Origin of the sequence: Burkholderia gladioli (assembly GCF_000959725.1) — a bacterium.
Classification (GTDB): Bacteria; Pseudomonadota; Gammaproteobacteria; order Burkholderiales; family Burkholderiaceae; genus Burkholderia; species Burkholderia gladioli.
Genome location: NZ_CP009322.1, coordinates 1,091,083 through 1,206,425 on the forward strand (window position 1 = coordinate 1,091,083; position 115,343 = coordinate 1,206,425).

A 115,343-nucleotide genomic window follows, 5' to 3' on the forward strand; every position below is an offset into this window, starting at 1 on the left:
GGGATGTCGGCAACGGGCAGGCAAGGCTGAAGGGGGCGCCACGCGCTCGATCCTGACCATATCCTGCGTCGGTCAAAAAAGCGTGGCGCGTCGTGATGCGCGAAAGCCACGGCGCGGACAAAAACCCTGCGATTTTACGCGAGCCGAGGCGCCGGGGGCGGTTCGGCCGCTGCGTCAGCTTCGCGCGAAGCGGTCGGTGGCGGCCAGCAGGGCGCGCAGGATGCCCGGTTCGTCGTAGGCGTGGCCCGCATCTGGCACGATTTCCAGGCTCGCTTCCGGCCAGGCGCGCGACAGGTCCCAGGCGGTGCGGGCCGGGGTCGCGACGTCGTAGCGGCCCTGCACGATCACGCCGGGAATCCCCGCCAGCCGGTGCGCGTCGCGCAGCAACTGGCCTTCCTCGACGAAGCCGCGATTGACGAAGTAATGGTTCTCGATCCGCGCGAAGGCCAGCGCGTAGTGCGGATCGTCGAAGTGGGCGGCCAGGGCGGGGTTCGGCAGCAGGGTGATGGTGCGGCCCTCCCAGACGCTCCAGGCGCGCGCGGCCGCGAGCTTGGCGGCTTCGTCGTCGCCGGTCAGGCGGCGATGGTAGGCGGCCATCAGGTCGCCGCGCTCGGCTTCGGGGATCGGCGCGAGGAAAGCTTCCCACAGATCGGGGAACAGCCAGGAGGCGCCTTCCTGGTAGTACCAGAGCAGTTCCGCGCGCCGCATCGTGAAGATGCCGCGCACCACCAGCTCGCTGACGCGCTCGGGATGGGTTTCGGCATAGGCGAGCGACAGCGCGCTGCCCCAGGAGCCGCCGAACACCAGCCAGCGCTCGACGCCGACCATCTCGCGCAGCCGCTCGATATCGGCCACCAGGTGCTGCGTGGTGTTGTTCTCCAGGCTCGCGTGCGGCGTGGAGCGGCCGCAGCCGCGCTGGTCGAACAGCAGCACGTCGTAGCGCGCCGGGTCGAACAGGCGGCGATGATTCTCGCCGCAGCCGGCGCCGGGACCGCCGTGCAGGAACACGGCCGGCTTCGCTCCCGGCGTGCCGCAGCGCTCCCAGTACAGACGATGGCCGTCGCCGGTGTCGAGGATGCCGTGCGCGTAGGGTTCGATCGGTGGGTACATGCGGCGTGCTCCGAGGCAGGGAGGTAGGGCGATCGCGCACGCAAGCGGCCGCGCGACCGATGTGGCGCCATTATGCCGAAGCCCCGCGCGCGTCGCGTTCGCGGCCGCAACAGACTTTACAGATGCTTACCCGAATCCATGCCGATCCGGGCGCGCGGGTTCCCTATACTCATGCCGTTTTCCCGATCGCGGGCCGTCGAGGCCCGTTACGACGATGTCCTCGCGTGTCTCCCGTTTCCCCGGTCTTTCCCGCGCCTCGCGTGTGTTCGCGTTGCATCCCGCTCCAGCGCTGATCCGTGCCGCCTGCTGCGTGCCGCTCGCGGCGGCCGCCTTGCTGCCGATGCAATCGGCCTTGGCGGCCGGGCTCGACGGCGGCACGAACGGGTCGTGGCTGCTGGCGCAATCGGCCTATGGGCAGCCTGGTTACGGCAGCGATCCGTCGGCCTATCCGCCGCCGGCTTATCGCCAGGACGATGACAATGAGCCGCCCGTCTATGGCCAGCCGGTGAATCCTGCGCAGCCTGCCTATCCGCAGCGCGGCGCCGACGCGCCGGGTTATCCGCAACCGCCTGACGGCGGCCAGGCGAATCCGTTGTACGCGCAACCGAATGGACAAAACGGCGGGCAGGCCTATCCGCCGGCCACGCGGCAATCCGATGGCGGCCAGGCTTATGGCGGCGCGCAGCAGGCGCCTTATGGGCAGCCGACCGGCTATCCTCCGCCCGATGCCGCGCCGCCGCCCGATGACGGCGCCTATGACCAGGGGCAGCAAGATGGCCAGCCCGGTTATGGCGGGCAGCCCGCGTATCCGTCGCGGCAACCCGGTTACGGCGGGCAGCAGTCGGGCTATGGTGCCCAGCCTCCCGGTTATGGCGCGCAGTCGCCGGGCGCGGATGGGCAGAGGCAGGCCTATCCGCCGCCGAGCCCGCCGCCCGGTTATGCGCAGCCGCCTTATGGCGCACCTTCGGCACCGGCGTCGGGCGCCCAGCCCGGCTATGGTCAACCCGGTTATGGCCAGCCCGCCTATCCACAAGCCGCCTACGGCACCCAATACGGCACCGTGGCCGCGATCCGGCCGATCGGCGGCTCGACCAGCCCTTCGGGTGTGGCGGGAACCGTGGTCGGCGCGCTGGTGGGAGGCGTGCTCGGCAACCAGATCGGCCATGGCCGCGGCCGCGGCGCGGCGACCGTGATCGGCGCGCTGGGCGGCGCGGCGCTCGGCAACCAGGTCGGCCAGCAGATGAATGCGCCGGGCGGCTACCGGATCGACGTGCGGCTTTCCGACGGCTCGATGCGCGGCTTCGACGTGCCCGGTGCCGGCGACTGGCAGCCCGGCGATCGCGTGCGGATCGACGGCGGGAATCGCTTGTCGCGGTATTGATATCGAGCGGGACGGGGCGCCGCCGCGGCGCTTATGGTTGGCGCTTAACGCGGGCGCTTCGGCCGGGTTTTCCTCGCCTCGGCGGCCGCGGCGTTGAGCGCGGCCGCTTCGCGTAGCAGGGCGATGAAGGCAGCTTCGTCGATGCCGGCGCCTTCATGCAGGTCGATCGCGCGCCGCACCTTGCCGTCCAGGCTGGCGTTGAACAGCTCGGCCGGATCCGGCAGCGAGGCGCCTTTCGCGAAGGTCAGCTTGACCACGGCCCGGTAGGATTCGCCGGTGCAGACGATGCCGTCGCTGGACCAGACCGGCGTGCCCATCCACTTCCATTCCTCGACCACCTCGGGCAGCGCCTGCCGGATCAGCTCGCGCATACGCGCCAGGGTTCGGCCGCGCCAGTCGCCGAGTTCGGCGATGCGCGCGTCGATCAGGTCGGAGGCGCGGGCCGGGGCCGCCTCGGCTGGTTTCGCTGCTCGATTCATGGCGTTCCTCCAGGTAGCCGGCGCGCCCGCTGGTGGCGTCGACCGTCTCAGATATTCCACTGCATCGACACGTCCTGCAGCCGCTGGCGCATCAGGTCGCACTCGCGCGCGATCTTGTCGTCGATCGAGACGAAGCCCGAAAGTTGGGCCGGCACCTCGGCGCCTTGCGGCACGCTGATCGCCGGCAGCGGATGCAGGCGCGCCAGCGTGCCGAACTTCAGCGCGCGGCTGGGCCCGATCAGCAGCCCGTGGATGCGGCGGTTCAGGCCGCGCAGCGTGGTCTGCACGTAGCGGCGGCCATCCACGTCGCCGTCGGCCGGCTTCACGCTGGCCAGCATCTCGAGCGAGCTGATCACCAGCCGCAGCGAACGCTGGATCGCGTCGAGCTGGGCCATGGTGATGTCGGTCTCCTTCGACACCCAGGGCATCAGCGAGCGCATCTGCACCAGCAAGGCGTTCAACGCGGCCATCTCCTTCAGGTGGGCGGTATCGCTGACGGTCTTGTCGGCGACGATCCGCGCATGCACCACGGCGCAGGCGCGCAGGGCGTCGGCGAGCTTGTAGCGCCACGAATAGGTGGCATAGAGCGGCAGCGCGAACGAGAAGGCCAGCGCGATGCCGATCCCGACGATCACGTTCACAGCGCGCCAGAGGCCGTCGACGATCTCGTTGTCGCCGTGGCCAGCCACGATCAGGATCGTGATCGCCGACAGCAGGGCGATATAGCCGGCCTTGCCGATCGCGTAGTAGGCGCAGATCCCGCACAGCACGCTGATCACCAGGTAGGTGAGCAGGGGCCACTGCAGGGTGGATTGCAGGACGATCAGCGCGAGCCCGGCCACCGCGCCGATGGTGGTGCCGAGCGCGCGCTCGGCGGCTTTCTTGCGGATATTGCCGTGATGCTGGAGGCCGCCGATCACGATCAGCACGGTGATCGAGGACCACTCGCCATGTGGGATGTCGAGGCCAGTGGACAATGCGATCGACACCAGCACGCTGAGGGCCACGCGCGCAGCATGGATCAGCTTGGCGTGGCGGTAGCGGCGATAGGGATCGAGCAGCGGGCGGAACAGCGTGCGCAGCGCGGCGGGCAGACGGAGCGTCGGGGAAGCGGTCATGGGATGCGGCAGGGATACGACTGGGATGCGGGCGCTCGCGCGGATGGCCGTGGCGCCGGCCGCGGCCGGTACCACACGTTTCGTGATTCTAAAGGATGGTGTCGGGGGCGCACCCCCGTGAAAACGCGACGGGGGCGTCGATGCGAACCGATGATGCGTGTAGTGACCGGCGTGCCGCAAAACAAAACGGGTGCCGTTCGGCACCCGTTTTATCGCGACTTGCGCCCGGCGTCGCGCGCCGCTCGGACCTCAGCGCGTGAGCGCGCCGAATCCGTCGAGCAGCCGGTCGACATCGGCCGGCGAGATCGCGCCCATGGTCGAGACGCGGAACAGCGAGGCCGACAGGCCGCCCTGGCCGGCGTAGATCACGAAGCCGCGTTCCTTGAGGCCGTCGTGCAGCGCCTCGTAAGCCACGCCCGCCGGCAGCTTGTAGGCGCGCAGCACCACCGAGGATTCGCCGTCCGGCAGCACCAGCGGCATGCCGCGCGCGGCCAGGCCGTCGCGGACCTGGTCGGCCAGCGCCTGGTAGCGCGCGTGGCGCGCCTGCCAGCCGCCTTCGTCCTCGAACTCGCGCAGCGCCTCGACCAGCGCGTAATAGGCATGCACCGAAGGCGTGAACGGCGTGTTGCGCTGCGCCTGCAGCTTGGCCAGCCGGCCCAGGTCGAGGTAGTAGGTGCGCGAGGCGGCCCGCGCCAGCGCCGCGCCGCGCACGATCACGAAGGCCGCGCCGGGCACGCCGTGCAGGCACTTGTTGGCGGTGGCGGCCACCGCGTCGGTCACGCCGTCGGCGAAGTCGATCGCCTCGGCGCCGAAGCTGCTGACGCCATCCACCAGCAGTCGCGCGCCATGCCGGCGGCACAGCTCGGCGATCGGGCCCAGCGCGTTGAGGCGCCCGGTGGTGGTTTCGTGATGGATCACCGCGACGTGCGTGATGGCGCGATCGGCGGCCAGCGCGGCCTCGACGCGGCCGAGGTCGGGCGCTTCCATCCACTCGTGCTTCAGCACCTCGTGGGCGATCCGGTATTGCCTGGCGATCTGCGCGATGCGGTCGCCATACACGCCGTTCTCGATCACCAGCAGCTTGCCGTCCTCGGGTACCAGGGCCGCGATCATGCTTTCGACGGCGGCGGTGCCCGAACCCGTCATCAGCACCGCCTGCCATTCGGCGGGATCGAGATCGTAGGCGGCCACCAGGCGGCGGCGCGCCTCGTCCTGCAGGTCGAAGAATTCGCTTTCGCGGTGACAGAGATCGGTCTGCAGCAGGCTTTGGCGCACGCGCTCGGTCAGCGTGACCGGGCCGGGGTTGAGCAGCAGCATCATTGGGCTCCCGCGCCGATGTGGCGCATCAGACGTTCCTTCACTTCGACCGGCGTCACGGTCGGGCGCGGCAGGCCATCGGGCACGCCGGCGCGGATCGACAGGCTGGCGAAGCGCGCGCCGTCGGCCGGCTCGGCGAACAGCGCGTCGATCACGCCCAGGTCGCCGCCTTCGCGCGCCGAAGCGTAGCCGCAGGCCGCCGCCACGCCCGCGAACGAGACGCAGGGCGAAACCGTCGACTGGCCGCCGGTCGATTCGTGCGCGCCGTTGTCGAGCAGCAGGTGGACCAGGTTGCCCGGGCCATAGGCGCCGAGCGTGGCGAACGCACCCATGCGCATCAGCGCGGCGCCGTCGCCGTCCACCGCCACCACGGTCAGGTCCGGGCGCGCCAGCGCCAGGCCCAGCGCGAGCGGCGTCACGCAGCCCATCGAGCCGACCATGTAGAGCTGGTTGGCGCGATCGTCGAGCGCGTAGAGCTCGCGGCCGCAGAAACCGGTCGAGGCCAGCACCACGGTGGAGTCGAGCGGCGTGCGCTCGATCACGGCGGCCAGCGCCTGCTGGCGCGTCGGCTGCTCGGCGGCCGCGGCGCGGGCCGAGACGGGCGTCGCCGCCTGCGCGCGCGGCGCCGGCATCGGCGCATCCTTGAGCGGATACGAGGCCACGCTGCCTTTTTGCATCACCAGTGCGTAGGGCCGGCCGGTCTCGTCCATGTGGCGGATCGCGCGCTCCAGCGCCGGGGCGATCTGGTCGGCCTCGGTCGGGAACAGCTCCCACGGGATCTCCATGGTGTCGAGCATCTGCGGCGTGATCGGCCCCATCAGCGCGTGCTGCGGCTCGTCGTGCTCGCCCGGCTTGCCGCGCCAGGTGACGATCAGCAACTGCGGCAGCTTGAAGGTCCAGGTCAGCGAGGTCAGCGGGCTGACCGCGTTGCCCAGGCCCGAGTTCTGCATCATCGCGATGCCGCGCCGCCCGCCCAGCGTGGCGCCCGCCACCAGGGCGACCGCGTCGCCCTCGTTGGCGGCCGACACGTAGTGCAGCGTCGGGTCCTGCAGCACGTAGTTGATGAACGGCGTCAGGTACGAGCAGGGCACGCCCGCGTACCAGTCGAAACCGCGCTCGCGCGCGGCCTCGACGAACTGCGCTGCCTCGATCATTGCGCGTCCCCGGCGGCGGCGCCGTTGGCCAGCGGCGTCTGGCCGTGGGCGAAGTCGCCGGCGCGACGGAATTCGTCGAGGTCGTTCACGCCGCGCCAGTGGCCGTGCACGTATTGCACCGAGATCTGCTCGCCGGCTTCCACCAGCGCGTTGAGCAGGGCCGGGATGTCGAGCTGGTCGAAGTCCGGGCGTGCCTGCAGCTTCGCGATGGTCGCCTTGAGGCGCTCCACGCCGGCGCCGCGCACGTTCAGCAGGCCGACCCAGCGGCCGTGCGGCGCGCCGTTGCCGGCGTCGCCCGCCACGCGCTGCAGCGTGATCTTCTGGCCGAACAGGCCACGGTCGTCGGGCGCCGAGCACAGGGCGAAGTCGCGCACGCTCTGGTTCGGCGAATCGGTCAGCGATGAATCGACCACCACCGTGAATTCGGCATCGCTCTCGGCCAGGTCGCGCACGATGTAGCTGCGGAACAGCAGGTCGCCGTAGGAGACGATGGTGTCGCCCTTGATGCGCTCGAGCGCGCAGGCCAGCGAGCTCAGTTCGCCGGTTTCGGCGTGGCGCTCGTTGACCACCAGCTTGATGCCGGCGGTGTCGATCGCGTCGGCGCGATAGCCGCCCACCACCGTGATGTCGTTGACGCCTTCCTTCTTGAAGCCGTCCACCAGCCAGCGCAGCAGCGGCTTGCCGGCGATCGGCAGCATCACCTTCGGCTTGTCCTCGGTGACGGCCTCCAGGCCCTTGCCGCGGCTGGCGGCCAGCACGATCGCCGAGTTCGACGAACGCGAGGAGGAGGACAGGTAGATGCGCTCGGCCGCCGAGTACTCGTCGGCGTCCTGCAGGCGGAAGATCTCGTTGACGGTGGCGACGCGGTCCTCGACGTTGACCAGGGTCTGGTTCTCGAAGATGTCGCGCGCGGTGGCCTGCATCGAGGCCGCCGCCGAGCGGACCAGGTGGTTCGCCCAGATCACGGTGCTGATGCCGGCCTGGCGGAACACGTCGGTCGGCGTGCTGTAGTACTTGGTCGGCACGATCACGATCGGCGCGCGGTTGTTCCACTGGCGCGCGAATTCGAGGATCTCGTCCGGACGCGACAGCTTGCTGTGCATCAGGATCGCGTCGGCGCCGGCATCGGCGTAGGCATGCGCGCGGCGCAGCGCCTCGTCCATGCCCCAGCCGGCGATCAGCGCCTCGACGCGCGCCACGATCGAGAAGTCCGGATCGGTCTGCGAATCCTTGCCGGCCTTGATCTTGCCCGCGAACTCGTCGATCTCGGCCAGCGGCTGGCGCTCGCCGTCGATGAAGCTGTTGGTCTTGGGGAATTGCTTGTCCTCGATGCACACGCCGGCGATGCCGCGCTGCTCGAGCTTGCGCACCAGGCGGCGCATGTTGTTGAAGTTGCCGTAGCCGGTGTCGCCGTCGAGCAGGATCGGCAGGTCGCTGGCATCGGCCATGAACTCGAGCACGTCGACCACCTGGGTCCAGCTCGCCTCGTTGTTGTCGCGCACGCCGAGCGCGGCCGAGATCGACAGGCCCGAGCCCCAGATGCCCTTGAAGCCGGCCTCGCGCACGATGCGCGCCGACAGGCCGTTGTGCGCTTCCATCAGGAATTCGAGGTCGCTGCTGGTCAGCATGCGGCGCAGCCGCGCCGCGCGGGATTCGGTGAAATTGGGTTCGCGTGCGTTCATCGTGCGGCTCCTACGGTATTACGCTGAATCAGCGGCAGAACTTCGTCGCGGGCACGCGCGACGTCGTTGGGGAAGTCGATTTCGATCCACGGGGCGCCGGTCACGTCGGCGACGTCGAAGTCGCGGCCGCCTTCGAGCAGCAGGTCGCGCACGGCTTCCTCGTGGGGCAGGTTGGCGCGGCCGGAATCGACATAGCCGGCCACGATCTCGGCGAGACGGCGGGCGGTGCCTTCGCTGAAGCGGAAGAAACCGACCGATTCGCCGATGGTGTCGTATTGGAGGTCGACGGCCAGTTGCTTGCGCAGCTCGACCGGCACGCCGTCCTTCACGCAGAGCTTGACCGGCTCGTCGCCGGCCTCGAAGTCGCGGTCGATCAGCAGGCGGTCGACGGCCTGCTCCGGGTTCGCGACCAGCGCCTGCATGATGCTGTCGTCATAGAGCACGTCGGCGTCCATCAGCAGCACGTCGCCGCCGCGCGTGAGCGCCTCGGCCGCGGTATGCACCGTCAGCACGCTGCCGAGGTCGAAACGCGGGTTCAGGACGATCTCGGCCTGGCGGCCGAGGCGGGCCAGCTCGGCCTCGACCTTCTCGTGCTGGAAGCCCAGCGCGAGCACGATCTCGGTCACGCCGAGCGTCTCGAGCAGGCGCAGGTGGCGCTCGAGCAGGCTCACCTCGTCGAAGCGCAGCAGGCACTTCGGATATTGCGCCTCGGGGGGCAGTTGCAGACGCAGGCCGAGGCCCGCGGCGAGAATGATGGCTCGCATTGATTACTCCACGCAATGATTGTCACATGGCCGGAAGCGGGTCCGGCCGAGGGGCCGCCTGACGTCGATATCGGGTCGAACGGCTCCTAATCCGCGAGCTGCGGCGAACGGCGCCGCTGCCAGTTTCTTTCGCTGAAATGCAGGTACAGGATGCCGGGCAGGCCGAACGCGAGCTCGCGCGCGCGCTTGGCGAGCGAGAGCGCGAGCGCGGCATCCGGCGGCAGCCCGACGAGCGGGGCGAGCAGCAGGTAGCCGCCCTCCTGCGCGCCGAGCGAACCGGGAATCATGAAGGCGGCGCCGCGGATCGCCTGGCCGACGCTTTCCAGCAGCAGCGCGTCGACCCAGCTGACCGGGTGGCCCAGGAAATGCAGCGCGAGCCACACCTCGCCGGTGCCGAGCACCCAGCCGGCGAAGCTCAGCCAGAAGGTCGAGATCACGCGATCGCGCTTGCCGTACAACTCGCCGACCGCCGCGTCGATCGCGTCGGCGCGGGTGGCCAGCGAGGGCCAGTCGCGCGGGCCGAGCGCCTTCGAGACGATGCGCAGGCCCCGGCCGAACAGGCCGCGGCGCTGGGCGAGGTAGAAGCCGAACGCGCAGGCCGCCAGCAGGGCGGTGGCGATCAGGGCCGGGGTGCGCAGGTGCGTGGCGGCCGCGCTCTGGGCGCCGAAGCTGAAGATCGCGATGCCGGCCAGCGCGAACACGATCTGTGCGAGCGCCTGCATGGTGGTGCTGACGGTGACGGCCGCCGCCGCGCGCGGCATCGGCACGCCCTTTTGCGACAGGTAGCGGGCCATCAGCACCGGGCCGCCGATCTGGCCGGCCGGCAGCAGGCTGTTGACCGATTCCAGCACCCAGCGCGCGAACAGCGTGTCGCGCAGCGAGACGCCGGGCGTGCCGCGCGGGAACATCACGGCGATCGCGCGCGCGTCCACCACCAGCGGGATCAGGTGAAAGGCGGCCACCAGCAGCAGGCCCCAGCCGGCCGTGGCGAGCGTCGACACGACCGCGCCGAAACCCTGCCAGGACAGCAGGGCAATGAACAAAGCCGTCCCGATGGACAGCAGGATAAGGCCGGCGCGAGTCATTTCTGCTGGGGCGGACGGCGCGTGGCGAGTTGCTTGAACACCTGGCGGAAGCCGAAATACGCGATCGCGTCCTTCATGTTCGAGATGAAACGCTTCCAGGGCCGCATGCCGGGGTCGGTCACGTATTCGAAGGTCAGCGACACGCGGAGCTCGTTTTCCAGCATAGGCGTGATGCGGTGGCGCAGCTTGTCGCCGTCGAACAGCACGATGCCGCCGTCGGCGATCTGCACCGAACCCGGTTCGTCCTTCACCGCCGGGTTGCGCGTGTGCAGCTCGTAGTCGAGCCGGCACGAGGACTGGTCGATCACGCCGATCAGCAGCGTGTAGCGGCGGCCGTCGTAGTAGGAGGTGTCGTAGTGCCAGCCGATATGGTCGCCCGGCTTGGTGTAGTAGTAGAGCGCGTAGGCGTGCGGGTCGTCGGCCGGCGAGACCTGCAGCGTGTCGCCGGTGAGCTTCTCGAGGAACGAGATCAGCGCCTTCGAGCGGTACAGCTCGGCGATGAAGGGCGCCTTCTCGTCGATCTTGTGACGGCTCACGCTGCCGCCCTGCTTGTGGCCGGGCAGGTAGTTACGGTTCAGCTCGGGCAGCAGTTCGCGCGCCAGCTCGGCCAGGCGCGCGTGGGCGTCCTTCGGCAGGAACTGGTCGAGGTAGATGAAGGCGCCCTGGCGGTCGAATTCGCCGCGCAGGCGGGCGGTGTCGAGTTGGGCGACCACCGAGGCGACGGCGCGCTCGGCGTCGGGCGCGGGAGTCGTGGCCGGGGCCGCCGCCGGGGCGCGCGGCGCGAGGCCGGCATCGATCTGGGTACTCATGGCTGGGGCTGGGTGGGGTTGGCGGCCGGCGCGCTGCCGCGGCGCACGATGCGCCAGTAGTCGATCACGACCCAGGCGGCGAACAGCGGCGCGCCGATCGCGGCGGCCAGCACGAAGCGCTCGACGCCGTCGAGCAGGGTCACGATCGGCAGCAGGTAGAGCACGTCCTCGGTCTCGAAGCCGCCCACCGATGCCTGCTTGGTGCCGGCCTTGCCGGCGAAGGATTCGATCCGCATGCGCAGGAAGAAGATCAGCGCGACGGCCGCGCCCGCCACGGTGCCGAGCAGCACCGGCGAGGCGAACATGTGGCCGCCCTGGGCGACGATGCCCGCGCCCATGCAGACGAACAGCGCCACGGTGATCACCGCGTCGCTGGCCAGGTCGTAGAAATGGCCGATCTTGCTGGTCTTGCCGCTGATGCGTGCCAGTTCGCCGTCGGTGTGGTCGACGAAGTTCGACAGCACGATCAGCAAGGCCCCGGCGTTGATCCAGCCGAAACCGCCCTGCGCGAGGCACACGGCGCCCGCCAGGCCGATCAGCAGGCGCAGCGTGGTCAGGTGGTTCGGGGTGACGGGGGTATCGACGAGCGGCGTGACGAGCCGGCGCGCGAGCCGCGCATCCCAGGTGCGGGGCGGCGGCGGCGCGATGAGTTTTCTTTGGTCCATCGGCGGATGTTATACGGATTTGTAACGATTTGCTTTTTCCAAGGCTCAATTTTGACACGGGGATGTCGAAACCGGGTTCGACCAAAATGCCCGGCGCGCCTGGGTGACCGGAAGCGCACGATGGATTTTGAGGCGTTTAGTCGCGTTTCTTGGCGTCGAGTCCGTGTCGAGCGCGTCCGCGGATGCCGTTGGCGCCTTGTCAGGATTGGCCCGAGGCGCAATTCTACAGGCTCGTGGCGGGAGCTGAATCGGCTGTATTCATCTGGATACGACCGATTTGTGGGCGCCTCGGAAATGTTGCGCGGATGCCGGCCCAGGATGCCCGGTGGAACGCCTGGTTCGCATACCAATCGATTCGGTTCGCCTGGCGGTGCAGGGCGTCGGGCCGCCGGCCCATCCGTCCCGGAATAATCGACGGCCGCCGCCTGTTCTTTGCTGGCGGAGCGGACGCGCCGATGGCGCCGTCCAGACGATTCCGATCTCAATCCATTTCAATTCAATTCCCGGGTAGATCATGAACATCCTGAAAACGAGCGCATGCGCGCTGCTGCTGGCCAGCTCGTCGGTTTTCGCCGCCCAGCCCGGCTGCATGGACAAGGCCACCACGCAAGCGGCGATGAACGCCTGCGCGGCCGGCGCCTACAAGCAATCGGACGCGGCGCTGAACAGCACCTACCGCGCCCTGGTCGCCAAGCTCGGCGAACCGGGCAAGACCCGGCTGAAGGAGGCGCAGCGCCGCTGGCTGGCCTGGCGCGACGCCCAATGCGCCTTCGAGGCGAGTAGCGTGGACGGCGGCAGCGCCGCGCCGATGGTCACGAGCCAGTGCCTGGACCAGCTCACCCAGGCCCAGACCAAGCTGCTCGACAGCCATCTCCATTGCCAGGAAGGCGATATTTCCTGCTCCAACTGAGGCCGATCCGGCGCGCCTGCCCGGGCGAATCCGCGTCGCCCGCCGCGCAGAAAGCTGCAGATACAGCGCCGCTTTTCGTCTGATCAAAGTAGACTGTCGAACCCCGTGGATCCGTCCCCGATGGTCTCGCCCATCGGCCGGATTCGCGGGTGCCGTCGCGCGCTCCGGCAGCGGCTGGCCGATCGGCTCTGGCCGAGCCCGGCGCCGCCGCCGGAGCGCGCGACACCGCGTTTCATTCCTATTCCACCGGAGGAGCAAATCCATGAAGCAGAACCACACGATCGACACGCGCAAGAAAATCGTGATCGGCGCCGCCGCGCTGTTTGCCCTGGCGGCCGCCGGCAACGCGATGGCGGACCAGATCGTGAAGATCGGCAGCGTCGAGCCGCTGACGGGCGGCATCTCGCACCTCGGCAAGGACAACGAGAACGGTGCCCGCCTGGCGATCGAGGAGATCAACACGAAGGGCCTGACCATCGGCGGCCAGAAGATCACGCTGCAACTGGATGGCCAGGACGACGCGGCCGACCCGCGCACCGCCACCCAGGTCGCGCAGAAGCTGGTCGACGACAAGGTGGTCGCCGTGGTCGGCCACCTGAATTCGGGCACCTCGATCCCGGCCTCGAAGATCTACAGCGACGCCGGCATCCTGCAGATCTCGCCCTCGGCCACCAATCCGGCCTACACGCAACAGGGCTTCAAGACCACCTACCGGGTGGTCGCGACCGACGCGCAGCAGGGCCCGGCGCTGGCCGCCTACGCGCAGAAGGCCGGCGTCAAGACGGTGGCCGTGATCGACGATTCGACTGCCTACGGCCAGGGCCTGGCCAACGAGTTCGAGAAGAAGGCGAAGGCGCTGGGCCTGAAGGTGGTCTCGCATGACGCGACCAACGACAAGGCCGTCGACTTCCGCGCGATCCTGACCAAGATCAAGGGCGAAAACCCGGACGCGATCATGTACGGCGGCATGGATGCCACCGGCGGCCCGCTGGCCAAGCAGGCCAAGCAGCTCGGCCTGCGTGCCAAGCTGTTCGCGGGCGACGGCGTGTGCACCGAGCAGCTTTCCGACCTGGCCGGCGCCGCCGCCGACAACGTGGTCTGCTCGCAGCCGGGCGCGGCGCTCGAGAAGATGCCGGGCGGCGCCGAATTCCAGGCCAAGTACCAGAAGCGTTTCGGCCAGATCATCAAGTTCGACGCGCCGTTCGCCTATGACTCGGTGTACATCATCGTCGACGCGATGAAGCGCGCCAACTCGGTCGATCCGGCCAAGATCCTGGCGCAGATGCCCACCACCGACTACAAGGGCGTGATCGGCGAGACCGTGTTCGATGCCAAGGGCGACCTGAAGCACGGCGTGATCTCGCTGTATGGCTACAAGTCGGGCAAGAAGTCCTTCGTGGATGAAGTGAAGATGTAAGGACGATGCCCGCCCCGGCTTTGACGCCGGGGCGGGCATTGTTCACTCCCGGTACGCGTTGCGCTGCCCGGATTCCGATGTTTCGAGGACGAACGGGCCGACGCCGCCGCTTCCGTCCCGGTTGCCGTGCAGGGCCCGCTGACCACGATCGCCATCGAGGCACGCCGCGCGCTTGCCGATACGCATGCCGGTCGAAACCGACGGCGATTGCATGGCGGCGCCTGGCGCGGCAGCTTCCCATCCAGATGCGCGCGCGAGGGCGGCCCCCGCCCCGACAATGCCGAGGAACTGCTGGCGGCGATCGGCCGAACGCGCCTCAGCGTGCCCCGCGCCGCGCCGACACCAGCATCATCATCGGTCGCTCGCGTTCCTCGGCCAGCGCCGGCTGCGCCTCGACCTGGGCCGGCGACGGCCCCCATTCGTCCAGGTGCGCGAGCGCGAAGCCCGATTCGATCAGCAGGTTGAGCAGGGTGCCGATGGTGCGATGCTGCTTGATCACGCCCTTGGCGAGCCAGTCGGTCACGCGCGGGCCTTCGTTCTGGTAACCGTCCAGCGGCCAATGGCGCCAGCCCTCGGCATCGGTGCGAAAGCCCTGCCGGCTCGGCGCGGTCAGGATCGGGTGCTCGATCGAGAACACCAGCCGCCCATCCGGCACCAGCGCGCGATGGATCGCCGCGAACAGCCCCGGCAGGTTCTCGATGTAGTGGAAGGCCAGCGAGCTGTAGACCAGGTCGAAGGCGGCGGCCGGCAGGTCGAGCCGTTCGAGGTCGGCGCGCCGGTAGGCGATGCGCGGGTTGGTGGTGTCGACCCGGGCGCGCTCGAGCATCCGCTCCGAAACGTCGAGCCCGAGCACGCTGGCCGCCTCGTGCTCGGCGGCCCAGCGGCAGAACCAGCCATAGCCGCAGCCGAGATCGGCGATGCGCAAGCCGCGCGGTTCGGGCAGCAGCGCGCGCAGGGCCGGCCATTCCGGCGCGCCGTCGAGGCCCTCCACCGAGCGCCTGAGCTTCGCGTAGTTGTCGAAGAAAGTCGGATCGTCGTAGATGTTCTGGGTCATCGATGCGCTCTCTCAGTGCCGTGGTCGACGGCCTGCGGCGCGAGGCCCGGGCACGCCGCGCCCTCGCGCCGCGAGGCGGCAGGCCGGCGTCATGCGGGGCCCGGCGCGCGCGGCATGCGCGACGGCGGTTGTCATGAACGAATTCGACGATCCTAGCGCGTAACGGGCGTGCCGCGCGAGCCCCCGATGCGTCGAAGCGGCCGCTTGGCGCCGCCCCTTGCGCGCCTGTCCCTCAATTCCCGGACAACAGGCCGCCCGCGGCGCGCAAGGCATCGGTGACGATCGCGGCGGCCGGCGTGGGCAGCCGATCCGAGCGCGTGATGAGCCCGTAGTCGTCCATCTGGCATTGCATCGCCAGCGGCAGGATCTCGACCACGCGATGCGCCGCGTAATACTGCGCGACGTCGGCGGCCAGCACCGCGATCATGTCGCTCTCTTCCAGCAGCCGCGTGATGAACAGCAGGGCGGCGGTCTCCACGATGCGCGCCGGCGGCGCCAGGCTGGCGCGCTGGAACATGCGCTCGAAGCGATGGCGCAGCACGCTGCCGGCGGGCGGCACCACCCAGTTGGCCTCGCGCACCTCGGCCAGCGTCAGCGCGGAGCCGCCCAGCAGCGGATGGCCCTGGCGCACCACCGCGTGGACGAATTCGTCGGCCAGCGTCTCGTAGCGCAGCGGCAGCTTGTCGTGCTCGGCGGACAGCCGCCCGACCACGATGTCGAGCTTGTCTTGCGCGAGCCGTTCCAGCAGCACGTTGCTGGTCTCGATCTCGACCGAGATCCGCATCGCCGGATGTTGCTTCTTGACCGCGGCGATCGCGGCCGGCAACAGGCGCACGCCGGGCGAGGTGATGGTGCCGATCGCGACATGGCCGAGATGGCCGGCCTTGAGCGCATCGAGCTCCTCCTGCGCCTGCTCGAGGCTGCCGAGCACGGCGCGCGCATGGCGGATCAGCGCGTCGCCGTAGAGCGTGGGTTTCACGCCGCGCGGCATGCGCTCGAACAGCACCGTGCCGAGCATGTCCTCGAGCTCGCGCAGCAGCTTGGAGGCCGCCGGCTGGGTCATGTTCAGCACCGCCGCGGCGCGATGGATATTGCCCTCCTCCGCGAGCGCGACGACCAGCAGCAACTGCCTGGTTTTCAGTCGCGTGCGCACGTACCAGGGGTTCGCGTCGAGCATCGATTCAGTGTTTACGAGGATATGGAAACGTGTATCGGAGACGTCCGATTTTTCATTAGTAGGTTATCAACGATCTGACTAGACTGCTCGCAAATCCTGCTACCTATAAACGAGCATGTCGGACTCCAAACCCAAGCTGCGCTCCCAACACTGGTTCGGTCCCGCGGACAAGAACGGCTTCATGTACCGAAGCTGGATGAAGAACCAGGGTATTCCCGATCACGAGTTCGACGGCCGGCCGATCATCGGCATCTGCAATACCTGGTCCGAGCTGACGCCCTGCAACGCGCACTTCCGCAAGCTCGCCGAGCACGTCAAGCGCGGCATCTACGAGGCGGGCGGCTTCCCGGTGGAATTCCCGGTGTTCTCCAACGGCGAATCGAACCTGCGGCCCACCGCGATGCTCACGCGCAACCTCGCCAGCATGGACGTGGAGGAGGCGATCCGCGGCAACCCGATCGACGCGGTGGTGCTGCTTGCCGGTTGCGACAAGACCACGCCGGCGTTGCTGATGGGCGCGGCCAGCTGCGACGTGCCGGCCATCGTGGTGAGCGGCGGGCCGATGCTCAACGGCAAGCTGGAGGGCAAGGACATCGGCTCGGGCACGGCGGTCTGGCGGCTGCACGAGGCGCTCAAGGCCGGCGAGATCGACCTGCACCATTTCCTCTCGGCCGAGGCCGGCATGTCGCGCTCGGCCGGCACCTGCAACACCATGGGCACCGCCTCGACGATGGCCTGCATGGCCGAGGCGCTCGGCGTGGCGCTGCCGCACAACGCGGCGATTCCCGCGGTCGACGCGCGTCGTTACGTGCTGGCCCACATGTCGGGCATCCGCATCGTGCAGATGGCGCTGGAGGACCTGAAACTGTCGAAGGTCCTCACGCGCGCGGCCTTCGAGAACGCGATCCGCACCAATGCCGCGATCGGCGGCTCGACCAATGCGGTGATCCACCTGAAGGCGATCGCCGGCCGCATCGGCGTGCCGCTCGAGCTCGAGGACTGGATGCGGATCGGCCGCGATACGCCGACCCTGGTCGACCTGCAGCCCTCGGGGCGCTTCCTGATGGAGGAGTTCTATTACGCGGGCGGGTTGCCGGCGGTGCTGCGCCGGCTCGGCGAGGCCGGGCTGCTGCCGCATCCGGATGCGCTGACCGTCAACGGCCGTTCGCTGTGGGACAACGTGCGCGAGGCGCCGAACCACGACGAGGAAGTGATCCGCCCGCTCGACAGGCCGCTGATCGCCGACGGCGGGATCTGCATCCTGCGCGGCAATCTCGCGCCGCGCGGCGCGGTACTGAAGCCCTCGGCGGCCACCCCCGAGCTGCTGCGCCATCGCGGCCGCGCGGTGGTGTTCGAGAACTTCGACCACTACAAGGCGGCGATCAACGACGAGGCGCTGGAGGTCGACAAGGACTCGGTGTTGGTGATGAAGAACTGCGGGCCGCGCGGTTACCCGGGCATGGCCGAGGTCGGCAACATGGGCCTGCCGCCCAAGCTGCTGCGCCAGGGCGTGAAGGACATGGTCCGGATCTCCGATGCGCGCATGAGCGGCACCGCCTACGGCACGGTGGTGCTGCACGTGGCGCCCGAGGCCGCCGCGGGCGGGCCGCTGGCGGCCGTGCGCAACGGCGACTGGATCGAGCTCGATTGCGAGGCCGGCCGCCTGCATCTCGACATCAGCGACGAGGAACTGCAGCGGCGCCTGTCCGACGTCGATCCGACCGCCGCGCCGGGCGTGGCCGAGCAGCAGGGGCGCGGCGGGTATGCGCGGCTCTATGTCGACCACGTGCTGCAGGCCGACGAGGGGTGCGACCTGGACTTCCTGGTCGGCATGCGAGGCGCCGAGGTGCCGCGCCATTCGCACTGAAGTCGCGAGGCCGGCCCCCGGGCCGGCACGTCGCATGACCGGGCCGCGCCCACGAGGCAGCCCGGCGGCCGACAGGGATGAGGGGGCCGTGAGGGCGCGAGGCGATCGGCAGGCCGGCCAGGGCCACCGGGCTCGCTTCGCGAATACGTTCGGCGGCAGCGGGCGGGGCGCCGTCGAGCGGCGCCCGACGAGATCCGCGCGAGCGCGAGCGCCGGGCGCCGCTGCACGACGCGGGCAGACGACATGGTGGAAGGAGACGCAATGACGAAATCGCAGGCAGCGCGTTCCGGCGAGACCGGTGCACGCGCAACCGATCCGGCGGCCGACGGCGAGGAGAAACGCGTGGTCGGCCTGGTCGCGCGCCGGCTCCTGCCGTTCCTCGCGCTGATCTACGTGGTGGCCTATATCGATCGCACCGTGGTCGGCTTCGCGAAGCTGCACATGAACGCCGCGATCGGCCTGAGCGACGCCGCCTACGGCCTGGGCGCGGGCCTGTTCTTCATCGGCTACTTCCTCTGCGAGGTGCCGAGCAACCTGGCGCTGTCGCGCTTCGGCGCGCGCGTCTGGTTCGCGCGGATCCTGTTCACCTGGGGTGCCATCACCATGGCGACCGCCTTCGTCACGGGGCCGAACGGTTTCTACACGCTGCGCTTCCTGCTCGGCGCGGCCGAGGCCGGGCTCTATCCCGGCATCCTGTACTTCCTCACCCACTGGTTCCCGATGCGCCACCGCGCGCGCGTGATCGGCCTGCTCGTGCTGGCCCAGCCGATCGCCGGCATCATCACCGGGCCGATCTCGGGCCTGGTGCTGGAGATGCACGGCGTGGCCGGGCTCGCGAACTGGCAGATGCTGTTCATCCTGAGCGGGCTGCCGGCCGTGCTGCTGTGCTGGCCGACGCTGCGCGTGCTGCCCGACACGCCTGCCCAGGCCCGCTGGCTGGCCGAACCCGACCGGCGCTGGATCGAGCAGGCGCTGGCCGCCGATCGCGGTCGCTACGCGCTCGACCCGCACCTGAGCCCGTTCGCGGCGCTCAAGGATCGGCGCGTGCTGCTGATGGCGCTGCTCTACCTGCCGTTCCCGATCAGCATCTACGGCTTGTCGCTGTGGCTGCCCACCATCATCAAGGCCTTCGGCGTGAGCGATTCGACGGCGGGCCTGATCTCGGCCGTGCCCTACATCTGCGCCGTGATCGGGCTGCTGATCGTGCCGCGTCATTCCGACCGGCATCGCGAGCGCCACTGGCACATCGTGGCGGTCACCGCCTTCGGCGCGCTGGCGATGGCGGCCAGCGCCTGGTTCCGCGCCCCCGCGCTGCAATTGCTGTTCATCAGCCTGACGGCCTTCGCGGTCTATTCGATCCAGGCCGTGGTCTGGGCGCTGCCGGGGCAGTTCCTGAGCGGGCCCAGCGCGGCGGTGGGGATCGCGACCATCAACTCGATCGCGAACCTCGGCGGCTACTTCGGCCCCTACAGCGTCGGCCTGATCAAGGACGCCACCGGCAGCCTGGCCGCCGGCCTGTACTTCCTCGCGGCCACCCTGCTGGTGGCCGTGCTGATGGCCTTCGCGGTGCGTGCCGCCTTGCGCGCGAGCACACCGGCCGGGGCGCTGGCGGCAGACGCGCTCGCTCATCAAGAATCCTGATGTGCCCGCGCGGCGCGTGCCGCGCGACTCAACCGACAACCGAAGCAGGACCGATGCCATGACTTCAAGCCGTCCCCCTCGCTACCGCGGTGTGTTCCCCGTGGTGCCGACCACCTTCAGCGATACCGGCGAACTCGACCTGGCCAGCCAGAAGCGCGCCGTCGACTTCATGATCGACGCGGGCTCGGACGGCCTGTGCATCCTCGCCAACTTCTCGGAGCAGTTCTCGCTGTCCGACGAGGAGCGCGAGATCCTCACGCGCACCGTGCTCGAGCACGTGGCCGGCCGCGTGCCGGTGATCGTCACCACCACGCATTACGGCACGCGGCTGTGCGCGGCGCGCAGCCGGCGCGCGCAGGAGTTGGGCGCGGCGATGGTGATGATCATGCCGCCGTATCACGGCGCCACCTTCCGCGTGCCCGAGACGCAGATCCACGAGTTCTACGCGCGCGTGTCCGACGCGATCGACATTCCCATCATGATCCAGGACGCGCCGGCCAGCGGCACCGTGCTGTCGGCACCGTTCCTGGCGCGCATGGCGCGCGAGATCGAGCAGGTGTCCTACTTCAAGATCGAGACGCCGGGTGCCGCCAACAAGCTGCGCGAGCTGATCCGCCTGGCCGGCGACGCGGCCGAGGGCCCCTGGGACGGCGAGGAGGGCATCACCCTGCTGGCCGACCTGAACGCCGGCGCGACCGGCTCGATGACGGGCGGTGGTTTCCCCGACGGGATCCGCACCATCGTCGACGCGCATCGCGAGGGGCGCCTCGACGAGGCCTTCGCCGCCTACCAGCGCTGGCTGCCGCTGATCAACCACGAGAACCGCCAGGCGGGCCTGCTGGCCTGCAAGGCGCTGATGAAGGAGGGCGGCGTGATCGACTGCGAGCTGCCGCGCCATCCGCTGCCCGCCATGCATCCCGAGACCCGCGCCGAACTGGTCGCGATCGCGCGCCGGCTCGATCCGCTGGTGCTGCGCTGGGGCCATTGAGCCGCGAGGAGATCGAGCAAGCATGAACGCTACCTATACCCTCGGCATCGTCGGCGTCGGCAAGATCGCGCGCGACCAGCACCTGCCCGCCATCGCCGGCAACGACGGTTTCGCGCTGGTTGCCAGCGCCAGCCGCAACGCCCGGGTCGAGCAGGTCCGCAACTACCCCGATATCGACGCGCTGCTGGCCGCCGAGCCCGAGCTCGACGCCGTCTCGCTCTGCGCGCCGCCGCAGGTACGCTACGCGCAGGCGCGCGCGGCGCTCCTGGCCGGCAAGCACGTGATGCTGGAAAAGCCGCCCGGCGCGAGCATCAGCGAGGTGGAGGCGCTGCACGCGCTGGCGAAGCGCCAGGGCCGCACGCTGTTCGCCACCTGGCATTCGCGCTGCGCCAGCGCCGTGGAGCCGGCGCGCGACTGGCTCGCCACGCGCGTGGTGCGCGCCGTGCAGGTGCGCTGGAAGGAAGACGTGCGGCACTGGCATCCGGGGCAGCAATGGATCTGGGAGCCGGGCGGGCTCGGCGTGTTCGATCCCGGCATCAATGCGCTGTCGATCGTCACGCGGATCCTGCCGCACGAGCTGCTGCTGCGCGCGGCAACGCTGCACGTGCCGGCCGATTGCGCCACCCCGATCGCGGCCGAGCTCGACTGCATCGACGCGGCCGGCGCCCCGGTGCGCGCCGAGTTCGACTGGCGGCACGGCCCGGTCGAGCAATGGGAGATCGCGGTCGAGACCGACGACGGCCTGCTGCAGATCGCCGAGGGCGGCAAGCGCCTGACCATCGCCGGCCGGCCCGTGACGCTCGCGCCCGAGCGCGAATACGCGACGCTCTACGAGCGCTTCCACTGGCTGATCGCGCACGGCACCGACGAGGTCGACCTGAGCCCGCTGCGGCTGGTCGCCGACGCCTTCCTGCTCGGCCGCCACGTCGAGGTCGAGCCCTTCGGCCACTGAGATGAACGAGATCCATACCGGCAAGCGCCATCAAGAGGCCATCGCCAATATCAGAGGAGACAGCAAGATGACCGGATTCACCCGACGTACCACCCTGCGCGCCGTCCTGGCCGGCCTGTGCCTGGCCTCGTTCGGCGCCGCGCTGCCTGCCGGCGCCGACACGCCCGTCAAGATCGGCTTCCTGGTGAAGATGCCCGAGCAGGCCTGGTTCATCAACGAGCAGAAGGCCGCCACGGCGCTGGGCCAGAAGGAGAACTTCTCGGTGGTCAACATCGGCACGCCCGACGGCGAGAAGGTGCTGGCCGCGATCGACAACCTCGGCGCGCAGGGCGCGCAGGGTTTCGTGATCTGCGCGCCCGACGTGCGCCTGGGGCCGGCGATCCAGCAACGCGCCAAGCACTACAACATGAAGTTCGTGACCGTCGACGACCAGTTGGTGGATTCCTCCGGCAAGCCGCTGGCGGGTGTGCCGCACCTGGGCATGTCGGCCTTCAAGATCGGCAACCAGGTCGGCCAGGCGATCAGCGACGAGATGAAGAAGCGCGGCTGGAAGCCCGAGGAAGTCGGCGCGCTGCGCATCACCGACTACGAACTGCCCACCGCCAAGCTGCGCACCGACGGCGCCACGCAGTCGCTGCTGGCCGGCGGCTTCAAGAAGGAGAACATCTTCGACGCGCCGCAGAAGACCACCGACGACGAAGGCGGCTTCAACGCGGCCTCGCCGGTGCTGGCCCAGCATCCCAACATCAAGAAGTGGGTGATATTCGCGCTCAACGAGGAGAGCGTGCTGGGCGCGGTGCGTGCCACCGAGCAGTTGCACCTGCCGTCGGCGGACGTGATCGGGGTGGGCATCAACGGCGCCGGCGAGGCCTTCGCCGAGTTCCAGAAGAAGCAGCCGACCGGCTTCTACGGCACCATCGCGGTCAGCTCGACCAACCACGGCAAGGACAGCGCGCAGAACCTGGTCGACTGGATTCGCTCGGGCAAGCAGCCGCCCGCCGACACGCAGACCACCGGCAAGCTGATGACGCGCGAGAACTGGCAGGCCGTGCGTGCCGAGCTGGGCATCTGAGGCGGGCATGAGCGAGCGGAAGACGGAACCGATGAGCGATACCCTGGACACCCTCGAGCGCTCGCCCGAACCGGGCGGCGCGCCTGCCGCCTGGCTCGAGCTGGACGGCATCGGCATGAGCTTTCCTGGCGTGCGCGCGCTCGACGGCGTGTCGCTGTCGGTGCGCGCCGGCGAGGTGCACGGCCTGATGGGCGAGAACGGCGCGGGCAAGTCGACCCTGCTGAAAGTGCTCTCGGGCGTGAACCAGCCGCAGCAGGGCCGGCTGCGGCTGGGCGGCGTCGAGCAGCGCTTCGCCGGCACGCGCGCGGCGATCGACGCCGGCGTGGCGATCATCTACCAGGAGCTGCACCTGGTGCCCGAGCTGACGGTGGCCGACAACCTGATGCTCGGCCAGTTGCCGAACCGCTTCGGCGTGCTCGACGAACGCGGCCTGGTGCGGCGCGCCACCGAGGCGCTGCAGCGCCTGGGCGAGCGCATCGACCCGCGCACGCCGGTCAAGGAGCTGTCGATCGGCCAGCGCCAGATGATCGAGATCGGCAAGGCGCTGATGCGCGACGCGCGCGTGATCGCCTTCGACGAACCGACCAGCTCGCTGTCCGCGCGCGAGACCGAGAACCTGTTCCGCATCATCGACGCGCTGCGCGCCGACAGCCGCGCGATCATCTACGTCACGCACCGGATGGACGAGGTCTACACGCTGTGCGATCGCGTCACCGTGTTTCGCGACGGCCGGCATATCGAGACCTTCGAGTCGGTGGCCGAGCTCGACCGCAACCGCCTGATCGCGGCGATGGTCGGCCGCTCGATCGCCGACGTCTACGGCTACCGGCCGCGCGAGGCCGGCGAGGTGCTGCTCGAGGCCAAGCAACTGCTGGGGCCGGGGCTGGCCGAGCCGATCTCGTTCGCCGCGCGGCGTGGCGAGATCCTGGGCTTCTTCGGCCTGGTGGGCGCGGGCCGCTCCGAGCTGATGAAGCTGATCTACGGCGCCACCCGCGCCAGCGCCGGCCACGTCGAGCTGGCCGGCCGGCGCGTGGCCTTCGCCAGCCCGCGCGACGCGGTGCGGGCCGGCGTCGCGCTGTGCCCCGAGGACCGCAAGCAGGAAGGCATCGTGGCGATCGCCTCGGTGGCCGACAACCTCAACATCAGCGCGCGTCGCCACTTCAGCCCGGCGCGCTTCCTGCTCGACGAGAAGCGCGAGCGCACGCTGGCGCGCGACTACATCGAGAAGCTGGCGATCAAGACGCGCGACGGCGATACCGCGATCGGCACGCTGTCGGGCGGCAACCAGCAGAAGGTGATCCTGTCGCGCTGGCTGGCCGAGCGCATCGAGGTATTCCTGATGGACGAGCCCACCCGCGGCATCGACGTGGGCGCGCGCGCCGAGATCTACGCGCTGCTGTACGGCCTGGCCGAGGCGGGGCGCACCGTGCTGATGGTGTCGAGCGACCTGGCCGAGGTGATCGGCGTGGCCGACCGCATCGTGGTGATGCGCGAGGGGCGCATCGCCGGCATCGTGCCCAAGGCCGAGGCCACCCCCGACCAACTGATCAAGCTGGCGCTGCCGCGCTGAACCGACTCACCGCGGCCGGCGAGCGCCGACGCGCCCGCCGCCGCACCGAACCGATGGACCCGAGATGAACCAAGCCATGCCGAAGGGAACGCCCGCCAGCAACGACACCGCGCCGATCACGCCGTCGCGCGCGCGGATGTGGGACATGATCAACAAGTCGGGCATCGTGGTGGTGTTCGTGGTGCTGTTCGCGGTGTTGTCCGCGACGGTGCCGGACTTCCTCACGGTCCGCAATATCCAGGGCCTGCTGTTGTCGGTCACGCTGATCGGCTCGATCGCGGTGACCATGATGTTCGTGCTCGCGCTCGGCGAGGTCGACCTGTCGGTGGCCTCGATCGTCGCCTTCTCGGGCGTGGTGGCCTCCACCGTGATCACCGCCTCGCACAGCGTGCTGCTCGGCGTGGCGGCCGGCATCCTGGCCGGCGGCGCGGTGGGCCTGGTCAACGGCGTGCTGATCGCGCGCTTCCGGATCAATTCGCTGATCGCCACGCTGGCCATGATGGAGGCGGTGCGGGGCCTGGCCTTCCTGACCTCCAACGGCGATGCCGTGATGATCTCCGAGGAGCGTTTCTTCGAGCTCGGCAGCGGCGCCTTCCTCGGCATCTCGTTCCCGATCTGGAGCAACATCGTCGGCTTCGTGGTGTTCGGCTTCCTGCTCAAGAAGACCGTGTTCGGCAAGAACGTGCTGGCGGTCGGCGGCAACAGCGAGGCCGCGCTGCTGGCCGGCCTGCCGGTCACCCGCATCAAGGTCGCGGTGTTCGTGCTGCAGGGCCTGGTGACCGGCTTCGCCGGCGTGATGCTGGCCTCGCGCATGAGCCTGGGCGACCCCAAGACCTCGGTCGGGCTCGAACTCGGCGTGATCTCGGCCTGCGTGCTCGGCGGCGTGTCGCTGACGGGCGGCGTGGCCACCATCGCCGGCGTGCTGGTGGGCGTGCTGATCATGGGCGCGGTGCAGGACGCGATGAGCCTGATGAACGTGCCGACCTTCTACCAGTACCTGATCCGCGGCGGCATCCTGCTGCTGGCGGTGCTGTTCGACCAGTTCCGCCGCAGCAAGCGGGCGGTCTGAGCCGCGCGTGCCTAGCGCGCGTCGCGGATCAGTTGCACGAGGCGCCGGCAATCCTTGGCCAGCCGCGCCTCGTCGAGGTTGGTCACGCTCAGCAGCAGGCCCTGCGGTCGCGGCGCCCGGCTGTACCAGGGCGACAGCGGCGTGGGCGCGATGCCGAAGGGCAGCGCCTGCAGCGCCAGCTCGGTATCGACCACGGAATCGGGCAGGCGCGTGACCACCGCCGTGCCGGCCACCGCCAGCACCGACATCACGTCCGCCGGCACCGCCCGCAACTGGCGCAGCAAGGCCTCCCGCTGCGCGGCGTAGAGGCGCTTCATGCGGCGCAGATGGCGCAGATAGTGGCCATCACGGAGGAATTCGGCCACCGCGTGCTGGATCGAGGCCGCCGGGGCCGGCGCCAGGCAGGCCGCGATCTCGCCGAAACGGGCCGCCAGCTCGAGCGGCACCACCAGGAAGCCCAGGCGCAAGGCCGGGCTGATGGTCTTGCTGAAGCTGCCGATATGCAGCACGCGGCCGTGCTCGTCGAGCGAGGCCAGGGCGGGGGCGGCGCGCCCTTTCAGTTGCAGCTCGCTCAGGTAGTCGTCCTCGACGATCCAGCCGCCGCTGCGCCGTGCCCAGGCGAGCAGGGCCAGCCGCCGCGGCAGCGAGAGCGTCATGCCGAGCGGCGCCTGCTGGCCCGGCGTGACCACCGCCAGGGCGGCGCGCGGCGCGAGCGCGATGCCGGCTTCCACGTCGATTCCCTCGGCATCCACCGGCACCGGCTGCGTCTGCATCCCCGCCAGGTCCAGCGCGATGTGCGTGAGCGAAAAGCCGGGATCCTCGATCCAGGCCGGCCGGCCCTCGATGCCGAGCCCGCGGATCGCCAGCCCGAGCGCGCCGGAAAAGCCGGTGGTGACCAGCACCTGGGAGGGCTGGCAGCGCAGCCCGCGCGCAACGCCCAGGTAGGCCGCGATCTCCTTGCGCAGTGCCGGGTCGCCGCGCGGATCCGGGTAGCTGACGGGCGCCGCCGCGGCCTGGCGCGCACCGCGCGTCAGCACGCGCGACCACAGCTTGAAGGGGAACTCGGCCTGCGAGGGCACGCCCATCTGGAACGCCAGCGGCGCCGCGCCGAAGTCGCGGAACAGGCCCGCCAGCGGCAGCGCATCGGGCGAGCGCGCCGGCGCCTGGGCCAGCGGCGGGCGTTCGGCCACGCGCGTGCCGGCCGGGCCGAGCACCACCGCGAACTGCTCGTCGACCAGCCGCTCGTAGGCCACCCGCACCGTGCCGCGCGCCACGCCGAGCTGGGCCGCCAGGTCGAGCCAGGACGGCAGGCGCGCGCCGGCGGCGAGCTGGCCCGCCTCGATGGCGTGGCGGATCTCGCGGTAGATCTGGGTGGACAGGGAGGCGCCGGCGGCGCGGTCGAGTCCGATGCGGAGCTGGGTCATGGGCGCCATGGTACAGCCGGAATCCGCATTCTTGGGTCTGTTTTCTGGTCCGGGCCGGACGTAATCTGGCACGCCTGCGCCAGTGCCCGCGCGAGCAGGCGCGCGCGGCGGGCGGCGCCATCACCCGACAGGATCCGACCATGACAAGCCATGCCGCCTTCGGCATCGACCTTCCCGACAGCCAACTGGCGCGCGAGGCCACCCAGTTGATCCGCGATACCGCGAGCGAGTTGCTGTTCCGGCATTCGACGCGCGTGTATTGCTGGGCCGCGCTGCTCGGCGGCCAGCGCGGCCTGGTGTTCGACCGCGAACTGCTCTACGTGGCCGCCATGTTCCACGACATCGGCCTGTGCGAGCACTACCACCACAGCCCGCTGCGTTTCGAGGTGGACGGCGCGAACGCCGCGCGCGATTTCCTGCGTGGCCACGGGATCGACGCGCACGATATCGACAAGGTCTGGGCCGCCGTCGCGCTGCACACCACGCCAGGCATCCCCGAGCACATGCACCCGGAGATCGCGCTGATCCAGGCCGGCGCCGGCATGGACGTGGCGGGGCGCGGCTTCGAGCAGTTCAGCGATGCGCAGCGCGAGGCCGTGGTGGCCGCCTACCCGCGCGAGAGCGGTTTCGCCGAGCGGATGATCGAAGTGTTCTACCAGGGGCTCAGGCACCGCCCGGCCACCACCTTCGGCACCTTCAACGACGATTTCCTGGGGCACAAGGATCCCGGCTTCGCGCGCGTGAACCTGTGCAGCGTGATGCTGAATTCGCGCTGGGAGCGCTGAGCGCCCCCGTGGCGACGCCGTTCTACACGGCTTCGAGCGCCTGCGCGAGATCGGCCAGCAGGTCGTCGAGATGCTCGATGCCGATCGACAGCCGCACGGTTTCCTCGCGCACGCCGGCCTTGGCCAGTTCCTCGGGCGAGAGCTGGCGGTGGGTGGTCGAGGCGGGGTGGGTGGCGAGCGACTTCGCGTCGCCGATATTGACCAGCCGCGTGAACAGCTTCAGCGCGTCCTGGAAGCGGGCGCCGCCGGCGCGGCCGTCGCGCACGCCGAAGGTCAGGATGCCGGGGCCGCGCCCCGACAGGTAGCGCTGCGCCAAAGCATGGTCGCGATGCTCGGGCAGCCCCGAGTAGTCGGCCCATTCCACCTTGCCGTGGCCTTGCAGGAAGCGCGCCACACCCAGCGCGTTGGCGCTGATCCGGTCGATGCGCAGGCCGAGCGTCTCGATGCCCTGCAGGATCAGGAAGGCGTTGAAGGGAGAGATCGCCGCGCCGGTATTGCGCAGCGGCACCACGCGCGCGCGGCCGATATAGGCGGCCTCGCCGAAGGCTTCCGTGTAGACCACGCCGTGATAGCTGACGTCGGGCTCGTTGAGGCGGCGAAAGCGCTCGGCGTGCTCGGCCCAGCGAAAGCGCCCCGAATCGACGATCGCGCCGCCGATCGCGGTGCCGTGCCCGCCCAGGTACTTGGTCAGCGAGTGCACCACGATGTCGGCGCCGTGCTCGAAGGGCCGCAGCAGGTAGGGCGAGGGCACCGTATTGTCGACGATCAGCGGCACGCCGTGGCGATGCGCGATCTCGGCCAGCGCGGCGATGTCGGTGATGTTGCCGAGCGGGTTGCCCACCGATTCGACGAAGATCGCCTTGGTGCGGGCGTCGATCAGGGCGGCGAAGCTGTCCGGCTCGCGCGGATCGGCGAAGCGGGTGCCGATGCCGTATTGCGGCAGCGTGTGGGCCAGCAGGTTGTAGGTGCCGCCGTAGAGCGTGCTCGACGAGACCAGGTTGTCGCCGGCCTCGGCGATGGTCAGGATCGCGTAGGTCACGGCGGCCTGGCCCGAGGCCAGCGCCAGCGCGCCGACGCCGCCCTCGAGCAGGGCGAGGCGCTGCTCCAGCACGTCCTGGGTCGGGTTCATGATGCGCGTGTAGATGTTGCCGGGCACCTTCAGGTCGAACAGGTCGGCGCCGTGCTGCGTGTCGTCGAAGGCGAACGCCGCCGTCTGGTAGATCGGCACGGCGGCGGCGCGCGTGGTCGGGTCGGGGCGGTAGCCGCCGTGCACGGCGATGGTGTCGAGATGCCAGTCGGCGGGTTCGCGAGCGGTGGTCATGCGGGCTCCTCCTGGTGGTTCGTCGGTTCGGGGTCCCGACGATTATAGGAAGCGCCGTCGCGCCGGCTTAGCGCGATTTCTTCGATCGATATGCCTGCCGCGCAGCCGCTGCGGCCCCTCGCGAGCTTGCCTGCGAAGGGCCGCGACGGATCATTGCGCGTAGCCGGGATTGTGGCGGTCGAGCTTGCGCAGCAGCGACGGCCAGACCAGGGTGCCCGGGCCCTGGTTGGTGGTGACGGTGGCCATCTGGCGGGTGATGCCGTCGAGGATCGGTTGGCCGATCGTGCGCAGCTTGCCGCCGCCGGCCTGCGCACGCACCTGCATCATGCAGGCGGCCTCGAAGAAGTACATCGCGACGAAGGCCTCGGCCGGCGAGGCGCCCACCGTCAGCAGGCCGTGATTGCGCAGCATCAGGTGCGTGTGGCGGCCGAGGTCGGCCACCAGGCGCGGTTTCTCCTCGTCCTCCAGCGCGATGCCCTCGTAGTCGTGGTAGCCGAGCGAGCGCAGCACGATCAGCGAATGCTGGGTCAGCGGCAGCAGCCCGTCCTCCTGGGCCGACACCGCCGTGCCGTTGATCGAATGCACGTGCATCACGCAGTGCGCGTCCTCGCGCGCGGCATGCACGGCGCTGTGGATCACGAAGCCGGCCGGGTTGATCTCGTAGGGCGAATCCGACACCTTGCGCCCGTCCAGGTCGACCTTCACCAGCGAGGAGGCCGTCATCTCCTCGAAACCCATGCCGTAGGGGTTGATCAGGAAGTGATGCTCGGGGCCCGGCACGCGCGCCGAGATGTGGGTGAAGATCAGGTCGTCCCAGCCGAACAGCGCCGTCAGGCGGTAGCAGGCCGCGAGGTTGATGCGCATCTCCCATTCCTCGGGGCTGATGTCGGAACGGCGGGCGGATACGATGGCGTTCATCCGTGTCTCCTGGGGTTCGTCGTCTCGTGAGGGGTCGGCGCGGCAGGGCGCGCGCGGCGGCCATGCCGCGATCATCGGCAATCGCGCCCGGCCTGGCTGTCGGCTCGCCGACACGGCAGCTGGTTTGCGCATTCTGCCGCGAAACGGGAGCAAGCGAGATGGAGCGGTCTGCTTGCCGCTTCCGGCCCCGCCCGGCCGCCGGCGCGCTCTCGAGCGACCTGCTACACTGACTCGCCCCGATTTCCCCCTCAAGCGCCATGACCCTCGCGCCAGCCGGCATCCTCGCCGGCGCCACGCCGCTCAATCCGCAATGGCTGCGAACCTTCGAGATGCTGGTCGAGACCGGCAACTTCACGCGCGCGGCCGAGCGGCTCGGGCTCACCCAGGCGGCGGTCAGCCAGCACCTGCGGCACCTGGAGGACCAGCTCGGCCTGCTGGTGATCCGGCGCCCGCGCGGCATCGACATCACGCCGACCGGCCGCGTGGTGCTCGACTACTGCGCGGAGCTGGCGCGCGCCGACCAGCGCCTGCGCAGCCGCCTCGCCGAGGCCGACGCCGATTGCGGCGAGATCAGCCTGATCACGCCGGGCAGCATCGGCCTGGTGATGGCGCCCTGGCTGCTCGACATGCAGCTCGCCACGCCGGGCCTGGTGGTGCGCCATCGCTTCGCGCCCGATCGCGAGGTGCTCGACGCGGTGCTCTCGAATCTCTACGAGGTCGGGCTGGTCACGCTCAAGCCCGACGACGAGCGGCTGGCCGTGAGCCGCTTCGCCGAGGAGCCGCTCGAGCTGGTGGTGCCGGCCGACGACTACGTGAGCAACTGGGCGGACCTGGAACGGCTCGGCTTCGTCGATCATCCCGATGGCCTGGCGATGGCCAGCCGCCTGCTGAGCCGGCGCTTTCCCGACAATCCCGGCGTGCGCGGCCTGCCGCGCCGGGCCTTCACCAACCAGGTGGGGCTGATCCTGGAGCCGGTGGCGCGCGGCCTGGGCTTCACCGTGATCCCGCGTTACGCACGCCAGGCCTTTGCGCGTCAGGAAGCGATCCGCGTGATCGAGTGCGGCGCCTCGGTGGTCGATACGCTGTGGCTGATCCACCGCTCGGAATGGACGCTGTCGGGGCGCATGCTGCGCGCGGTCGAGGCGTTGCGGCGTCGGCTGCACACCACCTGCCCCTGTCCCGAGCCGGGCAGGACGGCGGCGCGCCTGGCCGGGGAAAAAGGTTCCGATCGCGCCGCGACGCTAGAATGAGCGATCCCGCCCGCGAGCGAGGCGCGTCCGGCGCCTCGGGCATCACCGGAACAGGAGAGTCCATGCAGCGATCCCCGCAGCGCGCCGCCCGGCGCCACGACGTCCGCGATTTCTTTCGCCGCCCCGAGCGCACCGGCTTCCAGCTGTCGCCGGACGGCCGTCACCTGTCCTTCCTGGCGCGTCATGAGGGCCGGCTCAACGTGTTCGTGCAGGCGATCGACGAGCGCGGCCGCCCGCTCGGCGAGGCGCGCGCACTCACGCATGAGTCGCAGCGCGACATCGGCGGCTACGCGTGGAAGAACAACGATCGCGTGCTGTTCGTGAAGGACTTCGGCGGCGACGAGAACTACCACGTGCTGTCGGTGCCGATCGACGGCGGCGAGATCCTCGACCTGACGCCGTTCGAGCGCGTGCGCGCCGGCATCATCGACGCGCTGATCGAGGACGAGCGGCACGTGCTGATCTCGCACAACCAGCGCGACGCCAGCGTGTTCGACGTGTTCCGCGTCGACGTGGCGAGCGGCGAGGCCACGCTGATCGCCGAGAACCCCGGCAACATCCTCGGCTGGATGACCGATCACGACAGCAAGCTGCGGGTGGCGGTGGCCGGCGACGGCGTGAACCAGACCCTGCTGTATCGCGAGCGCGAGGACGAGCCGTTCCGCCCGGTCGTCACCACCAACTTCCGCGAGACGCTCGCGCCGCTGATGTTCAGCTTCGACAACCGCAAGCTCTACGTGCTGTCGAATCGCGGGCGCGACCGCGTCGCGATCTACGAATTCGATCCGGTCACGGGCGAGGAAGGCACGCTGCTGTTCGAGCACGACAAGGTCGACGTGAAGGGCATGGGTTATTCGTACCAGCGCCGCGTGCTGACCACCATCTGGTACGAGGAAGCCAAGATCTGCTGGCATCACCTGGACCCGTTCACCGAGCAACTGCATGCCGATCTCGACGCGCGCGTGCCGAGCGGCGAGGCCAGCATCGTCAGCTACACGCGCGACGAATCGCGCATGCTGGTGCGCAACGCCTCGGACGTGTCGACGGGTTCGATCTGGCTCTACGACGTCGCCTCGCGCGAGCTGACCGAGCTGGAAGCCCTGACGCCCTGGCTCGACGCGGCCGACATGGCGCCGATGCGGCCGATCGAATACCGCTCGCGCGACGGGCTGACGATCCACGGCTACCTGACGCTGCCGGTCGGCCATGAACTCGACGGCGGGGCGCTCGCCGACGCGGACAAGCTGCCGCTGATCGTCAATCCGCACGGCGGCCCCTGGGCGCGCGACCACTGGGGCTTCAACCCCGAGGTGCAGATGCTGGCCAACCACGGCTACGCGGTGCTGCAGATGAATTTCCGCGGCTCGATCGGTTATGGCCGCGCGTTCTGGGAGGCGAGCTTCGGCCAGTGGGGCCGCACCATGCAGAACGATATCGACGACGGCGTGGACTGGCTGGTCGGGCAGGGCATCGTCGACCCGAAGCGGATCGGCATCTACGGCGCCAGCTACGGCGGTTACGCCACGCTGGCCGGCGTGACCTTCACGCCCGAGCGCTACGCGGCGGCCATCGACTACGTGGGCGTATCGAACCTGTTCACCCTGCTCGAATCGATGCCGCCTTACTGGAAGCCGCTGCTGGAGATGATGTACGAGCAGATCGGCGACCCGACCACCGAGGCCGGGCGCCAGCAACTGCACGACGCCTCGCCGCTGTTCTTCGCCGATCGCATCGTCACGCCGCTGTTCGTCGCGCAGGGCGCCAACGATCCGCGCGTCAAGCAGGCCGAGAGCGACCAGATCGTCGAGGCGCTGCGCTCGCGCGGCATCGACGTGCAGTACATGCTCAAGGCGAACGAGGGGCACGGCTTCGCCAACGAGGAGAACCAGTACGAGTTCTACGAGGCGATGATCGCCTTTCTCGACACGCACCTGGGCGGCAAGCGGGGCGCCTGAGGCGCTTCGCTTGCCCGGCGAGCCTGCCCCCGCTGTCTAGGCCCCGGCCGCGGCGCGTTTGGATGCGCCGCGAGCCGGTTTGGCCGACGCGGCTGATGCGCCCGCGTCGCCCGGCGCCACGCCGCCTTTCTGGCTCTCCCCGCCGGCCTTCGCGCCGGCTTTTTTTTCGCCCGCGTGCGCCGCGCCCAGGCATTCCTGGAACAGCAGCGCGGCCCGCGACGGCTGCGGCGAACGGCGGAACAGGCTGACGAAGCGGCAGCGATAGTGGAAGCGCCGCGGCGCGATCGCCTGCATGCGCCCGGCGCGCTCGAAGCTCTCGGCGTAATGGTCGGGCAGGAAGCCGAGGAACTTGCCCGACAGGATCAGGGTGGCCACCGATTCCTGGTCCGAGGCGGTCGCGCTGCGCGTGAGCCTGGCGCGATGCGTGAGCTTGAGGTTGGGCGAATGGAAGCCGAGCCCGGCGAAGGCGTGTTCGCGGATGCCGTCCCAGTTCAGCTTGTCGTGCGCGGCGCCGAACAGCGGATGGCCGGCGCCGCAGTAGAGCAGCATGCGCTCCTCGAACAGCTCGGTATAGACCAGGCTGCCCGAGCTGCGATGCTCGGGGATGATGCCGATCTGGTAGCTGCCGTCGATCACGCCGCGCTCGATCTCCTGGATCGAGGCCACGTGCAGGTTCAGCACCACCTCGGGCGCGGCCTCGGTGAAACGGCGGATCGCCTCGGCCACGCGCGCCGCCGGATTGGTGGCGGTCTTGTCGAACATGGCCACCTGCAGCTCGCCGCCCATGCGGTCGTGGATGCCGTCCACGCGGGCGCGGAACGCCTCCAGCGAGACCAGCAGGCGCAGGGTTTCCTCGTAGACGGTCTGCCCCTCGGGCGTCAGGGTGAAGCCGGCGCGGCCGCGCCGGCACAGCACCAGGCCGAGCCGCGTTTCCAGGTCCTTGACGTGGCGGCTGATGGTGGAGATGCCGATATTGAGTTCCAGTTCGGCGGCGGCCATCCCGCCGCACTGCACCACCACCTTGAAGACGCGCAGCAGGCGCAGGTCCATGTCGCTGAGCTGGCCGAGCAGGGCGCGATGCTTGGGGTTTCTTACTTGCATGAATGCTCAAGTGAACATTGATATTGCGATATTCACAAGACTATCTGGCGACCCAACAATGCGCAACACACTGACCCCACCGAGGAGCGCCGCGCGCCTGCCGACATGACCGACACCGTGACCACCCCGCAAGCGGACGCGATCCGCACCGATGCCGCCTGGCTCGAGGCCCACTGGATGCCGTTTACCGGCAACCGCCAGTTCAAGCGCGACCCGCGCCTGATCGTGGAGGGCAAGGGCGCCTATTACACCGACGCCGAAGGCCGCAAGATCTTCGACGGCCTGTCCGGCCTCTGGTGCTGCGGGCTGGGCCATGGCCGCAGCGAGATCACCGAGGCGGTCAGCCGCCAGATCGCCAAGCTCGATTATTCGCCAGCCTTCCAGTTCGGCCATCCGCAATCCTTCGAACTGGCCAACAAGATCAAGGACCTGACGCCCGCCGGCCTCGACTACGTGTTCTTCACCGGCTCGGGCTCGGAAGCCGCCGATACCTCGCTGAAGATGGCGCGCGCCTACTGGCGCGCCAAGGGCAAGGGCAGCAAGACGCGCCTGATCGGCCGCGAGAAGGGCTACCACGGCGTGAACTTCGGCGGCATCTCGGTGGGCGGGATCGGGCCGAACCGCAAGCTGTTCGGCCAGGGCATCGAGGCCGATTTCCTGCCGCACACGCAACTGGCGCAGAACAAGTTCTCGCGCGGCCTGCCCGAGCACGGCGCCGAGCTGGCCGATCGCCTGCTCGAGCTGATCGCGCTGCACGACGCCTCCAACATCGCCGCGGTGATCGTCGAGCCGTTCTCGGGCTCGGCCGGCGTGGTGGTGCCGCCCAAGGGCTACCTGAAGCGCCTGCGCGAGATCTGCACCGCGCACGACATCCTGCTGATCTTCGACGAGGTGATCACGGGCTTTGGCCGCGCCGGCGCGATGACGGGCGCGGACGCCTTCGGCGTGTCGCCCGACATCCTGAACTTCGCCAAGCAGGTCAGCAACGGCACCCAGCCGCTGGGCGGCGTGGTGGCGACCAAGGAGATCTACGACACCTTCATGGCCGCGGGCGGCCCCGACTACATGCTGGAGTTCCCGCACGGCTACACCTATTCGGCGCACCCGGTGGCCTGCGCGGCCGGCAACGCCGCGCTCGACCTGCTGGTCAAGGAAGACGGCGTGGGCCGCGTGCGTGCACTGGCGCCGCATTTCGAGAGCGCCGTGCATGGCCTGAAGGGCGTGCGCCACGTGGCCGACATCCGCAACTTCGGCCTGGCGGCCGGCATCAGCATCGAGGGCGCGCCGGGCGAGCCGGGCCGCCGCCCGTTCGAGGTGGCGATGCGCTGCTGGGAGAAGGGTTTCTACGTGCGCTACGGCGGCGACACGATCCAGCTCGCACCGCCGTTCATTTCGGAGCCGCGCGAGATCGACAACCTGGTCGGCGCGCTGGCCGAGGCGCTGAACGCGACGGCCTGAACCGGCGTCGACAGGATTCGAGGCACGAGGAGACATCGGTCGGCGCCGCCAGTGCGGCGCTCGCCCGGGCGGAAACGAAGCGGCACCGGTCATGCATGGCCGGTGCCGCTTTTTTCATGGCGGCGGCCTATCCGCCGGCGGCGATAAGCAATTGCCGCCGGCGCCGATAAGGTTTGCCGGAATCGATATTGGTCGCGATCCAGGCCATTCGATAGATTCGACGGATTGTCGTCCGACCGCGCGGCGGCTGCCTGGCGCGGTCTTTCCGAGCGGAGATATCGAATCATGAGCAAACCCATCCGGTTCAACGCCTTCGAGATGAACTGCGTCGGGCACCAGTCGCCGGGGCTGTGGGCCCATCCGCGTGACCGCTCCTGGCAGTACAAGGACCTCGAATACTGGACCGACCTGGCCAGGACGCTCGAGAAGGGCATCTTCGACGGCATCTTCATCGCCGACGTGATCGGCTATTACGACGTCTACCAGGGCAGCAACCATCACGCGCTGCACCAGGGCGTGCAGATCCCCGTCAACGATCCGATCCAGCTCGCCGCGCCGATCGCGCTGGCCACCGAGCACCTCGGCATCGGCATCACCGCCTCGACCTCGTTCGAGCATCCCTATACCTTCGCGCGCCGGCTCTCGACGGCCGACCATCACAGCAAGGGGCGGGTGGGCTGGAACATCGTCACCTCCTACCTGGAAAGCGGCGCGCGCAACCTGGGCCAGACCGGCCTGGAAGGGCACAACGACCGCTACGAGATCGCGGCCGAATACCTGGAGGTGCTCTACAAGCTGTTCGAGGGAAGCTGGGAGGACGGCGCCGTGCTGCGCGACCGCGAGCGGCGCATCTTCGCCGACCCCGCCAAGATCCACCCGATCCGCCACCGGGGCAAGCATTTCGACGTGCCCGGCTACCACCTCTGCGAGCCCTCGCCGCAGCGCACGCCGGTGCTCTACCAGGCCGGCGCCTCGGGCTCGGGCAAGGCCTTCGCGGCGCAACACGCCGAATGCGTGTTCGTGGCCGCGCCCACCCGCGCGACGCTGCGCGACTACGTGGCCGACATCCGGCGGCGCGCGATCGAGGCGGGCCGCGATCCGGCCAAGCTGCTGATCTACACGCTGGTGACGATCGTGGTCGACGAGACCGACGCCAAGGCGCAGGCGAAGTTCGAGGACTACCAGCGCTATGTGTCCTACGACGGCTCGCTGGTGCTGATGTCGGGCTGGACCGGCATCGACTTCGGCCAGTACGCGCCGACCGACCTGGTCAAGCGGGTCGAGACCAATGCCATCGTCTCGGCCGTCGAGCATCTGGCGGGCGGCGACAAGAGCTGGACCATCGACGAACTGGCGCGCTTCGGCGGCATCGGCGGGCTGGGGCCGGTGTTCGTCGGCTCGCCCGCGACGGTGGCCGACATCCTGCAGGAATGGGTCGAGGAGACCGGCGTGGACGGCTTCAACCTCGCCTACGCGCTGGCCCACGAGAGTTTCGAGGACGTGGTTGGCTATCTGGTGCCGGAACTGCAGCGGCGCGGCGTGTACCCGAACGCCTACCGGCCCGGCACGCTGCGCGAGAAGCTGTTCGGCGAGGGGCCGCGGCTTGGCGAGGCGCATCCCGGCGCGGCGTATCGCGACTTGTCGCGGTTCGCGCCGCCCGAGGCGGGCGGGGAGGCCAAGGAGGATGAGGCCGCCGGCGCCGAGGCGCTCGCGAGATAGTTAATTGGAATCCGTTCAATGGAATGGCGGTGACTTTCCTTCAGTCCCGGGGTAGGTCGGGAGCGGATATGCCGGGAGCGTTGGTCGATGTGAGGACTTGCCGCGTTCCAACGCCGCATAAAAAAAGCGGACGCCACGCGTCCGCCAAGAGGTTTGAGCAAAACGAACTACGGTTGCCGGCGGCAGGGCACCGCCGGCAAGCGCATGATACCGAATTCGATACGTTATATCATCGCCGATTCCTCAAGAATCAGCAGCGATTGATCGACATCGGGCAGGCCGAAAAAGACCAAGCCCGGCGCCAGGCAGGGCCTGGCGCCGGGCTTGCGGACCACCGCTTCTGGGCAGCTTGGCGGCGGTTTAGACGCGGCGATCGTTGCGCACGGTGGCGCGAACCGGGCCGCGCGCGTAGCTGGTGGCGGCCTTCAACTGGAGTTGCGACTGGAGTTCGAACAGCGCCCATGCGTCGCGCAGCATCGCGCCGACCTGGGACAGGAACGAAGGCTTACGGGTTTGGGATTGCTTGGCGTTCGACATGATGATCGTATGTGCAAGAGTGACTAGGGTTACTGCTTAGGTGTTAACCCTAACGATAGGCCTGGGGCACGCCGAAGTCAACGGTCGCGATGCGAGGCTTGACTCGAATTGACGAAGCGTTGCGAAAACGCCGCGACGGGAAATGTCGTGCCGGATCACCGGCGCGGGGGGAGGGAGACGGGACGGGGACGGCGGCGTCCCGCGGCCGGGCTGGCGCGCCGGCCATGGCCCACGGCGTGGCTCACAGGTAGCCGTAACAGGCCTTGAGCCTGGCGTAGTCGTAGAAATGGCTGCCGGCCGAGAGCTTGGCGCCGTCGCAGGCGGCCTGGAAATCGGTCTCGCGCTCGTTGTAGAGCATGCGCACCGCCAGGCTGGCGCCGTTGCGGTACACGTCCCATTGCACGTTGGCCGCCATCGGCGAGACCTGGTCGCCGCGCCAGGGGTTGCTGTCGTAGCTGTAGGTCTGCGCGGCCGGCACCGGCACGAACACGTTCTTCAGGTTCATCGCTGAGGCTAACGGGATGATCTCCTCGGCGTGCGTGAAGCGCAGCTTGGCGGCATTGCCCAGGTCGCCGCGCGCCACGGCGTCCACCTGGGCGAAGAAATCGTCGCGCAGGACGGCCGCCATCCGGTAGGTGACCGGGTTGGCCTCCTGCACGCCCGGCCCTTTCTGGTAGAAGTCGGCCGCGTCCTGCAGATAGGCGAGATAACGCGCCTGCGGCGCCGCGATGTATTTCTCCATGCTCACGCCGCCGGTTTCGCTCTTCATCGCCGGCGCCACCTGCAGCAGGTTGTAGAGCACGTTGGCGGCGTCGACGGCCGACTTGATGGTGGTCTTGCCGTCGCCCTTGAGCGTGTTGCTGAACAGCGCGTCGGCGGACGCGAAGCTGTAGGTGCCGGTGTTCGCGAAGGTATAGCCGCTGGTGCCGAGCCTGGCGAGGAAGGCCGGCGTGACGAGCGCCGACATCACCGTCTGCGCGACTTCGCCGGCCTGCGGCGAGGCATTGATCTCGGCGAGCTTGGCGGCGACGGTCGCGTCGCTCGAATAGGCCTGGTAGGCGAGGCTGTCGCGGTAGGTGGCGTAGTTCGCGTCGCTGGTGGTGCTGACCAGGTCGGTGGCCGCCTTCAGCGAGTGGAAATACAGCAGGAAGCGGTTGGTGCCCGCCGGCTGCGCGATGGGCGCGCCTTCCGGATAGGGTGCCGGCGCGGCCGGCAGCGTGATGCTGGCCGCCAGCACCGGTCGCGCGGCCACCAGCGCGCCGGAGAAATAGGTGGAGCTGTCGACCGCGCGATCCTGGCCGGAATTGACCACCACCACCTTGCGCGAGCCGTCGAACAGCGGCGACATCCGCTGCAGCAGGCGCGCGGCGAGCTGCTGGTGCTCGCGGATGCCGGCTTGCGTGAGGTTGCCGTAGCCGGGCGTCGAGATACCGGCCACGCCGTAACCGAGCAGCGCATTGGCCTTCATCATCGCGAAGGTATCGACCTTCAGTTGCTTGCCGAGCTCGGTCAGCGCGCCGTCGGCCTCGGCCTTCTGCAGCATCGCGTAGATCGCGCCGTCGTACTTGAAACCCGACAGGCCGCGCGAACCGTGCCGCGCCACCAGTTCCACGTAGATCGGTGCATAACCTGCCGGCGGCGCCTCGTAGGTCGAGGCGTCCTGCTGCGGCTGGTAGGGCGTCTTGGTCTGGTAGAAGGTTTCGGCGGCCGCCGCGGGCGGCGTGGCCGGCGGGGTGGCGGGCGATGATGGCTGCTGCGCGGCCGGGCTGGCCGGCGTGTCGGTCGAATCGGAGCCGCAGGCGGCAAGTAAACAGGCGGCGGCGACCAGGGTCGCGCGGCAGGTCAGGGCAATCATGTTCGCGGGCGGGCTCGCTGCTGGCCGTCCCGCGCGGCGGCGCGGGACGGCGGTGGAAAAATCGAGCCGCGAGTGTCGCAGAGGATTTTGACAGCAGAAAGTCGGCGAATGGAAAGCTTGGCTTAGATGGCGCGCCGCGAGCTGGCCGCGCCGGCTGCCGGCGGGCGATGCTCAGCTGCCGAAATAGATGTTGCAGAAGCTGGCCGGGCCGACGCAATCGGGCTGAGTCCGCGCGGGTACCTGCCGCGTGTGGCGGGCTTGATGGGCCTGCGCCTGCGAGGCCGGCACGGCGCTGCCGTCGTTCGGGGCGGCGGGAGCCTGGGCCTGCGCGGCACAGGCGGCGGACAGGGCGAGCGAGGCGAGGGCGAATTGCAGCGACTTCATGATGTGTTCTCCTGAACAGATGCCGTTGTTGCGGCGGTGAAGTCACTATAAAAGCAGGCCCTGGCGCGATTAAGCCGTCCGCCTGGAGAGCATCTTTCCATTTCGTGGAGAGATCGACGCGCGATCAGCGCCGCGGTTCGCGGAAGCGCCGCCGCGCACGCACGAACGGCGCGTCGCGGTCGAGCAGGGCGGTGCGGATGAAGTGCAGCCCGACCAGCAGCCTGCGCATCCGCCGTCGTTCGCCATCGATGGCGTCCCAGGCAGGTCGGGCGCGCAGGATCGCGCGGATCGCCAGCTCCACCGATCGTTGCGCCCGCAACAGCCGCCGCGCGTCGGGCGCCTCGAACAGCTCGGGCAGCAGGCGCAGCGCGCGGCGCACCGGCGCGAGCCAGCGCAGCGCGCCGGCCGCGCGCGCCGTCGCGAACGGCGCCAGTTCGCCGCGCAGGTCGATCACGGCATGGCCGATCTCGAGCGTGACGAACAGCCAGCGCAGCGCCTGGCGATGCCGCGCCGAGCGCTTCATCAGCAGTTGCCGCAGATGCGAGGCCAGCTCGTGCGCGCCGCTCTGGAAGCGCGCGTGCAGGCCGTCGAGCGGCGCCTCGCAGGCCAGCCTGACGCGGCCGCGCAGGTCGTGCTGGATGCGCGCGATCAACCAGGGCATCTCGGTCGGGAAGATCACCGCGAACACCAACGCCGCCGTGAGCATCGCCGCGACCACCGCGATGCCGTTGTTGAGCAGCAGCTCGGGCTGGTAGACGGTGAGGTTGTCGGGGCCGGCCAGCAGGCAGAAGAACACGATGAAGCCGACGCCGACGCCCGACAGGGCGGGCCGCGTCGTCAGGTAGACGCCGGCGGCGAGGATCGGCGCGAGCGTCGCGCAGAGCAGCGCGAAGCCGTCGATGTTCGGATAGAGATGGCAGGTGACGAGATAACCGGCCAGCGTCGCCAGCGCGGCGCCGGCCGCCATCTGCGCGACGAAGCGCGGCGCGCGGGGCGAGGTGGAGCTCAGCGCGCAGGCGATCGCCGCGGCGATGGTGGCGAGGCCGCCGCTGGGCCAGGCCGTCGCCAGCCAGAAGGCGCCCACCACGGCGAGCACCACCACGCTGCGCACGAAGGTGAAGGCGACGAACACGCCATTGGTGCGCAGCGTGTAGCGCGGCACGTCGCCGTCGGTTTCGAGCACGTGCGTGTCGTGGGCCAGCGAGGCGCGGGTCTGCGCGTAACCGAGGAACTCGTCGGCGAAGCGCGACAGTAGTTCGATCGCGGTATCGAAGTCGAGCAGGTCGTCGGGCGTGCCGGCGGCGATCGCGAGCCGCGACTCGCGCGCCTGCGCCGGCAGCGTGGCCAGTTGGCGGCTCAGATCGAGCAGAGCGCCGGCCGGCCGAGGCGCGGCGTCTCCCATGCCTTCCGCACCTTCCGCCTGCAACGCGCCGAGCGCGGCCGCCAGCCGTTCCAGGTGCGGGGCCAGCGCCGCCAGCACGGCTTGCGCGCGCCGATGCACCAGCCGCTTGTGCAACTGGCGCAGCGCATGCAGCCGCGTGCAGGTGCTGACGAACTCGCCGTTCAGGCGCGCCAGGCGCCGGCTGCGCGCGCGGATGCGCGGATCCTCGAAGGAGGCGTAGGCGCGGATCGCGTCGAAGCCGACGATATCGTCGACGAAGTCGGCGAAACGCCGCTCGAACTCGCCGCGTTCGAGCCGGCCGCCCAGCGCCGCCGCCGCGAAGGCCACGAAGCGCGCGTGCCGCGCGTTCAGCGAGCGCATCAGCGCGCGGCTCGAACTGAGCGGCAGCACCAGCGCGCTGACGGCCGCCGAGCAGACGATGCCCACCGTGACCTCGGCCGCGCGCGTGAGCGCCGACAGGAACAGCGCGTCGGGCGTCATCACGGCCGGGATGCCGATCAGCGCGGCGGTGTAGCCGGCCAGCACGTAGCCGTACCAGCGGAAGTGGCGGTTGCGCACCGCGCAGGCGATGCACAGGCCGATCCACAGCGTGATGCCGGCCATGTAGAGCCCGGGCTGCTGGGCGAACAGCCCGCCCAGCGCCAGCGCGGCCGCCAGGCCGACCACCGTGCCGATCGTGCGATAGAAGGCCTTGGCGAACACCATGCCGCTCATCGGCTGCATCAGCACGAACACGGTGGTCATGGCGATGCGCGGCTGGGACAGCTCGAAGCGCATCGCGATGCCCATCGCCAGCAGCGCGGCGCCCACCGTCTTGGCCAGGTGCAGCCAGACCAGGCCGTCCGAGAGCGCCCAATCGCGCGCGAGGCGCCCGAGCGGCGCGAGTCGTGCCGGCGCGCGACGGATTTCGGCGGCGGCACGGGGGGAGGCGGATGCTGATTTCATCAAGGCGACGAGAGGCTGGTGGGGCGCAGGCGCGGCGGTTCAAGGAGGGATGGCCGGCGCGCCGCGGCGAATCGGAACGATGCGGCGCAGATTGTAGAAGTCCGATAAACGCCCATTAACGCGGGTCAGGGGAAACCAGAGTTGCTGTACCGGTAACAATCGGATAAGCGCGCGGTAGGACAATGGCGCCTTCCCTGGCCGTCCCCCGATAAGCATGGACACCTTGCAAAACATGCGGGTCTTCGCCCGCGTGGTGGAAGCGGGCAGCTTCACCGCCGCCGCGCTGTCGCTCAACTCGACCACCGGCGCCATGTCGCGCGCCGTCTCGGAGCTGGAGGCGCGCCTGCGCACGCGGCTCATGAACCGCTCGACGCGTCGCCTCTCGCTGACGCCGGCCGGCGAAAGCTACCTGCTGCGCTGCCGGCAGATCCTCGCCGACGTCGACGCGGCCGAGGAGGAGGCGAGCTGCGCGCACGAGCGGCCATCGGGCCTGTTGCGCCTGCACAGCTACGCCAGCATCGGCCAGCACTACGTATTGCCGGCGCTCAACGCCTATCGCGAGCAGCGTCCCGAGGTCTCGGTCGAGCTGACCCTGTCGCAGCGCGTGCCCGACCTGTTCGACGGCAGCAGCGACATGGCCGTGGTGACGGCCTCGTCCCTGCCCGATTCGGAGCTGGTCTCGTATCGGCTCGGCGAGACCTTCAGCATCCTGTGCGCCTCGCCCGCCTACCTGCGTTCTCGCGGCGCGCCGGCCACGCCCGCCGAACTGGCCGCGCACGACTGCCTGACGCTGCAGACGCCCGCCTTCCCGACCCACGACTGGCTGCTCGAGACCCGCGAAGGCCAGGTCGAGCAGATCCGCGTCAGCGGCCCGGTGCAGACCAATACCGCCGAATCGCTGGCGGTGGCGATCGGCGAGGGCGTGGGCATCGGCATGCTGCCGCTGTATGCCGCGATCGGCCTGCTGCGCGATGGCTCGCTGATGCGCGTGCTGCCGGCGCATACGCTGCAGCGCATGAGCATCTACGCGCTGTACCCGTCGCGCCGCTTCGTCGACGCGAAGGTGCGCACCTGGGTGGAGTTCCTGCGCGCCGACCTGCCCGATCGCATCGCGCGCGACGAGGCGATGCTGGCCTCGCTCGACGCGCGCATGCGCGCCGCGCTCGACTCCACGCGCCGCAGCGGCGTCACGCCCTGAAGCCGCGGCGCTCGCGCGCGGCCAGGCCGAAGCGCGAGCGCGGGATTGGGGCGTTGTCATCTTCGACAGCCGAGGTTCGACATGGCGGCAGGCGGCCGAGGTCATGGCGCGCGTGCCGCCCGAATGCGGGCCGCCCGCGCGCCGGCCGTCTTACTGCGCGGCCTTGCCGGCTTCCGACACGGCCTGCCCGTTCGGGCCGTAGGCCTGCTTCGCGGCCTCGGCCTGCGCAAGTCGCTTGGCCTGCAGGCGCTGCTGCGCGGCCAGCACGTTCTCCGGATAGTTCGCGTCGTTGCCGCTGGCCGGCGAGTAGCCGACCGATTCCAGGTCGACCAGTTCCTGGATCACCTGGGCGCGCGTCAGGCCGTGGTTGGCGGTCTGGGCGAAGGCAAGGGCGGGGGCCGCGATCACGAGGGCGGCGGCGGTCGAGGCGATGAACGTTTTCATGGTTTGGCTCCTTCTGGCGTTCCGGTTCGATGTCAACGCAACGATCGAATCCATGCAGGCAGTGTAGGGAGCGGCCGCGGCAGGAAACACCGGGCCGGCTGGAGGGCAGCCTTCCGGATTTCGCAACAGTGGCGCGGCTCGACGCCCGCTGCGCGGCGGTGATTTTGGTGGCGCGGGCGTTTGATTAGAATGAACGTCGGCCGGTGCCTGCCTCGCGCGCCCGGCACCCGCGATATCGCCCGGCACGCGTTTGCGGCGCCGGTTGCCCACCACAGGAACGACCATGAAGATCGTCAACGCGACGCTGCGCCGGCGCAGCGGCCTCCATACCCTCGAACTCGACGGCGCGAGCATCGCCCGGATCGTCCCGCAGGAGGCACGCATCGCGCCGGGCCAGCCGAACGCGCCGGCCACGCCGGACCTGATCGACGCCGAAGGCCGCCTGGTGATCCCGCCGCTGGTCGAGCCGCATATCCACCTCGACGCCGTGCTGACGGCGGGCGACCCCGAATGGAATCGCAGCGGCACGCTGTTCGAGGGCATCGAGCGCTGGAGCCAGCGCAAGGCCACCATCACCCACGAGGACACCAAGACGCGCGCCCACACGGCGATCGCGATGCTGCGCGACCACGGCATCCAGCACGTGCGCACCCATGTCGACGTGACCGATCCGACGCTGGCCGCGTTGGCGGCGATGCTGGAGGTCAAGGAGGAAGCGCGCGGGCTGATCGACCTGCAGATCGTCGCCTTCCCGCAGGAGGGCATCGAGTCCTTCGACGACGGCCGCGCGCTGATGGCGCGCGCGATCGAGATGGGCGCCGACGTGGTGGGCGGCATCCCGCACTTCGAGAACACGCGCGAGCAGGGCGTGAGTTCGCTGAAATACCTGATGGAGCTGGCCGAGCGCAGCGGCTGCCTGGTCGACGTCCATTGCGACGAGACCGACGATCCGCATTCGCGCTTCCTGGAGGTGCTGGCCGAGGAGGCGCGCGTGCGCGGCATGGGCTCGCGCGTGACGGCCAGCCATACCACGGCGATGGGCTCCTACGACAACGCCTATTGCTCGAAGCTGTTCCGCCTGCTCAAGCGCTCGGGGATCCACTTCATTTCCTGCCCGACCGAGAGCATCCATCTGCAGGGGCGCTTCGACAGCTTCCCGAAGCGGCGCGGCGTGACGCGCGTGGCCGAACTCGACCGCGCCGGCATCAACGTCTGCTTCGGGCAGGACTCGATCCAGGACCCCTGGTACCCGCTAGGCAACGGCAATATCCTGCGCGTGCTCGATGCCGGCCTGCATATCTGCCACATGATGGGCTACGACGACCTGCAGCGCTGTCTCGACTTCGTCACCGACCACAGCGCGGCAGCCTTGTCGCTCGGCGAGCGCTACGGGCTGGAGGCGGGCCGGCCTGCGAACCTGGTGGTGCTCGATGCAGACAGCGATTACGACGCGCTGCGGCGGCAGGTCAAGCCGCTGCTGTCGATTCGCGCGGGGCGCGTGATCCTGCGGCGCGAGCCGGAACGGATCGCCTATTCCTCGCAAGCCGCGGCGCGGGCCTGAACGGGCGGCGGCGCCTTGCGCGCCGAAGCCACCAAGGTATCTCGTCCATTGCCCCCGCGGGTAGTCGTTGCCGCGGGCTTCTCGCACAGGCAAGATTCCGCCATCGTCGATTTCCGCCGGACCCCAGACAGTCGTGAAGATAACGGACGCCCCCACGCAGTGGCAATTCAGGACATCCAGCGCCGAGGACGTGGTGAGTTCGGCGCTGGCCGCCGATTTCCCGGTGCGCTTTTCGTGCCGCGAAGGCTTCTGCGGCCAGTGCCGCGGCGAGGTGCTGGCCGGGCGCTACCGCAGCGGCCGCGACGGCGAACCGCGCGAGGTCGCGCCAGGCGCCCGCGCCGAACCGGTGCTGCTGTGCCAGACCTATCCGCAGGCCGACCTGCTGCTGCGCGTGCCGCGCGCAGGCGACATCGCCTCGGGCGTGCGCGCCGCGCGCATCGAGTCGGTCGAGCTGGCGGCGGCCGATATCGCGGTGGTGCGCTTCACGCTGCTAGACGGCGAGCCCCTGCGCTACGAGGCCGGCCAGTTCATGGCGATCCGCTGGTCGGCAGCCGGCTACAAGCCTTTCTCGCTGGCGCGCGCCTGCGAGGGCGGGGCGGGCTTCGAGATCCATGTGCGCAAGGCGGCGGGCGGCGAATTCACCGAATGGCTGTTTGCCGAGGACGGTCGGCACGCGGTGGGGGCGATCCTCGGCGTCGAGGGGCCGCTCGGCGAATTCGGCTGGCAGACGCCGCTGGACCGGCCGGCGATACTGGTCGCCACCGGCACCGGCTTCGCGCCGCTCGAGGCGATGATCGAGGCGCATCGGCTGTGGGAGCGCGCCAGCCCCGTGCATCTCTATGTCGGCGCGCGGACGGCCGCCGATCTCTACGCGGATGCGCGGTGCCGCGCCTGGGCGGCGGCGCCCGGGCAGGCCGGCCTGCGTTACGTGCCGGTGCTGTCGGGCGAGTCGCGCGAGGGGATGCGCAGCGGCAGGGTCGACGCGGCCGTGATGGCGGATTTCCCCTCGTTGGCGCAGGTCGACGTCTATGCCTGCGGCGCGCCGGCCATGGTCGAGGCGGCGCGGGCTGGTTTCGTCGGCGCGCGTGGCCTGCCGGCCGGGCGTTTCTTCGCCGATCCGTTCGCGCCGCCGCGCCCCTCGTCGACGCGGCGCGACACGCTGCTGCGCATGAACCTGCGCCTGCCCGACGGCCGGCAAGGCCACTTGATGGCGGTGCAAGGGCGCCCCCTGCTGGGCGAACTGATGCGCGCCGGCATCGCGCTCCAGCATCTGTGCGGCGGCCATGCCGTCTGCGCGACCTGCGCGGTCCAGATCCAGGCCGGCGCCGACGCGCCGCCGCCCGCCGAGGACGAAGCCGAGCTGCTCGACTTCCTCGGCGCCGCGCCCGGCACGCGCCTGGCCTGCCAGTTGCGGCTCGCCGCCGGCTTCGAGCATGCGCAAGTGAGCTTGCCGCGAGGCCTGCTGCTCGACGGCCCGCAAACGGAGGCGGCGCGATGATGAAGCGCGAGGATTACGAGGACGTCGGCCCGCATTTCGACATCGAGGGCATGCTCGAGGTGCGCCGCCGCAGTCGCGAGGCGGTGCACGCGATCGCGGCGCACATCGAGCCGGGCATGCGCGAGGAGGACGCGACGCGCCTGGCGCGCGTGGTGCTGCGCGAGCGCGGGCTGCTGCGCGGCTGGCACAAGATCGTGGTGCGCTTCGGCCCGAACACGCTGCGCGAATACGGCAACCCCTCGGCGCCCGACGTGGTGCTGGGCGCCGACGACATCTTCTTCATCGATGTCGGCCCGGTCTGGCAGCGCTGGGAGGGCGACGCGGGCGAGACCTTCGTGGTCGGCCACGATCCCGAGATGCATCGCGCCCGCGCCGAGGTGTTCGCGCTGTGGAAGGCGGTGCATGCGCAATGGCGCGAGGCGCGCGTCAGCGGCCGCGCGCTCTACGAATTCGCCACGCGCGAGGCCGAGGCGATGGGCTGGGAGCTGAACCTGAAGCGGATGTCGGGGCACCGGATCGCCGACTTCCCGCACGAACCGAAGTTCGCGGGCACCTTGTCGACGGCCGATATCGTGCCGAGCGCGCATGTCTGGATCCTGGAGATGCATATCCGTCATCGCACGCGCGGCTTCGGCGCCTTCTACGAGGACCTGATGCTGGAGCGCGAGGTGCTGGCGCGCTGAATCATGAGGCAGGCAAGCGGGCCCGGCCGGAACGATCGGCCGGGCCCGCCGCGTTTCAGTGGCGCAAGGCCTGCGCGATGCCGGCCGCCACGCGCAGCACGCGCGCATCCTCCAGCGCGAGCCCGCCGACGCTGAGCCCCACCGGCGCGCTGCCGGCCGGCGTGCAAGGCAGCGATACGGCGCAGCCGTCGAGGAAGTTCACCACCGAGGGATTGCGCAGCACCAGCCCGTTGGTGCTGGCGAAGCGCGCCGCGTCGGCTTCGAGCGGGGCGATCGCGGGCGGCACGATCGGCACGGTCGGCATCAGGAAGGCGTCGAAGCCCTCGAACGCGGCGCGCGCCTGTTCGATCGCCTCGGCGCGCGCCGCCTGCAACTCGATGTAGTCGGCCGCGAGCGCCGGCTCGCCGATCCGCAGCCGCGCCAGCACGCGCGGGTCATAGGCGTCGGCGCGCGTCGCCAGCGTCTCGCGATGCAGCGCATAGGCCTCGATCGGCGAGAAGCCGAAGCGGTTGATCGAAGGCAGCATGTCGAGCACCGGCAGGCGCACCGGCACCAGCTTCGCGCCGGAGCGCGACAGGCGGCCCAGCGTCTCGTCCCAGGCGCGCGCGACGGTCTCGTCCATCTGTTCGGTCACGTAGTTCGACAGCACCGCCAGGCGCAGGCCGTCGAGCGGTGCCGCCGGCTGCGAGAAACCGCCGGCCTCGACGGTCTCGCCGGCCAGCAGCCGGTCGATCAGCGCGCAGCAGGCCACGCTCGGCGCGATCGCGCCGGTTGAATCGAGCGTGGTGGAGAGCGGGAACATGCCGCGCGTCGAGATCCGCCGCGCGGTGGGCTTGAAGCCGGTCAGCCCGCAGAACGCGGCCGGAATCCGCAGCGAGCCGCCGGTATCGCTGCCCAGGCCGGCCGCGGCCATGCCTTGCGCGACCGAGGCCGCCGCGCCCGAGGAGGAGCCGCCCGCCACGCGCGGCTCGTCGGGCTGCCAGGGCGAGCGCGGCGTGCCGCGCCAGGGATTGACGCCGAGCCCCGAGAAGGCGAACTCGCTCATGTTGGTGCGGCCCACCAGCACCGCGCCGGCGCGGCGCATCAACGCGATCGCGGGCGCGTCGGCCGCGGCGGGCGGCGCGTCGTCGAGCACGCGCGAGCCGGCGCGCGTGACCTGGCCCGCCACGTCGTAGAGATCCTTGACCGAGACGGGCAGGCCCGCCAGCGGCGACAGGCGCACGCCGGCGCGACGCAGCGCGTCCTGCGCATCGGCCTGGCGGCGCGCGTCGTCGGCATCGACTTGGCAGAACGCGTGGGCGCCGTTGCCGCCCTCGGCGTCGATGCGCGCGAGCGCGATATCGACCAACTCGCGGCTGGTGGTGATGCCGGCATCGAGTTGCGCGGCGAGAGTCAGCAGCGGGGTGGCGGGCGTGAAGCGCATCGGGGTGTCTCCTGCAGGTTGGTAGGGAGCGCGCATGCGGGCCGCTCAGGCGACCACGGGCAGCGCCTGGATCGCGTAACGGTGGCGCAGGCTGCGGCCGAGCACGGGATCGTGCAGCTCGAGCTCGAAGGCGTCGCCGCTCTTCATCGCGGCCATCTCCCCGAGCACGGCCAGGGTGCCGCTGTACATCGCGCTGCCGGCTGGCAGGGCCTCGATGTCGATGCCGCCGTGACGCTGCCACAGCGTGGCGGGCGGCAGCAGGCCGTCGACGCTGCCTTGCTGGTAGGTGCGCGCGCTGCCGTCGGCGGCGACGAAGCGCGCGCGCAGCTCCAGGCGGTCCCAGTGCGCGGCCACGTCGGCGTAGCGCCAGGCCTCGCGCGCCACCGGCTTGACGCAGACCTGCTTGGAGACGGCCACGCTATAGGCCTCGGTCTTGCGGTCGGTGTGATCGGAGCCGATCGTCACCAGGGTGCCGAGCGGGCTGCCGAACAGCACGTATTCGATCTCGCCGCTGGTGTCGGTGCCGAGCACCTCGACCGTGTCGGCCTGGCTCAGTTGCTGGGCGGCGACGCGGTAGAAGCAGGGCGTGCTGGAGGGCGGCGCCACGCCGAGCGCGGCCAGTTCGTCGATGTGGTGCTGGATCGCGGCCGCGTCGCGGCCGGCCCAGCCGGCGATGACGAGCGTGTCGAAGCCGAGTTCGAGCGTGCGAGGGGCGCCGTCGGGCGAGGAAACGGTGAAGGAAAGCTGGGTCATGTCGGGTTCGGGTCGTGCGGGAGCCGGCGTCGCGCCAGGCGCGCGGCCGGCCTCGCGCGGCGCCCGGGCATCGCGGCCCGCGCGTCGGCTAAGACGGCCGCGCCGGCATGGCGCCGGCGGGGAGCGTGGCAAGAAGCGCGGCGGCTGCCGCGCGGGAGTTTCATGGGCGAGGCTTCAGTCCTCGAGCGCGCGATGCGCGGTCTCGCGCGCGGCGAGCAGGGCGATCGCGGTGATGATCAGCGCGCCTGTCACGTACAGCGAGACGGCGATCGTGGTGTGCCAGTTGCGGAACAGCGCGACGATGATCAGCGGCGCGAATCCGCCGCCGAGGATGCCGGCCAGCGTGTAGGCCAGCGAGGAGCCGGCGTAGCGCACGCGGGTCGGGAACTGCTCGGTGACGAAGGCGGCCTGCGGGCCGTACATCACGGCGTGGATCACCAGGCCGATCACCACCGCCAGCACGATCAATCCCGGCTGCGAGGTGTTGACCAGCGAGAAGAACGCGAAGGCCCAGACGATCGCCGCCAGCACGCCGCCGAGATAGACGGGGCGCCGGCCGAAACGGTCCGACAGCGCGCCGAACAGCGGCACCGTCAGCGCGTTGCAGGCGGTGCCGCACAGCACGGCGGTGAGTGCCAGCGAACGCGACAGGTTCAGCACCGTGGTCACGTAGGTCAGCGTGAACACCACGATCAACGCATAGAGCACGTCCGAGCCGATCCGCGAGCCGCCGGCCACCAGCAGGCGGCGCCAGTGCTGCGAGAACACCTCGGCCACCGGCACCTTGGCGGTGTTGTGCGATTCGCTGAGCTTCTCGAAGGCCGGCGTCTCGCCCACGCCGCGGCGCACCCACAGCCCGAAGACCACCAGCAGCAGGCTGGCCAGGAAGGGCACGCGCCAGCCCCAGTCGAGGAACGCGTCGGAGGACACCGAGATGGTGATCAGCGCGATGAAGCCGGTGCCGAGCAGGGTGCCGAACGAGGGCCCGACCTGGGCCCAGGAGGCATTCAGGCCGCGCTTCTTCTGGTTGCCGTGCTCGACCGAGAGCAGCACCGCGCCGGCCCATTCGCCGCCCAGCGCGATGCCTTGCACGAAGCGCAGGCTCACCAGCAGGATCGGGCTCAGGATGCCGGCCGACTGGTAGGTGGGCAGCACGCCCATCAGCGCGGTGGTGATGCCCATCAGCAGCAGGGTCAGCATCAGCACGGCGCGCCGGCCGAGCTTGTCGCCGAGGTTGCCGAACACGAAGCCGCCCAGCGGCCGCGACACGTAGCCGACCGCGTAGGTCGAGAAGGCCAGCAGGGTGCCGGCCAGCGGATCGACCGAGGGGAAGAACAGGTGGTTGAAGACCAGCGCGGCGAGCGTGTTGTAGACCGTGAAGTCGTACCACTCCAGCGAGGTGCCGATCATGCTCGCGGTGGCGAGGCGTCCGCGTCCGGCGCGCGGTTGCTCCAGCGTCGGTGACGTGCTGGCGAGAGCGTTCATCTTTTTCTCCATCAGGTGGGGCAGCGGTGGCACATCGGGTTTCAGGCCGCCAGGCGCCAGAGCAGGTCGAAGGCGCGCACGTTCGCGGCTTCGACGTCGGCGAGCGCGGCCAGGCGCGTGGCGAGGGCGTGCGCGGCGGCGGCCGAGCTGCCTTCGACCAGCACCAGCGCGTCGCCGAGCGCGGCGCCGGGTGCGCCGGCGCCGGTGGCGATCGGCGCCGACAGCGAGGCGTCTGTCGCGAACACGCGCACCGCGTGCACGCCCGGGGTGGCCTGCGCGGCGGCGCTTGCCGCCTCGCGCCAGGCGGCGCCGGCCAGCGCGGCAGGCGCGGCCACGAACAGCGCCAGCCGGCCGCCTTCGCCGGCACCGGCCGCGAACGCGAGCTCGCCGACGCGGCGCTGGTTGTCGCGCATGCGCTCGAAGCTGCGCAGCGACCACTCGGTCTGTTGCGCGAAGGCCTGGCGATAGGCCTCGCTGCGGAACACCTCGAGCGAGACGGTTTCATAGAGCGCCAGGTAGCGCCGCGTTGCGCCATCGCTGGCGAGGAAGCGCCGCGCATGACTGAAGCCGGGGATTGCGACGCGCTCCTGCATGTGCTCGCGGTCGTACCACGCGTTGAAGTCGTCCTCGGTACGAGGGTCGGTATCGGTCCAGATGCAAAGCTGGCCCGGCCGTTGCGTCGGCTGTTCGCTCATCGTGGCGTTCCTGCGTAAGGTTTCGGACAGGCGCAGTTTGGCGAGGGCGGGCCGGATCGGTCCAACAAGAAAAAAAATACGGACTGAACGGGTTTTCTTATCGCTTGCGGGCGCGCCGCGGCGCCGCCGGGCCGGCTTCGGCGGGCGGGGCCGGTTCGGGCGCGGGGCCGTGCTCGGCGATGAAGTCGCGCGCCGTCTCGGCCGCCAGCTCGGCGATCCGCGCCGACAGCGGGTGCGCCAGCCGGTGGCTGGCCACCAGCGGCATCGGCGTGAAGCGGCTGTCGGTATCGAGCACCAGCAGCGAAGCCTCGCGCAGCTCGCGCTCGATGATGGCCGGCGGCAGCGCGGCCACCCCGAAGCCGTCCACCACCAGGCGCACGATCGCCGCCACCGAGCTGATGCAGTTGATCCGCACCGGCCGCTCGACCGCGCGCGAGAATTCGCGCTCGATCGCCGTATGCGGGCCGGAATGCCGCGAGAAGCTGATCACCGGGTGCTCGGCCAACTGGCCCAGCGTGACGCCCTTGCCGCCCAGGCCCAGCGAGGGGCTGGCCACCCAGCGCATCGGGAATTCGCAGAGCGGTGCGTTGACGAATTCGCGGTCGGCCAGCGTATCGGTATGAAGAATCAGGTCGACCGCATCGGCGCGCAGCCACTGCACCAGGTGGATGGTGGTATCGCTGGTGACCTCCACCTCGAGGCGCGGGAAACGCTCGCGGATGCGCGCCATCAGCGCCGGGAACCAGCTATGGACAATCGATTCGATCACGCCGAGGCGGATCAGGCCCGCATCGGCATCGGTGTCCTCCACCTCGCGGCGCATCTCGTCGCCCAGGCGCACGATCCGTTCGGCATAACCGAGCATCTTGCGTCCGGCCGGCGTGAGCGTGGCCGAGCGCGAGTTGCGGTCGAACAGGCGCACGTCGAAGCTCTCCTCGAGCGCGGCGATGCGGCTCGACACGGCGGCCTGCGTGGTGTGCAGCTTCTCGGCGGTGAGGCGGAAGTTCTGCAGGCGGGCCAGCCAGATGAAGGTCTCGAGGAAGCGGATGTTCATGATGCGGGTGGGGAGTCGCGGAATCGAGCCCGATGATAACGCGGCGCTTTTTTGAGAAGGCAGGCGCCCGCGCGGGCGACGGCGGCCACGCCGGGCCTGGGTCGCGGCGATAGCAAAAAGTGTTCGGCGCGAATTTATTTTCTTGTTGGAGCGAAGCGGGGCGGCTGGGCAACACTTCGGCATCCGAATGCGCGGTGCCCCGAACCGGCGTCGCGCCGCGGCCGGCCCGGCCCGACCCAGCGTCGAGGCGAGCCTGATCAATCGCAGTCCTGACGATACGAAACGGTTCAAGAGGAGCCAGCATGACCCCTTCGCGCTACCTGCGCCACGCGCGCGACGCACGCCATCCGCAATCCCTTCGCACCCGCGCCCGACGGCGACTTGCCTTGTCGCTGCGTTCGCCACTGGCTTCGGGCCTGGCCGCCGGCGTCGCCGGCCTGGCGCTCGGCGCCGCGGCCGGCCCGGCGCAGGCGCAATCGAGCGTGACCTTGTACGGCACCATCGACACGGCGATCGTCTACGCCAACAACGCGGGCGGCAAGCGCCAGTTCGAGATGAACAGCAGCAACGTGCTCGGCAACCGCTGGGGGCTGCGCGGTAGCGAGGATCTCGGCAACGGCCTGCGCGCCGTGTTCGATCTGGAGAACGGTTATTCGTCGACCACCGGCGGCTTCCAGCAGGGCGGCGACCTGTTCGGTCGACAGGCCTGGGTGGGGCTCGCCTCGCAGCGCGCCGGCACGCTGACGGCGGGCCGTCAATACGACGCGGTGGTCGATTTCATCGGGCCCTTCATCGCCGGCACGCAATGGGCGACCTACCTCGGCGGCCACCCGGGCGACCTCGACAACACCAACAACGACTACCGCTCGAACAACTCGGTGAAGTACACCACGCCGACTTATGGTGGCCTGCGCGCCAGCGGCCTCTACAGCTTCGGCGGCACGCCGGGGCAGTTCGGGCGCAATTCGATCTGGTCGCTCGGGGTGGGCTACACGGGCGGGCCGATCGTGCTCGGCGCGGCCTACGTGCACGTCAAGGACCCGAACTTCTCCTACTTCGGCAACAACTCGAGCTCGAGCGCCACCGGCAGCAACATGGCCGCGAGCCGCGTCTATTCGGGTTACGCCTCGGCCGGCGACGAGCAGATCGTGGCGGTCGGCGGCACCTACACGGCGGGGCCGGCGATCATCGGCGCGGTCTATACCAACACGCGCTTCGGCGAACTGGGCGCGCATGCGAGCCTGGACCCGCTCGGCTATCGCGGCTCGGCCAGCTTCCACAACGCCGAGCTGAACCTGCGCTACTACCTCACGCCGGTCTGGTTGCTCGGCGCGGCTTATGACTACACGCGCGGCTACGGCGTCAACCACGTGACCTACCAGCAGGGCGACCTGGGCATCACCTACATCCTCTCCAAGCGTACCCAGCTCTACCTGGTCGGCCTCTACCAGCACGCGTCGGGCACCGATTCGAGCGGGCAGGCGGCGGTGGCCAACATCAACGGGCTGAGCGCCTCGTCGACGCCGAACCAGGTATCGGTGCTGGCCGGCATCACGCATCGGTTCTGATCAAGCTGTCGTCATGCAAAAAGGCCATCGCGAGGATTCGCGATGGCCTTTTGTTTCGTCTCGATTCAGCGAGCTTGCCGCGCGATGCTCATTCCCCGCCGTGCCTCAACCTTAGCGCGACCACCGCCGCGATCGCCAGTGCCACGGCCAGCAGGGTGAGGCCGTTCTTCGCGTCGCCGGTGGCCTGCTCGATCGCGCCCACCACGGTGGGCCCGACGAAGCCGCCGAGCAGGCCGCAGGTATTGACCAGCCCCAGCCCGCCCGCCAGCGCATTGCCGGACAAGCGCGAGGCCGGGAAGGTGAAGATGATGGCCTGCACCACGAAGAACATCGCGGCGGCCACGCACACGCTGAGCAGGGCCAGCCCCGGCGAGGCATGGGCGGCGCTGACCAGGCCCGCGGCCATCACCAGCAGCCCCGCGCAGAGCAGCGAGCGCGAGCGCTTCGAGTCGCGCGCCAGGCGCGGCAGCGTCGAGGCGCCGAGCGCGGCGGCCACCCAGGGCATCGCGCTCAGCAGCCCCACCGCGAACGATGAGAACTGCCCCGAGGCCGAGATGATGCCGGGCAGGAAGAAGATCATCGTGTAGATCGTCAACTGGTGGCAGAAGTAGACGAAGATCGCCAGCCAGATCTGCGGATCGCGTACCGCCAGCCCGAACGAATGGCCGCCGTGCGAGGCGCTGCCGGCCTGCTGCTCGGCCGCCAGCGAGCGCTCCAGCGCGCGGCCCGTCTCGGCGTCGAGCCAGGGCGCGCTGCTGGGCCGGTCCGGCAGCTTGCGCCAGACCACGAAGGCCAGCAGCACGGCCGGAACCCCCTCGATCGCGAACAGCCACTGCCAGCCGTGCCAGCCGAAGGCGCCGTCGAGTTCGAGCAGCGCGCCGGCCAGCGGCCCGCCGACGATGTTCGCCACGCACACGCCGAGCAGGAAATAGCCGGTCGCGCGGGCCCGCTCCTCGCGGCCGAACCAGTAGGTCAGGTACAGCATCACGCCCGGGAACAGGCCGGCCTCGGCCGCGCCCAGCAGCAGGCGCATCACGTAGAACGAGGTTTCGCCGCGCACGAAGGCCATCGCGATCGACAGCAGCCCCCAGGTGATCATGATGCGGGTGATCCAGAAGCGCGCGCCGACGCGGTGCAGCACCAGGTTGCTGGGAATCTCCAGCACCGCGTAGGTCAGGAAGAACAGGCCGGCGCCCAGGCCGTAGGCGGCCGAGGAAATGCCGAGATCGATGCTCATCGCGTGCTTGGCGAAGGCGATGTTGGTGCGATCGAGGAAGCTGATGACGTAGGCGACGATCAGGATCGGCATCAGCTTGCGGAACAGCAGCCGGTTCAGCGCGACGCGGGCATCGCCGTCGACGGCGGACAGGGTGGCGGGTTGGGACGACATCGAATGGACTCCATCGGCAAGGGTCCGGCGCGCGCCGCAAGCCGGGCGCACCGCGAGGTTCGGACGACAGGCGGGGGCGCCCGGCGCGTGCTCGCGCCGCGCCGGCCCGGCTTGCCGTGCGCTCCCTTCATCTCATGGAGCCCGGCCTTGCTCGGGGCGGCGCGCGCGACGGCGTGCCAGGGGCGCGGAGCCCGCGCTTGCTTGTCGGTCGTGCGTCAATACAGGAACGATTGCTTGGGGCTTCGGTTCAGAACCTGACCGCGTCGGGCCCCTTCAGGCCGAGCATCGCGCGGGCCTCGGCCGGGGTGGCGATCTCCAGCGACAGCCCGTCCAGCACCTGGCGCATCTTCAGCACCTGGGCGGCGCTCGATTCGGCCAGCTTGCCGGGGCCGATCCAGAGCGAATCCTCGAGCCCGACGCGCACGTTCGCGCCCTGCGCGGCGCCGATCGTGGCCAGCGGGATCTGGTTGCGGCCCGCGCCGAGGATCGACCAGACGTAGTCCGCGCCGAACAGCCGGTCGGCGGTGCGCCGCATGTGCATCAGGTCCTCGGGATGCGCGCCGATCCCGCCCAGCAGCCCGAACACGCTCTGCACGAAGAACGGCGGCTTGGCCAGGCCGCGATCGACGAAGTGCGCGAGGTTGTAGAGATGCGAGATGTCGTAGCACTCGAATTCGAAGCGCGTGCCGTTCGCGCCGCAACTGGTGAGGATGGTCTCGATGTCGGCGAAGGTGTTCTTGAACACCAGGTCGCGGCTGTTCGCGAGATGCTCGCGTTCCCAGTCGTGCTTCAGCTCGGGGAAGCGCTCCAGCATCGGATAGAGGCCGAAGTTCATCGAGCCCATGTTCAGCGAGGCGATCTCGGGCTGGAAGTGATGCGCGGGACGCAGCCGCTCGGCGATCGTCATGTGCGGGCTGCCGCCCGAGGTCAGGTTGATCACGGCATCGCAGCGCGCCTTGATGCGCGGCAGGAACTCCGCGAACACGGCCGGGTCCTGGGTAGGCTTGCCGTCGGAAGGGTTGCGCGCGTGCAGGTGCAGGATCGCGGCGCCGGCCTCGGCGGCCGCGACCGCGGCGTCCTCGATCTCGCGCGGCGTGACGGGCAGGTAGGGCGACATCGACGGCGTGTGGATCGCGCCGGTCGGGGCGCAGGTGATGATGACTTTGCGGGCGGAGGCCATGTGGGTTCCTCGTGAAGCGTGGATTCGGATCGAGCGGGAGGGCGGGGTGCGTGGGTGGGCTTAGAGCACCTCGACGTTGCCGCACACGGAGATCGCCTGCCCCGAGATGCCATGGCCGCCCGGCGAGCAGAGGAACAGCGCGGTGGCGGCGATTTCCTCGGGGTCGGTCATGCGGCGCAGCGAGATCTTCTCCAGGTAGCGCGCCTCCATCTCCTCGTAGGCGAGGCCGAGCTGCTTCGCGCGCGCCTCGATCACGCCGCGCATGCGCGGGCCGCGCACGATGCCGGGCTGGATCGCGTTGACGCGGATGCCGGTCGGCCCGAGCTCGATCGCGAGGCTCTTGACCAGGCCGACGATCGCCCACTTGGTGGCCGCGTAAGGGGTGCGGAACGCGTAGCCGAGCCGCCCGGCCACCGAGGACAGCGCGATGATCGAGCCGCCTTGCGGCGAGGCGCGCAGCAGCGGCACCGCGCGCCGCGCGAAACGATATTGCGCGTCGAGGTTGATCGAGATGGTGCGTTGCCAGTCGCCCGGGTCGATCTCGTCGATGCCGCCGGTCGGCCCGGCGATGCCGGCGTTGTTGACCAGCACGTCGAGCCCGCCCAGCGTTCGGCCGAGGTCCGCGAACACGCGCTCGATCGCGGCCGGGTCGGCCACGTCGGCCAGCGTGGCGCCATGCACGGGTTTGCCGGTGCGCTCGCCGAGCGCGGCGATGGCCGCCTCGGAGGCGTCGCAGACGTGCACGCGCGCGCCGGCCTCGGCGAACGCGTCGGCGATCATCAGGCCGATGCCGGAAGCGCCGCCCGTGACGAGCACGCGCAGGCCGGGGAAGGGTTTGAGCAAATCGAGGATGGCCATGCCGGTTTGTCTCCTGTTTCGTTCTACTGAGAGTTGTGCTTGCAAGCGCACCTTGGTGGGCCGCGCTTTCCGTGTTGCGGTGTTGCCGTGCCGCCGGTGCGTGGTTCAGGCGCGCGCCGGTTTGAGTCGTGCCGCTGCTTCCTTGTTCGCGTGTTCGGCGCCATCCTCGGCGTCCCGCGCAGTGCCGAGCGTGGTCGCCAGGTCGTGCGCGGCGCCGTCGATGTCGAGCGCGATGCCGGCTTTCGCGCCGGCGCCGTCGCCGCGCGCGATCGCCTCGACGATCGCGCGGTGCGCCACCATCGAGCGGCGCATATGCGGGATGTCGGGCGCCACCATGTTGAGGAACGGGCCGATCCGCATCCACAGGTTCTCGATGATGGCCAGCGTGCTCTCGCTCGCGCCGTGCCGGTAGATCGCGCGGTGGAAGGCGAAGTTGGCGCGCAGGTATTCGCGCGTGTCGCCGGCCTCGGCGTGCGTGTGCATGGTCTCGCAGAGCGCGCGGACCTCGCCCACCTGCGCCTCGTCCATGCGGGCGGTGGCACGCGCGGCCACGCAGCCCTCCAGGGCGATGCGCACGTCGCGCAGCTCGTCGAGCATCTCGAGCGTCATCGGCGGCACCACCAGGGCGCGGTTCGGGCCGTCCACCAGCGCGCGCTCGGCGGCCAGCCGCGTGAGCGCGGCGCGCACCGGCATGGTGGACGAGCCGACCGCCTCGGCCACGCCGCGCAGGCTCAGCGCCTGGCCCGGCGCGAAACGGCCGCTCATCAGCGCCTCGCGCAGTTGCTGGTAGACCTTGTCGGCCATCGTTTCGGATTCGACGAGCTGCAGGGCGGGCGGGGTGATGCGCGGTGACAAGGCGGTGGGCTCCGGGTTTGATGTGTGATCACACTGGAATGGAGTGCAGTGTTGTCGATTCGCGTGGGCGAGTCAAGACTAGCGCGCTCAGGGAAAACGCGGGGGCGCCGGCATGTCGCGGGGAGCGGGGCAGGTGCATGATCGAGGCGGGCGCGGGGCGGTTGGGATCGCGCTCGGGATCGCTGGCGGATCGGATCGACGTCGGCCATGCGCGACGGGAATGAATCAAGTAGAAAAATCTATTTGTCTCATGAGTTTTCGCTCACTAGGATGTCGCCATGGCGGGCCCACGTGGTCCGCGCCTTCCTGACTCGCAGGCTCATTCCAAGACTCACCCACCACCGCCCATCATGTCCTCGCCGACCACTCCCTCCGCCGCCCAGGCCGTGGTGCCGCCCCAGCCGGCCGCGCCCGCTTCGGCCACGGCCGCCACCACCGCGACATCGTCCCAGGCCGCCAGCCGCCCGCTCGCGAGGCTGGCCATGGTCACCGTGCTGACGGGGATCGGCGCCGGCATCGGCGGCATGCTGCTGGCGCTGCTGCTGCACGAAATTCAGCATCTCGCCTATGGCTACAGCGTCGGCCAGGTGATCAGCGAGGAGAGCTTCCTGCACGGCGTGAGCGCGGCCTCGCCGCTGCGCCGGGTGCTGGTGATGACCGGCTGCGGGCTGGTGGCCGGCTTCGGCTGGTGGGCGCTGTACCGCTGGGGCAAGCCGCTGGTCAGCATCAAGCGCGCCGTGAAGGCGGCCGACCCGCGCATGCCGATCCTCAGCACCACCGTCCACGCGCTGCTGCAGATCGTGACGGTGGCGCTCGGCTCACCGCTCGGCCGCGAGGTGGCGCCGCGCGAGATCGGCTCGCTGTGGGCCGGCTGGATCGCGCATCGGGCCGGGCTGTCGGCCGCCGACCAGCGCCTGATGGTGGCCTGCGGCGCCGGCGCCGGCTTGGCCGCCGTCTACAACGTGCCGCTGGGCGGCGCCGTGTTCGTGCTGGAGGTGCTGCTCGGCAGCTTCGGCTGGTCGGCCGCGGTGCCGGCCCTGGCCAGCTCGGCGATCGCCGCCGTGGTGGCCTGGATCGGCCTGGGCAACGAGCACCAGTACACGGTCGCGCCGCTCGCCATCGACGCCTCGCTGGTGGTGTGGTCGGCGCTCTGCGGGCCGGTGTTCGGGGTGGCCGCCTACGGCTTCACGCGCCTGACCACCGCCGCGCGGGCCAGCGCGCCGCGCGACTGGCGGCTGCCGGCGCTGTCGGTGCTCAATTTCGCGATCATCGGCGGCCTGTCGATCGCCTTGCCGGCCCTGCTCGGCAACGGCAAGGGGCCGGCCTCGCTGGGCTTCGACAGCGCCCTGACGATCGGCATGGCCGCCGTGCTGCTGGTGGCCAAGGTGGCGATCGAGTGGGGCAGCCTGCGGGCCGGCGCCGAAGGCGGCCTGCTCACGCCGGGCCTGGCCAACGGCGCGCTGCTCGCGATCGTGCTGGGCGGTCTCTGGCACTTCGTGTGGCCCGGCACGGCGCCCGGCGCATTCGCCATCGTGGGCGCCGCCGCCTTCCTGGCCGCCTCGATGCAGATGCCGCTGACCGCGATCGTGCTGGTTGTCGAATTTACCCGCGTCGGCCACGATTTCCTGGTGCCGGTGCTGATCGCGGTGGCCGGTTCGATCGCCGCGTTCCGGCTGGTCTCGACGCGCGCGCAGGGCTGAGCGGCACGCCGGGCGCGTCGCCCGGCATGGGTCGAAGCACGACATGAGCCGGCGCCGCCTCGCGCCGGCTTTTCCTTTCTTACAGGCACGAAGCCTGCCGCACTCGATATCGATGGAGCGATTCACGGCGAATGCGCGCGGCGTTCGCCGAATCGGCGCCTTTACCTTTGCCGAGGATGGTTTATTGTTGAGGCGTGCCGGCCGCCGTCGCGCGCTCGGCATGGTGCATTCGTCCGGCATGCACCGCGCCGCCACCCAGTCATGTTTCTCGGGCATCATGCCGGTTGGTTCAATCGATGCGCGAGCAACCATCGACGTGCCGCCGGCGAAGCGGGCCGTCGATGCCTGTTCCGCGCGTCGCCCGCAAGCCCAAGGCAGGAGAGGCCGCATGGAGATTTTCGACGCATTGCATCTGGCGCGCCTGCAGTTCGCGTTCACGGTGTCGTTCCACATCGTGTTCCCGGCGATCAGCATCGGCATGGCCAGCTTCCTCGCGGTGCTCGAAGGCATGTGGCTCAAGACCGGCGATTCGTCCTACAAGGACATGTTCCTGTTCTGGTCGAAGATCTTCGCGGTCGGCTTCGGCATGGGCGTGATCTCGGGCGTGGTGATGGCCTACGAGATCGGCACCAACTGGGGCGGCTTCTCGCGTATCGCCGGCAGCGTGACCGGGCCGCTGCTGACCTACGAGGTGCTGACCGCCTTCTTCCTCGAGGCCGGCTTCCTCGGCGTGATGCTGTTCGGCTGGCAGCGCGTGAGCCCGCGCGCGCATTACTTCGCCACGCTGATGGTCGCGCTCGGCACCCTGATCTCCACCTTCTGGATCCTCGCCTCCAACAGCTTCATGCAGACCCCGCAGGGTTTCGGCATCGAGAACGGGCGACTGGTGCCGGTCGACTGGTGGAAGATCATCTTCAATCCCTCGTTCCCGTATCGCCTGTTCCACATGACGATCGCTGCCTTCATCGTGGCCGGCTTCCTGGTGGCCGCCTGCAGCGCCTGGCACCTGCTCAAGGGGCGGCGCGACGCGGCCGTCACGCGCAGCTTCTCGATGGCGCTGTGGCTGCTGCTGCCGCTGGTGCCGCTGCAGATCGCGATCGGCGACGCGCACGGCCTGAACACGCGCGAATACCAGCCGGCCAAGATCGCGGCGATCGAGGGCATCTGGGAGACCGAGCACGGCGGCACCGCGCTGAACCTGGTGGGCCTGCCCGACATGGACGCCGAGGTGACGCGCTACGCGATCCAGCTCCCGCACCTGGGCAGCCTGATCCTCACTCACAGCTGGGACGGCGAGATTCGCGGCCTCAAGACCTTCCCGCGCGAGGACCGCCCCTATTCGCCGATCATCTTCTGGACCTTCCGCGTGATGGCCGGGCTCGGCTTCCTGATGCTGTTCGCGGTGCTGCTGGGCTGCTGGCTGCGGCGCGGCGCGCGGCTCTACGATTCGCGCGTGTTCCAGCGCTTCATGCTGTGGATGGGCCCGTCGGGCATCGTCGCGCTGCTGGCCGGCTGGATCACCACCGAGGTGGGCCGCCAGCCCTGGACCGTCTACGGCGTGCTGCGCACCGAGCATTCGGTCTCGCCGCTGAGCGGCCAGCAGGTCGGCGTGACCCTGCTGCTGTTCGTGATCGTCTATTTCCTGGTGTTCGGCACGGGGGTCTACTACATGCTCAAGCTGATGCGAAAGGGCCCCTCGATCGGCCATGACGAAAGCCAGGCCGCCCATCCGGTGCTGCAGAACCGGGCGCTGTCGCGCCCCCACGACGCGATCGACGAGGAGTGACGCGATGAGCCTCTATCTTCCCGTGCTGTGGGCCTTCATCGTCGGGCTCGGCGTGTTCCTCTACGTGATGCTCGACGGTTTCGACCTCGGCCTCGGCCTGCTGTTTCCGTTCTTCGATGCGCGCAGCGAGCGGCAGGTGATGCTCAACACCGTCGCGCCCGTGTGGGACGGCAACGAAACCTTCCTGGTGCTGGGCGGCGCGGTGTTGTACGGCGCCTTCCCGGTGGCCTATGCCACGCTGCTGCCCGCCAACTACCTGCCGCTGGTGCTGATGGTGATCGGCCTGATCTTCCGGGGCGCGGCCTTCGAGTTGCGCGCCAAGGCACGGCGTACCCAGAACCTCTGGGACCTGGCCTTCATCGGCGGTTCGATGCTGGCCACCTTCTGCCAGGGCGTGGTGCTCGGCTCGCTGCTGCAGGGCACCACCATCGTCAACGGCGCGTTCGCCGGCGACCCGTTCGGCTGGCTCTCGCCGTTCAGCGTGTTCTGCGGCTTCTGCCTGCTGATCACCTATGCCACGCTCGGCTGCGGCTGGCTGATCTGGAAGACCGACGGCGCGCTGCGGGAGAAGGCGTATTTCCTGATGAAGCCGCTGTGCCTGATCCTGCTCGGCGCGATCTTCCTGATCAGCGCCTGGACCGTGATCGGGCTGCCCGCGGTGGCCGAGCGCTGGTTCGGCGGCGGCCGGCTGATCGTGTTCTCGCCGGTGCCGATCCTGGTGCTGGCCTGCGCCACCGGCATCCTGCGCGCGGTGAACCATCGCCGTCGCGACCTGCAACCCTTCGTGCTGACGCTGGCGATCCTGTTCCTCGGCTACACGGGCCTCGCGATCAGCATCTGGCCCAACCTGGTGCCGCCCTCGCTGTCGATCTGGGACGCGTCCTCGCCGGCCGAGAGCCAGTGGTTCATCCTGGTCGGCACGGTGATCGTGCTGCCGATCATCCTGGTCTACAACTTCATGCAGTACCGCGTATTCCACGGCAAGGTCCGCGAGGGCGACGCCGGGTATCACTGAGCGCGGGCACGCGCCTTGCCCCGCCCTGGAGCGAGGCTCCGGCGAGCCGGGCGATTGCATCCGGGACGGCGTTCTATCGCATCGTTTGTTGCGCGATTGGCGCGCGCCGCTTGAAGATCGCGATGGCCCGCCAGGCCCGCGAACGTGCAGTCCGACGGAAAAAAAGATATATTTGCGACCCTAAACGAAACGAGCCGAATGTTTCAGAAGTCTTTCATGCCGTGATGGTTCGCGCCTGAGATGCGCCCCGTAGCGGCACTCGATGTGCATGCCATGCATTCACGTGACGGGAAGGACATGACAGCCAGGCAAACCGGGTGGGCGTTTCTTCGGGCAGTCGGGCCTCGCGCCGCGTCAAGCGCGCAGCGGGCCGGGCTCCCGCCGACATGATGCACGCGCCGTCGTCGCAGCGATTCGAATTCGCGCGGCCGGACGCGTCGCACGCTTCGTGGTGTGTTCCCAGAATCCTGCCGTGCCGCACGCGCCCGATCGCGCCTGCGTGCGCGGTCTTTCCGGTCTTTCGTATTGCACCCGTGGCCGCCGGACGCTCGGCGGCGCGGGTGCTGGCGTCGCGCGGGCAGGCCGTCCCGCGCGACGCGAATCCGTAGCGCCATAACAAAACAAGGATGGAGGATGACCTGCGTGTCTCGCGCACGCAGTCTGTTGATAACCGTCTCAAACAAAAGGTTGGGATCATGACAAAACAATCCTCGTCGCTCGGTGTCGTCGGCGGGCTGACATTGCTGTTCGCCGTGCTGGCCGGGCTGTACCTGCTGGTCGGCGGCGCGTGGCTGGTCGCCATCGGCGGCTCGGCGTACTACGTGGTCGCCGGCATCGTGCTGCTGGTCTTCGCCTGGCTGGTGCGCGGCCGCCGTGCCGTCGCGCTGACCCTCTACGCGCTGCTGCTGGTGGGCACCGCGATCTGGGCCGTCGGCGAATCCGGTTTCGATTTCTGGGCCCTCGCGCCGCGCTCCGGCGTGCTGGTCATCTTCGGCGTCTGGCTGCTGGTGCTGGTCACGCGCAAGCTCAACGGCGCCCGCGCCGCCAACGGCTGGGCCCTGGCGATCTCGCTGGTGATCTGGGGCGGCGTGCTGTTCTACGCGAACTTCAACGATCCGCAGGAACTGAACGGCACCCTCGCGGCGCAGACGCCCGCGCAGACCTCGCCGATCCCCGGCATCGCCGACGCCGACTGGCCGGCCTATGGCCGCACCCAGGACGGCACGCGCTACTCGCCGCTCAAGCAGATCACGCCCGATAACGTGAAGAACCTGCAGGTGGCGTGGACCTTCCGCACCGGCGACATGAAAGGCCCGAACGATCCGGGCGAGATCACCAACGAGGTCACGCCGATCAAGATCGGCAACCTGCTGTACCTCTGCTCGCCGCACCAGATCCTGTTCGCGCTCGACGCCGCCTCGGGCAAGCTCGCGTGGAAGTTCGACCCGGGCCTGAAGGCCGATCCGTCGTTCCAGCACGTGACCTGCCGCGGCGTGTCCTACGTCGACCTGTCGGCTTCCGCGCAAGGCGCCGCCGCCAGCGCGGCACCGGCCGCCGATACGGCTGCCGCCGCGTCCGCCGCCTCCGGTGCCGCCGCCGCTAACGCGGCCACCGACGCCGCCAGCGCCACCGACGCGGCTGCCGCCGCCAGCGCCCCGGCCGCGCCGGCGCCGATCACGGCCGATGCCGCCACCGGTGCCGCCTGCGCGCGCCGCATCTACCTGCCGGTCAACGACGGCCACCTGTATGCGCTCGACGCGCAGACCGGCCAGCGCTGCGCCGACTTCGGCAACAACGGCGACCTGGACCTCCAGCATCTGCAGCCGGTCACCACGCCGGGCATGTACGAGCCGACCTCGCCGCCGATCGTCACCGACAAGGTGATCGTGGTGGCGGGCTCGGTCGAGGACAACTTCTCGACGCGCGAGCCTTCCGGCGTGATCCGCGGCTTCGACGTGCGCACCGGCAAGCTGCTGTGGGCATTCGATCCGGGCGCGAAGGACCCGAACCACATTCCGGGCCCGGGCGAGCACTACACCTGGAACTCGCCGAACTCGTGGGCGCCGGCCGCCTACGACGCCAAGCTCGACATCGTCTACCTGCCGATGGGCGTGACCACCCCCGACATCTGGGGCGGCCATCGCACGCCGGAGCAGGAGCGCTACGCGAGCGGCCTGCTGGCGCTGCATGCCTCGACCGGCAAGCTGGCCTGGTTCTACCAGACCGCCCACCACGATCTGTGGGACATGGACCAGCCCTCGCAGCCGACCCTGGCCGACATCACCGACAAGAACGGCAACAAGGTGCCGGTGGTCTACGCGCCGGCCAAGACCGGCAACATCTTCGTGCTCGACCGCCGTACCGGCGCCACCGTGGTGCCGGCGCCCGAACTGCCGGTGCCGCAAGGCGCCGCCAAGGGCGACCATCTCTCGCCGACGCAGCCGTTCTCGGACCTGAGCTTCCGTCCGAAGAAGAACCTGACGGACGCGGACATGTGGGGCGCGACGATGTTCGACCAACTGGTCTGCCGCGTGATGTTCCACCGCCTGCGTTACGAAGGCACCTTCACGCCGCCGTCGGAGCAGGGCACGCTGGTGTTCCCGGGCAACCTGGGCATGTTCGAGTGGGGCGGCATCGCCGTCGACACCGACCGCCAGATCGCGATCGCCAACCCGATCGCGCTGCCCTTCGTGTCGCGCCTGATCCCGCGCGGCCCGGGCAACCCGATGGAACCGGAACCGGGCGCCAAGGGCAGCGGCACCGAATCCGGCATCCAGCCGCAGTACGGCGTGCCGTTCGGCGTGACGCTCAACCCGTTCCTCTCGCCGTTCGGCCTGCCGTGCAAGCAGCCGGCCTGGGGCTACGTGTCGGCGATCGACCTGAAGACCAACGAGATCGTCTGGAAGCGCCGCATCGGCACGGTCCGCGACAGCTCGCCGATCCCGCTGCCGTTCCGGATGGGCATGCCGATGCTGGGCGGCCCGGCCACCACGGCGGGCGGCGTATTCTTCATCGGCGCCACCGCGGACAACTACATCCGCGGCTACGACACCAACAACGGCAAGCTGCTGTGGGAACAGCGCCTGCCGGCCGGCGGCCAGGCCACGCCGATGACCTACGAGGTCAACGGCCGCCAGTACGTGGTGATCGCCGCAGGCGGCCATGGCTCGTTCGGCACCAAGCTCGGCGACTACGTGATCGCCTACGCGCTGCCGGACGGCAAGTAATCCGGCAGGCGAGGGCGCGGCGCGCGATGCAGCACAGCGCGCCGCGCCCGATCCGATGCGCCGGCGGGAAAGGGCTCCTGGATGGGGGCCATGTCCCGCCGGCGTTTTTCGTGGCTGGCTGTTTTTCGGCCGGTCGCGTATCCACGGGCATCGACTCGATGCGCCGGCGTCGCCCGTGGATACGCGTGTCGGCGAAGTCTCTTTCCCTCCTTCGCTCATGCGTGATGAATCCGTTGCGCGCGCAAGCTTCGGCGCGCGTCGTCTCGCGCTGCCGTTGCGGGCGGCCCGGCAGCTTGCCTTGGCCGCCTTGTGCGGCGGAGCCGCCGCGCCCGCCTTCGCGCAGGGCTCGGTCACGCTCTATGGCGTGATCGACACCAGCATCGAGCTGACCAATCCCGGCTCGGGCTGGGTGCCGCGGCTCGATTCGGGCGCCTATCGCGGCTCGCGGATCGGGCTGCGTGGCGCCGAGCCGATCGGCGGCGGCATGCGCATCCTGTTCGACCTGGAAAGCGGCTTCGGCTCCAACGACGGCACGCTTTCCACCGCGGGCACGCTGTTCAACCGGCAGGCCTGGGTGGGACTCGGCGCGCCCTGGGGCGAGATTCGCGTGGGCCGGCAGTATTCGCCGATCTACATTCCGTTCAAAGGGCAGGTCGATGCCTTCGGGGCCGGCACCATCGCATCCGGGCTCAACAACCTCTCGAAGATCACGCCCTACGAGAGCAATGCGATCACCTACCTGTCGCCCGATTTCCATGGCTTCTCGAGCACGCTGATGGTGTCGATGCGCGACCCGTCGGCGGGCGGCGCGAACGGCCTGGGCGGCACCATCGCGACCTTCGCCTATCGCCGCGGGCCGTTCCGGATCGCCTTCGCGCACCAGCAGACCAACGATTCGGGCGCGCTGCGCTCGAACCTCGGCGGCGTGTCCTACACGCTGGGCCGCGTGACGGGTTTCGTCTCGGTGTTCAACGGCGACGGCGGCGGCACGCCCCGTTATCACGACGACGGCGCGGCCGTGTCGCTGCGCTACGCGGCGACGTCGAGGCTGCGCGCCATGCTCGGTTACGCCTACCTGCGCGATCGCTCGGGCGCCGGCAACGATGCCGACCAGTTCAGCGCGATGGGGGAATACGACCTGTCGCGGCGCCTGCTGCTGTACGCGAGCGCGGGCTGGCTGCGCAATCGCGGCAAGGCCAGCTTCACGCTGCGCGGCGTGAACGTGACGGGCCTGCCGCCGGCTTATCCGGGCGCGACGGTGAAGGGCGTGCAGATCGGCATGATCGAGCGCTTCTGAGGCTGGCGGCTCAGGCGCGCCGCGCCGGCTTTCGCTTGCCCGTCGTCTTGCGGGCCGCCTTGGCGGCGGATTCGACACGCGGCGGCTCGCCCGAATGCTGGGCCGCTGCCGCCACGATCCAGCTCCTGAACGCCTTGACGGCGGCGTCCTCGATGCGATCGGCATTCACCACCAGGGTGTAGTCGGGGCCGCGCCACACGGGCTCCGGGATCGGGCAGACCAGGCGCCCGGTCGCCATCTCGCGCTCGATCAGCGGCAGCGAGGCCAGGGTCACGCCGAGTCCTTCGGTGGCTGCGCCCAGTTGCAGGAATACGTGATCGAAGTACTGGTGGCGCATGCCCAGCAGGCCCGGCGCGCCGGCTTCCCTCATCCAGTCCGACCAGGCCGTGCGCGTGCTGGAGGAGTGCAGCAGGGTGTGCCGGCGCAGGTCGGCGACGCCGCGAATCGGCTGGCTTTGCAATAGCGCCGGGCTGCAGGCGGGCAGGCGCAGGTCGGGCATCAGGCTCGCTGAAATCAGGCCGGCGGCGTGCTCGGGCCCCGAGCGAACGCCGACGTCGAAGGCGTCGCCCACATAGCGCAGGCGGCGCGAGGTGGTGGACAGCCGCACTTCGATATCCGGGTAGCGGGCCTGGAAGTCGCTCAGGCGCGGGATCAGCCAACACAGCGCGAAGCTCGCCAGCGCGTTGACGCGCACTAGCCCCGTGATGCGGCGCCTGATGGATTCCTGGCGCAGCCGGGTGACCGAACTGCTCAGCCGGGCGAACGCGCCATTGACGTCGCCGAGCAACGCCGCGCCCTCGTCGGTCGGCACCACGCCGCGTGGGCGGCGCTCGAACAGCGGCACGCCGAACCAGTCCTCCAGCAGGCGGATCTGCTTGCCGACCGCCCAGTGCGTGACGTGCAGTTCGGTGGCCGCCGCCGCGAAACTGCCCAGTCGCGCGACCGCCTCGAAGTGCCGCAAGGCATTCAGCGGCGGCAGGTGGTCGGCGTCCTTCTCGCGGTGCTCGTTCATGTCCATACGTGACTTTTTCTCCCGGCTGGCGCAATTTTACGTCAGTTGTGGCGCCCGCCGGGCGAACCTAGACTCAAGGCATTCCGAAACCGAACCTCGAGCAGCCGCCAGGGACTGCCTTGGCGCGATCCAGCCTATCCATGAGACTTTCTTCCTTTTCCTCCCCAAACGCGGCCGTATCCGGCGGCCCCGAGCAAGCCGGCCCCGTCTCGCGCAAGCGGGTACTTTGGCTCTCCTGCACGGCGCATGCGCTGCACGACGGCTACACCGACATGATCTACGCCCTGCTGCCGGTCTGGCAGGCGGATTTTGGCCTCAACTACGGCGCGCTGGCGATCCTGCGCGGCATCTATGCCGGCACCATGGCGACCCTGCAGTTGCCCGCGGGGCGCATCGCCGCCATGTTCGGCACGCGCGCCACGCTGGTGCTCGGCACCTTGCTGGCCGCGCTCGGTTATGCCTTCGCCGGCATGTCGGGCAGCCTGCTGGGCCTGTGCGTGGCGCTGGCCATCTCCGGCAGCGGCTCGAGCACCCAGCATCCGCTGGCCTCGGGTGCCGTCTCGCGCGTGTATGGGCGCCAGGCGCGCGGGCCGCTCAGCATCTACAACTTCTCGGGCGACCTGGGGAAATCCGCGCTGCCGGCGGCCATCTCGCTGCTGATCACCTTCATGCCGTGGCGCCATGCCTTGTGGGCGATGTCGGCGCTCGGCATGGTGGTGGCGCTGGTGATCGCGCTGTGGCTGCCGAACGTGCAGCGTGACGCGGCTCCCGCCGACGAGGCGTCGAGCCGTCACGCGGAGGGCTCCGGCTCGGGCTTTTCGCTGCTGTTCACGATCGGCATGCTCGACACGGCGGTGCGCATGGGGCTGCTGACCTTCCTGCCGTTCCTGATGAAGGCCAAGGGCATCTCGACGCCGATGATGGGCACCGCGCTCGCGCTGGTGTTCATCGGCGGCGCCGCCGGCAAGTTCGTGTGCGGTTGGCTCGGCGCGCGCATGGGCGTGATCGGCACGGTGCTGTCCACCGAAGGCGGCACGGCGCTGCTGATCCTGGCGGTGATCTACCTTCCGCTGGCGCCCGCCATGATCCTGCTGCCGCTGCTCGGGGCGATGCTCAACGGCACCTCGTCGGTGTTGTATGGCACGGTGCCCGAGCTGACCACGGTCGAGCGCACCGAGCGGGCCTTCGCGATCTTCTATACCGGCATCATCGCGGCGGGCGCGCTGGCGCCGGTCGGCTACGGCTTGCTGGGCGACCGGATCGGCGTGGTCGGCGCGACCATCGCCACGGCCGCCACCGCGCTGGTCATCTTCCCGCTGGCCTTGGCGCTGCGGCCGCATCTGCGCGCGGCTTGATACCGCCGGGCACGATTTCATCCTCTTTCGGAGTTTCACCACATGAATACGGATTCGCAGATCCCGTTGATCCTGATAACGGGGGGCGGTCGCGGCGTGGGCGCGGCCACCGCGCGGCTCGCCGCCGCGCAAGGCTACGACGTGGCGATCAGCTTCGTCTCCGACGAGGCGGCCGCGCGGGCGGTGGCCGCCGATGTCGAGGCGGCCGGGCGCCGGGCCCTGGCGATCCGCGCCGACAGCGCCGATCCCGGGCAGGTTGCCGGCTTGTTCGAGGCGATCGACCAGGAATTCGGCCGCCTCGACGTGCTGGTGAACAATGCCGCGATCATCGCGCGGCAGTCGCGGCTGGAGGATCTCGGCTTCGAGCGGATGCAGCGGATCTTCGCGGTCAACGCGATCGGACCGATGCTCTGCGCGCAGCAGGCGGTGAAGCGGATGTCGACCCGGCACGGCGGCCGCGGCGGCGCGGTGGTCAACGTGTCGTCGGCTTCGGCTCGGCTTGGCAGTCCGAACGAATATGTCGATTACGCCGCGTCGAAGGGCGCGCTGGAGACGTTCACCACCGGGCTCGCCAAGGAAGTGGCGCGGGAAGGCATTCGCGTGAACTGCGTGCGCCCGGGGCATATCTACACGGAGATGCATGCCAGCGGCGGCGAGCCGGGGCGCGTGGATCGCGTCAAGGATTCGATCCCGATGGGGCGGGGCGGGCAGCCCGAGGAGGTGGCGAGGGCGATCCTGTGGCTGGCCGGCGCGGAAGCCTCGTTCGTCACGGGGACGTTTCTCGATGCCACGGGCGGCAAGTAGGCGGTAAGGGCCTGTAGTGGTGATTGTCCGCAACCCGCCGCCTGGGGAGCGTCAAGCGCTGCCGCCGGGCTTGGCCTCAGGATCGGGTTGTCAGGCCATCCAGTACGTCAGCGTGTAATCGTGCCTCCCGGCTTCGCGCCGGATCTGCAACTGCCCCTTGATCCCGGCCAGCTCGCCGGTCCCGGAGCCGGGCACGATGCCGATCCGCAGGAACTCGCTGCCCGCATCCATCTCGCCGAGATGGGCCAGCGCGAATCCGCCGGATCGGCCATCCAGGGTGCCTTCGAAGGACTCGATCGCCACGTAGCCGGCCTTGCCCTGTTGCGGCTGTCCGGCACTCAGCATTTCGCCGAGCGAGTGGCCCGCCAGGCCGCCGTGGTAGGTTTTCTCGATCGCGTGACGGCCGATGGCGGACGCGCCGGGCGCAACGGCGACCGGCTCGGGGGGCGAGATCTTCACGTCGAATCCGCCGGTGGCGACGGACGAGGGCGAGTCGGAAAGAGCAAGGTTCACGGGATGCCTCACAAGGGGATGCGATGGATCGCGGCCATTCGGAATCGCCGGATCGGAAGCGAGCCAGGCCTGATGATCGACGAAAAGGCCTGCCCCGGGTTGCCGTCTTGAACGCCGGGCAAGACAGCCTATGCTGTCTGGGGCGGCTTACGGAATCCGAATCATGGGGCGAGCGACGAAGACAATGATCGCGACCGTATTGGTCATTGTGTCTCGCCAGCCCCTCAAAACCCCACCTCCCGCTGCAACACCGCCGCCACGAACCGAACCCCGTTTCCCGCCAGGCTCTCGCGCCCCGCGCCGAGCTGCACCGTCCCCGGCACCTCCCGCCCGATCCCCGGATCGCCGTCGCAACCGGCGAAGCGAACCTGCCAGGTCGCCTGCAGCGGCACGATCTGGCGCGTCTTCATATCCTGCTCGGCCGGAATCGGCCCGCCATAGACGCTCGCCACGGTCGGCTCGTCGAGCGTGGCGACATTGACCTTGTCGATCGCGTCGATCCGGCAGCGCCGCGCCTCGAGCTCCGGCAGGTTCGCCACGAAGCTGGCCGACTGCCCGGCCTCGAGCCGCGCGATATCGTTCTCGCCGACATAGGCATCGCCCTTCACGCCGCCCGGCGCGACCAGGTCGTAGAGCCGCTCGCCGCGCGGCAGCCAGGTGCCGGGCGCCTGTGCGTCGTCGTTGGCCTGCACGGTGCCGTCGAAGGGCGCGCGAATCGTCAGTTGCGCGATCTCGGCCCGCAGCCCGTCCACGGTCTGGCGCGAGGCATCCCAGCGTCGCGCCAGCGCCGTGCCTTGCTTCTGCAGGCGATCGTCGAACGACTGCTGGTCGACCTCCCAATGCAACTGCGTTTCCTCGGCCGTCGCGGCGGCCAGCTTCGCCTCCAGGTCCGGCGAGACCAGCACCGCCAGCGTGTCGCCCGCGCGCACGCGCTGGCCGTCGCGCGCCGGCGGCGGCGTCTCGGCCAGGTAGCCGGCCGCGACGGTGTACAGCCCCTGCGCGCGCTGCGGGCCGAGCACGGCCGGCGCGCTCACGCCGGCATGCCAGGGCAGCACCAGGAAGGCCAGCAGTGCACCGCCGAGCAGCGCGCTGCGCCGGGTCTCGCGGCGCCAGTGCAGCTCGTCGCGGCGCTGCCAGCAGACCTGCGCCTCGCGCCAGACCGGTCGCGCGATGAACCAGCCAAACTCCACGCAGAACAGCAGCATGCCCAGCAGCTTGAAGAAGGCGTGATAGACGATCAGCGCGATCGACATGAACACCACCACGCGATAGAGCCAGGTGGCGAACGAGAACGCGATCAGGAAGCGCCGCCGCTGCGTGCTGCAGGGCTCGGGCTGCGGGTCGCCCAGGCCGAACAGCCATTCGCGCAGCCACCAGCGGCCCAGCGCGAAGGCGCGGTCGTGCAGGTTCGGCATGTCCAGCCAGTCCGACAGCAGGAAGTAGCCGTCGAAGCGCATGAAGGGGCTGGCGTTGATGCCGAGCGTGGCCACCCAGGTGGTGGTGGCCAGCAGGAACGCGCCGGCGCGCAGCGGGCCGTCGGGCAGCACGGTCCAGGCCAGGGTGGCGAAGGCGGCCAGCGCGATCTCGCTGAGCATGCCGGCCGCGCCGATGCGCAGCCGGTCGCGCCGCGCCGGCACCTTCCAGGCCTCGGTGGTATCGGTATAGAGCACCGGCACCATCACCAGCAGGGCCACGCCCATGGTCGGGACGCGGCAGCCGTGGCGCTGGGCCGTGTACGCATGACCGAACTCGTGCAGCACCTTGGCGAAACCCAGGGCGATGCCCACCCCCACCAGGCCGCGCCAGTCGGCATAACCGTGGAAGGTGTGCAGGAACTCGTCCCAGCGCCGCGAGACCAGGAACAGCCCGAGCAGCGCCACGGCGGCCACCAGGTACCAGAACGCCGGACGGAACGCGAAGGCGACATGGCGGGCGGTGGCGCGCAGGAAGGGCATCGGGTGCCACAGCGGGATCCGCACCATCAGGTAGTGCTTGAGCAGCCACATGCCGCGCGAGGTATGGTGCGCGGCTTCGTGCTGCTCCAGCCGCGCGGTGTCGGCGGCCGAGTTCGAGACCAGCAGGTTCTGGTGGCGCAGCAGGCGCAGCAGCGCGTCCAGGTCGTCGAGCGTCACCGTCAGCGTGGTATCGCGGTTGACGGCCTCGACCATCGCGCGCGGATCGTCGAGCGGCCAGCGCGACAGCAGCTCGAAGGCGGGCCAGCCGAGCTGGAAGAAGCGGTTCGCGGCGGGGTCGTGCAGCATCCAGGTGGGCGCGCCCTCGGGCGTCGCGGCGCCGGGCGAGAGCGTCAGTTCCTGGCGCAGTTGCGGAAGTCGTGGCATGGAGCGCGGGCGCCGGCAATCACCAGCCGAGCCACTGGCGGGCCAGTGTCAGCGGACGGCGCAATACGTAGTAGATCGACGGCACCCAGCCGCCGCGAATCCGCGCGGTGCCCATCGCGCCGAGCGGCGCGCGGGCCTCGCCGGCGTCGAGCGTGGCACGCACGCGGTAGGCCAGCACGCCCTCGGGCGTGGGCTCGGCGCGCCAGGCCACCGAGTCGATGCGCGCGTCGTAGCTCGACAGCGGCGAACTCTTCGGATAGAGCGTGAGCGACATGCCGGGCTTGACGTCGATGTTGTCGGCCACCGGCAGCCAGGCGGTCACCTCCACGTGGGCCGGGTCGGCCAGCACCAGGATCTTCTCGCCGACGGCCACCGCCTTGCCGGTCCACTCGTTCGGATCGCTGAAGATCGCCACGCCGGCGCGCTGCGCGTTGACGCTCACGCGCGCGAGCTGGCGCGCCGTGTAGTCGAGCTCGACGCGGCTCTGGTCGAGCTTGCCCTGGCGCTCGGCCATGTCCAGCCGGGTCTTGTCGTCGGTGACGGCGAGCTGGGCGGTCTGCCGGTATTCCTCCTGGGCCGTGTCGTAGTCCTTGCGGGCCAGCGCGTAGCGCGACTGCAGCGTGGTGGCGTCCAGGCCGAGCAGGGGCGTGCCGCGCTGCACCGGCTGGTTCGGCTGCACGTAGAGGCGGTCGATCACGCCGTCGAGCGGCGCGCGCACCACGAACGGGTCCTTCGGCGTGACTTCGGCCGGCGCCAGCACGGTCAGCCGCACGGGGATCAGGCACAGCACCGCCAGGCCGATCAGCACGCGGCGCTGCTGGCGACCGGGCCGCAGCAGGGCGCGCGCGCGTTCCTGCCACGAGGCGCGCGGCGCGAAGGATTCGAAGGCATGCGCCCAGACCTGGCCGAGTTCGGTCAGCAGGGCCGAGTCGGTGGCGCTCCAGGCTTCCTCGCGGGCGAACACCACGCCGCCCACCGCGTGCCCGCCGCGATCGGTCAGCGGCAGCCAGGCGCCGTGCGCCGGCCACCAGGCGCTCCATTCCTCGGCCACGTGCGGCGCGCCGGCCTGCAGGTCGGCGGCCGTGAAGGTCCGCACCTGCGGCCGGGCCGGCAGCACCGGCGCGCCCTGGCCTTCCACGCGCGCCGCGGCGTCCTTGGGCGGTGCGTCCTGCAGGCCGCGCGCGAGCGCCTTGCAGAGCGCGCCGAGCCACTGCACGTAGGGCGCGTTCGGGTCGCTCTGCGGCAGGCCCGAGACGGCCGCCACGTGGCCCGGCGCGTCGCCGCGCCACCAGGCGGCCTGGCGATAGGGCACCAGGGCCAGCGTCTCGTTGACGATCGTGAAGCCGAGCGTGGTCTCGCTGGCGGCCGCGCGGGCGCGGGCCGACAACTGCCAGAGCAGCGCGAGCTGCTGGCCGTCGATGCGTACCTGCTCCTGGGTCGCTTCTTCCGCCATGCGGGTTGCCGTCACCGTCATGACATCACCGCGCGAAGCTGGCCCAGCCGCTCATGCCCGGCAGCAGCTCGGGCGCGCCGGCGTTCAGCGCGGCGGTCACGTCGACGGTCTGCGTGACCGGGTCGACGCGCGCGCCGATCCGCGCCACCTTGGCCGGGTAGGTCTTGCCCACCTCGTCGACCTGCACGCTCAGCGCATGGCCGGGCTTGAGCCAGGCCAGCCATTTCGACGGCACGATCATCTTCAGTTCGAGATGGCCGGTGTCGACGATGGTCAGCAGCGGCTTGCCGGGCTCGGCGAACTGCTGCGGCGAGGCGCTGCGCTTGACCACGCGCCCGTCGAAGGGCGCCGCGATCGCGCACTTGTGCACGGTGGCCTGCATATAGGCCACGTCGGCCGCGCTGGCCTTCTGCTTGGCCTGCGCCTGCTGCACCTCCAGCTCGCCGATCGAATGCAGGGCCAGCAGCTTGCGGTTGGTGTCGAGCAGGTCGCGCGCGCCGTCGGCGTCGGCCTGGGCCTTGCGCAACTGCGCGCTGTACAGCGAACAATCGAGCGTGACGAGGGTCTGCCCTGTGCGGAAGCTGTCGCCCTCGCGGAACGGCAGCGAGGCGATCTTGGCCGAGATCTCGCTCGACACGTCGACCTGGTCGCGCGCCACCAATTGGATGCGGATCCGGGAATCGGGGCTGTCGGCGGCCGGGGCCTGGGCCGCCGCCGGAGCGGGCGCGGCGGCGGGAGCGGGAGCCGGCGCCGGCGGTGCCGCCATCGCGAAACCTGTTGCGACGAGCAGCGCGATCGCGCCGGCTGCCCGGTAGTGCCTGGCCTGCGTCATTTCTGGGTGGCTCCCGCTGCGTCGAGCGCGGCCGCGGCGGCCAGCGTCGGGCCAGGCTGGGCTGGCGCGGCGGCGCTCGGGTCGCCGCCCTGGGCCAGCACGTCCCAGCGTTGCTGTTCCTCGCCGATCGACTTGCGCAGCGAGGCGAGGTCATGGCCGTTCAGCTTGTCGCCGACCGGGTCCAGGCCCAGCGTGGCGAGCATCTGCCCATAGGCGCTCTCGAGTTCGCCGTAGCTCTGGTAGAGGCGCAGCTCGGACATCATCGCGGCGGTGGCCACGCGGATCTCCTCGAGCTTGCCCTGCGCGTTGGCCGTGGTGGCATTGTGGGTGTGTTCGAGGATCTGCTGGTCGACGTCGTTCATCTGCTTGAACAGGTCGAACTGGCGCGTCTTGGCGGCCAGCTCGCTGCGTGCCACGTGCACCTGGGTGAGTACCGCCATGCTGAGCGCCATGCGCTGCATCTTCGCCACCTCGAGCTGGGCCTGGGCGGTGCCGCGGATATTGCGCTCGTTGAGCAGGTTCAGCAGGTTCCAGCTCACGCTGATGCCGGCCGAGCGCCAGGCGTTGTAGACCAGGAAGCTGTTGCTGTCGTAATGCGCGCCGAGGCTGAACTCGATGCCGGGCAGCAGCTTGGCGATCGCCTTGTGGGTCTCGTTGACGCTGATACGCTCGTTGTAGCTGGCCTCGACCAGCTCGGGCCGGCGTTGCAGCGCCATGTCTTCCATCTTCGGCATCGGCATCTCGAACACCGGCACCTTGAACTCGTCGCCGGCGGCCAGCGTGAAGTCGCGGCCGGGCTCCAGGTTCATCAGCGAGGCCAGGCGCGGCTTGGCTTCCTCGAGCTGGTCGCGCACCGCCTCGAGCTGGCGCATCAGGTCGAGCAGCGCGTGCTGGTAGTTGAGCGTCTCGATCGGCGAGCGCAGGCCCTGCGCCTGCGTCTTGCGCGAATCGTCGAGCGCGGCGCCGGCCTGTTCGAGCAGCGGCCCGATCCTCTCGCGCAGGCGCTGCGCGCCCACCGCCTGCCAGTAGGCCTCGCGCACCTGCTGCATCATCAGTTGCACCACCTTGCGGCGACGTTGCTCGAGCACCAGCACGTGGTCGGCCTGCTCCTTGGCCTCGAAGTAGCTGACGCCGAAGTCGAGGATGTTCCAGGACAGGTTGAGGTCGGCGGTGCGGCTGTTCTTGTCGGTCGAGTACGAGGGAATCAGGGATTCCTCGTGCGTGAACAGGCCTTCCGAGGCCGAGGCGAGCTCGTGGTTGCGGTTGGTGTAGCCGGCTTGCGCGGTCAGCTTGGGCAGCAGGTCGAAGTTCGACAGGTCGAGCTGCCGCTGCGCGAGCGCCTCTTCCATCATCTTCAGGCGATGGTCGAGGTTGTAGCGGATCGCGCGCGCCATCGCCTCGTCGAGCGTGATCGGGCCGTTCACCGGCTGCTGGTTCGTGAACATCGCCGCGCGGTCGGTGCGGGCCGTATCGGCGCGCTCCGCGTCGGTGAACGGGACCGGCTTCACGGCGCAGCCGGACAGCCAGATCACGGCGAGGGCGGCGGCGAGCAGGGCGGGACGCGGCGCGCGTCCCCGGAGCGTCTTGTTGTTCACGGCGAGTGGTCTCTTGGAGGAATGGGCAAAGGGAAAGGCGAGTGCGGATTTCATGAGCGGCGCTCCGGGGTGACGGCCGCGACGGCGGACTGCCGCTCGGCGAGGGCCGCGTCGTGGCGCGGCACGTGCAGCGTGGCCACCGCATTGGCGAATTGCGCGGTGAGCGAAGCCTTGGCGGGCGGCACGGCGGCGTGCGGCGCCGGCTTGGCTGCCGGTTTCGGCGCGGCATGCGCGTTGGCGGCGGGCTTGCCGTGCGCGTCGAAGCGCACCACCACCTCGCGGCGCACCACGTTGCCGGCGGCATCGCGCGAGACCAGCGTGACGCGGATCTCATGCACGCCGGCCGGCGGCGTGCCGCTCAGCGTGCCGTGCGTGGCGTCGTAATGGAGCCAGGCCGGCAGGGCCGCGCCGTCGGCCAGCGTGACGGCCACGCTGGCCTGCTCGTGCGCGGCTTCGGCATTGGCCGGCGCGCGCAGCAGCGGGGCCACGTTGAGCGCGAAGGCGCTGCCGGGCTGGTGCATGGCATGCACGTCGGCGGCAGGCAGCAGATGCGCGGCCGCCGGTGCAGCGGCCGCCTCCTGCGGCACGATTGAATCGAGCGAGGTGACGGAGGTGTCGCCCAATGCGTTTCCGCGCGCGTCGTGGGTGGCGAAGGTAAAGGTGTCGCGCGGCACGATGGTGCTGATCTGGCGCGGTGCGTCGAGCGCCGTCAGCACGATCAGGGGATTCGACACGCCGTCGTTGCGCTCGTGGGCATCCGGTGCGATCAGCATGGTCGAACGCGGAATCTCGACCTGCGGCGGCGCGATCGGCGGCGTCGGCTTGTGATCCGGTTCCACGGTAGTCGGCAGGATCGGCACGCCGACCGGCTGCGGCACGCCCACGATCTGCAGCGTGCGCGTGAGCGGCGCGCTGCTGCGCGTGCCGTCGCCGACCGTGAACACCAGGGTACGCGAGCCGTTGGCGTGCTCGGCCTGGGTGTCGGTGTAGGTCACCGCGTTCAGCGCGGCCTGCCACTGCGCGGTGGTGGCCGTGCCGCTGGCCGAGCTGAAGGTCAGGGTGCCGGTGGCGGCGTTGTAGCTGGCCGTGATGTCGCCGCTGGCGGCGCTGGGCGTGAAGCCCAGCACGTCGTGCTTGGCGTCGAAGCTGCCGCCGAAGGCTACCGTTGCCGTGGTGGGCGGCGTGTTGTTGCGATCGCCCAGCGTGATGCCGTCGCCGACCGTGATCGTGGAGCCGCTCTTGCCGTCGGCCGTGTAGCTGAGCCGGGCATCGCCGCCGCCCAGTTGCGGCGTCTGGTGCGTGGCCGTGACCGACACGCTGCGCGTGAGGGCGGCGCTGGTCTCGGTGCCGTCGTTGACGGAGACGATCAGCGTGCGCGCGGCCGTGTTGGGCAGCACCGCCGTGTCGGTATAGGTAACCGAGCGCAGCGCGGCCTGCCATTGCGCGAGCGTGGCGGTGGCGCCGGCCGAAGTCAGCGTCAGGGTGCCATGCACGGCGTCGTAGCTGGCCGTGATGTTGCCCATGGTGGCGCCGTCGTTGACGAAGGCGAGCAGGTCCTCGTTGGCGTGGAAGCCGGCGCCGATCTGCACCGTCGCCGAGGCGAAGGTCGTGTTGTCGCGGTCGGACAGCGTGATGCCGTTGTCGATCGCGATCGGCGTGGAGGGGGCGTTGTCGCCCGAGACGAAGGCGGCCGGCCCGGTGTTGCTCGACGAGATGAGCGGCGTCTGGTCGACATCGGTGACGGTCACGCTGCGCGTGATGTCGGTGCTGGTCTTCACGCCGTCGTTGACGGAGAAGCTGATGCTGCGCGTGGCGGCGTCCGGCGTGATGGCCGTGTCGGTGTAGGTGACCGAACGCAGCGCGGCCTGCCATTGCGCCAGCGAGGCGATCGCGCCGGACGAGTTCAGCGTCAGCGTGCCGGTGGCGGCATCGTAGCTGGCGGTGATGTTGCCCATGGTGGCGCCGTCGTTGACGAAGCCGAGCACGTCCTCGCCGGCATGGAAGCCGGCGCCGATCTTCACAGTGGCGGAGGCGAAGGTGGAGTTGTCGAGATCGCTCAGCACGATGCCGTTGTCGACCACCACTGGTGTGGACGCGACGTTGTCGCCTGCCGTGAAGGAGACCGAGCCCGTGTTGCTCGACGAGATGATCGGCCTCTGGTCGGTATCGGTGACGGTGACCTCGCGCGTGATGGCGGTGCTGGCCTTCACGCCGTCGCTGACGGCGAAGCTGATGACGCGCGTTGTCGAATCGGGCGTGATGGCCGTGTCGGTGTAGGTGACCGAGCGCAGCGCCGCCTGCCATTGCGCCAGCGAGGCGGTGGCGCCGGCCGAGCTCAGCGTCAGCGTGCCGTGCACCGCGTCGTAGCTGGCCGTGATGTTGCCCATCGTGAGGCCGTCGTTGACGAAGCCGAGCAGGTCCTCGCCGGCGTGGAAGCCGGTGCCGATCTGCACCGTGGCCGAGGCGAAGGTGGAATTGTCGCGATCGGTCAGCGTGATGCCGTTGTCGACCACGATCGGCGTGGACGCCGTGTTGTCGCCGGCCACGAAGGCGGCCGGGTCGCTGTTGCTCGAGGAGATGAGCGGCGTCTGGTCGGTATCGGCGACCGTGATGTTGCGCGTGATGGCCCCGCTGGTCTTCACGCCGTCGTTGACCGAGACGATCAGGGTACGCGTGGCGGTGGCGGGCGTGACGGCCGTGTCGGTATAGGTGACCGAGCGCAGCGCCGCCTGCCATTGCGCCAGCGTGGCGGTGGCGCCGGCCGAGCTCAGCGTGAGGGTGCCGTGCACGGCGTCGTAACTGGCCGTGATGTTGCCCATGGTGGCGCCGTCGTTGACGAAGCCGAGCAGGTCCTCGCCGGCATGGAAGCCCGCGCCGATTTGCACGGTGGCTGAGGCGAGGGTGGGGTTGTCGCGATCGGTCAGCGTGATGCCGTTGTCGACCACCACCGGCGTGGAGGCGACATTGTCGCCTGCCTTGAAGGGCACCGAACCGGTGCTGCTCGACGAGATGAGCGGTGTCTGGTCGACGTCGGTGACGGTGACGTCGCGCGAGTAGGTCGTGCTGGTCTGGGTGCCGTCGTTGAGCGAGAAGCCGATGCTGCGGGTGGTCGTGTCGGGCGTGATGGCCGTGTCGGTATAGGTGACCGCGCGCAGTGCGGCCTGCCATTGCGCCAGCGTGGCGATGGCGCCGGCCGAAGTCAGCGTGAGGGTGCCGTGCACGGCGTCGTAGCTGGCCGTGATGTTGCCCATGGTGGCGCCGTCGTTGACGAACGACAGCACGTCCTCGCCGGGCTGGAAGCCGGTGCCGATCTGCACCTTGGCCGAGGCCAGCGTGCTGTTGTCGAGGTCGCCCAGGATGATGCCGTTGTCGACCACGATCGGCGTGGAAACGGTGTTGTCGGCGGCCTGGAAGGCAGCCGGGCCGCTGCTGGTGGAGCCGACGGTCGGCGTCTGGTCGACGTCGGCAACCGTGACGGTGCGCGCGAGCGAGAGGCTCGACTGGGTGCCGTCGTTGATCGAGAAGCTGATCGTGCGGGTGGCCGTGTCGGGCGTGATGGCCGTGTCGGTATAAGTGACCGCGCGCAGCGCCGCCTGCCATTGCGCCAGCGTGGCGCTGTTGCCCGAGGAGCTCAGCGTCAGGGTGCCGGCGGCAGCGTCGTAGCTGGCCGTGATGTTGCCCATGGTGGCGCCGTCGTTGACGAAGCCGAGCAGGTCCTCGCCGGCATGGAAACCCGCGCCGATCTGGAAGATGGCCGAAGCCAGCGTGCCGTTGTCGAGATCCGAGACGACGATGCCGGTGTCGATCGCGACCGGCGTCGACGCGACGTTGTCGCCGGCCGTGAACGCCACCGAACCCGTGCTGCCGGTGGTCAGGATCGGCGTCTGGTCGGTATCGGCGACGGTGACGTCGCGCGAGTAGGTCGTGCTGGTCTGGGTGCCGTCGCTGACCGAGAAGCCGATGCTGCGGGTGGCCGTGTCGGGCGTGACGGCCGTGTCGACATAGGTGACCGAGCGCAGTGCGGCCTGCCATTGCGCCAGCGTGGCGCTGGCACCGGCCGAGCTCAGCGTCAGGGTGCCGTGCGCGGGGTCGTAGCTGGCCGTGATGTTGCCCATCGTGGCGCCGTCGTTGACGAATGCCAGCAGGTCCTCGCCGGCATGGAAGCCGGCACCGATCTGCACGATGGCCGAGGCGAAGGTGCCGTTGTCGAGATCGGACAGCGTGATGCCGTCATCGATCGTGACCGGCGTGGATGGGGCATTGTCGGCGGCCTTGAAGGGGACCGAGCCGGAATTGTTGGAGCCGACGACGGGCGTCTGATCGACATCGGCGACGGTGACGTCGCGCGAGTAGGTCGCGCTGGTCTGGGTGCCGTCGTTGAGCGAGAAGCCGATGCTGCGGGTGGTCGTGTTGGGCGTGATGGCCGTGTCGGTATAGGTGACCGAGCGCAGCGCCGCCTGCCATTGCGCCAGCGTGGCGCTGGCACCGGCCGAGGTCAGCGTCAGGGTGCCGTGCACGGCGTCGTAGCTGGCCGTGATGTTGCCCATGGTGGCGCCGTCGTTGACGAACAACAGCACGTCCTCGCCGAGCTGGAAGCCGGTGCCGATCTGCACCTTGGCCGAGGCCAGCGTGCTGTTGTCGAGGTCGCCCAGGACGATGCCGTTGTCGATCGCGATCGGCGTGGAAATGCTGTTGTCGCCGGCCTGGAAGGCAGCCGGGCCGCTGCTGGTGGAGCCGATGACCGGCGTCTGGTCGACGTCGGCGACGCTGACGTTGCGCGTGATCGGGGTGCTCGTCTTGGTGCCGTCGTTGACCGAGAAGCTGATCGTGCGGGTGGCCGTGTCGGGCGTGATGGCCGTGTCGGTATAAGTGACCGCGCGCAGCGCCGCCTGCCATTGCGCCAGCGTGGCGATGCTACCGGCCGAGCTCAGCGTCAGGGTGCCGTGCACGGCATCGTAGCTGGCCGTGATGTTGCCCATGGTGGCGCCGTCGTTGATGAACAACAGCACGTCCTCGCCGGCATGGAAACCCGTGCCGATCTGGACGGTCGCCGAAGCCAGCGAGCCGTTGTCGAGATCCGAGACGACGATGCCGGTATCGATCGCGACCGGCGTCGATGCCGTGTTGTCGCCGGCGGTGAACGGCACCGAGCCGGTGCTGCCGGTGCTCAGGACCGGCGTCTGGTCGGTGGCCGCCACCGTGATGGTGCGCTCCAGCGTGTTGCTGGTCTGCGCGCCGGCGCTCAGCGTGATGTCGACCGTTCGCGTGGCCGTATTCGGCGTGAGGGCCGTGTCGGTATAGGTGATCGAGCGCAGCGCGGACTGCCATTGCGCGAGGGTGGCCGTGCCGCTCGACGAGCTCAGCACCAGCACGCCGGTCAGCGTGTTGTAGACGCCGCTGATGTCGCCCATCGTCGTGCCGTCGTTGGTGAAGCCGAGCACGTCCTCGCCGCTGTGCAGGTTACCGGTGATCGCGATCACGGCGGTGTCCACCACGTTGCCGAGCGGGTCGCCGACGGTCATGCCGGCATCGATCGTGATCGGCGTGGCAGGCGCGTTGTCGCCGGCCTGGAAGTGCGCGCTGCCGGTGCTGCTGGTGGCCAGCGACGGCGCGGAACTGATCACGTCGATCGAGTAGGTCGCGGGCGTGCTGGTCCTGGTGCCGTCGCTGATGCTGATCGAGATTGCGCGCGTGCCGAGCGGCGCATTGGAGCCGGTCTGGAACTGCAGATTGTCGAGCACGCTCTGCCACTGCGAGAGGGTGCCGCCCGTGGAGGTGATCGTCAGGGTGCCCGTGGACGGATCGTAGGAGGGGGAGATGCCGTTGACCGGAATCTGGCCCAGCCCGCTGAAGGACAGGACGTCGCCGATCTCGAAGCCGGACGTGATTTGCACCGTGATCGTCAGGGAGACCAGCGCGGATGGGCTGCCGACGTTCAGGTCGGTCAGCGCGAGGCCGCTGTCGATCGTCGTGGCCGAATTGCCGGGCAGGAAGTCCTGGCTGGTCGAGGTACCGCTGGTCAGGACCGGCGTCTGGTGGGTCGCGACGATGCCGAGCGACTTGGTCTCGGTGGCGCTGGCCTTGGTGCCGTCGCTGACCGTAAACGAGATGGTGCGGGTCGTGCCGGTCGGCACCGCCGCCAGGTCGGTGTAGGTTACCGAGCGCAGCGCCGCGATCCACTGCGCGGTGGTCGAGGCGCCGGCCGAGCTCAGCGTGAGCTTGCCGTTGCTGGCATCGAAGCTCGCGGTGATGTCGCCGAACGAGCCGCCGAGTGCAAGCACATCCTCGCCCGCAACGTAGTTGCCGGTGATCTGCACGGTGGCCGAGGCCATCGTGGCGCTGTCGCTGTCGGTCAGGATCAGGCCGGTGTCGATGGCCACCGGCGTCGAGGGGGCGTTGTCGGCCGAGGTGAAGGTGCTGCTGCCGCCGCTGGTGTCGAGTAGCGGCGTCTGATCGGTCAGCGCCACGTCCACCGTGCGGCTCCACGTGCCGCTCGTCTTGGTGCCGTCGCTGATCACGAAGGTGATGACGCGCGGCGTGGTGGTCGGCACCGACGAGAAGTTCTGGAATTGGATCGAGCGCAGCGCGGCCTGCCATTGCGCGACCGTGGCAGCGCCGCCGGCCGAAGTCAGGGTCAGCACGCCGTTGGAGTACGAGCCGTTGATGTTGCCCATCGTCGACGGATTGCCGATGAACAGCAGGACGTCGCTGGGGTCCTGGAAGTTGCCGATCGTGATGGTGGCCGAGGCGAGCGTGCCGTTGTCGAGATCGGACACCACGATGCCGCTGTCCACCGTGACCGGCGTCGAATTGGTGTTGTCGCCCTGGGTCAGCGTGACGGTGCCGCTGCTGCCGCTGATCAGCGGCGTCTGGTCGGTATCGGCCACGTTCACCGTGGCCGACACGGTGCCGCTGCTCTTGGTGCCGTCGCTGATGCCGAAGGTGACGGTGCGCGACAGGTTCGACGGCGTGATGGCGGTGGAGGTATAGGTGACGGCGCGCAGCGCGGCCTGCCATTGCGCGAGCGTGGCCGTGGCGCTGGACGAACTCAGCGTGAGCACGCCGTTCGAATAGGTCGCCTGGATGTCGCCGTAGAGCGCCGAATTATTGTTGTTGAACGCCAGGACGTCGGTGGGCTGCAAGTTGCTCGAGATCGTGACGGTGGCCGTGTGCAGCGGGCCGCCGTCGGCGTCGGCCACCGTGATGGTGTTGTCGATCACCACCGGCGTGGAGGCGGTGTTGTCGCCTGCCGTGAAATTGACGGTGGTGCCGCCGCCGCCGATGATCGGCGTCTGGTCGACCGCCGTGACGCTCACCGAGCGGTTCGCCGCCGGGCTGACCAGGGTGCCGTCGTTGATCCGGAAGCTGACCGTGCGCGTCGCGTTCGACGGCACGACCAGATCGCTGGTGAAGGTCACGGCGCGCAGCGCCGCCTGCCATTGCGCCAGGCTGGCCGTGCCGCTGGCCGAAGTCAGCGTGAGCAGGCCGGTGCTGGTGTTGTAGCTGGCGCTGATGTCGCCCATCGTCGCCGGGTTGTTGGTGAACAGCAACTGGTCGTGATTGACCTGGAAGTTGCCGGTGATCTGCACCGTGGCGCTCGCCAGCGTGCTGCTGACGCCGTCGGAGACGACGATGCCCGCGTCCACCACCACCGGCGTCGAGGCCGTGTTGTCGCCGGAGATGAACGCGGCCGAGCCGCCGTCAGTGGTGACCGTCGGGCCGGCCGTCACGACCACGCTGTGATGCAGCGCGCCGCTGGTCTTGGTGCCGTCGCTCACGGAGAACGTGATGTCGCGCGTGCCGCCGGTGGTGCCGCTCGATGACGCGAAGGTGACCGCATCGAGCGCGGCCTGCCACTGCGCGACCGTGGCGGTGCCGCTGCCCGAGAACAGCGACAGCGCGTGCGAGCTCGGGTTGTAGCTGGCCTGGATGTCGCCGTACAGCGTGGCGTTGTTGTTGACGAAACCCAGCGAATCGCCGCTCACGAAACCGCTGGAAATGGTGACGGTGGCGGCGGCCAGCGAGGCATTGTCCGCATCGCTGACGTGAATGTTCGTGTCCACCGCGGCGGCGGCACTGCCGGCGAGATAGCTGGTGCTGGTCGCGCCGCCTTCGCTCAGCACTGGGCTCTGGTCGACCGCCGTGACCGTCACGTTGCGCGTGGCGATGTTGCTGACGAAGGTGCCGTCGTTGAACGAGAACGAGACGGTGCGCGTGGTGGTCGAGAGATTGGGCGAGGTCAGAGAGCTCGAGAACGTCACCGATTCGAGCGCGGCCTGCCATTGCGCGATGGTCGCCGTGCCGGAGCCGGTGCTCAGCGTCAGCGTGCCGGTGGACGTATTGTAGACGCTGCTGATGCCGTTCTGCGCCACGAAGTTGAGCATGTCGCCGGCCTGGAAATTGGTGATCTTGACGGTGGCCGTCTTGGCCGTGCTGGAACTGCCGTCGCTGAGGATCAGGCCGGAATCGACGCTCACAGCCGTGCCGCCCGTGCCTGTGCCGTTGTCGGCCGAACTCCAGGCCGCGTTGCCGCTGCTGGTGGTGACGGTCGGGCCGGTGTCCTGGTAGGTCAGGTTGTCCAGCGAAGGCTCGAAGGCGCCGCTGTCGTTCTGGTCGATCAGCGAGAACGAGACGATATTGTTGAAGGCGCTGCCCAGCTGGCTCGACACGGTGGCGCCGGGGAAGCCGCCCACCGCGGCCGTGGCGAGCTGGATCAGCGCGCTGCTGGTGCCGTTGGCATAGTGCGCCTGGATGTAGAGGTCGCCGTTGAAGGAGCTGAGGTCGAAGCTCTGCAGGTTGAAGGTATGGCCGTTTGCCAGCGAGATGGTGACGTTGCTCATCGCCGAACCCCCGTCCGCATTGATCTCGAGCACGCCGTCGGTCTGCGAGTCGGTGATGTCGGTGGGGCCGTTCGGCGAATTCGAATCGTTGTAGGCGAAGGTGTTGGCGGCCTGGTCGAGCGTGTAGACGATGCCGTCGAGCGTGAACTGGGACGAGCCGAGCGCCTGGAAGTTGTTGGCGGCGGCGGTGTCGTAGGTTTCCACCGTCACGCCGAGCAACTCGTTGAACTGCGCCTGGGCAGCGGCCGATTCGTTCAGCGCCGTGTGCACCTGGCCGACCTGGTATTCGAGCGTCCAGTTGCCGCCGAGCGCGGCGGCGCCGGTCGCGTCGATCGAGGCCGCCACGTTCAGGTGCGTGAGGCCGGCGATCTGCTGCACCAGCGCCTGACCATCGGCCCGCTGGGCGACGTCGCAGCCGTAGATCAGGAAGTCGCCGCCCGGCTTCATGGCCGCGCCGATCTGCGCGAGTTGCGCGCTGTAGGCCGAGAAATCGGAGGCGGTCAGCCAGGTCGAACCGGCCTGGATCGCGCCGTCCGTGCCGTGCGAGATCAGGCTGATCGATTCGACCCCTTGGTGCGATCGCAGATAACTTGCGATCTGCGCGAAGCCGTCGCTGCCGGCATCGAGCACCACGTACTGCGTGCCGGCGGGCAGGCCGGCGATCAGCGTCTGGTAGTTCGCCACGCTCGGGTCGATGAAGACCACATCGGTCTGGCCGACGGCCGGCATCGCGATGCCGACGTCGTTTGCCGTGGCGTGCTGCGTATCGGTGTTCCCTTGGGTGGCCGATCGCGATTGGGCTTGCGCCGAGGTGTCGGTGCCTTCGGCGGTTGCACGCGAGGCGCTGCGTACCGGCTTGTCGACCGGCGCCGAGGACACTTGCGGCGGGGTGGCGTTGCCGGCCGTCGCGGTATCGGTCTGCGCTTCGGTGCGATGCGTTTCCGCATGCGCGTGTTCATGGGCGTGCGTCTGCGCGGCGACGGCAGCCACCGACGCGTCGTAGACGACGCGCGGTTCGAGTGCGAGCAACAGCGGGGAGGCCGCGACGCGCGAGCCGGGCCGTTCGGCATCCCGCTGCTTCCGGCTCTGGCGTGCGAACCACTGCTTGACGATCTTCATGACGATACTCTCCGTGCTGCTACCGGCCCGACGCCGTGCTCGCGTGCCCGGGCGGCCGATCCGCGCCGGGCGATGTTTGAAGCTGCCGCGCTTAGCCCCGCGTCGGGTAAACCCCTTGCAGCGCGATGATGAACGTCAGGCCGATGTAGGGATTGCGAATGTCGAACGGCAGGCTGCCGCCGGCCACCGAATTCGTGATGCTGGGGGGGGCGGTGGTCACGCTGGCGTTGAACGGCAGCAGGTTCGTGTTTGGCGTGGCGGTGCTGTACACCGTGGCCGTGTGGCCGCTCGATGCGCCCGGGCCGAGCACCATGTTGCTGCCCGGCACCGACTGCGGACTCGTGGTGGTGGTGGTGGCCGGGATCGAGATCGACACCGTGCTGGTGCCGCCGCCGCCCGTCACGACTGCCGCGTGCGTATGCATCGGCATTTGGGAGCTGGTCAGCGTGATCTGCTCGGCGCCACCGGTCTCGCCGAGCACGATCGGCGCGAGGCCCGCCCCGGTGCCGACGCCGACCGGCGAGCGGCCCTGCAGGTTCGGCAGGCCGAAGGTGCTCACGCCGGTGCCGCCGTAGTTGGTGCCGAGCAAGGCGAACAGCGCGTTGTTTTGCGAGATCGGCAGCAACTGGCCTCCGCACAGCGCCCAGCCATAGGGCGCGAAGTCGAAGGCGACCATGCGGATTTCACCAAGGTACTGATCGGACATGTTGACTCCTGAGGGAGATCGAGTGGGGAAACGGATGCGCTGCGGATGCCGATGGCGGCTCGTCGGCGTCAGGCATGGGGCGTCGCCAGGCCGGTGGCGGCCTGGTCGTCGGATTTCTTGCGGTGGATGACGGCGCAGACCATGCCCGCGCCGCTCGGCAGCGGCCGAGTCGGCGAGACGAACAGCAGCCAGTGGCGGCCGTCCGCGACGCGAAAGCGGTAGGTGTCCTGCGGCAACCGAACGTTGGCCGGCAGTTCGAAGTGCGCCAGGTAGCAGTCGTAGCTGCTGTCCATCGGCAGGCCGGCCGGCGCGTCCGTCAGGCGCGTCTGGGTCAGCGGCAGCGCGGCTTCGTCGGCCGTCTCGATGGTCAATACCTGTCCGAGCAATTGCACGAGCTCGTCGTGAGTGGGTAGAACTGACACGTTGTTTCCTAGGCGTTTGGTCCATACGCCCGCCGGCCGCCCCACCCCCCCGGGTTGTGCGAACCAGCGATCCCTGTTGGCCGTCCTGCATTCCGGGCTGCGGTAAAAGCTTCCACGCTCCGCGCCCGGCTTCCTTGAATTTTCCGCTTCACGATTTCAAACGATCGTATGCGGGATATATTAAATAGGTAGTTATACGGAGTGCGAGCTTTCCCGGCTGCTTCCGCTTTCGCTGTTAACGGCAGGCTCCGGATTTCCTGAAGTCGAAAATCGCGCACTTAATATATTGAGTGGCAGAGGCCGCGTCGCGGCCGCCGAAGCGGGCAAATCGCCGGCGCCGCATTCGCGGCGCATCGTGTCATAAATGCCGCTGTTTCCGATTTTCGAAAAACCCAGCCGCCTATATAAAGCCTGCACCGGATTGTCGACTTCCACCTGCAGGCTGACGGGCAGGCCCTGGTGGTCGGCCTCGGCCACCACCGCCTGCATCAGGCGGGTGCCGATACCGCGGCCGCGCCAGGCCGGCAGCAGGGCGATGTCGATCACCCGCGCCTCCTCGCCGAGCTGTTCGGGGCGCCAGGCGTGGTAAAGCCGCCCGATCGGTTCGCCGTCCAGGCGCACCACGTCGAACCGACCCTGCCCGTAATGCTGGCGGTAGTAGCGGTCCTGCATCCGCGATTGCTCGTGCAGGAAGGCCTCGACGCGCTCGCTCGGCCAGCCGGTCCGCATGAATTCCTCGCGGCGCGTGGTCACGAACACGGCATGCAGGAAAGCCTGGTCCTCGGCGGTCGATGCCTGCACGGTCAATTCCGCATTCGCGTGAATTGACGCGGTACAGCTTGTCGAGGTATGCGCCGATTCGAGTGCCATGGAGCAGGAAGTGTCGAAAAATCAGACTACAAAATTAACAATCGAGATCCTAACCAAATGTCAGACCAGCAGCAACAGAATTTCAATTCCCCCTTATTCAGTAATTGCCCGAATACGTTTGCGCGGCGAGTATCTAAATTTTTTTGATCGATTGCGCGGGGAATTACACACTGAGGAATTGTTAAAATGTGTGGCGAATTTGAAATGAAATTGAAAGGCGTGGATATTTTGCAATACCGGATCTTCATGGCAACCGCTATCGCCGGGATCAAAAAAACGCCCCGGAAAATCCGGGGCGTCGCGGCCGGGCTGGAGCGCCGGCCGGTGCAGGCGAGGGCGGGGCTCAGTGGCTCGGCAGCGGGTCGTCGTCGAGCGTCTGCAGGAAGGCGATGATGTCCTTGATGTCGTCCTGCGTCATGGCCGGCTGGTCGCCGAACTTGCGGTCGAACGGCGCGTCGGTCACGTCGACGTTGGCCAGGTACCTGGCCGGGATGTCGTCGTATTTGTGGACCTTGCCGTCGGCGCCGCGCGGGTAGAACTTGCCCGGGTTGGTATTGCGCTCGTTGTAGAAATCCATCACGTGCTGCAGGTCGTGATAGATGCCGTTGTGGAAGAACACGTGGCGCGTGGCCGAGTTGCGCAGCGTCGGCGTGAGGAACATCGAGCAGTATTGCGACTGGTCCTTCAGGTCGCTGCGGAACGGGCCGCACACGCCGATATCGTAGAAGGCCGGGTCCTTGTTCTGGGCCAGCGCGGTGTTGCGCGGCACCGCCAGCGCCTCGTACTGGTAGTCGGTGAACATCGGCGGCAGGCCATCCTGGCTCGGCTTCGAGAGGTGGCAGCCGGCGCAGTTCGCCTTGTCCGGGTCGTTGAACAGGCGCAGCCCGTGCAGCTCGGCATGCGTGAGATGGGCCTTGCCCTCCAGCCAGCGGTCGTATTTGCTGTTGTAGGGGTGGAAGGATTGATCCTCGATCTGGTAGCGCGCGATCGCGAACATCACCTCCGAGATCGCCAGTTGCGGATCGTTGAACAGGTTGGCGCCGAACAACTGCTTGAGCGGGCCCGCGTAGCGGCTGTTCTCGACGCGTTTGGCGACGTCGGCGCCGTTGGTATTGGCCATTTCCACCGGATTGAGCAGCGGGCCGAAGGCCTGCTGCTGCAGCGTGTCGGCGCGGCCGTCCCAGAACAGGCCGCCTTGCGGCACCATCTGCGGCGCGGCCGAGACGCCGGCGGTCTTCTGGGCCTTCACCACGCCGGCGTTCTGGCTGGCGAGCTGCTGCACGGTGGGCGCCGCGTCGTTCTCGCCGGCATCGGGGCCGATGCTGAAGTTCGGTTGGCGGTACAGGTACATCAGCGAGGGCGGCGGGCGATAGCCCTCGAGCTTCATGTTCTGGCCACCGAGCTGCACGTCCAGGTCGTTCGGCGGGCCATAGGCATGCGAGGCGCTATGGCAGGAGGCGCACGAGAGCTTGCCGGACGCCGAGAGCATCGGATCGTTGAACAGCGACTTGCCGAGCAGGGCGACCGCCGACAGCGGCTGCACCGCGGGGCGTTGCAGCACCACCGGGTGCGGATTCGCGCCGGTCAGGTTCTCGACGATCTCGCCGACGGCCTCGGGCACGTCGGCCGGGAACGCGACCGCGTAGCCGGCATAGCCGATCGCGGCGGCGAGCGCCGCACCGAGCACGGTGTACGCGAAACCGCGCAGCGCGCGACGGCGCGGTGCCGGGGGGGAGGGAGGGACGGCGGGCGTGGCGGAAAGCTCGTTCATGCTGGTGTGGTCGATTCTTCCAGGGGGCCGCGAGGGCCACCGCACAGGCAAAAGGCCGGCGCTTGCGCGCCGGCCGCTTGTTTCGGTTCGTCGATCAGATCGCGATCAGTTCGACGGAGCCGTGGCGACTTGCGTGCCGAGCGTCGGATCGAGGAACAGGGCCGTGGTATTGGCCGAGCCCGTCGTGTTCAGCATGTCGGTGATGCTGCCCGCCGACGCGTCGAACGAACCGCCGCCCAGGCGTGCGCCGCCCAGCCAGTTGTCCTCGATGAAACGAACCACCGAAGCCTGCGTGATCTGCGTGTGGCTGACGAAGTTCGTCTTGGCCCACGGCGAGATCACCAGGAACGGGATGCGAGTGCCCGGACCGCAGCGGCCGTTGACCGGCTTGCCCGTCACGCCGTTCGGCTGCGAACCCGAGGTGCCGCACAAGCCGTTGCCGTTGACCTGGTCGACCGCGTCGAACGAGCCGTGCGTCGGTGCCGTGTAGGCGTGGTCGTACCAGCCGTCCGAGTCGTCGTAGGTGACGATCACGGCGGTGTTCTTCCAGTCAGGCTGCTGCATCAGGAAGTTGACCACCTTGGTCACGAACTGCTGCTCGTCGAGCGGATCGGAGTAGCCGGCGTGCGCGTCCTGCGCGGCCGGTGCCTTCAGGAAGCTGACCGACGGATAGTTGCCGGCCTTGACCGCCGCGAAGAAGTCGTCCGAGTCGTACTGGTGGTTCGCCGGCTCGGGCGTCTTGCCGTCGGCTTCGACGCTGGAGCCGATCGCCGCGATCGAGCTCGGGCGCGTGTGTTGCGGGTTCGAGGTCGAGGCGAAGTACTGGAACCAGTTGTGGTGCGGGATGTAGTCGGCCGTCGCGGCATTCACGGCGGTGGCGATCGTGCTGCGCGCGCAGCCCGTGGTGCCGTTGCCGTTGGTGGTCGACAGGTTGAAGCCGCCCATGAAGCCGCCCCAGGTGATGTTCTGCGCGTTCAGCAGGTCGCCGATGTTCCTGCCCTGCATCATTGCCTGGTCGGTCTTGCTTGAGCAGACGTCGTAGCCCGGGTCGACGTCGTTGATCATCGTGTAGCCGCTCTGGCCGTCATTGATGAAGTACGAGCTGGCGGCCAGCGTCGAGACCTGCTTCGAGGTCTTGACGATCTGCATGCCGTTGGTATTGCCCGATACCACTTCCAGCGCGCCCGGCGTCGACGGACCATAGGTGTCCGTGTACGCGTTGTCGTTCATCGAGAAGTGCTGCGCGTAGTTCCAGAGCGCCGTGACGGTGTTGCCGTCGAAGAAGCCCATCACCTGGCCCTTCGTGCCGAAGGCGCCGGCGCCGCCGGCGCTTGCCGTGCCGGTGAAGAGCGGGAACAGGTCGGCCGCGCCGTTGTCGTAGGCCTGCTGCTCCGCCGTGTAGGCGTGGTTCTGGTCGGCCGAGGCGGCTTGCGTGCGGTCGAGGCGGAACGGGTTCGCGGCATTCGTGCCGTTCTGGGTGTTCGTGAAGTTGCCGTTGGCCGTCAGCAGCGCGCCGGTCAGGCCGTTGATGCCCGGCGTGCCCGCGGCCGGCGTGAAGGCCGGTTCGCCCGCCGGGTTGGTCGCGTTCGGGTAGGAACCGAAGTAATGGTCGAACGACACGTTCTCGCCGTAGATCACCACCAGGTGCTTGATCGGCGTCGCGGTCTGCAGGGCGTCCTGCGACGACACCGTGCTGGCCGGCGGCGTGGTGGTCGTCGAGGGCGGCGTGGAACTGTCGGAGCCGCCACAGGCGTACAGCGCCAGCGCGGACGCGGCACAGGCAGTGGCGATCAGGGTTCGACGAAGCATTGTGTGAGACTCCATTGGAAAGGCCGTCTGTGTGTTGCGGACACCCCCGTGCGGACGGCGCGGACCATTGTTGGTAGCGGGCGGGGTCTACGCAGGGGATGGTCCCGCTGCGAAGTGCGTGCATTGAATCAGGTCGGTATGAAGCTGGCGGGAAGAGTTACTTTCGCGATCGTTACGCGCGTGTGACTCGATCATTACGACGGATTCGGAGGGGAAAGAGAGGTGAAGGCGGGGGCGGGCGACATCGTTTGCGAGGCCGCGCGTGGTCGGCCCGAGCCGAATTCGATCGATGACGCAGGCGTGATGAACGGATGACGATCGTGGGAAGAAACGCTTTCGTTGTTATTCTTTTTTCATAAACGAAGCATTTCATTTCGCGGCGGCAGCGCGCGTGGATCGCATGGATCGATGCCTCGGCCGCCTCGGCCCGAACCGGGCGGGGCCAGATCCGGCGCGGCTCCGATGTGACGGCGCGATGTCGGCCTCGTGAAAAAAACGGCAATCGGCTTCATGCCGGCGGCGCGCAGGGCAATGCCGCGTGCCGACAATCAATCGAAAGAATGAAAAAAGTTCGGTGAAAGCAATCCGACGCGATCTCAGGACTCGAGCGGCAGCGCACTGGTGCACTTGATTTCGTCGAGGCAGACGCTCGATTGCACGCCGCTCACGCCGGGAATCCGCATCAGCGTGTCGAGCAGGAAGTTCGACAGCCCCTTGAGGTCGCGCGCCACCACCTTCAGCACGTAGTCGATATCGCCCGTCACCGAGAAGCACTCCTGGATCTGCGTATGCTCGGCCACCAGCTTCTGGAAGGTCGCCAGGTCGCGGATATGGCCGCGCTCCATCTTCACCTGGACGAAGGCGGTCACGCCGAAGCCGAGCATCGCCGCGTCGAGCCGCGATTCGTAGCGGCGCACCGCGCCGATCTCCTCGAGGCGGCGATGGCGGCGCAGGGTCTGGGCCGCCGACAGCCCGACCGCCCTGGCCAGCTCGAGGTTCGAGATCCGCCCCTGCTGCTGGAGCACGCGCAGCAATTCCCGGTCGAGACGGTCGAGGCGCCCGCCGGCCTCGGATGAGGGTTCATGCATGTTGGTTTCCTGATTACCGCGATTCGCGAAATCCTATCTCGCCAAAAAGGGTAAATACGGGTTTCCGGCACAACCCCATTTCATCGCGCTGCGGCTACACTGCGTGCACGATTTTCGTGCGTGATGCCGTGGCCGGGCGAACCGGCGGCGGCCGCCGCGAGGATGGACGACCGCAAACCGTTACAATTGCGGATTTTCGGCGCGCAGCCAGCGCGCCCCGGGTGGTCCGGGGCGTTCGCCAGCCGGCGCCTGCATGGGGGACGACACGTGCCGCCTGGCCAGGGCGGATCGTACGGAGACGATATGGTTGAACACACACAGAACGAGAACGGTGGTCTGAAGCGAGGGCTCAAGAACCGCCACATCCAGTTGATCGCGCTGGGCGGCGCGATCGGCACGGGCCTGTTCCTGGGCATCGCGCAGACCATCCAGGCGGCCGGGCCGTCGGTGCTGCTCGGTTACGCGATCGCCGGCATCGTGGCCTTCTTCATCATGCGGCAGCTCGGCGAGATGGTGGTGGACGAGCCCGTGGCCGGCTCCTTCAGCTACTTCGCCGACAAATACTGCGGGCACTTCACCGGCTTCCTGTCGGGCTGGAACTACTGGGTGCTCTATATCCTGGTCAGCATGGCCGAGCTGTCGGCGGTCGGCCTCTACGTCCAGTACTGGTGGCCGGGCGTGCCGACCTGGGTCTCGGCGCTGGTGTTCTACGTGGTGATCAACCTGCTCAACTTCGTCAGCGTGAAGTCCTACGGCGAGACCGAGTTCTGGTTCGCCATCATCAAGGTGGCGGCGGTGGTCGGCATGATCGTGTTCGGCGGCTGGCTGCTGCTGTCGGGGCACGCCGGGCCGCAGGCGAGCGTGGCCAACCTGTGGCGCGAGGGCGGTTTCTTCCCGAACGGCGTGAGCGGCCTGACGATGTCGATGGCGGTGATCATGTTCTCGTTTGGCGGGCTCGAGCTGGTGGGCATCACCGCCGCCGAGGCCGACGATCCCTCGCGCAGCATCCCGCGCGCGACCAACCAGGTGATCTATCGGATCCTGATTTTCTACATCGGCGCGCTCGGCGTGCTGCTCTCGCTCTATCCGTGGCAGAAGGTGGTCACCGGCGGCAGCCCCTTCGTGCTGATCTTCCACGCGCTCGGCAGCGACCTGGTGGCGACCGTGCTCAACGTGGTGGTGCTGACGGCCGCGCTGTCGGTCTACAACAGCGGCGTCTATTGCAACAGCCGCATGCTGTTCGGCCTGGCCAAGCAGGGCAACGCGCCGCGCGCGCTGCTCAAGGTCAACCGCCGCGGCATCCCGGTGGCCGCGCTGGCCGTGTCGGCGGTCGCCACCGGCATCTGCGTGCTGCTCAACTACCTGATGCAGGGCAAGGCCTTCGGCTTCCTGATGGGGCTGGTGGTGTCGGCGCTGATCATCAACTGGGGGATGATCAGCTACATCCACCTGCGCTTTCGCGCCGCCAAGCGCGCGGCGGGCCAGCCCACGCAGTTCCGCAGCCTCGGATATCCGCTCACCAACTACCTGAGCCTGGTCTTCCTGGCCGCGATCCTGGTGGTGATGTACCTGACGCCCGAGCTGCGCCTGTCCGTCTATCTGATTCCGGTGTGGCTGATCGTGCTCGGAATCGGGTATCGTTTGCGGTCACGCCCCGCCAACGGTGCCACGCCCGGCGGCGTGTCGGCACATTGAAGCGCACCAGGGCGCATCCGTTTCCTCCCGATTGACCAGGACTTGCCATGTTCGAACACATCGATGCCTTCCCGGGCGACCCGATTCTCTCGCTGAACGAGAATTTCCAGAAAGATCCGCGCGAGCGGAAAGTCAACCTGAGCATCGGCATCTATTTCGATGAACAGGGTCGCATTCCGGTGATGGGCGCGGTGCGCGAGGCCGAGAACCGCCTCGCCGCCGCGATCGGTCCGAAGCCCTACCTGCCGATGGCCGGCATCGAGGCCTACCGCGAAGGCGTGCAGACGCTGGTGTTCGGCAAGGACTGCGCGGTGCGCGACGCGGGCCGCATCGCCACGGTGCAGACGGTGGGCGGTTCGGGCGCGCTGAAGGTGGGCGCCGATTTCATCAAGCGCTATTTCCCGGATACGCCGATCTGGGTGAGCGACCCGAGCTGGGAGAACCACCGCTTCGTGTTCGAGCGCTCGGGCCTGAAGGTCGAGACCTACCCGTATTACGACGACGCCACCGGCGGGCTGCGTTTCGACGCGATGCTGGCCGCGCTCGATGCGCTGCCGCCGCGCAGTGCCGTGCTGCTGCACGCCTGCTGCCACAACCCGACCGGCGTGGACCTGGACGACGCGCAATGGCTCAAGGTGATCGACGTGCTGCAGGCGCGCGAGCTGCTGCCCTTCGTCGACATGGCCTACCAGGGTTTCGGCGCCGGCCTCGACGCCGATGCCTTCGCGGTGCGCGAGATCGCCCGTCGCGGCATCCCGGCGCTGATCGCCACCTCGTTCTCGAAGAACTTCTCGATCTACGGCGAGCGTTGCGGCAGCCTGTCGGTGATCTGCGAGGACGCCGCCACCGCCGGCCGCGTGCTGGGCCAACTGGCCAGCAACGTGCGCGCGATCTACAGCAACCCGCCCACCCAGGGCGCGAAGCTGGTCACCGCCGTGCTCGGCTCGGCCGAGCTGCGCGCGCAATGGGAAGAGGAGCTGGCCGTGATGTGCCGCCGCATCGCCAAGATGCGCGCCGCGATCCACGACGGGCTGAAGGCGCACGTGAAGGGCGAGGCGCTGTCGCGCTACATCAAGCAGCGCGGCATGTTTACCTACAGCGGCCTGACCGAAACCCAGGTCGACGTGCTGCGCGAGAAGTACGGCGTTTACATCCTGCGCTCGGGCCGCATGTGCGTGGCGGGCCTGAACGAGTCGAACGTCGGCATCGTCGCCGACGCGATCGGCGAGGTGATTGCCAGCGGGGTCTGAGTCTCGCGCGCCCGTTATCGTGGGCGCGCCTGGCAGCCTGGCGGGGCCGTGGTTCGTCGTTGCCTTCTGGCGGCGGCGCGCCGCGGCCCCGTTTTCGTTTGATGGCGGGTCGATAGGCGCATCCGTGTCGATCGGCGTATCGTCGATCCGGATCCGCTCGACGCAAGGGAGGCAAGGATGAGTATTCGCGTGGTTCGGCTCGGTTCGCCGCGCGCGCCCGACGAGGGCGTGCGGATCGGCGCGGTGCGGCGGCCGCCGCGTGGCGTGCCCAGGAGCGAATTCGCGACGCGAGATTATTACGACGTCTGGCTGCCGGTGCTCGCGCCGAGCGAGCCATTGGTCAAGGCCGCGCACGCGGCACAGACCGATGCGCAGTGGCGTGCCTTCCAGCGTGCCTTTCGCGCCGAGATGGCCAAGGGCGAGGCGGGCAAGGTGCTGGACCTGCTGGCCGCGCTGTCGCATGGCAGCGATTTCTCGATCGGTTGTTATTGCGAGGACGAGGCGCATTGCCATCGCGGCGTGCTGCGCGGCCTGCTGGAGTCGCGCGGCGCGGCGGTGCTGCCTGCGGGCAGTTGATGCCGGCCAGCTTGTTCGCGACGCGCGGACAGCCGACGGCGGCAGCCCGGCCAGCCGGCTAGCCAGGGCCTCCAATCGAAGCCGGCCGAGCTCGCTTGCGCGGGCTGTCGAAAGCGGCGGCCCCGGCCCGGCATGCCAGGCGGGTGCTCGTGGCTCGCCTCAGATGCCCGCGCGCGCGAGCCAGGCTTCCAGTCGCGGGTCCGTGAAATCGCGGATCGTTTCGTGAGCGCCGGCCTCGCACAGTTGCGCGTCGTCGAGCGCGGTGCGCATGCCGAAGGTGTGGATGCCGGCGGAACTGGCCGAGCGCACGCCCGAGGCCGAATCCTCGAAGGCCACCGCGTGCGCCGCGTCGCCGCCGATCGATTCGAGCGCGGTGAGGTAGGGCAGCGGATGCGGTTTGCCGTGCGCGAGTTCGCCGCCGATAACGAGCGTCTCGAAGCGTGTCCCGAGCCCGAGTGCCTCCAGCATCATGCGCGCGTTCTCGCGCGGCGCGTTGGTGACGACGGCGCTGCGCAGGCCGGCGCGCGCGATGCGCTCCAGCAGCGCCTCGGTGCCGGCCGTCGGCGTGAGACGCGCGCCGAGCTGGGCGCGAAACAGTCGCTCCTTCTCGGCGGCCAGTTCGGTGAACTCGGCGGCCGGCATGCCGGGAAACAGCCCGCCGAAGATCATGTCGTCGGGAAAACCCATCACGTGGGTCTTGTAGTAGTCGAGATCGATCGCGCGCTGCCAGCGCGCGAGCAGCGTGTTGTAGGCGTTCAGGTGCAGCGCGTCGGTATCGACGAGCGTGCCGTCGAGATCGAACAGGAACGTGATGTCGCTCACTTCGTGGACACTCCTTCGGGGGCAGGGGAATGGGCGGCGCCGGATCGGGTCTCGCGAAGCCCGGGCAGGAACGGCGGCATCATGAGCGGGCACGCCACCATGGCGCAGTGGGAGGTGGGCGCCAGCGCGCGAGATCGATGATGCCGATATTCATCGGGGCCATCGATGTCTCCGACACGAATGGCAATTAACGAGAATCGGGCGGCATCTTTGGGGTTTCGTTGCCGCCGCCGCGTGGGGCGCAAAGTTATCAGAATATTTTGCATCGACAACCTGATATAAATCTCAGTGTCCGCGGGAGCGATCAAATGCCGGAAATGCGACGGATGAGGCGGCGACGCGCTCCTCGATCTGCCGGTAAAGCGTTTTGGCGTGAAGCCGCTGCGCATCCTGGCAGCAATCCTCCGGCGGAATATCCGCTTGCAATAAATACAGATTCCGACCGAGCGTTTCCCGTCCTTGTTCGATCGAAAGCGTGGCATGCGGATTGCGACCCCACCTGTTCCGCACCCGACGTCAGCGCATGGCGTGCGCCTCGCTTGATCGCGCGCAAGCACGGCGCCGTTTCGCCGACTATCTTGAATAGTCGGGTGCATTCGCACCGCCCGAACAGGAGGACGTCATGCAAATCTCGTTTCCACAGGATCCCCCGCAATTCACCCCGGCCGATCCGGCCATCGCATTCCCGGTGCTGGTCGACGCCACGCGCCTGCGTTGCGAGATCAGCGCCGAGGCGCTCGAAAGCCATTACGGCGCGGCTTCGTGCGGCGAGGGTGATCTGCGCCACGCCTTCGCCGCGCATCGCGACGAGATCGAGGAAGCCGCGCGGCGCATGATCGAATCGGCGGGCGGCAAGCCGATCAAGCTCACCAGCGGTTTTTTCCGTTTCTGCGGCTGAGGTTTTTCGACCGAGGCTGCGAACACGGCGGCTGCCAGTCGCCAGTTGCCAACCGCCGGCCTTCGGGCCGGCTCCCCCTAATTCGATGCCGGACCATCGTCCGGCATTGTCTTTTCCGCCCGGCGCTCAATCGTCCGGATCGTCGACCAGGCGATGCCGCAACGCATAACGCACCAGCGCCGCCTCGTGCGGCATCTGCATCTTCTCCAGGATCCGCGTCTTGTAGGTGCTGACCGTCTTCGCGCTCACGCATAGCGCGTTGGCGATCTCGGTCAGCGTCTGGCCGGTGGCGATGCGCCGGAACACGTCGAATTCGCGATCCGAGAGTCGCTGGTGCGGCAGCGTATCGGCCGGCTCGTTGAGACTCTGCGCGAAGCGCTCGGCCATCGACAGGCTCACGTACACGCCGCCCGAGGCCACCTTGCCGACCGCGCCCACCAGCTCGGCGCTCGCGCTCTCCTTGGTCAGGTAGCCCGAGGCGCCGGCGCGGAACGCGCGCAGCGCGTATTGCTGCTCGGCGTGCATGGTCAGCACCAGGATCCGCAGGGTCGGTTTCTCGTCCTTGATCTGCTTGATCAGCTCGACGCCGTTGCGGCCCGGCATCGACAGGTCCAGCACCAGCACGTTGGCCGGCGTCGAGCGGATCAGCGCGATGGTCGAGGCGCTGTCGTGCGCCTCGCCCGCCACCTCGAAGCCGGTGGCGTCCTTGAGGATATGGCGCAAGCCGTCGCGCACGAGGGCGTGATCGTCGGCAATCAGCACATTGATCATGGCGAGTTCGGGTCCTGTTGAATCGAGGGAAGGGGGATCGTGATGGTGATCGCGTAGCCACGGTCGCGCGCGGTCTCGATGCGCACCGCGCCGCCCAGCATGTGCGCGCGCTCGCGAATCCCGAGCAGGCCGAAGGACTTGTCGTCGGGCGTGCGATGGCCGTCGGCCTGGGGCGCGCCGACGCCGTCGTCGACGATGCGCAGCACGCACTGGCGCTCGTCCACGCTCAGGGTCAGCTCGACGCGCGAGGCGTCGGCGTGGCGCGCGACATTGGTCAGCGCCTCCTGCACGATGCGGAACAGCGCGGTGGCGCTGGCGTTCGAGAACTGCACCTCGCCGGGCTCGATGCGGCGCTCCACCTCGATCCCGTAGCGGTTGGTGAAATCGTTCACCAGCCATTCGATGGCCGGCACCAGGCCGAGGTCGTCGAGCATCACCGGGCGCAGGTCGGCCGCGATGCGCCGCACCGAGGCGACCGTCGCGTCGATCAGGCGGCGCATCTCGCGCAGCGGCTCGGTCACGCTCTCGTGCACCTCGTCGGCCTTGTTGCGCAGCAGCCGGTGCTCGACCGCCGAGAGGTCCATCTTCAGCGCGGTGAGCTGCTGGCCGAGGTCGTCGTGCAGTTCGCGAGCGATGCGGGTCTTTTCCTCCTCGCGCACGCGCTGCAGGTTCGCCGACAGCTCGCGCAGCTCCTCGCGCGAGGCCTTCAGCGCGTTCTCGGCCTGCAGGCGCTCGGTCACGTCGCGCATCATCACCGTGTAGAGCTTGCCGGCGCCGTCGTGGATCTGCGAGATCGAGGCCTCGATCGGGAATTCGTCGCCGTTGGCGCGCAGCCCGTAGAGCAGGCGCTGGCTGCCCAGGTGCCGCTCGGACTGGCCGGTCACGCCGAAACGGTTGATGTGCTCGCTGTGCGCGTGGCGAAAGCGCGGCGGGATGAAGCGCGTGAGCGGCGCGCCGATGGCGTCCATCGCCGACACGCCGAACACCTTTTCCGCCATCGGATTGAAGATCACCACGCGCTGCTCCTCGTCGACCGTGATGATCGCCTCCATCGAGGAGCGGATGATGCCCATCATGCGCGCCTCGTTGAGCCGGCTGCCGCTGGGCGCCGCGCGCACCGCGGCCCGCGCGCGGGCCCAGCCGGCCACCGCGGCCGCCAGCGAGAGCGAGGCCACCAGGCCGGCGGCCAGTACCAGCGAGGCCAGCGTGCGCGCGCCGGCGGTGGTGTCGAAGGTGGTGTAGGCGAGCCTCAGCGTGTTGCCGCCGAAGCCGAGCGCCTCGCTGCGGCGGTAGCGGCGGTGCGCGATCGGCGTTTCGTCGGCCGGCATGTCGGTGTTGTAGAGCGAAGCGTCGCCCGGCTCGGCATAGGCCTGTAGACCGAGGTTGCGATCGTCGGCGGTGGCCAGCTCGAACAGCCGCGTGGTGTCCAGCGGCGCGAACAGGAAGCCGGCCAGCGAGCGTCGCCGCGCCTCCAGGTCGAGCGGCTCCGGATCGGTGTAGACCGGCAGGTAGAGCGTCAGCGCGGCCGGCGCGGCATTCGCGTTGTCGGCGGGGGCATGCACGGCCAGCGCGACCTGGCCGCTGTCGGCGGCGCGGCGCAGCGCGTCGGCATCGTCGGCGGGCAGGTCGGGCGTCTCGCCGTAGGCGATCGGGGCGAACAGGGCGATGGTAGCCGCGGCCGGGGACGGCGGCTTGACGGCAGCGGCCGAGGATGCCGGCGCGCCGAGCATCGACGGCGCCCGCGCCGTATCGGCGGCCGAGCCGGGAAGGATGGCTGCCGGGCCCTGGGCCGGGGGCGCCACGATCGCGGAAGCCGGCCCCTGCCGGGCCGGGGACGCATCGAGCCGCGCATAGCCGAGCCCGCGCAGCGGCGCGCGGGCGTTGGCGAGATCGAGGCTGGCGACGTAGGCGCGCCAGGCGTCCGGCGCGATGCCGGGCGTGAGCTGCAGCAGGCCGCGTGCGCCGTTCAGCATCGCGCCGCTGGCCAGCAGCTCGCGATGCAGGTTGGCGGTGACATTGCCGGCGCGCCGCGCGAAGCGCGCGCCGACGGCGTCCTGCCAGGACTGGCCGACGAACCAGGCCAGCCCGGCGGCCAGTGCCGCGCCCACCACGAAGGCGCCAAAGCCCACGCTGGCCGGGCGGGACAGCTCGACGGCCAGGCGCGAGCGCGGGCGGGCGCCGGACGGGCCGGAAGAAGGGCGGGAAGAGCCGCTATCGGTCATGACGTTATAGGTGTGAGCCGCGCCGCGAGCCGTATCCGCGCGCCCACTGCGGCGCGCGTCCATCGGCCGGCTCGCCGCGGTAACGAGCGTTCGTTCTTTTCAATGTGAAATTGTGATCGGTTTACCTATTTTTGGCTAATGGCAAGAGGCAATCGAGCACAGTTTGTTAAATCGCAACGATGCTCGCCGTCGTATCGCGCGCGCGAGGCGGCGCTGCGTCTGGCTGTATCGATGCAGGCGATCGTGATGGCCGTCTGCGTGGCGACGCATCCCTCCGGGCCCTGATCCGGGCAATCCTGGGGGCGGGCACGCGACGCGGTGTGCCGCTTGGCCCCAATGCCGATGGGGTCGTTTGGGCACGTCCGTGCATTTAGTGCACCGCATCGATTCCGCCCGAGGGGCTTGCGTCCGGCCGCGAGCCGCTTCCGGCGGGGCTCGCGCCACCTGGATCGCTTTGCGCAATGATGCGTTGCCTGCGTGCTGTAACCGAAACCGTCTAAAATGCGGCCATCCCGGTCATGCGGCCGGATGCCGCAACCGGCGCGCTCGACGCTGGTCGGTTCCAGGCCGCGCAGCCCGGCTCGATCTGAAGAATCAGGAGCGGCGCCGTGTGGCACTTTCCCGTAGCAATCCCCTCGTCGCTCGGCCCCTGGGCCGTGTTCCTGAGCGTGCTCGTCACGCAGCTCGGGCTGCCGGTGCCGGCCGCGCCGATGCTGATCCTGGGCGGCACGATGGCGGCGATGGGGCAGGCTTCCTACGCGAGCATGTTCGCGGCCGCAATCGGCGCCACCTTGCTGGCCGATTCGCTGTGGTTCAGCGCGGGGCGCCTGCGCGGCCGGCGTTTCCTGAATGGGCTGGTGCGCTATTCGCTGTCGCTCGACACCACGCTGCGGATCGCGCGCAAGGTGTTCGAGCGCTACGGCGCGCCGATCCTGGTGATCGCCAAGTTCCTGCCGGGGCTCGGCCTGATGTCGGCACCGCTGCTCGGCACCACGGCGATCGCGGTGCCGGTCTTCCTGTTCTGGGACCTGACCGGCGCCACGCTGTGGGCCACCGTCTGGCTGCTCGGCGGCGCCGCGCTCGACCATGAGATCGTGCGCATCGTGCTGTGGGTACGCAGCAGCGGCGGCACCATCTTCGACGCCTTCGCGGCGATCTTCGTCACCTTCCTGCTGTACCGCTGGGTGCGGCGCCTGCAGTTCCGCCGCTGGCTGGCGAAGGTGCGCATCGAGCCGGCCCAGCTCGACGCGATGATGAAGTCCTCCGATCCGCCGCTGATCTTCGACGCGCGGCCGCGCGCGATCCGCCAGAAGGATGCGTATCGGATCGCCGGCGCATATCCGCTCGATCTCGATTCCTCCGATCAAATCGATCCGGCGCTGATGACGCGCCCGCTGGTGGTGTATTGCGTGTGCCCTAACGAGGCCACGGCCAAGAAGATCATCCAGCAGCTGCAGCGCAAGAATATCCACCATGTGCGGGCGCTGAAGGGCGGGCTGGATGCCTGGGAGAAGCATGGTTATCCGGTCGAGGCGCTGCCGGTGGATTTCGATGCGTCGAGGTATACGGTGAAGCCGGAGCTGGAGATGGATGGGGAATATACGGTTCGGGCGCGGTTGTCGGATACGTGATTGGGCCGGCCGTGGACGTTTATCGTGGCGATGCCGGAGCGCAATCCCATTAATCCGCCAAAAGCAGAATGAGATAAACCCCGCGACTCATCAATCGCGGGGTTTATCTCATTATTTGCGTTTTTGCAATTCCTGATACTCGTCGGATTGCAGCCACGCTCTCGTCATACGTAAAATCGCGCAACTAGCCGGGATAACGAACGAGAGAGGCGCTATGGACGCGCGGAGCGTGGTCGGGGTCATCATGGGCGGGCTGTCGCAGCAGGACCGCCTTCTGAAACTGGATACGCCTGCCGGCAGTAATGTCCTGCTGCCGCATCGGGTGATTGGCCGTTCTCGCATCGGCCGCGACTATCTGTTCATGCTCGACTGTGTATCCACGTCGAGCGACGTGCAACTCAAGACCCTCATTGCGCAGGCAGCCACGCTCTGGATACAGCAGGCGAACGGCTCATACCTGCCACATCATGGCTACGTGCATACGGCACGCCGATTGGGAAGTGAAGGCGGTCTCACGAGCTATCAACTGGCGTTTTCCTCATGGATGTATTTCCTGAGGTTCCGGCGCGACCAAAAGCACTGGCAGGATAAAAGCGTCGAAGAGATCGTCTCCGACGTATTCAACGAACATCCGCAGGCACGCGGGATGTTCCGTTTTGTCGTGTCGAAACCGTTGCCGACACGCTCGTATTGTCGGCAGGATGAAACCGACTGGAACTTCGTGCATCGACTGCTCGAGGCGGAAGGGTTGTATGGCGTGTGGCAGCAGGCGAACGACGGCAAATCGCACACGCTGGTGATTACCGACCGCCTTCAGACGCTCGAGCCGCTCGCCCCCGAGGTTGTCAGTTTCTATCGAGCCGGCGTGGGCAGCGAAATCGATGCGCTGACCCAGTGGTCGGGCACGCGGACGCTGCAATCCGCGCAGTTGTCGACTCGCACGTTCGACTACAAGAATCCGCCAACGCCGGTCAATCCGAAAGCGACGTCGACGCCGACGATGGCGAATCAGGGCGCGTTGCCGGCCCAGTCAGAAGTCTATGAATACACGGGCGCCTATACCTATCCGGAACAGGAGCGTGGCGACCACCTGTCGAAAATCCGCATGGAGGAATGGGAATCGCAGGCCAAGCGGTTTCATGGCGAGGGCGGTCTGCGAGCGATGGATGCGGGGCGACGCTTCACGATAGCGGATCATCCCTTGCACGATGGCGATGCCGCCGAGCAGCGTGAGTTCGCCGCGATCGAGGTCGCATGGACCATCGAGAACAATCTTCCGCTCGCGGGGTACGAAGCGCATTACCCGCATAGCCTGGGCAATCAGCTTGCACGAGCTCGCGCCGACGATCCTGGCAAGCAGTCCGACGTCACGCATGCGGATGGCTCCACCGGTTTCTACAGGGTGTCTGTCGAAGCACAGCGCACGAGCGTGCCATATCGCAGTCCGTTCGAGCACCGGAAACCCGAGGCCCGGCTGGAGTCTGCCATCGTGGCGGGCCCGGACGGGCAGGAAGCCTATACCGATGGGCTGAACCGGATCAAGGTGCTGTTCGTATGGGATCGGCTGAACCAAGGTGACGAGCGCGCATCGTGCTGGGTTCGTGTGGCGCAATCCGATACCGGCGATGGTTACGGCAGTGTCCACATGCCGCGTGCCGGCGAAGAATTGCTGATCGGCCATATCGGCAACGACATCGACAGGCCGATCGCGCTGTATCGCGTATACAACGGCACGGCGACGCCGCAGTGGCATTCGAATGGGCTGCTCTCCGGCTTCCGTTCAAAGGAATTCTCCGGTAGCGGCTTCAACCAGATGGTGATGGACGACTCGACCGGCCAGAACCGCCTGCAACTCTATAGTTCAAGCACGAATGCGCAACTCCATCTCGGGTACCTGATCGATCACACCGGCAATACGCGTGGCAACTTCCTTGGCAGCGGGTTTGACCTGAGTTCGGACGCATATGGCGCGTTGCGTGCAGGGCATGGATTGTATGTATCGACCCATCCGGCCGGCAGCCAACCGCTCGATGCAGGTGAGGCGAGCAATCAACTGGTCGGCGGGGAAAGCGTGATGGAGGCCTTGTCGCAGGCCAGCGAGACGGCGCAGGCCGAGAGTCTGAGCGACGGGTATGAGGCGTTGAGGACCTTTACGGACGCGACGCGGCACGGCCAGGCAGGCGCGTCGGGCAAGGGTGGCAACACGGCTGGAGGGGGAACCGGTAGCGCAAATGTATTCGCGCAACCCGTCATGCTTTTCGCCGCGCCTGCCGGCGTGGCGCTTTCCACTCAAGATTCGATCCACGTCGCGGTGGACCATCATGTCAATCTGGTGAGCGGGCAGAGCACGCATGTCGTGGCGGGTAAATCGTTGCTGGCGAGCATCGCCGAGAAACTGAGCCTGTTCGCGCAAAACGCGGGAATGAAACTTTTTGCCGCGAAGGGAAAGATCGAGGTTCAGGCGCACGACGACAATATCGAACTCACGGCACAGAAGACGGTGCGGCTCGTGTCCGCCACGGAAACGATCCAGGTTGCCGCGCAGCAGGATGTGCTGTTGACCTCGGGCGGTGCCTATATCCGCATCAAGGACGGCAACATCGAGATCCACGCGCCTGGCAAGGTCGACTTCAAGGGCGCGTCGTTCAACTTTTCCGGGCCGGTCAGCGAGACTTATGCGCTACCGCAGTTCAAGCCGTCATATCAGGCCCAGTACATTCTGAAAAACCAGGCGGATGGTACGCCGCTGGTTCAGCACGCCTATGAACTGAAGTTGCCGTCGGGGCGAACGTTGCTCGGGCATACGAACGATCTTGGCGAAACGATCCCGGTTTATACGCCGACCGCGCAACCCGTGAGCCTCAAGGCGTTCGAGCAGGACAAGGAGGATATGCAGCCATGGAAATACGCGGGCGGCGGGGAACCGGATATCTGGGCCGACTACCTGAAGGTCGACCCCGACGAGCGCACCTGAGTGCCGATACGCTACGGAGAACATGATGGGTGGATCACTTCAAGCGGCAGGATCATGCGAGACGATCAGGGAGCGGGTGCCTGAATATGCGTTGCTGCCGCCGGGAACCAAGGGGTATTTGCAGGAGAAGGTCGAGGTTGCGCTGAAGACGGCGAAGTACATTCCGGTCAGGTTGCGCGATGGTTCGATCATTTACCGCTTGCTCATGCAGGTTGCGATGAGCGGGCCGATGATAATCGAAGAAAAGGCGAGGAATTGGCTGTTCCAATACAAGGCGGAGGTGAGTTTTGACATGGAACCAAGCGTTCTTTCCGGGGGGATAGAAGCACCGATTCCTTTTTTAAGCACTGACAGGCCGCAAAGGGGAGAGCGTCGTCGTAGCCTGAACCCGTTTCCAGTGGGAGCGACTCCCGGTCAATTACGGCGTCCCGATGTGATCATCGTGGAAAATCCCGCTATTCTTTGGCCCGGTCGCGGCACCATTGATCGTGAGGGCGGACACCATGCCAGTAATTTATTACGGCTTGTCGAGGTAAAGTTTCCAGGAGATACCTTGGGTAGGGAGCAGGAAGAGGCTTATCAAATAATATCCGGGAATTTTAAGAATCGCATGACAGTGATTGATGTGACGGATTGTAATGGGGATTTGCAAAAAATTCCGGTTCCAGCTCCAGTTCCAGCGCCGAAGACGGAAAATGAGCAGCAGAGGCAGACTGTGCCTATTCGGACTGTGCCTGCCATCCCTCATCATGTCTGGTATGAAGACTGGTGGCAAAAAATGCAGGAATATGGTGAAGACGTCGAAGCAGCCGTGACGCCAGTTTGGGATGCCGTTCAGCGCGGATATACGTATTTGTCCGCTGAGACGAACACCTTTCTGCATAAGCATGCGGCTTGGATGTTTACGGCTGGGCGATGGATGGCTGATACCGCGCATAGTGCATGGGTATGGATTGACGAAGCAGGAAAAGAGGTATTCCGTTACACAGCTGCCGAGCTTAAAGCGGGATGGGACGCCATCGTTCGAATGACAGATATGACATGGGACGTACTCACGCATATCGACTGGGCGCAAGTCGGGGTAACTCTGATGAAGGATGTCGCCATAGCGATAGCCGTGGTCGCCGGTGTGGCTATTGTGATTTTGCTCCTTCCAGAGCTGATTGCAATATTTGCAGCGCTTTGCGCCATCGTTGCGGCTGGGGCGGAGGCCGTTGCTGCGCTGGCTGCTACACTCGGCGTGGTGCTCGGAGGCGCAAGTGCAGTTGAAGCACTGGCTGCTGGTTGAGTGAGTTGGTTAACGATAAATTAGCAAATTATGACTTTGAGTGATCTCAAGCCAGCGTTGACTCCGTTTCAAGCGCTCGCTCGTTATAAAGAGGATTTGAGTGTGCGACTCGCCGACAACACGTTGGGAATTCTGCCCGGTGTGATCGGCACGATATTTTTTGAACGAGGTTCGCAACCGCAGGTGCGTCAAGCAATTCTCGATTGCTTCGATCAATTCAATAAAATGTTTGGCGAAAAACTGAATGGTGGAAAAGATTCCGATAGAGGTAAATTCACGAAGCGTAACGTGAAAGGCGTCGAGAAGATCCATCGCGCAATCATCGATACACCATCGAATCTGGCAGTAAGTGTGTTGCATTCAAGTGCAGTCGATCAGGATGTGGCCGCCGATTATAATATTGAAGTGTTGACTGGAATTGCGAATCCGAAAGACTATGTGTCTCCGAGAGGATGGGCAGCACCGAAGGGGCAGGAGTCTGGATTGTCGCACCTGAAATTCAACGTTCCAATGGACTTGATTACCACTGACGCAGGTCTGTCGAAGTACGAAGAGTTTTTGCACCTGGTGTGCAATAAGCTTGTGGTCCGAGGTGGCTACGGAGGGCTTGCCCCGATTCTGCCATTCAGCTATCACCGATATATGCCGCAAGAGTGGGTGCTCGCCGAGCGATTTAGTGGATTGGAAATTGACAGTACAGCGCATTTGCAGAAGCGGGACTATGACCCGGTTTCGTATGAAGGAGATTCAACGGAGGCCATGACGGCTTTTTATCCCGATCTGCATCCCGGTGCCAAGGTCGCGCGCTGGGGCTTCATCAAGGGCGTGAACTGGTACACGATCCTCGGTGAACTATTCATCGATCGCCTGGGCGGAGAGGATGCGATCCGGGAGAAACTCGACCGCCCCGACATCCATATCAAGCGTGCCAATGCCTGCCTGATGATCCGCGCTGGAGACTTCCCGCGCCTTGGCGCGCCCGAGGAAGGCTTACCCGAGCCATATGTCTTCGTGAACAGCGTATTACGTGTACTGCGTGATCCGAAACCCGACGCGCTGCATACCTACATCCCCGACTTGCCGAGCGCCGACGTGAAGAATGCGCGCGCCTGGGCGGCTCGTTTCGATTTGCCGGACGCTCCGCCGATTCCCGAGCCGCCGACCATCGTTCCTCAACCGATGAAGCGTGAACCTGCCCGTCGTAGTGTGCGAGGCGGCAGTCCATGTCCGGAAGCAGGCTGGTGGCTTACTCCGGCAAAACCGGGAAGTCGCCGTTACTTTGAAGCGGGCGAAATCATGCCGGTGATTGAAGGAAGCTCTTGGGGCACGACAAGTTGGCATTGGTCGCCGGACGAGAACCGTTGAAGCCGACTTTGATCGTCGGGTTTGATAGAGGGATGTTCAAGGACTGTCATGGAGATCGACTACGTTCTCGCCTTACTGATGATGAGGCGATCCGGCTCGTCGACGCGGTTGTGAACTCGATTCGACTACGTTCGCCTAGCGGAAACTAACTTGGCCGATACCGACATACCACCTATGAGTCTGGGCGGTCTGAAAATGAAACTGCGCCACATGGCTACTCGCGACTCGGCGCGCGGTGGTTGGAGGCAGAGGAGAGCTATTAGGCGGCGAGCCCGGATCGTCATTGTGCTTTCGCTTCTGATGGGGGCCTGCCCGAAAAAGGAACCTCCGGTGACCTCATTACCCGACATGAGCGCCGTTCGCGTCAATCTCGCCTTTACCTGCACCCATCAGGCCGATCATTTGCCGCCGCTGGACCCTCAGGCTGACAGCCTGTTTCGCTATGCGCGCTATTTGGAAAAAAGGGAGGGGGCCAAGGATTTCAACCAGGTCGCCCGCTACTACAGGATCGCGGCGGCCTACGATCACTACAAGGCCAACCAGAATCTGCAATCGCTTCTTTCGCAAGGCTTGGCGGATTCCCCAGATGCTCCTGCCGAGACGGTCGATCTCGCCATGCAACTAATCAAGCAAGGCATCCCCAGCGGTTATTACGACATTGGCCATTACCTGGAAACGGGTTATGGATTGAAGCAGGACCCTGAGGCTGCTTTGAGCTACTTCCGGAAAGCGGCTGATCTCGGCAATCCCGAGGCGCAGTCTTACGTGGCACTGAAGCTTTTGCCCAAAGAGGCCGCTCCCGAGATAGCCCGGCAGATGTGGCAATGTGCCAGCGCTCAGGGCTACGGTGATGCGGCCAACATGCTCGGGATTGATTTTCAAACCGACAAGAATTATCACGAGGCAATAGCGGCATTTCAGCTTGGCGCGGCGGCTGGAGATTCCACGTCGATTTCCTATCTGAGCCATGCTTTCGAGGGACCGCCGCCTTCCAAGGAGCTCTATTACCTTGGTCTTCCGAACGATCCGGAGCGATCGCGGCGCTATGAACTCATCGCGAATTTCGTCAATGCCAACGACGGCCGCAACCCCAAAGTCCCCGATCTCGACAAGATCGTGCCGCTGCCGCCCGCGAAGCTTCCGCCGTGGGACGGCAGTTTCCAGTGGCAAAAGGAGCAGGACGCGGCCGTGCCGCCGCAAAAACCATCCGACGAGACCATCGACCGGATGGCGAAAGCCAGGCAACTCGATCCTGCAACCGGGTTGCCGCTGGCCGGCCTGTCGGGCAAGACCTCGCAAGCCGACGAGCCGGCATCGCCCACCGCCGCCAGCCGCGTCCCGCTGGGCACGCTGGCGAATACCGGCGACACCTGCCCCGAAGATGGCGTGTGGCACGCGAGACTCGAAGCAGGGCAGGCCGCGGACGCGCAACGGCGTTTTCTCAAGGGCGATACCTTGCCCTCGCTGCTCGTCCATGAGCCGCGCGCGGCGGCCTTCCTGGATCGCATGACGGGTACGCGCCAGCAAGTCGTGCACGTGGCCTGGGAACTGGTCGCCTATATCGACCAGGCCTGATTGTCCGACAAGGTGCTGGCACGGGGCCGACAGACGCTGACGCCATCATGGCAGCCCGCCCTCACTGCGCATTTCCCCGCAACCGTGCACAATCACCCGCAGATTCCGACCCGGATGCGCGGGGCACAACCCCCAGCATCCTCCTCGCGCGCGCCGCTGGCCCGTGGCGGCGCGCCATCGATCTCACCCAAGTAGTGGAGGACTCATGGCAAGCAAGACCATTGCGGACTATCTCGCTAGCACCCTGGCTCAGGCCGGCGTCGAGCGAATCTGGGGCGTCACGGGCGACAGCCTGAACGGGCTGTCCGACAGCCTGCGCCGGCTCGGCAAGATCAACTGGTCGCATACGCGCCACGAGGAAACCGCCGCCTTCGCGGCCGGCGCCGAAGCCGCGGTGACGGGCAAGCTCGCGGTCTGCGCGGGCAGCTGCGGCCCGGGCAACCTGCACCTGATCAACGGCCTGTTCGACTGCCAGCGCAACCATGTGCCGGTGCTCGCGATCGCGGCGCACATCCCGTCCTCGGAGATCGGGCTCGGCTACTTCCAGGAAACGCATCCGCAGGAGTTGTTCCGCGAGTGCAGTCACTTCGTCGAGCTGGTCAGCAACCCGAAGCAGTTCCCGCGCGTGCTCGATCGGGCGATCCGCACCGCGATCGAGGAACGCGGCGTGGCCGTGATCGTGCTGCCCGGCGACATCGCGCTGGAGGCGGTACCCGAAGCGACGCCGGGCCAGGTCAGCTACGAGGTCACGGCCGGCGTGCCGCCGGCGGCCCAGCTCGACGCGCTGGCGGCGCTGCTCGACGGCTCGAAGCGCGTCGCGCTGTTGTGCGGCAGCGGCTGCGCCGGCGCGCACGACGAGGTGGTGGCGCTGGCCGACACGCTCGGCGCGCCGATCGTCCACGCGCTGCGCGGCAAGGAGCACGTCGAATGGGACAACCCGTTCGATGTCGGCATGACGGGCCTGATCGGCTTCAGCTCGGGTTACCACGCGCTGAAGTCCTGCGACACGCTGGTGATGCTCGGCACCGATTTCCCGTATCGCAATTTCTACCCGGCCGACGCCAAGGTGGTGCAGATCGACCATCACGGCGCGGCGATCGGCAAGCGCGTATCGGTCGACCTGGGCCTGGTCGGCGACGTCAAGGCGACGCTCGCCGCGCTGCAAGGGCGTCTCGCGCGCAAGACCGAGCGCCACTTCCTGGAAGCCGCGCGCAAGCACTATGCCGACGCGCGCGAGGGGCTCGACAGCCTCGCGCGGCCCTCGCCGGGCGACGCGCCGATCCATCCTCAATACCTGACGCGGCTGGTCAGCGAGCTGGCGGCCGACGACGCGGTGTTCAGCGTCGACGTCGGCACGCCTACGCTATGGGCCGCGCGCTACCTGAAGATGAACGGCAAGCGCCGGCTGCTCGGCTCCTTCAACCACGGCTCGATGGCCAATGCGCTGCCGCAGGCGCTGGGCGCGCAGGCGGCGCTGCCGGGGCGCCAGGTGGTCGCGCTGTGCGGCGACGGCGGCCTGTCGATGCTGATGGGCGAGCTGCTGACGGCGCGCCAGTTGAAGCTGCCGCTCACGCTGGTGGTGTTCAACAACAGCTCGCTGGGCTTCGTATCGATGGAGATGAAGGCCGGCGGTTACCTCGACGACGATACGCGGCTGGCCGATACCGACTACGCGGCGATCGCGCGCGGCGCCGGCATCGACGGGATTCGCGTCGAGCGTTCGGATGAACTGGAGGCGGCGCTGAAGGATGCGTTCTCGCGCCCGCATCCGGTGCTGGTGGACGTGCGCATCGCGCGCCAGGAGATCGCGCTGCCGCCGAAGATCGAATGGGCGCAGGCGAAGGGCTTCAGCCTCTACATGCTGAAGGCCGTGCTGAACGCGAAGGGCAACGAGGTGGTGGAGCTGGCGACGACCATGTTCCGCTGAGGCGAAAACGACGACGCGCCGACGGCTTTCGCCGTGGGCGCGTCGTGGGACGTTCGGGCAGGGCCCCGGTCGGCCGGAAACGGCGCCGGGGCCTTGTCGTTCCTGCTGGCCTCGGAAGAGACCAGCAGGGCGAGCGTCCTTACTTCGGTTCGGTTGCTTCGGGCGCGGGCTCGCCGGCATGGGCTGCCGGCGCCGCCTCGATGTCCGCCGGCGCTGCCGTCTCGGCCTCATCCGCTGCCGCAGACGTCTCGACCAAGGCCGGCGTGCCGGCCTGATCCTGCGCCGTCACGGCTTGAGCCGCGCCGGCTTCGTCGCGGGCCGCTGCGTCCTTGGCTGCCTCGCCGTCCTTGCCCGCTTCGCCGCGCTTGGCGGCGTCGCCGGCCTTGGCCTTCGCAGCCGCGCGCGAGCGTCGTGCCTGGTCCAGGCGCACGGCGCCGGCGGCCTGCTGGGCCGTCACGTCACCGGCTTCGGCACCGTTCAGGTCGACCCGCTTCGCGCCGTCGACCAGGCAGGCCCAGTAGCGGCTGCCGCGGCACCATTCCTTGATGGCGTCGCGCAGTTGTGCTTCGTCCAGGCCGAGCTCGGCGGTATGCGCGACCAGGTCCTTGAAGATGCCGATCTTGAGCGGCAGCTTCGGCGCGGGACTCTTGGGGAAGGCGGCGGGAAAGCGGCGCTGCAGCTTGCCGATGGCCAGCACGGTCGGGTTGACCGGCTTCGCGTCGGCGGCGGGTGCCGGCCGGCGCGTCTGCGCGTGCGCGGGCTTGCCCGACGACGGCTTGCCGCCGGCAGCGGCAGGCCGCCCGCCCGGCTTGTGCGCCGGCTTGCCGGACGACTTGGCGGGAGCTTGGGTGGAGGACTTGCCTTGCGGCTTGGCGTCGGCTCGCTGTTTGGCGAGCTGCTTCTTCAATTCTGCGAGTTGTTCGAAACCCATTTCGCACGATCATTCAGGTTGGACGGCGATTGTAGCAGCCCGGCGCCCTGTTTCGTCCCGATCGACTGAAAGTTCTTTGCCGGGCGGGCGTCGGCGCGACAGTGCCTCGACGTTTCGTCGCGCGGCAGGGGCAAAAGTGTCGACCCGCGGCGCGCAATCGTCGGATCAAACCGGATCCATCGCGCCAACCCGGTGCAAGAGGCGCGATAAGCGCGATCCGCTCATCACTTTCCAGAGCCAACTCTCAATTTTTGGCAGCAACCCTCAAGTTTTATCCACCCCATCCGTTTACCGGTCCATCGATCAATCGGGCCACAAGCCCGTCACTGTCAGACAGAGCTTTCACCATGCTTTCGTCCCTACGCGCCCGTATCGTCGCCGCCTGTGTCGCCATCGTGGTGTTCGCGCTTTGCGCGAGCACCGTGATCGGTTATGTCGTCACCCGCGCCGCGAACCTCGAGGACCTGAACCGCAACCTGAGCGCCACGGCGATCGGCAATGGCAACGGCATACGCGACTGGGTCGCGTCCAAGCGCCAGATGATCGAGTCGCTCGGCGACACCGCGCTGTCGGCCGATCCGGTGCCGGGCTTCCTGCAGATGGCGGCGGCCGGCAGCTTCCTGAACGTCTATGCCGGCTACCCCGACAAGACCTCGAAGTTCTCGGACCCGACCGGCATCCCGGACGGCTACGACCCGACCGCGCGCCCCTGGTACCGGCAGGCGGCCGAGGCCGGCCGCTCGGTGGTGACCACGCCCTATGCCGATGCGCGCACCGGCAAGGTGGTGGTGACCTTCGCGGTGCCGGTGATGCGCGACGGCCAGTTGAAGGCGGTGGTCAGCGGCGACGTGACGATGGACAACGTGATCGCGAACGTGAAGTCGA

At 68.5% G+C, this 115,343-nt stretch carries 86 protein-coding genes and 1 pseudogene (1 of these 87 running past the window's edge); 38 read left to right on the plus strand and 49 right to left on the minus strand.

What is annotated here, in order from left to right; genetic code table 11:
• Nucleotides 1–174: 174 nt before the first annotated feature.
• A complete protein-coding gene (gene pip, locus BM43_RS05530) occupies nt 175–1,110 on the minus strand; it encodes a prolyl aminopeptidase (RefSeq protein ID WP_025098315.1) in 936 nt (311 codons plus the stop codon).
• Nucleotides 1,111–1,957: 847 nt separating this feature from the next.
• On the opposite strand from pip, the pseudogene BM43_RS42175 reads away from it, so the two are divergent.
• Nucleotides 1,958–2,491, plus strand: a pseudogene (locus tag BM43_RS42175) (outer membrane lipoprotein); the annotation flags it as partial.
• A gap of 44 nt (nt 2,492–2,535) precedes the next feature.
• Here the strand turns inward: BM43_RS42175 and BM43_RS05540 are convergent.
• From BM43_RS05540 to BM43_RS05580, 9 genes are all read right to left on the minus strand, one after another.
• Complete coding sequence (locus tag BM43_RS05540; RefSeq protein WP_036056537.1) at nt 2,536–2,970, minus strand: DUF1801 domain-containing protein; 435 nt, start codon at nt 2,968–2,970, stop codon at nt 2,536–2,538.
• Nucleotides 2,971–3,017: 47 nt separating this feature from the next.
• Nucleotides 3,018–4,088, minus strand: coding sequence for an FUSC family protein (locus BM43_RS05545; RefSeq protein ID WP_013690106.1), 1,071 nt, complete (start codon nt 4,086–4,088; stop codon nt 3,018–3,020).
• Between the two features lie 249 nt (nt 4,089–4,337).
• Nucleotides 4,338–5,405, minus strand: a complete 1,068-nt coding sequence (locus BM43_RS05550; protein ID WP_036057321.1) for a 2-aminoethylphosphonate aminotransferase — start codon at nt 5,403–5,405, stop codon at nt 4,338–4,340.
• A complete protein-coding gene (aepY, locus tag BM43_RS05555) occupies nt 5,405–6,559 on the minus strand; it encodes a phosphonopyruvate decarboxylase (RefSeq protein ID WP_036056535.1) in 1,155 nt (384 codons plus the stop codon). Before aepY ends, BM43_RS05550 begins: the two co-directional genes overlap by 1 nt.
• The gene (gene aepX, locus BM43_RS05560) at nt 6,556–8,241 is read right to left on the minus strand and encodes a phosphoenolpyruvate mutase (protein ID WP_036031650.1); all 1,686 of its coding nucleotides are present in this window, start codon (nt 8,239–8,241) and stop codon (nt 6,556–6,558) included. The genes aepY and aepX overlap by 4 nt, the downstream gene beginning before the upstream one ends.
• On the minus strand, nt 8,238–9,005 hold the full coding sequence (locus tag BM43_RS05565) for a phosphocholine cytidylyltransferase family protein (protein ID WP_013690110.1): 768 nt from the start codon (nt 9,003–9,005) through the stop codon (nt 8,238–8,240). The genes aepX and BM43_RS05565 overlap by 4 nt, the downstream gene beginning before the upstream one ends.
• 86 nt (nt 9,006–9,091) lie before the next feature.
• Complete coding sequence (locus tag BM43_RS05570) at nt 9,092–10,090, minus strand: HpnL family protein (RefSeq protein WP_013690111.1); 999 nt, start codon at nt 10,088–10,090, stop codon at nt 9,092–9,094.
• Entirely contained in the window at nt 10,087–10,899 is an 813-nt protein-coding gene (locus BM43_RS05575; RefSeq protein ID WP_036056533.1) for a HalD/BesD family halogenase, read from the minus strand. The genes BM43_RS05570 and BM43_RS05575 overlap by 4 nt, the downstream gene beginning before the upstream one ends.
• On the minus strand, nt 10,896–11,564 hold the full coding sequence (locus BM43_RS05580) for a CDP-alcohol phosphatidyltransferase family protein (protein WP_013690113.1): 669 nt from the start codon (nt 11,562–11,564) through the stop codon (nt 10,896–10,898). Before BM43_RS05580 ends, BM43_RS05575 begins: the two co-directional genes overlap by 4 nt.
• 514 nt (nt 11,565–12,078) lie before the next feature.
• On the opposite strand from BM43_RS05580, the gene BM43_RS05585 reads away from it, so the two are divergent.
• Nucleotides 12,079–12,474, plus strand: a complete 396-nt coding sequence (locus BM43_RS05585) for a lysozyme inhibitor LprI family protein (RefSeq protein WP_036056532.1) — start codon at nt 12,079–12,081, stop codon at nt 12,472–12,474.
• A gap of 262 nt (nt 12,475–12,736) precedes the next feature.
• On the plus strand, nt 12,737–13,891 hold the full coding sequence (locus tag BM43_RS05590; protein WP_013690115.1) for a branched-chain amino acid ABC transporter substrate-binding protein: 1,155 nt from the start codon (nt 12,737–12,739) through the stop codon (nt 13,889–13,891).
• 42 nt (nt 13,892–13,933) lie between these two features.
• Here BM43_RS05590 and BM43_RS41265 read toward each other — a convergent pair whose 3' ends face one another.
• From BM43_RS41265 to BM43_RS05600, 3 genes are all read right to left on the minus strand, one after another.
• Nucleotides 13,934–14,104 (minus strand): hypothetical protein, encoded by a 171-nt coding sequence (locus BM43_RS41265; protein WP_155296498.1) that lies wholly within the window; start codon nt 14,102–14,104, stop codon nt 13,934–13,936.
• 103 nt (nt 14,105–14,207) lie between these two features.
• The gene (locus tag BM43_RS05595) at nt 14,208–14,945 is read right to left on the minus strand and encodes a class I SAM-dependent methyltransferase (RefSeq protein WP_036056529.1); all 738 of its coding nucleotides are present in this window, start codon (nt 14,943–14,945) and stop codon (nt 14,208–14,210) included.
• Nucleotides 14,946–15,177: 232 nt separating this feature from the next.
• The gene (locus BM43_RS05600; RefSeq protein ID WP_013690117.1) at nt 15,178–16,122 is read right to left on the minus strand and encodes a LysR substrate-binding domain-containing protein; all 945 of its coding nucleotides are present in this window, start codon (nt 16,120–16,122) and stop codon (nt 15,178–15,180) included.
• A 115-nt stretch (nt 16,123–16,237) separates the two neighbouring features.
• Between BM43_RS05600 and BM43_RS05605 the strand changes: the two genes are divergently transcribed.
• The 7 genes from BM43_RS05605 to araH all read left to right on the plus strand — a co-directional run bounded on the left by BM43_RS05605 (nt 16,238) and on the right by araH (nt 25,281).
• Nucleotides 16,238–17,989: an IlvD/Edd family dehydratase gene (locus BM43_RS05605; RefSeq protein WP_013690118.1), complete on the plus strand. Its 1,752-nt coding sequence runs from the start codon at nt 16,238–16,240 to the stop codon at nt 17,987–17,989.
• 261 nt (nt 17,990–18,250) lie between these two features.
• Complete coding sequence (locus tag BM43_RS05610) at nt 18,251–19,630, plus strand: MFS transporter (protein ID WP_013690119.1); 1,380 nt, start codon at nt 18,251–18,253, stop codon at nt 19,628–19,630.
• 58 nt (nt 19,631–19,688) lie between these two features.
• The gene (locus BM43_RS05615) at nt 19,689–20,618 is read left to right on the plus strand and encodes a dihydrodipicolinate synthase family protein (RefSeq protein WP_036056526.1); all 930 of its coding nucleotides are present in this window, start codon (nt 19,689–19,691) and stop codon (nt 20,616–20,618) included.
• A 22-nt stretch (nt 20,619–20,640) separates the two neighbouring features.
• Nucleotides 20,641–21,570, plus strand: coding sequence for a Gfo/Idh/MocA family protein (locus BM43_RS05620; protein ID WP_036056525.1), 930 nt, complete (start codon nt 20,641–20,643; stop codon nt 21,568–21,570).
• A 67-nt stretch (nt 21,571–21,637) separates the two neighbouring features.
• Nucleotides 21,638–22,642 carry an arabinose ABC transporter substrate-binding protein gene (locus BM43_RS05625; RefSeq protein ID WP_036057319.1) on the plus strand — a complete coding sequence of 335 codons (1,005 nt, stop codon included), beginning with the start codon at nt 21,638–21,640 and terminating at the stop codon, nt 22,640–22,642.
• A 31-nt stretch (nt 22,643–22,673) separates the two neighbouring features.
• Nucleotides 22,674–24,212, plus strand: coding sequence for an L-arabinose ABC transporter ATP-binding protein AraG (araG, locus tag BM43_RS05630; RefSeq protein ID WP_036057318.1), 1,539 nt, complete (start codon nt 22,674–22,676; stop codon nt 24,210–24,212).
• Between the two features lie 64 nt (nt 24,213–24,276).
• The gene (gene araH, locus BM43_RS05635) at nt 24,277–25,281 is read left to right on the plus strand and encodes an L-arabinose ABC transporter permease AraH (protein WP_025098294.1); all 1,005 of its coding nucleotides are present in this window, start codon (nt 24,277–24,279) and stop codon (nt 25,279–25,281) included.
• 11 nt (nt 25,282–25,292) lie between these two features.
• Here araH and pdxR read toward each other — a convergent pair whose 3' ends face one another.
• A complete protein-coding gene (pdxR, locus tag BM43_RS05640) occupies nt 25,293–26,705 on the minus strand; it encodes a MocR-like pyridoxine biosynthesis transcription factor PdxR (RefSeq protein ID WP_036056522.1) in 1,413 nt (470 codons plus the stop codon).
• Between the two features lie 140 nt (nt 26,706–26,845).
• Here pdxR and BM43_RS05645 point away from each other — a divergent pair, with 140 nt between their 5' ends.
• Entirely contained in the window at nt 26,846–27,490 is a 645-nt protein-coding gene (locus BM43_RS05645) for an HD domain-containing protein (protein ID WP_036056520.1), read from the plus strand.
• A 22-nt stretch (nt 27,491–27,512) separates the two neighbouring features.
• On the opposite strand, the gene BM43_RS05650 is transcribed toward BM43_RS05645, so the two are convergent.
• Together BM43_RS05650 and BM43_RS05655 are read right to left on the minus strand one after the other, a co-directional pair.
• Complete coding sequence (locus BM43_RS05650) at nt 27,513–28,811, minus strand: O-acetylhomoserine aminocarboxypropyltransferase/cysteine synthase family protein (protein ID WP_036056518.1); 1,299 nt, start codon at nt 28,809–28,811, stop codon at nt 27,513–27,515.
• Between the two features lie 150 nt (nt 28,812–28,961).
• Nucleotides 28,962–29,729, minus strand: a complete 768-nt coding sequence (locus tag BM43_RS05655) for a class II aldolase/adducin family protein (RefSeq protein WP_036056516.1) — start codon at nt 29,727–29,729, stop codon at nt 28,962–28,964.
• Between the two features lie 257 nt (nt 29,730–29,986).
• On the opposite strand from BM43_RS05655, the gene BM43_RS05660 reads away from it, so the two are divergent.
• Nucleotides 29,987–30,979 (plus strand): LysR family transcriptional regulator, encoded by a 993-nt coding sequence (locus BM43_RS05660; protein WP_255222454.1) that lies wholly within the window; start codon nt 29,987–29,989, stop codon nt 30,977–30,979.
• Nucleotides 30,980–31,041: 62 nt separating this feature from the next.
• Nucleotides 31,042–32,934 (plus strand): alpha/beta hydrolase family protein, encoded by a 1,893-nt coding sequence (locus BM43_RS05665; RefSeq protein ID WP_036057316.1) that lies wholly within the window; start codon nt 31,042–31,044, stop codon nt 32,932–32,934.
• Nucleotides 32,935–32,970: 36 nt separating this feature from the next.
• On the opposite strand, the gene BM43_RS05670 is transcribed toward BM43_RS05665, so the two are convergent.
• Nucleotides 32,971–34,035 carry a LysR family transcriptional regulator gene (locus BM43_RS05670; RefSeq protein ID WP_036056515.1) on the minus strand — a complete coding sequence of 355 codons (1,065 nt, stop codon included), beginning with the start codon at nt 34,033–34,035 and terminating at the stop codon, nt 32,971–32,973.
• A gap of 105 nt (nt 34,036–34,140) precedes the next feature.
• Between BM43_RS05670 and aptA the strand changes: the two genes are divergently transcribed.
• Nucleotides 34,141–35,493, plus strand: coding sequence for an omega-aminotransferase AptA (gene aptA, locus BM43_RS05675; RefSeq protein ID WP_036056512.1), 1,353 nt, complete (start codon nt 34,141–34,143; stop codon nt 35,491–35,493).
• Nucleotides 35,494–35,778: 285 nt separating this feature from the next.
• Nucleotides 35,779–37,212, plus strand: coding sequence for an LLM class flavin-dependent oxidoreductase (locus tag BM43_RS05680; protein WP_036056511.1), 1,434 nt, complete (start codon nt 35,779–35,781; stop codon nt 37,210–37,212).
• A gap of 360 nt (nt 37,213–37,572) precedes the next feature.
• Here BM43_RS05680 and BM43_RS41270 read toward each other — a convergent pair whose 3' ends face one another.
• The 4 genes from BM43_RS41270 to BM43_RS05695 form a co-directional block, all read right to left on the minus strand.
• The gene (locus BM43_RS41270; RefSeq protein ID WP_017919012.1) at nt 37,573–37,749 is read right to left on the minus strand and encodes a hypothetical protein; all 177 of its coding nucleotides are present in this window, start codon (nt 37,747–37,749) and stop codon (nt 37,573–37,575) included.
• 241 nt (nt 37,750–37,990) lie between these two features.
• Nucleotides 37,991–39,604, minus strand: coding sequence for a histidine-type phosphatase (locus tag BM43_RS05685; RefSeq protein WP_036056508.1), 1,614 nt, complete (start codon nt 39,602–39,604; stop codon nt 37,991–37,993).
• Nucleotides 39,605–39,775: 171 nt separating this feature from the next.
• Entirely contained in the window at nt 39,776–39,988 is a 213-nt protein-coding gene (locus tag BM43_RS05690; RefSeq protein ID WP_036056506.1) for a hypothetical protein, read from the minus strand.
• A gap of 124 nt (nt 39,989–40,112) precedes the next feature.
• On the minus strand, nt 40,113–42,335 hold the full coding sequence (locus tag BM43_RS05695) for an FUSC family protein (RefSeq protein ID WP_036056505.1): 2,223 nt from the start codon (nt 42,333–42,335) through the stop codon (nt 40,113–40,115).
• Between the two features lie 214 nt (nt 42,336–42,549).
• On the opposite strand from BM43_RS05695, the gene BM43_RS05700 reads away from it, so the two are divergent.
• Entirely contained in the window at nt 42,550–43,533 is a 984-nt protein-coding gene (locus BM43_RS05700; RefSeq protein WP_013690137.1) for a LysR family transcriptional regulator, read from the plus strand.
• Nucleotides 43,534–43,683: 150 nt separating this feature from the next.
• Here BM43_RS05700 and BM43_RS05705 read toward each other — a convergent pair whose 3' ends face one another.
• Nucleotides 43,684–43,977: a DUF4148 domain-containing protein gene (locus tag BM43_RS05705; protein ID WP_036056503.1), complete on the minus strand. Its 294-nt coding sequence runs from the start codon at nt 43,975–43,977 to the stop codon at nt 43,684–43,686.
• A 283-nt stretch (nt 43,978–44,260) separates the two neighbouring features.
• On the opposite strand from BM43_RS05705, the gene codA reads away from it, so the two are divergent.
• From codA to BM43_RS05720, 3 genes are all read left to right on the plus strand, one after another.
• Nucleotides 44,261–45,538: a cytosine deaminase gene (codA, locus tag BM43_RS05710; protein ID WP_036056501.1), complete on the plus strand. Its 1,278-nt coding sequence runs from the start codon at nt 44,261–44,263 to the stop codon at nt 45,536–45,538.
• Nucleotides 45,539–45,671: 133 nt separating this feature from the next.
• Nucleotides 45,672–47,036, plus strand: a complete 1,365-nt coding sequence (locus tag BM43_RS05715) for a 2Fe-2S iron-sulfur cluster-binding protein (RefSeq protein WP_158380918.1) — start codon at nt 45,672–45,674, stop codon at nt 47,034–47,036.
• Complete coding sequence (locus BM43_RS05720) at nt 47,033–47,719, plus strand: M24 family metallopeptidase (protein WP_052409061.1); 687 nt, start codon at nt 47,033–47,035, stop codon at nt 47,717–47,719. Before BM43_RS05715 ends, BM43_RS05720 begins: the two co-directional genes overlap by 4 nt.
• Nucleotides 47,720–47,774: 55 nt before the next feature.
• Here the strand turns inward: BM43_RS05720 and BM43_RS05725 are convergent, their stop codons facing one another.
• From BM43_RS05725 to BM43_RS05745, 5 genes are all read right to left on the minus strand, one after another.
• Nucleotides 47,775–49,142 (minus strand): amidase, encoded by a 1,368-nt coding sequence (locus BM43_RS05725; RefSeq protein ID WP_036056498.1) that lies wholly within the window; start codon nt 49,140–49,142, stop codon nt 47,775–47,777.
• 45 nt (nt 49,143–49,187) lie between these two features.
• Nucleotides 49,188–49,895 carry a DUF2848 domain-containing protein gene (locus tag BM43_RS05730; protein WP_036056496.1) on the minus strand — a complete coding sequence of 236 codons (708 nt, stop codon included), beginning with the start codon at nt 49,893–49,895 and terminating at the stop codon, nt 49,188–49,190.
• A gap of 174 nt (nt 49,896–50,069) precedes the next feature.
• Nucleotides 50,070–51,380, minus strand: coding sequence for an MFS transporter (locus BM43_RS05735; protein ID WP_036056494.1), 1,311 nt, complete (start codon nt 51,378–51,380; stop codon nt 50,070–50,072).
• A gap of 41 nt (nt 51,381–51,421) precedes the next feature.
• Entirely contained in the window at nt 51,422–52,075 is a 654-nt protein-coding gene (locus BM43_RS05740) for a DUF4286 family protein (protein ID WP_036056492.1), read from the minus strand.
• Nucleotides 52,076–52,172: 97 nt separating this feature from the next.
• The gene (locus tag BM43_RS05745) at nt 52,173–53,129 is read right to left on the minus strand and encodes a LysR family transcriptional regulator (RefSeq protein ID WP_025101649.1); all 957 of its coding nucleotides are present in this window, start codon (nt 53,127–53,129) and stop codon (nt 52,173–52,175) included.
• A gap of 302 nt (nt 53,130–53,431) precedes the next feature.
• On the opposite strand from BM43_RS05745, the gene BM43_RS05750 reads away from it, so the two are divergent.
• Complete coding sequence (locus BM43_RS05750; protein ID WP_080741941.1) at nt 53,432–54,697, plus strand: porin; 1,266 nt, start codon at nt 53,432–53,434, stop codon at nt 54,695–54,697.
• An 88-nt stretch (nt 54,698–54,785) separates the two neighbouring features.
• Here BM43_RS05750 and BM43_RS05755 read toward each other — a convergent pair whose 3' ends face one another.
• From BM43_RS05755 to BM43_RS42180, 5 genes are all read right to left on the minus strand, one after another.
• The gene (locus BM43_RS05755) at nt 54,786–56,087 is read right to left on the minus strand and encodes an MFS transporter (RefSeq protein ID WP_036056490.1); all 1,302 of its coding nucleotides are present in this window, start codon (nt 56,085–56,087) and stop codon (nt 54,786–54,788) included.
• 247 nt (nt 56,088–56,334) lie between these two features.
• A complete protein-coding gene (gene kce, locus BM43_RS05760) occupies nt 56,335–57,267 on the minus strand; it encodes a 3,5-dioxohexanoate:acetyl-CoA acetone transferase (protein WP_036056488.1) in 933 nt (310 codons plus the stop codon).
• Nucleotides 57,268–57,327: 60 nt separating this feature from the next.
• Nucleotides 57,328–58,125 (minus strand): SDR family oxidoreductase, encoded by a 798-nt coding sequence (locus tag BM43_RS05765; RefSeq protein ID WP_036056486.1) that lies wholly within the window; start codon nt 58,123–58,125, stop codon nt 57,328–57,330.
• A 105-nt stretch (nt 58,126–58,230) separates the two neighbouring features.
• The gene (locus BM43_RS05770) at nt 58,231–58,980 is read right to left on the minus strand and encodes a GntR family transcriptional regulator (RefSeq protein ID WP_036056484.1); all 750 of its coding nucleotides are present in this window, start codon (nt 58,978–58,980) and stop codon (nt 58,231–58,233) included.
• Nucleotides 58,981–59,311: 331 nt separating this feature from the next.
• Nucleotides 59,312–59,497, minus strand: coding sequence for a hypothetical protein (locus tag BM43_RS42180; RefSeq protein WP_230676437.1), 186 nt, complete (start codon nt 59,495–59,497; stop codon nt 59,312–59,314).
• Here BM43_RS42180 and BM43_RS05775 point away from each other — a divergent pair.
• The 5 genes from BM43_RS05775 to BM43_RS05795 all read left to right on the plus strand — a co-directional run bounded on the left by BM43_RS05775 (nt 59,463) and on the right by BM43_RS05795 (nt 68,005).
• Complete coding sequence (locus BM43_RS05775; RefSeq protein WP_230676436.1) at nt 59,463–60,680, plus strand: chloride channel protein; 1,218 nt, start codon at nt 59,463–59,465, stop codon at nt 60,678–60,680. The two genes, BM43_RS42180 and BM43_RS05775, sit on opposite strands and share 35 nt — an antisense overlap.
• 388 nt (nt 60,681–61,068) lie before the next feature.
• Nucleotides 61,069–62,466, plus strand: a complete 1,398-nt coding sequence (locus BM43_RS05780) for a cytochrome ubiquinol oxidase subunit I (protein ID WP_036056482.1) — start codon at nt 61,069–61,071, stop codon at nt 62,464–62,466.
• 4 nt (nt 62,467–62,470) lie between these two features.
• Nucleotides 62,471–63,481: a cytochrome d ubiquinol oxidase subunit II gene (gene cydB, locus BM43_RS05785; RefSeq protein WP_036056480.1), complete on the plus strand. Its 1,011-nt coding sequence runs from the start codon at nt 62,471–62,473 to the stop codon at nt 63,479–63,481.
• 695 nt (nt 63,482–64,176) lie between these two features.
• The gene (locus tag BM43_RS05790) at nt 64,177–66,708 is read left to right on the plus strand and encodes a glucose/quinate/shikimate family membrane-bound PQQ-dependent dehydrogenase (protein ID WP_036056478.1); all 2,532 of its coding nucleotides are present in this window, start codon (nt 64,177–64,179) and stop codon (nt 66,706–66,708) included.
• Between the two features lie 217 nt (nt 66,709–66,925).
• Nucleotides 66,926–68,005, plus strand: coding sequence for a porin (locus BM43_RS05795; protein ID WP_088555551.1), 1,080 nt, complete (start codon nt 66,926–66,928; stop codon nt 68,003–68,005).
• Nucleotides 68,006–68,015: 10 nt separating this feature from the next.
• On the opposite strand, the gene BM43_RS05800 is transcribed toward BM43_RS05795, so the two are convergent.
• Nucleotides 68,016–69,017 carry a LysR substrate-binding domain-containing protein gene (locus BM43_RS05800; protein ID WP_036057309.1) on the minus strand — a complete coding sequence of 334 codons (1,002 nt, stop codon included), beginning with the start codon at nt 69,015–69,017 and terminating at the stop codon, nt 68,016–68,018.
• A gap of 140 nt (nt 69,018–69,157) precedes the next feature.
• Here BM43_RS05800 and BM43_RS05805 point away from each other — a divergent pair, with 140 nt between their 5' ends.
• Together BM43_RS05805 and BM43_RS05810 are read left to right on the plus strand one after the other, a co-directional pair.
• The gene (locus BM43_RS05805) at nt 69,158–70,372 is read left to right on the plus strand and encodes an MFS transporter (protein WP_036056476.1); all 1,215 of its coding nucleotides are present in this window, start codon (nt 69,158–69,160) and stop codon (nt 70,370–70,372) included.
• A 42-nt stretch (nt 70,373–70,414) separates the two neighbouring features.
• A complete protein-coding gene (locus BM43_RS05810; protein WP_036056475.1) occupies nt 70,415–71,176 on the plus strand; it encodes an SDR family oxidoreductase in 762 nt (253 codons plus the stop codon).
• A gap of 90 nt (nt 71,177–71,266) precedes the next feature.
• On the opposite strand, the gene BM43_RS05815 is transcribed toward BM43_RS05810, so the two are convergent.
• The 12 genes from BM43_RS05815 to BM43_RS05870 form a co-directional block, all read right to left on the minus strand.
• Nucleotides 71,267–71,701 carry a DUF3224 domain-containing protein gene (locus BM43_RS05815; protein WP_312847794.1) on the minus strand — a complete coding sequence of 145 codons (435 nt, stop codon included), beginning with the start codon at nt 71,699–71,701 and terminating at the stop codon, nt 71,267–71,269.
• A 212-nt stretch (nt 71,702–71,913) separates the two neighbouring features.
• Nucleotides 71,914–74,028 carry a site-2 protease family protein gene (locus BM43_RS05820; protein WP_042283310.1) on the minus strand — a complete coding sequence of 705 codons (2,115 nt, stop codon included), beginning with the start codon at nt 74,026–74,028 and terminating at the stop codon, nt 71,914–71,916.
• Nucleotides 74,029–74,047: 19 nt separating this feature from the next.
• Nucleotides 74,048–75,502: an efflux RND transporter periplasmic adaptor subunit gene (locus BM43_RS05825; protein ID WP_080741939.1), complete on the minus strand. Its 1,455-nt coding sequence runs from the start codon at nt 75,500–75,502 to the stop codon at nt 74,048–74,050.
• A gap of 4 nt (nt 75,503–75,506) precedes the next feature.
• Nucleotides 75,507–76,313 (minus strand): efflux RND transporter periplasmic adaptor subunit, encoded by an 807-nt coding sequence (locus tag BM43_RS05830; protein WP_080741938.1) that lies wholly within the window; start codon nt 76,311–76,313, stop codon nt 75,507–75,509.
• On the minus strand, nt 76,310–77,962 hold the full coding sequence (locus BM43_RS05835; RefSeq protein ID WP_042283305.1) for a TolC family protein: 1,653 nt from the start codon (nt 77,960–77,962) through the stop codon (nt 76,310–76,312). The genes BM43_RS05830 and BM43_RS05835 overlap by 4 nt, the downstream gene beginning before the upstream one ends.
• Nucleotides 77,959–87,867 (minus strand): DUF4347 domain-containing protein, encoded by a 9,909-nt coding sequence (locus BM43_RS05840; protein ID WP_036056471.1) that lies wholly within the window; start codon nt 87,865–87,867, stop codon nt 77,959–77,961. Before BM43_RS05840 ends, BM43_RS05835 begins: the two co-directional genes overlap by 4 nt.
• A 91-nt stretch (nt 87,868–87,958) precedes the next feature.
• A complete protein-coding gene (locus BM43_RS05845) occupies nt 87,959–88,573 on the minus strand; it encodes a phage tail protein (RefSeq protein WP_036056469.1) in 615 nt (204 codons plus the stop codon).
• Between the two features lie 68 nt (nt 88,574–88,641).
• On the minus strand, nt 88,642–88,995 hold the full coding sequence (locus BM43_RS05850; RefSeq protein ID WP_036056467.1) for a DUF6916 family protein: 354 nt from the start codon (nt 88,993–88,995) through the stop codon (nt 88,642–88,644).
• 192 nt (nt 88,996–89,187) lie between these two features.
• Nucleotides 89,188–89,865, minus strand: coding sequence for a GNAT family N-acetyltransferase (locus tag BM43_RS05855; protein WP_036056465.1), 678 nt, complete (start codon nt 89,863–89,865; stop codon nt 89,188–89,190).
• Between the two features lie 343 nt (nt 89,866–90,208).
• Nucleotides 90,209–91,636, minus strand: coding sequence for a cytochrome-c peroxidase (locus BM43_RS05860; protein ID WP_036056462.1), 1,428 nt, complete (start codon nt 91,634–91,636; stop codon nt 90,209–90,211).
• A gap of 105 nt (nt 91,637–91,741) precedes the next feature.
• A complete protein-coding gene (locus BM43_RS05865) occupies nt 91,742–93,445 on the minus strand; it encodes a phospholipase C (protein WP_036056461.1) in 1,704 nt (567 codons plus the stop codon).
• A 596-nt stretch (nt 93,446–94,041) separates the two neighbouring features.
• Nucleotides 94,042–94,533, minus strand: a complete 492-nt coding sequence (locus tag BM43_RS05870; RefSeq protein WP_013690171.1) for an Lrp/AsnC family transcriptional regulator — start codon at nt 94,531–94,533, stop codon at nt 94,042–94,044.
• 303 nt (nt 94,534–94,836) lie between these two features.
• Here BM43_RS05870 and BM43_RS05875 point away from each other — a divergent pair, with 303 nt between their 5' ends.
• The 3 genes from BM43_RS05875 to BM43_RS05885 all read left to right on the plus strand — a co-directional run bounded on the left by BM43_RS05875 (nt 94,837) and on the right by BM43_RS05885 (nt 98,054).
• On the plus strand, nt 94,837–96,228 hold the full coding sequence (locus BM43_RS05875) for an amino acid permease (RefSeq protein WP_036056459.1): 1,392 nt from the start codon (nt 94,837–94,839) through the stop codon (nt 96,226–96,228).
• A gap of 47 nt (nt 96,229–96,275) precedes the next feature.
• Nucleotides 96,276–97,478, plus strand: a complete 1,203-nt coding sequence (locus tag BM43_RS05880) for an amino acid aminotransferase (RefSeq protein WP_025100534.1) — start codon at nt 96,276–96,278, stop codon at nt 97,476–97,478.
• A gap of 177 nt (nt 97,479–97,655) precedes the next feature.
• Nucleotides 97,656–98,054, plus strand: a complete 399-nt coding sequence (locus BM43_RS05885) for a DUF488 domain-containing protein (protein WP_036056457.1) — start codon at nt 97,656–97,658, stop codon at nt 98,052–98,054.
• Between the two features lie 159 nt (nt 98,055–98,213).
• On the opposite strand, the gene BM43_RS05890 is transcribed toward BM43_RS05885, so the two are convergent.
• Complete coding sequence (locus BM43_RS05890; protein WP_036056455.1) at nt 98,214–98,876, minus strand: HAD family hydrolase; 663 nt, start codon at nt 98,874–98,876, stop codon at nt 98,214–98,216.
• Nucleotides 98,877–99,498: 622 nt separating this feature from the next.
• Here BM43_RS05890 and BM43_RS05895 point away from each other — a divergent pair.
• Entirely contained in the window at nt 99,499–99,774 is a 276-nt protein-coding gene (locus tag BM43_RS05895) for a DUF1488 family protein (protein ID WP_036032971.1), read from the plus strand.
• Nucleotides 99,775–99,900: 126 nt separating this feature from the next.
• On the opposite strand, the gene BM43_RS05900 is transcribed toward BM43_RS05895, so the two are convergent.
• Both BM43_RS05900 and BM43_RS05905 read right to left on the minus strand, forming a co-directional pair.
• Nucleotides 99,901–100,545: a response regulator gene (locus BM43_RS05900; RefSeq protein WP_013690177.1), complete on the minus strand. Its 645-nt coding sequence runs from the start codon at nt 100,543–100,545 to the stop codon at nt 99,901–99,903.
• Nucleotides 100,542–102,767: a PAS domain S-box protein gene (locus BM43_RS05905; protein WP_036057303.1), complete on the minus strand. Its 2,226-nt coding sequence runs from the start codon at nt 102,765–102,767 to the stop codon at nt 100,542–100,544. The genes BM43_RS05900 and BM43_RS05905 overlap by 4 nt, the downstream gene beginning before the upstream one ends.
• Before the next feature lie 608 nt (nt 102,768–103,375).
• On the opposite strand from BM43_RS05905, the gene BM43_RS05910 reads away from it, so the two are divergent.
• The 6 genes from BM43_RS05910 (at nt 103,376) to poxB (ending at nt 113,527) form a co-directional block, all read left to right on the plus strand.
• Entirely contained in the window at nt 103,376–104,398 is a 1,023-nt protein-coding gene (locus BM43_RS05910) for a VTT domain-containing protein (RefSeq protein WP_025102204.1), read from the plus strand.
• Nucleotides 104,399–104,612: 214 nt separating this feature from the next.
• Nucleotides 104,613–107,372: a type VI secretion system Vgr family protein gene (locus BM43_RS05915; RefSeq protein ID WP_036056453.1), complete on the plus strand. Its 2,760-nt coding sequence runs from the start codon at nt 104,613–104,615 to the stop codon at nt 107,370–107,372.
• Between the two features lie 22 nt (nt 107,373–107,394).
• On the plus strand, nt 107,395–108,660 hold the full coding sequence (locus tag BM43_RS05920) for a VRR-NUC domain-containing protein (protein ID WP_230676435.1): 1,266 nt from the start codon (nt 107,395–107,397) through the stop codon (nt 108,658–108,660).
• 30 nt (nt 108,661–108,690) lie between these two features.
• Nucleotides 108,691–110,025: a type VI immunity family protein gene (locus BM43_RS38500; protein ID WP_080741937.1), complete on the plus strand. Its 1,335-nt coding sequence runs from the start codon at nt 108,691–108,693 to the stop codon at nt 110,023–110,025.
• Between the two features lie 300 nt (nt 110,026–110,325).
• A complete protein-coding gene (locus BM43_RS05930; protein ID WP_221174652.1) occupies nt 110,326–111,600 on the plus strand; it encodes an SEL1-like repeat protein in 1,275 nt (424 codons plus the stop codon).
• A 205-nt stretch (nt 111,601–111,805) separates the two neighbouring features.
• Nucleotides 111,806–113,527: a ubiquinone-dependent pyruvate dehydrogenase gene (gene poxB / locus BM43_RS05935; RefSeq protein ID WP_036056445.1), complete on the plus strand. Its 1,722-nt coding sequence runs from the start codon at nt 111,806–111,808 to the stop codon at nt 113,525–113,527.
• 139 nt (nt 113,528–113,666) lie between these two features.
• On the opposite strand, the gene BM43_RS05940 is transcribed toward poxB, so the two are convergent.
• Nucleotides 113,667–114,458, minus strand: coding sequence for a ProQ/FinO family protein (locus BM43_RS05940; protein ID WP_036056443.1), 792 nt, complete (start codon nt 114,456–114,458; stop codon nt 113,667–113,669).
• A 347-nt stretch (nt 114,459–114,805) separates the two neighbouring features.
• Here BM43_RS05940 and BM43_RS05945 point away from each other — a divergent pair, with 347 nt between their 5' ends.
• On the plus strand, nt 114,806–115,343 hold the 5' portion of the coding sequence (locus BM43_RS05945; RefSeq protein WP_036056441.1) for a methyl-accepting chemotaxis protein. The gene runs 1,262 nt beyond the window's last position; 538 of the gene's 1,800 nt are visible here — the first part of the coding sequence; the start codon lies at nt 114,806–114,808; its stop codon lies beyond the right edge, outside the window.

What these genes read in the sequence shown, in the direction of transcription:
- pip (WP_025098315.1), bottom strand. Translation starts at nt 1,110, where the DNA reads ATGTACCCACCGATCGAACCCTACGCGCACGGCATCCTCGACACCGGC.
- BM43_RS05540 (WP_036056537.1), bottom strand. Translation starts at nt 2,970, where the DNA reads ATGAATCGAGCAGCGAAACCAGCCGAGGCGGCCCCGGCCCGCGCCTCC.
- BM43_RS05545 (WP_013690106.1), bottom strand. Translation starts at nt 4,088, where the DNA reads ATGACCGCTTCCCCGACGCTCCGTCTGCCCGCCGCGCTGCGCACGCTG.
- BM43_RS05550 (WP_036057321.1), bottom strand. Translation starts at nt 5,405, where the DNA reads ATGCTGCTGCTCAACCCCGGCCCGGTCACGCTGACCGAGCGCGTGCGC.
- aepY (WP_036056535.1), bottom strand. Translation starts at nt 6,559, where the DNA reads ATGATCGAGGCAGCGCAGTTCGTCGAGGCCGCGCGCGAGCGCGGTTTC.
- aepX (WP_036031650.1), bottom strand. Translation starts at nt 8,241, where the DNA reads ATGAACGCACGCGAACCCAATTTCACCGAATCCCGCGCGGCGCGGCTG.
- BM43_RS05565 (WP_013690110.1), bottom strand. Translation starts at nt 9,005, where the DNA reads ATGCGAGCCATCATTCTCGCCGCGGGCCTCGGCCTGCGTCTGCAACTG.
- BM43_RS05570 (WP_013690111.1), bottom strand. Translation starts at nt 10,090, where the DNA reads ATGACTCGCGCCGGCCTTATCCTGCTGTCCATCGGGACGGCTTTGTTC.
- BM43_RS05575 (WP_036056533.1), bottom strand. Translation starts at nt 10,899, where the DNA reads ATGAGTACCCAGATCGATGCCGGCCTCGCGCCGCGCGCCCCGGCGGCG.
- BM43_RS05580 (WP_013690113.1), bottom strand. Translation starts at nt 11,564, where the DNA reads ATGGACCAAAGAAAACTCATCGCGCCGCCGCCGCCCCGCACCTGGGAT.
- BM43_RS05585 (WP_036056532.1), top strand. Translation starts at nt 12,079, where the DNA reads ATGAACATCCTGAAAACGAGCGCATGCGCGCTGCTGCTGGCCAGCTCG.
- BM43_RS05590 (WP_013690115.1), top strand. Translation starts at nt 12,737, where the DNA reads ATGAAGCAGAACCACACGATCGACACGCGCAAGAAAATCGTGATCGGC.
- BM43_RS41265 (WP_155296498.1), bottom strand. Translation starts at nt 14,104, where the DNA reads ATGCAATCGCCGTCGGTTTCGACCGGCATGCGTATCGGCAAGCGCGCG.
- BM43_RS05595 (WP_036056529.1), bottom strand. Translation starts at nt 14,945, where the DNA reads ATGACCCAGAACATCTACGACGATCCGACTTTCTTCGACAACTACGCG.
- BM43_RS05600 (WP_013690117.1), bottom strand. Translation starts at nt 16,122, where the DNA reads ATGCTCGACGCGAACCCCTGGTACGTGCGCACGCGACTGAAAACCAGG.
- BM43_RS05605 (WP_013690118.1), top strand. Translation starts at nt 16,238, where the DNA reads ATGTCGGACTCCAAACCCAAGCTGCGCTCCCAACACTGGTTCGGTCCC.
- BM43_RS05610 (WP_013690119.1), top strand. Translation starts at nt 18,251, where the DNA reads ATGACGAAATCGCAGGCAGCGCGTTCCGGCGAGACCGGTGCACGCGCA.
- BM43_RS05615 (WP_036056526.1), top strand. Translation starts at nt 19,689, where the DNA reads ATGACTTCAAGCCGTCCCCCTCGCTACCGCGGTGTGTTCCCCGTGGTG.
- BM43_RS05620 (WP_036056525.1), top strand. Translation starts at nt 20,641, where the DNA reads ATGAACGCTACCTATACCCTCGGCATCGTCGGCGTCGGCAAGATCGCG.
- BM43_RS05625 (WP_036057319.1), top strand. Translation starts at nt 21,638, where the DNA reads ATGACCGGATTCACCCGACGTACCACCCTGCGCGCCGTCCTGGCCGGC.
- araG (WP_036057318.1), top strand. Translation starts at nt 22,674, where the DNA reads ATGAGCGATACCCTGGACACCCTCGAGCGCTCGCCCGAACCGGGCGGC.
- araH (WP_025098294.1), top strand. Translation starts at nt 24,277, where the DNA reads ATGAACCAAGCCATGCCGAAGGGAACGCCCGCCAGCAACGACACCGCG.
- pdxR (WP_036056522.1), bottom strand. Translation starts at nt 26,705, where the DNA reads ATGACCCAGCTCCGCATCGGACTCGACCGCGCCGCCGGCGCCTCCCTG.
- BM43_RS05645 (WP_036056520.1), top strand. Translation starts at nt 26,846, where the DNA reads ATGACAAGCCATGCCGCCTTCGGCATCGACCTTCCCGACAGCCAACTG.
- BM43_RS05650 (WP_036056518.1), bottom strand. Translation starts at nt 28,811, where the DNA reads ATGACCACCGCTCGCGAACCCGCCGACTGGCATCTCGACACCATCGCC.
- BM43_RS05655 (WP_036056516.1), bottom strand. Translation starts at nt 29,729, where the DNA reads ATGAACGCCATCGTATCCGCCCGCCGTTCCGACATCAGCCCCGAGGAA.
- BM43_RS05660 (WP_255222454.1), top strand. Translation starts at nt 29,987, where the DNA reads ATGACCCTCGCGCCAGCCGGCATCCTCGCCGGCGCCACGCCGCTCAAT.
- BM43_RS05665 (WP_036057316.1), top strand. Translation starts at nt 31,042, where the DNA reads ATGCAGCGATCCCCGCAGCGCGCCGCCCGGCGCCACGACGTCCGCGAT.
- BM43_RS05670 (WP_036056515.1), bottom strand. Translation starts at nt 34,035, where the DNA reads ATGCAAGTAAGAAACCCCAAGCATCGCGCCCTGCTCGGCCAGCTCAGC.
- aptA (WP_036056512.1), top strand. Translation starts at nt 34,141, where the DNA reads ATGACCGACACCGTGACCACCCCGCAAGCGGACGCGATCCGCACCGAT.
- BM43_RS05680 (WP_036056511.1), top strand. Translation starts at nt 35,779, where the DNA reads ATGAGCAAACCCATCCGGTTCAACGCCTTCGAGATGAACTGCGTCGGG.
- BM43_RS41270 (WP_017919012.1), bottom strand. Translation starts at nt 37,749, where the DNA reads ATGTCGAACGCCAAGCAATCCCAAACCCGTAAGCCTTCGTTCCTGTCC.
- BM43_RS05685 (WP_036056508.1), bottom strand. Translation starts at nt 39,604, where the DNA reads ATGATTGCCCTGACCTGCCGCGCGACCCTGGTCGCCGCCGCCTGTTTA.
- BM43_RS05690 (WP_036056506.1), bottom strand. Translation starts at nt 39,988, where the DNA reads ATGAAGTCGCTGCAATTCGCCCTCGCCTCGCTCGCCCTGTCCGCCGCC.
- BM43_RS05695 (WP_036056505.1), bottom strand. Translation starts at nt 42,335, where the DNA reads ATGAAATCAGCATCCGCCTCCCCCCGTGCCGCCGCCGAAATCCGTCGC.
- BM43_RS05700 (WP_013690137.1), top strand. Translation starts at nt 42,550, where the DNA reads ATGGACACCTTGCAAAACATGCGGGTCTTCGCCCGCGTGGTGGAAGCG.
- BM43_RS05705 (WP_036056503.1), bottom strand. Translation starts at nt 43,977, where the DNA reads ATGAAAACGTTCATCGCCTCGACCGCCGCCGCCCTCGTGATCGCGGCC.
- codA (WP_036056501.1), top strand. Translation starts at nt 44,261, where the DNA reads ATGAAGATCGTCAACGCGACGCTGCGCCGGCGCAGCGGCCTCCATACC.
- BM43_RS05720 (WP_052409061.1), top strand. Translation starts at nt 47,033, where the DNA reads ATGATGAAGCGCGAGGATTACGAGGACGTCGGCCCGCATTTCGACATC.
- BM43_RS05725 (WP_036056498.1), bottom strand. Translation starts at nt 49,142, where the DNA reads ATGCGCTTCACGCCCGCCACCCCGCTGCTGACTCTCGCCGCGCAACTC.
- BM43_RS05730 (WP_036056496.1), bottom strand. Translation starts at nt 49,895, where the DNA reads ATGACCCAGCTTTCCTTCACCGTTTCCTCGCCCGACGGCGCCCCTCGC.
- BM43_RS05735 (WP_036056494.1), bottom strand. Translation starts at nt 51,380, where the DNA reads ATGAACGCTCTCGCCAGCACGTCACCGACGCTGGAGCAACCGCGCGCC.
- BM43_RS05740 (WP_036056492.1), bottom strand. Translation starts at nt 52,075, where the DNA reads ATGAGCGAACAGCCGACGCAACGGCCGGGCCAGCTTTGCATCTGGACC.
- BM43_RS05745 (WP_025101649.1), bottom strand. Translation starts at nt 53,129, where the DNA reads ATGAACATCCGCTTCCTCGAGACCTTCATCTGGCTGGCCCGCCTGCAG.
- BM43_RS05750 (WP_080741941.1), top strand. Translation starts at nt 53,432, where the DNA reads ATGACCCCTTCGCGCTACCTGCGCCACGCGCGCGACGCACGCCATCCG.
- BM43_RS05755 (WP_036056490.1), bottom strand. Translation starts at nt 56,087, where the DNA reads ATGTCGTCCCAACCCGCCACCCTGTCCGCCGTCGACGGCGATGCCCGC.
- kce (WP_036056488.1), bottom strand. Translation starts at nt 57,267, where the DNA reads ATGGCCTCCGCCCGCAAAGTCATCATCACCTGCGCCCCGACCGGCGCG.
- BM43_RS05765 (WP_036056486.1), bottom strand. Translation starts at nt 58,125, where the DNA reads ATGGCCATCCTCGATTTGCTCAAACCCTTCCCCGGCCTGCGCGTGCTC.
- BM43_RS05775 (WP_230676436.1), top strand. Translation starts at nt 59,463, where the DNA reads ATGGTCACCGTGCTGACGGGGATCGGCGCCGGCATCGGCGGCATGCTG.
- BM43_RS42180 (WP_230676437.1), bottom strand. Translation starts at nt 59,497, where the DNA reads ATGCCGGCGCCGATCCCCGTCAGCACGGTGACCATGGCCAGCCTCGCG.
- BM43_RS05780 (WP_036056482.1), top strand. Translation starts at nt 61,069, where the DNA reads ATGGAGATTTTCGACGCATTGCATCTGGCGCGCCTGCAGTTCGCGTTC.
- cydB (WP_036056480.1), top strand. Translation starts at nt 62,471, where the DNA reads ATGAGCCTCTATCTTCCCGTGCTGTGGGCCTTCATCGTCGGGCTCGGC.
- BM43_RS05790 (WP_036056478.1), top strand. Translation starts at nt 64,177, where the DNA reads ATGACAAAACAATCCTCGTCGCTCGGTGTCGTCGGCGGGCTGACATTG.
- BM43_RS05795 (WP_088555551.1), top strand. Translation starts at nt 66,926, where the DNA reads ATGCGTGATGAATCCGTTGCGCGCGCAAGCTTCGGCGCGCGTCGTCTC.
- BM43_RS05800 (WP_036057309.1), bottom strand. Translation starts at nt 69,017, where the DNA reads ATGAACGAGCACCGCGAGAAGGACGCCGACCACCTGCCGCCGCTGAAT.
- BM43_RS05805 (WP_036056476.1), top strand. Translation starts at nt 69,158, where the DNA reads ATGAGACTTTCTTCCTTTTCCTCCCCAAACGCGGCCGTATCCGGCGGC.
- BM43_RS05810 (WP_036056475.1), top strand. Translation starts at nt 70,415, where the DNA reads ATGAATACGGATTCGCAGATCCCGTTGATCCTGATAACGGGGGGCGGT.
- BM43_RS05820 (WP_042283310.1), bottom strand. Translation starts at nt 74,028, where the DNA reads ATGCCACGACTTCCGCAACTGCGCCAGGAACTGACGCTCTCGCCCGGC.
- BM43_RS05825 (WP_080741939.1), bottom strand. Translation starts at nt 75,502, where the DNA reads ATGACGGTGACGGCAACCCGCATGGCGGAAGAAGCGACCCAGGAGCAG.
- BM43_RS05830 (WP_080741938.1), bottom strand. Translation starts at nt 76,313, where the DNA reads ATGACGCAGGCCAGGCACTACCGGGCAGCCGGCGCGATCGCGCTGCTC.
- BM43_RS05835 (WP_042283305.1), bottom strand. Translation starts at nt 77,962, where the DNA reads ATGAAATCCGCACTCGCCTTTCCCTTTGCCCATTCCTCCAAGAGACCA.
- BM43_RS05840 (WP_036056471.1), bottom strand. Translation starts at nt 87,867, where the DNA reads ATGAAGATCGTCAAGCAGTGGTTCGCACGCCAGAGCCGGAAGCAGCGG.
- BM43_RS05845 (WP_036056469.1), bottom strand. Translation starts at nt 88,573, where the DNA reads ATGTCCGATCAGTACCTTGGTGAAATCCGCATGGTCGCCTTCGACTTC.
- BM43_RS05855 (WP_036056465.1), bottom strand. Translation starts at nt 89,865, where the DNA reads ATGGCACTCGAATCGGCGCATACCTCGACAAGCTGTACCGCGTCAATT.
- BM43_RS05860 (WP_036056462.1), bottom strand. Translation starts at nt 91,636, where the DNA reads ATGAACGAGCTTTCCGCCACGCCCGCCGTCCCTCCCTCCCCCCCGGCA.
- BM43_RS05865 (WP_036056461.1), bottom strand. Translation starts at nt 93,445, where the DNA reads ATGCTTCGTCGAACCCTGATCGCCACTGCCTGTGCCGCGTCCGCGCTG.
- BM43_RS05870 (WP_013690171.1), bottom strand. Translation starts at nt 94,533, where the DNA reads ATGCATGAACCCTCATCCGAGGCCGGCGGGCGCCTCGACCGTCTCGAC.
- BM43_RS05875 (WP_036056459.1), top strand. Translation starts at nt 94,837, where the DNA reads ATGGTTGAACACACACAGAACGAGAACGGTGGTCTGAAGCGAGGGCTC.
- BM43_RS05880 (WP_025100534.1), top strand. Translation starts at nt 96,276, where the DNA reads ATGTTCGAACACATCGATGCCTTCCCGGGCGACCCGATTCTCTCGCTG.
- BM43_RS05885 (WP_036056457.1), top strand. Translation starts at nt 97,656, where the DNA reads ATGAGTATTCGCGTGGTTCGGCTCGGTTCGCCGCGCGCGCCCGACGAG.
- BM43_RS05895 (WP_036032971.1), top strand. Translation starts at nt 99,499, where the DNA reads ATGCAAATCTCGTTTCCACAGGATCCCCCGCAATTCACCCCGGCCGAT.
- BM43_RS05900 (WP_013690177.1), bottom strand. Translation starts at nt 100,545, where the DNA reads ATGATCAATGTGCTGATTGCCGACGATCACGCCCTCGTGCGCGACGGC.
- BM43_RS05905 (WP_036057303.1), bottom strand. Translation starts at nt 102,767, where the DNA reads ATGACCGATAGCGGCTCTTCCCGCCCTTCTTCCGGCCCGTCCGGCGCC.
- BM43_RS05915 (WP_036056453.1), top strand. Translation starts at nt 104,613, where the DNA reads ATGGACGCGCGGAGCGTGGTCGGGGTCATCATGGGCGGGCTGTCGCAG.
- BM43_RS05920 (WP_230676435.1), top strand. Translation starts at nt 107,395, where the DNA reads ATGATGGGTGGATCACTTCAAGCGGCAGGATCATGCGAGACGATCAGG.
- BM43_RS38500 (WP_080741937.1), top strand. Translation starts at nt 108,691, where the DNA reads ATGACTTTGAGTGATCTCAAGCCAGCGTTGACTCCGTTTCAAGCGCTC.
- BM43_RS05930 (WP_221174652.1), top strand. Translation starts at nt 110,326, where the DNA reads ATGGGGGCCTGCCCGAAAAAGGAACCTCCGGTGACCTCATTACCCGAC.
- poxB (WP_036056445.1), top strand. Translation starts at nt 111,806, where the DNA reads ATGGCAAGCAAGACCATTGCGGACTATCTCGCTAGCACCCTGGCTCAG.
- BM43_RS05940 (WP_036056443.1), bottom strand. Translation starts at nt 114,458, where the DNA reads ATGGGTTTCGAACAACTCGCAGAATTGAAGAAGCAGCTCGCCAAACAG.